A 96,178-nucleotide genomic window follows, 5' to 3' on the forward strand; every position below is an offset into this window, starting at 1 on the left:
CGACCCGTATCCGGACTTTCAGTCCGTAGCTTCAACCCACCAGCTTTAGCTGGTGGTTGTTGAGTTAGGTTTTCAGCAATAGGCACCCATTTCTCACTTAAAACCTTTTTTATATTTTTTTTACCTTTGAGCTTTTCCTTGCTGGTTTCAAGCTCCTTGAGAATTTCTGCAAGATCACTTATTAATCTATTGATAGCGCATTTATCTAATTGATCGCACATTAACAAAAATATTTCGAGACATTGAAGATAGGGTTTGTTGTCCGGCCAAGACTCGACGCACTTTTGCATTTCTGATGATATATTAGCTAGGCTGCCAAATTGTATGAGATGATCAGCTAGCCAATCAATGCAAAAGGCATCGCCACCATTAATAGAAAAAAAAGATGTCCAGTCGCTTTCAGTAGGTGGGTACATGGATTTTATCTATTGCTGCCAACTACGATTAGATATCAAGTCTGACGTCTAACTTAGACTAGTTTGCTTACACATGTGAAGCATAAATTCCTACCACTGATACACCCACAGCAAACACTTTTCGCTTTTCGCGCGTCAATATCTTACGCTCGGGCACCGGATTCGTCTTCTGATGTTGGCGGCGTCCGGAAAACGCTCTTATTGGACCAAGTGCGTGAACGTCTGCAGATCAAACATGATACCTTGCGAATCGAATTAGGCTGATGGCCATCGGATCAGGCGCTTCATTCTAGTGCGGGGGAGCGGCGTGTCCCTGCTCCAAGTCCGTTCCGGATCAATATCTGTCAGACTGACATTGCCTAGCACGCGGCGGGGCAACAACGAGAATCATCGAAGACGTTCGTAGCGATGAGGGGCAAGAAGCTCCGGTACCGGAAATGCTCCGGAGTCAGTGACCTTGAGGCAAAAAAAATCCCCGTGTCCGTGAGAACACGAGGATTTTCTTCACTTTTTTGGCTCCCTGGGACGGGCTCGAACCGCCGACCTAGTGATTAACAGTCACCCGCTCTACCGACTGAGCTACCAGGGAATGTCGTGAGCGCGTAATAGTAATTTCGCGCGCTTCCCGTGTCAACACCCCAGCGGCCGAACAGGAGACGACCATCGCGGGAATCCAGGTGGCCTTGCAGGAACGCCGACGGGAATCGGCGCTCCTGCTGCTTTACGGGCTAGGCGACCGCCTTGGCGATGCGGTCGAGTGCCTGTTCCAGGTTCTCGCGGCTGGTGGCGATGGAGATGCGCACGTGGCCGCCGAGTCCGAAGGCGGAGCCGGGGACGAGGGCGACTCCGGCCTTCTCGATCAGGTATTCGGCCAGATCCAGGTCGTTCTTGATGCCGTCCATACGTTCGACCAGCTTCTGCACCTTGGGAAAGACATAGAAGGTGCCATCGGTTGGGAGACAGTCGACGCCCGGGATCTGATTGAGCCGATCGACGACGAAATCGTGGCGCTCCTTGAAGGACTTGAGCATGATGGCGATGCAGTCCTGCGGACCCTCCAGGGCCGCCTGGGCCGCGACCTGCGAGATGGAGGCCGGGTTGGAGGTACTCTGCGACTGCACCTTCTTCATCGCCTTGATGATCTCTGCCGGGCCGCCCGCGTAGCCGATGCGCCAGCCGGTCATGGAGTAGGCCTTGGAGACGCCGTTCAGCACCAGGGTGCGGGGTGCCAGGTCCGGACAGGCATTGAGGATGTTGACGAAGGGCTCGGAGCTCCAACGGATGTGCTCGTACATGTCGTCGGAGGCGATGACGATGCGCGGATACTCGCGCAGCACCTCGCCGAGCGCCTCCAGCTCGGCGCGGCTGTAGGCCATGCCGGTGGGGTTGGAGGGGCTGTTGATGACGACCAGCCGGGTCTTCTCGTTGATCGCGCCCCGAAGCTGGGCGGGTGTGATCTTGAATGCCTGTTCGGCACCGGCATGAATGAACACCGGCAGAGCGCCAGCGAGCAGGGTCATGTCGGGATAGGACACCCAGTAGGGCGCTGGAATCACCACCTCGTCGCCCGGATCGAGCAACGCCTGAGCCAGATTGAAGAAGCTCTGCTTGCCGCCACAGGACACCAGAATCTGATCCAGGCTGTAGTCGAGACCATTATCCCGCTTGTACTTGTCGATGATCGCCTGCTTGAGCTCGGTGGTACCATCGACCGCTGTATATTTGGTGAAGCCGCTCTCGATGGCCTTGATGGCGGCGGTCTTGATGTGATCCGGGGTATCGAAATCGGGTTCACCGGCTCCGAGTCCGATCACGTCTTTGCCCTCGGCGCGCAGCGCCTTGGCGCGTGCGGTGATGGCGAGCGTGGCGGATGGCTTGACGGCCTGGACGCGGGCGGCGAGTTTGATGGTCATCGGCGGTGTTCTCTGGGTTCCTGCGGTGGCTGAATACACTGTTGCAACATCCAATAATAGCGAAACGCCCGGATCCCGGCACGCGCATCGCGCGCCACGCAACATAGATCCCGAATGCAGTCGGCACGCCCGTCCCCACGAGGTTCATTCGATGTCCAGCAGACCCTTCCAGCTCGTCTCCAAATTCGCCCCGGCCGGCGATCAGCCGGAGGCGATCCGTCAACTCGTCTCAGGCATGGAGAACGGCGAGGCGGGCATGACCCTGCTCGGCGTGACCGGCTCGGGCAAGACCTTCACCATCGCCAACGTCATCGAGCGTCTGCAGCGCCCGGCGCTGGTCCTGGCGCCGAACAAAACGCTCGCGGCCCAGCTCTACGGCGAGATGCGCGACTTCTTTCCGCATAACGCGGTGGAGTATTTCGTCTCCTACTACGACTACTACCAGCCCGAGGCCTATGTGCCCTCGACCGATACCTATATCGAGAAGGACGCCTCGATCAACGAGCACATCGAGCAGATGCGGCTCTCGGCGACCAAGGCGCTGTTGGAGCGCAAGGACGTCATCATCGTCGCAACCGTCTCCTCCATCTACGGTCTCGGCGACCCGGACGCCTATCTGAAGATGGTGCTGCTGCTCAAGAAGGGCGATCTCATCGACCAGCGCGCCATCCTGCGCCGTCTGGCGGATCTCCAGTACAAGCGCAACGAGGTCGAGCTGCATCGCGGCACCTATCGGGTGCGGGGCGACGTGATCGACATCTATCCGGCCGAGTCGGAGGAGGAGGCGGTGCGGGTCGAGCTGTTCGACGAGGAGATCGAGGCGCTCTCGCTCTTCGACCCCCTGACCGGCGAGGTCCTGCGCAAGGTGCCGCGCTATACGGTCTTCCCCAAGACCCACTACGCGACCCCGCGCGAGACCATCCTCAAGGCCGTGGACCAGATCCGTGTCGAGCTCAAGGAGCGGCTCGCCTGGATGCGCGAGAACGACAAGCTGGTCGAGGCTCAGCGTCTGGAGCAACGCACGATCTTCGACATGGAGATGATGATGGAGGTCGGCTACTGCTCGGGCATCGAGAACTACAGCCGCTATCTCTCCGGGCGCGGTCCGGGCGAGCCGCCGCCGACCCTCTACGACTATCTGCCCCCGGACGCCATGGTCGTGATCGACGAGAGCCACGTCACCGTACCCCAGCTCGGCGGCATGTACCGGGGCGACCGCTCGCGCAAGGAGAACCTGGTCCAGTACGGCTTCCGCCTGCCCTCGGCGCTCGACAACCGTCCGCTCAAGTTCGAGGAGTTCCGCGAGCGCCAGCCCCAGACCATCTATGTCTCGGCCACCCCGCGCCCGTTCGAGATCGACAACTCGGGCGCGGTAGTCGAGCAGGTGGTGCGCCCGACCGGTCTGGTCGACCCGGAGGTCGAGGTGCGGCCGGCGCTGACCCAGGTCGACGACCTCCTGTCCGAAATCCATCTGCGGGTCGCCGTCGAGGAGCGGGTGCTGGTCACGACCCTGACCAAACGCATGGCCGAGGACCTGACCGACTATCTCAGCGACCACGATGTTCGGGTGCGCTATCTGCACTCGGACATCGACACCGTGGAGCGGGTCGAGATCATCCGCGATCTGCGTCTGGGCGAGTTCGACGTCCTGGTCGGCATCAACCTGCTGCGCGAGGGGCTGGACATGCCTGAGGTCTCGCTGGTCGCCATCCTCGACGCCGACAAGGAGGGCTTCCTGCGCTCGACCGACTCGCTGATCCAGACCATCGGCCGTGCCGCGCGCAACGCCAACGGCAAGGCGATCCTCTATGCCGACCGCATCACCGGCTCCATGGAGCGGGCGATCGAGGAGACCGAGCGGCGCCGCGCCAAGCAGATCGAATCCAACGAGGCCCAGGGCATCACGCCCCAGACCATCCGCAAGGCGATCGCGGACATCCTCGACGGCGCCACGCCGGGCGCGCCCATGAAGCCGCGTCAGTACGCCAAGGTGGCCGAGCAGATCGCCGAATACGCCAGCCTCACACCCCAGCAGATGGCCAAGCGGCTCAAGACGCTGGAGAAGGAGATGTACCAGCACGCCAAGAACCTGGAGTTCGAGCAGGCGGCAGCCATCCGCGACCAGATCCGCGAACTGCAGCAGAAGGGCATCGCGGCCTGAGGGGATGCGAGCGATGCGCATGCCCGATCGCTGGATCCGAAGACTCGTCCTCGCCGGAGTCTATCTCTTTGCGGTCACCGCCAACGCCGATTCGCTCCGACCGGAGACGCCCCGATTCGGCTATCGGATCCTGGCCAGCTACCCGCACGATCCGAGCGCCTTCACCCAGGGTCTGATTTACGTGGACGGCCAGTTGTTCGAGGGCACGGGCCATTATTACGGACAGTCATCACTCCGCCGGGTGGACCTTGAGACGGGGCGGATCGAGCAGGAGATCCGTCTCTCGCCCCGACTCTTCGGGGAGGGCATCACGCTCTGGCGGAACCGGCTGATCCAACTGACCTGGCGCGAACATCTAGCGATCGTCTACGACCGCGACAGCTTCGCCCGGTTGGAGACCTTCCGGTATGAAGGGGAGGGCTGGGGTCTCACCCATGACGAACGCCATTGGATCATGAGCGACGGCACCCAGGTGCTGCGCTTCATCGATCCCGATTCGCACCGGGTCGTGCGCCGACTGAGCGTACTGGACCAGGGTCGGCCGGTGCGCGATCTCAACGAGCTTGAATACATCCAGGGCGAGGTCTGGGCCAACCTCTGGAAGCGCGATCTGATCGCGCGGATCGATCCTGAAACCGGGGCGGTGAGGTCGTATCTGGATCTCTCTGGCCTCGCCCCGGCCGGACTGAGTCGGGAGGCCGTGCTCAACGGAATCGCCTACGACGCCACGAACGGACGGCTGTTCGTGACCGGCAAGTATTGGCCCAGGCTCTACCAGATCGAGGTGGTTCCGAGGTAAGCGATCATTCAGAGCCAGCGGCCATGAACTCCACCACCTCGCACAGGAAGTGGCCGAGCATCAGGTGGACCTCTTGGATCCTCGGGGTCTCGCGCGAAGGAACCGCCAACCGGATCTGGGCGCTGGCGGGCAAGTCGTCATGGGCGGCGCCGGTCAGCAGCACGGTCAGCAGGCCGCGCTCGGCGGCCGTGTCCAGGGCGCGCACCACGTTGGGCGAGCGACCGCTGGTGGACAAGGCCCAGAGCACGTCGCCCGGCCGGGCCAGGGCATCGATCTGACGCGCGAACACCTCGTCGAACGAGAAATCGTTCGCGACCGCCGAGGCGGCGCTGGTGTCGAAGCCGAGTGCGATCGCGGGCAGCGGGCGACGGGTCTTGTTGAGAAAGGGACCGATCAGCTCGCCGCTCAAATGGGTCGCCTCGCCGGCACTCCCCCCATTGCCGCAAATGAAGAGCGTTCCACCGCGCTCGATAGCCTCAGCGGTGCGGGTGGCCGCAGCCAGGGTCGACTCCAGCAACGACTCGTCGGCGCGAACCGCCTCCAGCAGGGCGAGTGTGGAGTCGAGTCGCTGATCGAGCAGTGTGGCGATAAAGGAGTCTTGGGTCATGATTGGGATAGAAATGATGATGGGTAACTGAGAAGCCGATCTGCTGGATAGGATCGAAATCGATCAGCCCTCGGCATGCTTGCGGTCCTCGCCCTCCTGACGACGCTCGGTCTCCGTCTGGCGTCGCGCCTCCCAAGACCTCCCCGCGCCGGAGCAGACATGAGCAGGCCCTGAAAGGGCCACTCCGGCTGAGTCGCGGTCATGGCTGCGTCCTCGCTGCACGCTGCACAGCGGTGGGGTGTAAAAGGTCCGCCTGACGTGGACGGAACATGATGCGACTCGACAGACGAGCAGACAAGGCCGAAATCCAGATGAGCGGCAAACTCCGCCGTTGATTTGTGTCCACGCAGCGTATAGCTAAAGACGGCTGGGCAACCGGCATCCAAAGCGCCTTCCCGCTGCGATCCAAACCGGATCTCACCAAATCCATGCACGGCGCCGATACGGAACACCGTCGAGCACTGTCACTGGCCCCATCGGGCCTTTTACCGACGAGAACGCCTTCTGGAGAACAACGATGAGAAAAAGCATGCTGGCTGCGAGCGTCATTCTGGCGTCTGGGTGTGCCCACCAGACCCCGCATCAAGCCCCGCATTGGGGCTATATGGGCGCGGAGGGACCGGTTCATTGGGGCGAACTGGATCCGAAATACACCGTCTGCGCCTCCGGCAAGAACCAGTCGCCGATCGATCTGTCCGGCTTCATCGAAGCCGACCTGAAACCCTTCCCCATCGACTACCAGAGCGGTGGCACCGAGATTCTCAACAACGGGCACACCATTCAGGTCAATTACGCACCGGGAAGCACGATCGCGATCGATGGCCATCGATTCGAACTCAAGCAGTATCACTTCCATGCACCGAGCGAGAACCATATCGGTGGCAAGTCCTATCCCATGGAGGCCCATCTGGTCCACGCCGATGCCGACGGTAATCTGGCCGTGATCGCGGTGATGTTCGTCGAGGGTCGGGAGAACGCCTCCATCGCCAAGGCCTGGTCGCAGATCCCCATGGAGGCGGGGACGAAGGTCGCGCTCTCAGGCCAACTCGACGCGCGCGATCTGCTGCCGCGCAAACGGGCCTATTATCGCTTCAACGGCTCGCTGACCACGCCGCCCTGTTCCGAGGGCGTCCGCTGGCTGGTGATGAAGGAGCCGGTCAGTGTCTCCAAGGCGCAGGTCGAGGCGTTCGAGCACGTCATGCACCACCCCAACAACCGGCCGGTACAGCCGGTGAACGCCCGTCCGGTTCTCCGCTGACGCACGCCGATCGGATCCCGAGCGACACCGATCACTCGGGATCCGATTCGCCCCTCTCGCCGAAGGTTTCGGCCAGCCGATCCATATATTGCTGCTGAACCGCGTCGCCCAGTCCATGGCCGCGCCCCTCGGACAACCGGGTTTCGAGCAGACGCAAACGGCGTAGATGACGGCTGCGCTCGCCCGGATCCTCGGCGCGAGCGATCAGAGCCTCGACGTCCTTGATCTCGCGCAGCGCCTCCAGCTCTGGAGGCAGATAACCGGCCCCCTTCAGCAGCCGATAGCCGGCCCGCAGATGCTCGGGCACCATCGACAGATCCTCATGCGGAATCGGCTTGCCCTCTCCGGCCAGATTGGACAGTTCTCCGCGCTCGATGGCGCGCTGAATATGCTGTTCGGCGAGTTGATCGATCAGATCCATTGGGGCCTCATCTGTTCCGAAATCAGTCCAAGGTTCGCCTATCTAGCGACTCCCGCAGCAGAATCGCCAGATGACGCGGACGGACGTCGCCGTGTGCACGCATCTGCTGACGGCACGAGAAGCCGTTGGCCACCACGCGCGCAATGGGCTTGGCGCGCAATGCCGGCATCAGATCCTGCTCGGCCATCTCGGAGGCCATGTCGGCATGCTCGACCTCCAGCCCGAAGGTGCCGGCCATGCCGCAACAGCCGGCGTCGATGGGTGTGAAATCGTGATCCGGGATCGCCTTGAGCACGCGCCGCATCGATTTCATGGCACCGACCGCCTTCTGATGACAGTGACCGTGCACCAGGGTTTCGCCCTCCGGCAACGCGGCGAGCGGTAGATTCAGACGCTTGGCGGTGATCTCGCGCGCCAGAAATTCCTCGAACAGCAGGATCTGCTTGCCGACCTGCTCCACCGTCTCACCGAGCCCCAGCGCCTGGGCGTCGTCGCGCAGCCCCAGCACGCAGGACGCCTCCAGCCCGACCAGGATGCGGCCCGCCTCCAGGTGCGGGCGCACCGCCTCGGCCAGCCGCCGGACCTCGTCGCGCGCCTGGTCTATCATGCCCTGAGCCAGATAGGTCCGACCACAGCAGAGCGGCCGCGACGGATCGGGGCTGGAGTCGTCCGGCTCGGCAATCCGCACCGAATAGCCGCCCGCCTTCAGCACCGCCAGGGCGGATTCGGCGATCTCCGGCTCGAAATAGCGGGTGAAGGTGTCGACCAGCAGCACGACCTCGGGCCGATCCTCGACGGCTGGCGCATCGTCCGGATCAGGCGCGCTGAACGGCTTGGCGACTGGCTCGGGTAGCGGACATTCGGCATGCAGCCCCAGCCAGCGTGCGCTCAGACGGGCGAGCCAGGGCGAGCGGTTGCGCCAACGGATCAGACCCGCAGCCAGGGCGCACGATGCAGCCAGCGCGGCGCATGGGCGAACAGCCGGTTGCGCAGACCCACGCCCCAGCGGGCCGCGCGCTGGGCCATGTATTCGACCTTGATCAGGGCCATGTCGACACTGGCCTCGCACTCGCGTTTGCAGCCCTTGCAGGCCACGCAGAGATCCATGGCCTCGGCCAGGGTCGGATCCTGGAGCGCCCGGTCGACCAGATCGCTGGAGAGCGCCGTCTTCAGCAGCTTGACCCGCCCGCCGGTGGAGAGGTGCGGGTTTCCAGTGACCTTGAAGCTCGGACACATGAGCTGCTTGCCGTCGGTCTGACACTGTCCACTGTTGATGCAGACCGCCACGGCCTTGGCGAAATCGCCGCCCTGCTTGGGGATGTCGGCGTAGGCGTCGCCCATGCCGGCATCCTTGTAGGCCGACCAGTCGAGATAGGTCTTCATCGCACGTCTCCGATCATGGGCATGGCTTGTCCGGCGTCTTGGGAAATGGAATGGGGCGGAACGGGTAGGTCGATCCGAAACAGCCAGCGAATCGATACGATATCGGCAGGATGCACGGCTCGGCCCAGTCGAACGGGCGCGAAATCCGTCCCCGCGAAGCAAAGATCCTCGCCACGCGAGACCGCTATCTATGCTACCACCCGCCACCGAATGCTCGATATGGCGCCACAATTCGTGCGACCGGCGAGCCGATTCTCGGCGCGATTCGCCGCACACGCGCCCGCATAAAAAACCGCAACGCATCACATTTCAACTAACCGCGCCTTGGTTGAAAACGGCACTCAGAACAACGGATTGGTGCCGTCCTCCATCGCCCTTGTCGGCCGAAAACCCAGACCACTCGACTCGCAAAGATCCCATAAACGCGCACTGGATCCCATCGCAAAAACATGAAGAAGTCATTGCGACAAGTAGGGTTTAGAATCTCCACCAGCTCGCCAGACTTCACCAACGTCCATTCCCGCTACAGCGCGTGAGGATGTCGACGAGGCTCCGTGTCCGAACACCGCTTCCAAGCGTTATTCGATCCGCGCTGGAGGCGCATTGCCCTTTCTTGTCTCCCTCCCAGGCACACAGATGAATCTATTGCGTCGTATCAGCATCAATCGTCGACTCTGGATCATTTCCGGTTTCGTCACGCTCGTTTTTTCGATCGGACTTACCCTCGCACTGATCGAAATCCGTTCCATTCTGATGAAGCAGAAGATCGAACAGGTCACACGACTCGTGGAAACCGCCAAGAGCATCGCCACCGATTTTCGTCAGCGCGCCTCGAAGGGCGAGCTCTCCGAGGCCGATGCCAAGGCCGCCGCGCTGCGCACGCTCTCCGGCCTGCGCTTCGAGGGTAACAACTATTTCTGGGTCAACGACCTGGACGGCAACAGCATCATGCAGCCCTTCAAACCCGATCTGGTCGGCAAAAGTCTGCTCGGGATCAAGGATTCGAATGGCAAGCTCTACCACAAGGAGATGTGGCAGAAGTCGCGCGACGACGGCAAGGGCTTGGTGAGCTACGCCTGGCCCAGGGGCGGAGACACCAAGCCCGTGCCCAAGATCGGCTACATCGAGACCTTCAGCGACTGGAGCTGGGTGATCGGTGCAGGGATCTATGTCGACGACGTGGATGCCGCCTTCCAAAAGAATGCCATGCTCATGGCCGCATTCGGTGTGCCGCTCCTGCTCGGCCTCATCCTGGTCACCACCCTAACCTCGCGCTCCGTGGTGGCTCCCATCCATGAAGCCGCCCTTACGATGGTGGACATCGCCAGTGGCGAGGGAGATCTCACACGCCGACTGGACGCCAGCGGCAAGGATGAGATCGCCGAAATGGCGTTGGGCTTCAATCAGTTCGCCAGCAAAACCGAACGCATGGTGATCGCCGTCGGCCAGGCCACGACCGAGATCGCCTCGGCGGCCGAAGAACTTTCCGCAGTGACCCGATCCAACACAGCGACGATGGACAGACAGCGCAACGAGACTCAGCAGGTCGCGACCGCCGTCACCGAGATGTCCGCGACCATCAAGGAGATTGCCAGGAACGCGGAGGAGGCCGCCTCGGCGGCCTTCGACGCGGACGGTCACTCGCGCGCGAGCGGCGAGACCGTCGATCGGGTCATGCAGGCCAATCAGCGTCTCGCGACGGAGGTCGAGCAGATCGCGGAACGCATCCGGCGGTTCAACGACGAGAGCGTCGCCATCGGCAGCGTGGTGGACGTGATTCGCGGTATCGCGGAACAGACCAATTTGCTCGCCCTGAACGCCGCCATCGAGGCCGCCCGCGCGGGAGAGATGGGGCGCGGCTTCGCGGTGGTCGCCGACGAGGTCAGAAGCCTGGCCAACCGGACTCAGGTGTCGACGCGCGAGATCCAGACGATGATCGAGCGGCTGCGCTCCGGCGCCCATGAGGCCGTGAGCGCGATCGAGCACGGCGAAACGCTGACCCAGGAGACGCTGGAGGAGACAACTCAGGCACAACGGTCGCTAGATCAGATCGTGCAATCCATCGGCAGGATTCGCGACATGAATACCCAGATCGCAAGCGCTGCGGAAGAGCAGGCGACCGTCGCGCATGAGATCGACCGCAGCGTGGTCAACATCTCGGATCTGTCCACCGAGACGGCGCAAAACACGGAGCACACCGCATCGTCCAGTCTTGAACTCTCGAGACTCGGTGCCGAGCTGCACGCCCTGGTGAGTCAGTTCAAGGTGGGAAACGCGTCCTGAACCGGGCGCCCGAAGCACACCGAGCACTCTTGCCCTCAAGACGGAGAAACCCCGGCGGACGGATGGCCACCGGGGTTTCCAGATCAGCCGAACGGCCCCGCGCGCGATGGGGCCGCCAGGGACATCACTTGAACAGCTTCGACTTGTCGACCAGATCGACGTGGGCGCGCTTGAAACAGGTCCAGCTTTTGGATTCCCTGTCGTAGACGGAGTTGACGAAGCACTTCCACTGTTCTTCGTCGATGAGGTTGTAATCCATCCGGTAGCAGAAGCCAGGATAGCGGCTCTCCTCGCGGAACTGGATATGCTTCATGTGCGCCTCGGCGGTGAGTATGCGGTGGCTGTTCTCCCAGGCGCGGAGCAGCTCGTGGAGGTCCTTGGCGCGCATCTTGAGCGCGTCTTCCTTGAGCGTCTCCAGCTTGTTCTCGGCCACATCCATCATCTTGGCGTTGGTCTGGTACAGGGTCGAAACGCCAGCGACGTACTCGTCCATCACCTTCTGCAGCCGTAACTGAAGCATCCTCGGCGTGATGTAGTTGGGGTTCACATCGCTCGCCGTGCTGGCGTCCTTGTGCTCCAGGAAATTGCGCACCGGCCGGTAGATCTCCTCGACCAGATCCTGCACGGCATCCGCCAGTTCGGGAACCAGGTCCTTGTTGTCCATGCAGTACTTGACCATGGCCTTGGCCGCGAGCCGACCCTCGGCATGCGAGCCGGAGGAGAACTTGAGGCCGGAGGCGCCGACGCCGTCGGCGGCGGTGAAGAGCCCCTGAACGGTGGTCATGGAGCGATAACCCCAGCTCCAGCCGGAGGGCAAATGGCCGGGGATCCTGTCCGCCTCGGGGTGTTCCTCGCTGGTCGGGGCACCCAAATCCTCGGGGCCAGAGACCCAGATACCGCAGCAGCCGGAATGCGAGCCGAGCAGAGAGGGCTCGGCCGGCATCAGCTCGACGTTCTTCTTCTCCGGCTCGATGTTCTCACCCGCCCAGACCCCGGCCTGGCCGATGCACATATCGAGGAACGCTTCCCAGGCATCAGCTTCCAGATCCTTAATTTCATTGGGGGTCATGGTCTCTGCGAGCTTGCCGAGCACGCTCACCGTGTCCATGTAAATCGGACCTCGTCCCTCGCGTATCTCGCGCATCATGAGGTGATTGCGCAGACAGGAGGACGGAACGACGGCCTGACCGTAGGGCGGATACTGATCCAGCAACTCGTTGTTGGTCTCCATGTAGTTCTCGCCAAAGGCATTGGTGGCCTTGGCCTTGAACAGCAGGAACCAGGCGTCGACCGGGCCGTAGCCGTCCTTGAAGCGGACGGGGACGACACGGCTTTCCATCATGGTCATCTCGGCGCCGGCCTCGGCGGCCATCGCGTAGGTGCTGCCGGCGTTCCAGACGGGGTCCCAGGTACGCCCGGCACCTTCACCGACGGAGCGCGGACGGAAGATGTTGGCGCAGCCGCCCGCGACCAGCAGACAGGCCTTGAACCTGTAGACATAGACCTTGTGCTCGCGGATCGAAAAACCGACGGCACCGGCGATGCGGTTCTTGTCGTTCTTGTCGTTGACCAGCTTGGCGATGAAGACATGCTCCTGAATCCGCTCGGCGCCCAACGCCTTCATGGCCGCCTCGGCGACGATCGATTTATAGGACTCGCCGTTGATCATGATCCGCCACTTGCCGGAGCGGACCGGCTTGCCGCCCTCGACCAATGGTTTGCCCTCGTCCCCAGGCTGCTTCCAGATCGGCAGCCCCCATTCCTCGAAGAGATGGACGGAGTCGTCGACATGACGGCCCAGGTCGTAGGTCAAGTCGTCACGGGTGATGCCCATGAGGTCGTTGGAGACCATACGGGCATAGTCGGCCGGATCCTGCTCGCCCAGATAGGTGCCGATCGCGGACAAGCCCTGAGCGACGGCACCGGAGCGGTCCATGGCGGCCTTGTCGACCAGTTTGACCTTGAGGTCGATGCCCTGTCTTCTCGCCGCATCCAGCCAGGGGCCGATCTCGTAGGCCGCACCGCAGGCGCCCATGCCACCACCGATGATGAGGATGTCGACCTCTTCCTCGACGACCTCGGGATGCCCGAATTCTCCAGCCATTTTCGTCTACCTCAGTGCGATCTTGCGCTTCAGTTGCAGATCAGCTCACTTGCGGATCAATTCGTCGGGGTTGCCGGGCTTCTGAACCCCACCCAGGGTGAAGAAGCCGGGTTCGCCAATCTTGGCGATATCGGCCTCGGGCTTGGAGCCGTATGGATCGATCGAGCCTTCGGGGGTGGTACGGATCGGAAATTCAAACTGCTTCATGTTGCCCTTGCGGAATGTGATGGTCCAGACGATGGAGCCGGTGCCGCGTAATGGCTGCACGGAGGCACCCATGGGAACTACGTCGGCAGAGTGCCGACATTCGATCGCCTGCTGTGGACACTGCTTGACGCAGGCGTAGCACTCCCAGCACTGCTCCGGCTCCTGGTTGAAGGCGCGCATGGCGTGGCCGGTCTCGGAGCCATCCCGGTCCAATTTCATGAGGTCGTGTGGACAGATGTCCATGCAAGCGGTCTTGTCCCGACCCTTGCAGCCATCGCACTGATCGGTACGCACAAACGTGGGCATGATGCTCGATCTCCTAACGGTTCACTGCAATGAGGCCGCCCCCTTGTCCCCTTGCTGAAGCGGCTCTGGAGGTCCGGGAGACGCGCCTCGGGGGCATAGTACAGAATTCCGATACCCCATCGCCGCACGCCGAGGCCGTCTCCGGTGTGAGCGGCCCAAGCCAGGCTGGTATGCTGCCGGGCTCGATCGCCCGCGCTAGAGCTGCGGGCGCCCTATCTCGACTCGGGAGCCTCATCATGACGACAGCACGCCTATGGCTGACCCTCGGAGCGGCCTGCGGATTCCTGACCGTATCGCTCGGCGCATTCGGCGCGCACGGACTCAAGGGACGGATCCCCGCCGATCTGATCGCGAACTGGGGCACGGCCGCCAATTATCTTGGCATGCACGGTGCCGCGATCCTCGCCTGCGGTCTGCTGCTGCTCCTGCGTCCGCAAGCGCCACTGATCCGGGCGGCGGCCTGGTGCTTTCTGATCGGGGTCTCGCTCTTCAGCGGCAGCCTCTTCCTCATGGCCTTGACCGACGTGCGCATGCTCGGAATCGTCACGCCTTTCGGTGGCGTCGCCCTGCTCGCCGGCTGGGCGCTACTGGCGGTCGGCGCCTGGCGCGCAGCCGCTCCAGCGAACTGAGGGACGGTCATGCGCATCCCGCGAATTTATGCCGAAATCGACCTTCAGGTTGGGACTGCTCCAACCCTTCCGGTCGGTCCCAGCCGTCATCTGACGCAGGTCTTGCGGCTCGGCCAAAACGATCCACTGGTTCTTTTCAACGGTGACGGGTTCGACTACTCGGCGCGGATCCTGAGCACGCACAAAGACGGCACGCGAGTCAGCGTGGAAGGCGTCGGCGACGAGGAGCCGGAGGCACCGATCGCGATCCATCTAGCGCTCGGCGTATCCAAAGGGGAGCGCATGGATTTCGCCCTACAGAAGGCGGTCGAGCTTGGGGTCGGAGCCATCACCCCGCTCTTTACCGCACGCAGTCAGGTCCGGCTCGACGGTCCGCGTCTGGAGCGACGACTCGAACATTGGCGCGGAATTCTGACTGCGGCCTGCGAGCAATCGGGGAGACGCCGGCTGCCAAGCCTGGAAACGGCCGCCACATTCGACACCTGGCTGAAAACGCCATCGAGCGGCCAGGGTCTGTTGCTCGACCCAACGGCCTCCACGCCCCTGGCCGGGCTGCGCCGGCCCGAGACGGGCGTGACCCTACTGATCGGTCCCGAGGGCGGTTTGAGTCCGGGTGAACGCAAGAAGGCCTACTCGGCGGGTTACCAGGGGGTTCGACTCGGCCCCAGGATTCTGCGCACGGAGACCGCCCCCCTGGCGGCCATCGCGGTCATCCAGGCGCTCTGGGGCGATTTCCGCGAGGGCTGATCAGACCGGAGCATGCTCCGAAAGCAGAGAGGCGATCTCGTTCAGTAGCTCGGACTCTTGGTAGGGCTTGCCCAGATAACGGTTGACACCGAGCTGCATCGCATAGTCGCGATGCTTCGCGCCCGTGCGCGAGGTGATCATGATGATCGGCAGGGTGTGATAGCGCTCCGAGCGCCGGATATGCCGGGTCAGCTCGTAACCGTCCATGCGCGGCATCTCGATGTCCAACAGCATCAGGTCCGGGATCCGCTCGTCGAGCAGGGTCAAGGCCTCGACCCCATCCTTCGCAGTCAGCACCTCCATGTTCTGACGGCGCAGCAGACGGCTCGTGACTCGACGCACGGTGAGCGAGTCGTCGACCACCATGATGCAGGTCCCTTCGTGCTCCGGCTCGACTGCAGCCGCGCCCTGATGATATTCCTGCAGCACGCCGGAACGCAGTAGGGCGAGCGCATCCAGAATCAGCGCCACCCGACCGTCCGGCAGGATGGTGCCGCCGCTCAGCCAACGCACTCCGGCGAGCTGCGGACCGAGGGGCTTGACCAGGATGCGCTGGCTCTCGACGAGGGTATCGACATGCAGCGCAACCCGCTGGTCGCCGAGACGCGCCAGCAGCAGGGGCATCCAGCGACGCTCGCCGAATTCGGGCTCCTGGCCATGCTCCAGCACACCGCCCAGATAGACGACCTTATAGGTGTGTCCACGGGCGCTGAACCCCTTGCCCTCGCCATGGTAGATCGCCGCCAGCTCCTCGCGCGAGATGCGCGCGGCGCCTTCCACCGTGCTATGCGGTACGGCATAGATGTTCTCGCCGGCCGAGACCAGAAAGGCGTCGATGATGGCCAATGTCAGCGGCAGCCGAATGGCGAATTTGGCTCCCTTGCCCCAGACCGATTCCAAACTGATGGTGCCGTTGGCGGCCTTGATCTCGGAGGCGACCACGTCGAGCCCCACGCCACGGCCGGAGATCTGGGTCACCTTGCCCGAGGTGGTGAAGCCGGGTTCGAGGATGAACTGCAGCAACGCCTCCTCGGGCAGACTGGCCTCGGCGGACATGAGTCCGCGCGCGATCGCCTGACGGCGGATCGCCTCCAGGTCCATTCCCTTACCGTCGTCGCTCAGAGTGATGACGGCATCGTTGCCTTCGCGGCGCAATGCCAGGGTCACCATACCGGTGGCGGGCTTGCCGTGCGCGACCCGCGTCTTGGGATCCTCCAGACCATGGTCGACCGCATTGCGCAACAGATGCTCCAAGGGGGCGACCAAGCGGTCGAGGATGGTTCGGTCCAATTCGACCTCGGGACCGATGACCTCCAGTCGCGCCGACTTGCCCAGGCTGTCGGCGGTTTGGCGCACCAAACGGTGCAACCGCGGCACCACCTGGACGAAGGGGACCAGACGGGTGCGCAGCAGACCGTCCTGCAGATCGTCGGCCAGACGCGCCTGCTGATTCAGTAGGTCGGTGAACTCGCGCTGATAGCCACCGAGCATCTCCTTGACGCTGACCAGATCGTTGACGGTCTCGGCCAGACTGCCTGAGAGCTGCTGGAGCCGCGAGAAGCGGTCGAATTCCAGCGGATCGAAATTTTCGTCGTATTCGGAAGCGGCGCCCGAGCGCTCGAAGCGATGCAGGATCTGGGTCTGGGTCTCGATCTCCAGCAGCCGCAACTGCTCGCGCAGACGCACGACGGTCTGGTCGAGCTCACTCAGACCGAATCCGAGCTGACCGTTGCGCTGCGTGAGACGGCCACGGTAGATACTGATCTCGCCGGCATGATTCACCAGGCGGTTGAGCAGATCGGAGCGCACCCGGATCTGGGGCGTGACCGCGACCCCGGCCCCATCGCGACCCGTGCCAGGCTCGGCCAGCATCTCGGAGGCCACGCGAGCGACCTCGGAGAGGGTTGGGGCCTGTTCGGGCGCGGAGGACTCCGTCTCGGCCGCCGGCCGCATCACGGGGACCTCTTCTTGGCTGCTCGAAACCTCGTCGGGAGCTCGACTGAGGGCCTCGACCAGAGCGGTCACGCCCGGAATGGGGGCACCCTGCTCCAACGCATCCACCTGCACCGACAGGGTGTCGACGGCGCGCTGAGCCAGCTCCAGGGTGATGTCGTTGACCACACCGGCTTCATCGCCGAGGGACTTGAGTCGAGTTTCGAGCGCGTGGCTCAGATCACCGATGACCGTCAGGCCGGTCAACCGTGCACTGCCCTTGAGGGTGTGAAGAAGGCGGTTGATACCATCGAGCGCCGACGTGTCCTGCGGAGCCAGCTGCCATTCGCGGAACTGGGTATCCAGGTTGTCGAGCAGGTCGCGCGCGTCCTCCAGGAACAGACTCACCAGCTCCGGATCCAGAGCCTGCATCAGGTTCGATGGCGCGCTGGTGGCCTCGGCAGGAACCGGCTCGGTCGTTTCCTGGGAGAGGGATTCGAGCGCCTCTGACGTGGCCTCGACAGGCTCGGCCAGTGCCTCCGCTTGCGCGTCCTGAGTCTCCTCTTCCTCGACCGCGTCCTCGCGCGGTTCGATCGGTTCCAGCTCTAACCGCTCCAAGGCGTCCCCGAACGGCTCGGTCGTGTCCGAACCCACCACATCGGATTCCGCCGCTTGCTCGGGCTCCTCCGATACCTGCGCCTCGGACGCCTCCGGGTCGGGCATCTGGGGCTGAATCGATGGCTCGACCACATCCGCAGGCGATATCTGTTCCAGATCGGCCATCAGGGCCGTCAATACGGATGCGCCCTCGCCGACCGCCGGCAACTCGTCGACACGGGCCTCGACCCCGAGGACGAGACGCTTCAGCAGAGACAGGAGCTCCTCGTCCAACTCGGCATCGGCCGCTAAAACCGGCTTGATCCGCAGCTCCATCCCCTTGGTCACCCGGGCGATGGAATCGATTCCCGCCATACGGGCACTGCCGGTCAGGGTGTGGAGCGCCCGCTGAATCGGCTCGCCGACCTTGGCTCCCGAGGACTCGACCCCGTCAAGGAACTCGCGCAGCACGACGAGATGCTCGTGGGTCTCGGTCTGGAAGATGCGCAGCAGCTCCTCGTCGTCGGCGAAAAGGCTGTCGTGATCCTCGACGAACTCCGGCCGGGCGACCGGAGCCTCCGACTCGGACGCGGAAGGGAAGGGCGCTGAATCGCTCGTGGTCTGAGCGAACTGGTCCTTGAGGGCGTTGGCCCGCGCCACCATGGGCGCGATCTCGAACTGGCGCCCCTCTCCCTCGGCGGACACCAGATCGGGAAGCATGGAGACGGCGTCCGAGACGCAGGCGAGAGCCTCCTCGCTCGGCAACCGCTGGGATTCGATCAGACGATCGAGCAAGAGCTCGATGACCTGAGCAAAATCGGCGACCTGCAGGGCGCCGACCAACCGGCCGCTGCCCTTGAGCGTATGGAAGCTGCGCCGCAATGTGGCGAGCGCATCGACGTCGTGCGGATTGGATTCCCAGCGTGCGAACTGAGCCTGGGCCGTTGCGGTCTCCTCGCGCGCCTCCTCCATGAAGATGTCGAGGAACTCGGTCTCGATTTCTCCGGAGGTCGCGGTCGACTCGACACCCTCGGGTGCCGGCTCGGAGTAGGCGACCTCGAAGGGCCTCTCATCCAGCGCGAAGGTCTCGGGCCAGTCCGCCTCCTGATACCCGGTCTCCTCAGACCCCGTTTCCAGAAGACCGCTCGATCGAGACTCGACCTCGGGCAAGGCGCGCAACGCCTCGATGGCCTCGCCGGCACGCTCGACCAGATCGAGGCCGAGCGGCATGGGCTCTTGCAGATGACCGATATAGAGTTCGATGGCGGCGATGGCATCGGCCAGATGATCGAACTCGGTATCCGACGGTCGGTGGCCGAACTGAGCGTAGCGATGCGTGATGATCTCGCCCAAAGCGTCGACGCAGTCGGCAGCGGCGTCCTCTCCAAGGATGCGAAGCGCACCGGACACGCTGAACAGATGTCCGCGAACAGGTGCCAGGGCATCCTGCTCGGCCAGATCGGTGTGCCAGGTCGTCACCGCGTCCTTGACGCGCACCATCTCGTAGCCGGCCTCGCGCAGTGTCGCCGAGGTGAGCTCGGACAGATCCATGTCTGGTGCGATGATCTGATCGGACGCATGGCTACGATGGCCCGCGTAGGCGAGGAGCACCGCCTCGATTCCCAGCAATTCCATGGCATAGGATTCGAGCCGCGCACCGCCGTCGGAAGAGCCTGAGGTCGCTGCGGCGAAATTGTCGGCCAAGGCCCGCATGCGGGCCGGTAGATTTCCCACCTCGACGTCATCCAGCAGACTCGCAAGACGCTGTAGGGTGGAGCAGAAGATATCCAGATCGCTCGGATCCGGCTGGTCGTCGTGGGCCAAGCGGTCGAAGCGTTCCTTGAGCTCGGAGAGCTCGGCCAACGCGCTTTCCGCAAGCTCTGCCAGCATGGCCTCGTCGTCGAGCCCGACAGAGTCGTCGAGCCGTCCGTTCGTGCCGGAGCGCACGAAACCATAGGTGGCCTGCAATTGGGCGATCTCGGGGAATTCGATGCCGGCCTCGACGAGCGCACTCAGAAACTGCTCGATCAGGGTCAGCGCATCGACCTCGGGCCATTGCGGAGGGGTCTGGACCAAGGGCTTGAGCACCCAATCCAGATGCCCGAGCAAACTCCGGGTCTGTGGACCGGACGGCATCCTCCCGTCGCGCAGCGACTCGACATAGGCCTCGGCGAGCCGGAAGAGATCGGCGAGCAGTCCCTCCTTGAGATAGCCGTGGAGTTGATGGAAGAGCTGCCCCAGGTAGAGAAGCCCCTGATTCTCGGGGGCACCACGGAACCACTCGACCAGATGGCGGTGGAACTGTGGGCGCACCTGACGCATGACCTCGGCCAGGATGTCCAGCTCCTCCGGCATCCATTGCGAGTCGCCATCCGCGTTGACGGCGGCAAAGTTCAGGAGCTCGGAATGCGTGAGCGGCAGGTTGTCGGAGGCCGCACGCACCTCGTTGATGATCGACCAGAGACTGAGCGGAGGCTCGTCGAATCCGGCGTCCAAACGATCGAGGTGACCGTTCAGCTGGTTCAGTGCCTGGCCCATGGCCTCGGCTGCGCGCTTGATCTGCTCCGCATCCCCATCGCCCAGACGCTCGACCAGACGAGACATCTCGTCGACGAGACGCGCCGGGCTGGAGAGCTGCAACGCCAGCAACACCCCCTGCACCTGATCGAGCGCCTGCCGCGCCGGACCGAGATCCATCGGCGAGTCGCCCGCGCGACCCTCCTCGACCAGATCACGGACCGGACGTAGCGTGGAACCGATCTCTCCCTTGACCCATTTCAGGCCACCAACCAGCTTCTTATCTGCCATGGGCCCGCTACTCGTGGTGAGCCTGTGGGTTAGGGAAGCCGAAACCCGGCCACCGAACGTTGCAATTCAATAGACAGGTTAGCGAGTTCTTCGACCGATTCGGCAGCGCGTCTGGTGCCATCGTTGTTCTCCTCGGTGATCGCCCGGATGGCCTGCACCGTATCGTTGATCTCAGCGGCCTGGCGAGACTGGCGCTGGGAGGAATCGGCGATACGCTTGGTCAAGTCGGCGATGTAGGCCGACACGTTTTCGATCTCGCGCAGGGCGTCGCCGGCATTCTCGGCAAGATTCGCCCCCTCCACGACGCCAGCGGTGCTGGCCTCCATCGAACTCACCGCCTCGTTGGTATCCGCCTGAATGGTGCGGACCAAGACCTCGATCTGCTTGGTCGCGCTACGAGAACGCTCGGCCAGACGCTGCACCTCGTCGGCAACCACCGCGAAGCCGCGCCCCGCCTCGCCCGCCATGGCGGCCTGCATGGCCGCATTCAGGGCGAGGATATTGGTCTGGTCGGCGATGTCGTCGATCAGCTCGACGATCTCGCCGATCTCTTGGGAACTCTCGCCAAGCCGCTTGATGCGCTTGGAAGTCTCCTGGATCTGCTCGCGAATGGCGTCCATTCCCTGAATGGTGTCGCGCACCGTCTGAGCGCCACGTCCGGCCACCTCGACCGAGCGCGAAGCGACCTCGGCCGACTCGCCTGCGTTGCGCGCGACCTCATCGATCTGCACCGTGAGGGATTGCACCGCAGCCGAGGTTTGGGTGATCTGCAACGACTGAACGCTACTCGCCTCGGCCAATCGCGAGGCAACGGCACGGCTCTCCTGCGCCGAATTCGAGACCTTGGAGGCCGTCTCGTTGATCGTCGTCACCAGCCCCCTCAATGCCTCGATCGCGTAGTTGAAGGCATCGGCAATGGCTCCGGTCTTGTCCTCGGTGACCGTAGCCTCGGCGGTGAGGTCGCCGTCGGCCAGATCGCCCAACTCATCCAATAGCCGTAGGATGGCGCGCTCGTCGCGCTCGGTCTGTGACGTGGATACCAGCTCGCGATGTTTGGCGTCGCGCGATGTGACGATCACCAGCAGCACCAACGCGAGCAGAGAAAGGCCTGCGAAGAGCAGAACGGCATTCGGACCGATCTCCATTCCAGCGACGCGCACCCGGGCGCCGAGCCCCTGGTAGCCGGCCGAAAGACCATCGAGCGCGCTTTCCACCTGCCGACCCTTGGCGTCCAGATCCGCCGGCAGGTCCAGCAATGGCTGCACAGAGTCGAGGGTCTGGAGCAGCTCCTTGGACTGGGTGGCAAGGGTCGCAAAGCGGGGGGCCACATCCCGAAGCGCCGCAGACACTGCGGAGCCGGCGGCAACCTTGGCCGTCAGGGAGTCGAGCCCAGCGGTAAAGGCATCTCGCGCCTTGGCCAGATCAGCGGCGGCCTGAGTGGTCGTGTCGCCACCGCTCGCGAGCTTGGCCAGGGCCAACGCCATCTGATCCAGCCGGGAAACCTGCAGTCCGGCCTCCAGCACCTGATCGGCCGGCAGACCCGCCGAGGCCATGCGGGCCGCCGCCTGGCTCATGGCTTCACGCACCTTGGGAAGCATGGATTCGAGCGATCCGACTCCCGAATGAAAGGCAACGAGCGAGTCCTGAGCGGCAAGTATCCGATCGACCCCGGAACTGAGACCGCCCCAGGCACGCTCGGCCTGAGCGAGCTGCGCCTCGATCGAATCCGATCCGACGGCACCCCGGGTCTGCTCCAGCCCGCTCGCCAGCTCGGCGAATCCGGCCTTGAGACGAGCCTGCTCGGGACCCAGCCGCTTCAAGGCATCCGTGTCGCCCCGAATGGAGCGATTCGCGAGCCGGACCAATTCCTGAGTCAGGTCCTTCTGCGCGGAGGCAAGCGTCGCCTGACGCGCACCCTGCGCGCTCTGACCGACCAACTGGAGGTAGCTCATCAGGGCCAAGGCCGCAAAAACCAATGCGACCAGCGACAGCAGGACGCTGGTCCAGCGGATCCCCCCTCCTGCGGCCGCTCCCAAGTTCATCTTCATTCGCTTCGCCATCTGGTGCCGACTCCCGATGCGGTTTTATCTAGTGTTAGTGTCCGTTTAATACTCGAATGGCACGCGACGCCTCGGGATCCAACCGTCCGATCAAAAGCCGGGACGAACCGGCCCAACGCCGCGACCCGTCGCTCACACCTTGGCGGCGTTGAAGGCCGGATCGGCCATCAGCTCGACCAAACGAATGACGGGGAGAGGCGCGCCGTCGAGCAGGAAGAACGACTCGACATAGGATCCGCTCGGCCCCAGATCGTCCCTGGAGCCGTCCACGCGATCGGTGTTCTTGATGTAACGCATACCGATAGCCTCCGAAACGACCAGACCGCAGGGCAGCTCATCCTGTCGGACGACCAATACGCGCTCACGACTGCGCAGTTCGCGGCGTCGGTCCGCGCCCGAATCGGGACGCTTGCGGCGACTCGGCGGCTGACTGCCGTCCATGAGATTCGCGAGGTCGTAAATCGGAAGCAAGGTTCCGCGGTTGTTCGCCACCCCGAGCAACCAGGGCTTGGTTCCAGGAACCCGCGTGATATCCCAAGGCAGCTCAAGCACCTCGGAGATCTGCTCCAAAGGCGTCAGAAACTGGCGTGCGTGCAGCTTGAACAACACCGCCGCCCAACTGTCGGGTGGACGGTCTTCGTCCGGCAGCCCCGCAGCCCGCGCCCGACAACGGGCGTCGAGCTTGCGAATCATTTCAAGCAGTTCGGTCCGTGAGCGTTCCGAGCGGGCCATCTGCGTCAGCCACCCAGAAGTTCGCGAATGCGGTCGAGTAACAGCTGGCGATCGACAGGCTTGATCAGGTAGTCGTTCGCGCCCTGCCGCAGTCCCCAGGTACGATCGGTCTGCATGTCCTTGGTCGTGACCATGATGATGGGGATGTCCGCCGTTTCGGGATCACGACGCAACATCCGGGTTGCCTGATAGCCGTTCAGCACCGGCATGATCACATCCATGAGGATGAGGTCGGGGCAGTTGCGGTGCACCGCCTCGATCGCCTCCTCGCCATTCGTGGCGGTCTCGACGCGATAGCCGGCCTTGGTCAGGATATGGGTCAGTATCCGCGTCTCGGTCGGTGAGTCGTCGACCACCAGAACCGTCGCGGTACCAACCGCCGCCGCACTCAGATCTTGGGCGGGCGGATTCGGTTTGCGGAAAAAGCGTCTCATGGCATGCCTTGAAGCTCGTCGACGAATATCCCTGAACAAGTGACCATTAAGCGCGCGACCCGCCGGATCGACCAATCACGCCACCCAACCGGCGGCGAGACGTAAACATCGGAACCCGGTTCATTCCGAACCGGTCGCTTGGCGAAGACTGCCGCGCACGGCCTCTAGGAGCTCATCTCCAGTGAAGGGTTTGGAAAGGTAGAGTTGCGCCCCGACCATTCGCCCCTTCGCCCGATCGAATAAGCCGTCCTTACTCGACAGCATCACGACCGGGGTATGGCGAAGATTGGGATTGCTCTTGATCAGCGCACAGGTATGGTAGCCGTCCAGGCGCGGCATCATGATATCGACAAAGACCAGATCAGGCTTGAAGCTCACGATCTTGCCAAGCGCCTCAAACCCGTCCTCGGCGACGCAAACCTCACATCCGGCCTTGTTCAAGAGCGTCTCGGCACTTCTACGAATCGTCTTGCTGTCATCAATGACCAGAACTCTAGCGCCGCGCAAATCGAGGTTATCCTTCATGATCCGTCACGCATGCGGACTAATGCCGCGACAAGTTGGGAGGACGGCAATACATGTTGGGAGTTTTACCATGGCCGGGGGGACGCGTCGATGTGAACACGGTCACCCTTTTCGGATCTGACGACATGATTCACGGGGGCCGATTCCTTGGAGCCGAGAGTATCCCAATGCGTCGAATGGTTCGGATGCTAGAAGCAACGGCCTCGCCATGCAAGAGCGACGGCATGCCCTTACCACCTTACTAACCACTGAAGTACACTGCGCACCATGTCACGCGAAATCGGTTTTCTGATGGATCCGATCGGATCCATCAACATCAAAAAGGACAGCACCTTCGCCATGATGCTAGCCGCTCAGCGGCGAGGCTGGCGGCTGTGGTACGCCGAGCCGGCGGACATTTCCATGGCCGGAGGCATCACCCAGGCCCGGTTGAGATCGGTCGAGGTCACGGACGACGCGCAGGGTTGGTATCGCTTCACGGGCGAGACGACCGGTCCATTGGGCGAGCTCGACGCCGTACTGATGCGCAAGGATCCGCCCTTCGACCTGGAGTACATCTACGCCACCTATTTCCTGGAACAGGCCCAACGCGAGGGCTGTCTGGTCGTCAACGATCCGCGCAGCCTGCGCGACGCCAACGAGAAGGTTTTCGCCGCCACCTTCCCGCACTGCACGCCACCGAACCTCATCAGCCGGAGCGCCCAGGACATCCGCGATTTCCATCGGTACCACGACGACATCGTGCTCAAGCCGCTCGACGGCATGGGAGGTGCCTCGATCTTTCGCATCCGGCACGACGATCCCAACCTGAATGTCATCATCGAGACCTTGACCGATCACGGACGCCGCTACTGCATGGCCCAGCGCTTCCTGCCCGCCATCGCCGATGGCGACAAACGGATCCTGATGATCGACGGCGCGCCCGTTCCCTATTGCCTGGCGCGCATTCCAGCGCCTGGCGAATCCCGTGGCAACCTGGCGGCCGGCGCCTCGGCCGAGGCCCGCCCGCTGACCGAGCGTGACCGCTGGATCGCCGAGCAGGTCGGTCCCGAGCTGCGCTCGCGCGGCATCCTGTTCGCCGGCCTGGATGTGATCGGCGACCATCTGACCGAAATCAACGTCACCAGCCCGACCTGCATCCGCGAGTTGGACGCCGCCTACGGCCTCGATATCGCTGGCGACCTCATGGACTGCATCGAACGGCACCTGAGCGACCGAGGCGCGAACGGCACGGACGGCGGTCGCGCCACACGCTGAACCCAGACGCGTCGCCCGCCCCAACGCCGCGCCGCACCAGGACCACAAAGCCCCGGCGCTCGCACCGAAATCAAAGAGGAACGGCCCCATGCAGCACTCGTCGTCGCCCTCGACTCGAACCCGAGCGACTATCCTGACGGCCGCCATGCTGATCCTAGCGATCGCCTTGAGCGCCTGCCGGGAACGCAGCCCGGTCATCATCACCCAATTTTCCGCCTTCGACAGCCAAGTGGACGTGAGCCTGGTTGGCATCAGCAAGGAGCAGGCGCGGCTGGCATCCGATCTCATCGCCCAGGATTTCACCTACCTGGAACGGGAATGGGGCGCACCGAACGACGGCCCCATGAAACGGGTCAACCGGCTTCTCCCGACCGGACGCCCCTTCATCCCGCCCCCTTCACTGCTAGGGCTGATCCGTCAATGCAAGCTCTACGAATCGCAGAGCGACGGGCTCTTCAACCCAGCGATCGGTAAACTGACTCACCTCTGGGGCTTCGATGAGACGCGCCCGCGCAGCCATCCCCCCCCCTCCGGAGACGCGATCGCGCAGCTGGTCGCGGCCGCTCCCAGAGTGGGGCAGATCGAGATCGAAGGGCTGGAAGTGACCGGACACAACCCGGCACTTCGATTGAACCTCTCCGCCATCGCCAAAAGCGCCGCCATCGACCTGGCGATCGAGCAGCTCCGGGATCTGGGCATTCGCAACGCCATGATCCAGGCAGGCGGGGCCTTGCGCGCGATCGGCGATCGCAGCGGCCAGCCCTGGCGCATCCCGATCCGACGTGCGACGGGCTCGGGCGTTTTCGCCATCCTGTCGATCCGAGGCGACGAAGCGGTGGTCACCGCCGCCGAGTACGAGCGCGACTTCCTTTACGAGGGCGTTCTCTACCACGCCATCCTCGACCCGAGGACCGGCCGGCCCGCCACAGGGATGCGGGCCGTCACCGTCGCCCATCCCCGGGCCGAGACGGCCGCCGCTGCGGCGACCGCACTCTTCATCGCCGGACCGAGCGAATGGCGCAGGATCGCCACTCAGATGGGCATCGACCACGCCATCCTGATCGACCGTCAGGGCAGGGTTCACCTGACCGCAGAGATGGCGAAGCGCATCCAGTGGGTCGAGGATCACAATGGGGTCGAGGTCGTCAGACCCAAAACCAGGCCACCGGAAACGGACAAGGCGGAGATCTGAAGCACATGGACCGTCGCCCCGGCGAACAGGAACTTCCGCACGCGCTCCGCATACATCACGGACAGACGCCCTCGCCGGCTTTCATCCTCGCCTTGATCGGGGCCGGCCTGCTGCATCTGGTGGCGCTGCTCGCGCTCGACATCCAACCGCCGAAGCCACCCCCGATCCCGGAAACGGCTCTGGAAATTCTGGTCCTCACCGAGGGCGGGCATACAGCCGACTATGCCGCGCCGGACGCGGCACTGGCCCAGCGCACCCAAACCGGCGCATCGCCAACCGGTACCACTGCGCTGTCCTCGCCTGGCGAAGCGATCCAGGAGGTCGACCCGGCTCCCGAGAAGACGCCACCCGAACCGCTTCCCGAGGTCACGGAAGCGGTCGTGGAGACCGCGCCCGAACCGGCGCCAAAAACGGCACCCCCGCCGCCTCCCGAGGAGGAACTCGACGTTCTCGCCGCCAAACGCCCGGATGAAACGCTCGCGGATCTCCCGCCCACGCGCCCGCCGATCGATGCGGCAGGCATACTGGCGAGCCAGAGCCGTGAGATCGCGCGTCTGACCTCCAATCTAGAGGCTCAGAGTTCAGCCTATGCACGGCGCGTTCGACGCAAGTCGATCAGTGCCAGCACGCGCGAGTTCCGCTATGCGAGCTATCTGAGCGCCTGGGCACGTAAAGTGGAACGGATCGGCAACCTCAACTACCCTCAAGCCGCGAAGGAGGCGCGCCTCTACGGCAGTCTCATCCTGCATGTCGCGATCCGCTCGGACGGCAGCGTGGAGCGCATCCGCATCGTCCGCTCGTCCGGCTCAGACCTGCTCGACGAGGCGGCGATTCAGATCGTCGAGCTGGCCGCGCCCTATTCGCCCTTTCCTCCAGATATCGCCGCCGAAACCGATGTGCTGGACATCATCCGCACCTGGCAGTTCATGCGCGGAGACGTCCTCGGCTGGGAGCGATAGCCCCGCCCCCCCGGATTGCGCGATACTGATAAGATGTCATTCAGCGCGCCAGCTCGGGAATTCGCGCTGAATGCGGTCCGGCCACCCTTGCCACACCTCGTGCCGATCAGGATACTAGAGTCATGCCCTTCAGCACCTCTCTGACGAACCATTTCCTCATCGCGATGCCAGCACTCGCGGACCCCAATTTCTCGCGGACCGTGACCTACATCTGCGAGCACACCGAGCAAGGGGCCATGGGCATCGTGATCAACCGACAGATCGACGTCACGCTCGGCGAACTGCTCGGTCAGCTGGAGATCAAGGTGGACCAGCCCACGATAGGAAGCACCCCCGTCTACCAAGGCGGTCCGGTACAAACCGATCGAGGCTTTGTCCTGCACACGGCCGGCCCGGCCTTCGATTCCACGCTCAACATCACCCCGGACATCAGCGTCACCACCTCGCGCGACGTCCTGGAGGCGATTGCCAAGGGCGAGGGGCCGGACCAGATCCTGGTCGCCCTGGGCTATGCCGGATGGGGCGGTGGCCAGCTGGAACAGGAAATGAGCGCCAACGCCTGGCTCAGCGGACCAGCGAGCGACGAGGTCATCTTCCAAATGGATCCGAGCACGCGCTGGATGGCGGCAGCCCAGCTGCTCGGTGTGGATCTGAATCTGCTCAGCGGCGAGGCCGGGCACGCCTGACCCGCCTTCGGAGCCTCGTATGACGACCCTGCTGGGCTTCGATTTCGGCCCACGAAAGATCGGTGTGGCCGTCGGCCAAACCCTGACCCGCTCCGCGACCCCGCTGGCGACCTTGCGCGGCCAGGGCGAAAAGCCCGACTGGGCTGGAATCGGAGCGCTGATCGAGGAATGGAAACCAAGCGCCCTGGTCGTCGGGCTTCCCTTCAACATGGACGATACCGAGGTCGACTGGTCGCCACGGGTTCACCGTTTCGCTCGCCAGTTGGAGGGACGCTACGGTCTAAAGGTCCACCTGATCGACGAGCGCCTGACCTCCGTCGAGGCCAAACGCCAACTCAACGAGCGCCCCCAGGGCCCCGCACGGGGTCGCTCCGGACGCAAACCATCCACGCGGGATGCCGTCGACGCCCTGGCGGCCGCCCTCATTCTGGAAACCTGGCTTTGTGAGCAAGACTGACATCTGGAAAGACGCGGGCGAGGTGGATGCCGCCATCGCCCGCATGGCCGATGATCTGACGGCCCTGATCGCCGAGCGCGGCATCCAGGACCCCTTGATGATCGGTATTCATACCGGCGGGGTCTGGGTCGCCGACCGACTGCACGAGCGTCTCGGGATCAGCGACCCGATCGGCCATCTCGACATCTCATTCTACCGCGACGACTTCACCCGCATCGGCATGCATCCGCAGGTCCGCCCGTCCTATCTCCCGGTCGGGGTGGACGACCGCAACCTGATTCTGGTGGACGACGTCCTGCAGAGCGGACGCACCATCCGCGCGGCGCTCAACGTGCTGTTCGACTATGGCCGGCCTGCCTCCGTGATGCTGGCGACCCTGGCCGAGCGCGATGGACGCGAACTTCCGATCGCGCCCGATGTGGTCGGACTGCACGCCAAGCTGGAGCGCGACGAGCAGATCAAGCTCAGTGGTCCCGAGCCCCTGTTGATGCTCAGAGGAAAGACACCGCGTCACGCCGCCACCAAGCCGAGCTCAGACCGCAAGTCCGGCCAGGACGCGCGCACGCAATCAGATTCGGACCCCACATAATCGATGAGCAAACAGAATCCGCAACTCGATGCACAGGGCAACCTCAAGCATTTCCTCACCACCGAGGGACTGAGCCGCAACCTGCTGACCGACATCCTCGACCAGGCGGAGGGCTTCCTCGGCGTCGCCCAACAGGCGGTCAAAAAGGTGCCGCTCTGTCGCGGCAAGGTGATCGCCAACCTTTTCTTCGAGACCAGCACCCGCACGCGCACCACCTTCGAACTGGCTGCCAAGCGGCTATCGGCGGACGTGCTCAACCTCAACATATCGACTTCGGCCACAGCCAAGGGCGAGACCCTGCTGGACACCCTGCGCAACCTCGAGGCGATGCACGTCGACATGTTCGTGGTGCGTCACGCGACCAGCGGCGCGGCCCATTTCATCGCCGCCCACGCCGATCCGCACGTCAGCGTCATCAATGCCGGGGACGGACGTCACGCGCATCCGACCCAGGCGATGCTCGACATGTTCACCATCCGCCGGCACAAACAGGACTTCAGCCGGCTTCGGGTCGCCATCGTCGGCGACATCATGCACTCGCGCGTCGCGCGCTCGCAGATCCTGGCGCTCAAGACGCTGGGCGTGCCCGAAGTTCGGGTCATCGCCCCCAGCACACTCATGCCCAACGGCATTGAGGAGGCATTCGGTGTGCACGCCTATCACGACCTGCGCGAGGGGGTGCGCGACGTTGATGTCATCATCATGCTGCGCATTCAACGCGAGCGCATGAACAGCTCGCTGCTACCCAGCGAACACGAATATTTCCGGCTGTTCGGACTCACCGAGGAACGCCTCTCGACCGCCCAACCGGACGCCATCGTGATGCATCCGGGGCCCATCAACCGAGGGGTGGAGATGGATTCGCAGGTCGCCGACGGCCCGCGATCGGTGATCCTCGAACAGGTCAGCAACGGCATCGCCGTGCGCATGGCGGTCATGTCCATGTGCATCGGCACCCAGAATCTCAAGAGCCAGCCCCAAGGAGACGTCGATGGCTAACGGACCTCGTATCAGTATCCGCAACGGACGGCTGATCGATCCCGCCAGCGGCCTCGACGGCGAAGCGGATCTGCACATCGCCGACGGCAAGGTGCTGGCCATCGGCGCAGCCCCCTCGGGCTTCCAACCGGATCGCACCCTCGATGCACGCGACCAGCTGATCTGCCCCGGATTCGTCGACCTCTGCGCCCGGCTGCGCGAGCCCGGCCACGAACACAAGGCGACCATCGCCAGCGAGACCCGTGCCGCAGCGGCCTCCGGCGTCACCACGCTCTGCTGCCCCCCGGACACGCTGCCCGTAATCGACACCCCAGCGGTCGCGCAACTGGTCCACCAAACGGCCGAGCGTCACGGATTCGCCCGAGTGCTTCCGGCCGGAGCGGTCACACAAGGTCTGAAAGGCGCCAAGATCACCGAGATGGCAGCGCTCAAGCAGGCTGGCTGCCCGGTGTTGAGCCAGGCCGACCGCCCCATCCGCGACACCCAGGTCCAGCGACGCGCCATGGAATACGCGACGACCTTCGGACTCACCGTCTTCCTGCATCCGCAGGATGCTGCCTTGAGCGAGGAGGGCTGCGCACACGAGGGACTGGTGAGCACGCGCCTGGGCCTGCCGGGCATTCCTGAGGCTGCCGAGACGGTCGCGGTCGCACGGGATCTGGCCCTGGCCGAACAGACCGGAGCCCGCATCCATTTCCGTGGACTCTCGACAGCGCGGGGCGTTGCCATGCTCGCCGAGGCGCGCCGGCGTGGCATACAGGTCACGGCCGATGTCAGCATGCACCAGCTTTTCCTCACCGAGGACGACCTGGAGTGCTTCGACGCGAACTGCCACCTGATTCCGCCGCTGCGCACGCGAGCCGACCGCGAAGCCTTGCGCGCGGCGGTCGCGGCGGGCGTGATCTCGGCCATCTGTTCGGATCACCAACCGCACGACGCCGACGCCAAGCTCGCGCCCTTCCCCGAGACGGCGCCTGGCATCTCGGCACTGGAAACCTTGCTGCCCTTGGCCTTGCGGTTAGCGGACGAGGGTGTGATGGATCTGGCGACCCTGATCGGGCGTCTGACCCATGGACCAGCGACCATTCTCGGACGCGCTCTCGGGCGCATCGCGCCGGGCGAACCGGCCGATATCTGCGTCTTCGACCCCGAGACGACCTGGGTGGTGAACCCGGCCACGCTCATCAGTCATGGACTGCATACGCCGTTCAACGAGCAGGAGATGCGGGGACGGGTGAGTTGGACATTGCTCGGCGGGCGCATCGTCTTCGAGCGGTGAGTCCAGCCGCCAGCTTCCAGCTGGTGGCTGGCCACTGGAAGCCGGCGGCTATCGCTCACATCCGATTCGGATCCTCGTCCTCGACCAGGGTGATGCCGTCGATCGAGCGGTCGGTGGCGGCGCGCTGGGCGGTTCCACCCTGGAGCTTGATCATGAGCCGCACCTCGTTGGCCGAATCGGCATAGCGTAGCGCGTCCTCGTAGGTGATCTCGCCTTCCTGGTAGAGATTGAAGAGGGCCTGGTCGAAGGTGATCATGCCCTGTTCGCCGGAACGCTTCATCAGGTCCTTGAGCTTGTGCACCTCGCCCATGCGGATGAGGTCCGCCGCAAGCGGTGTATTGAGCAGGACCTCGATCACCGCGCGTCGGCCCTGACCGCTCTTACGTGGCGCCAACTGCTGGGCGACGATTCCCTTGAGGTTCAGGGACAGGTCCATCAGCATCTGGTTGCGCGACTCCTCGGGGAAGAAGTTGATCACGCGATCCAGCGCCTGGTTGGCGTTGTTGGCATGGAGCGTGGCCAGTACCAGATGTCCGGTCTCGGCGAAGGTGATGGCGTACTCCATGGTCTCGCGGGTGCGGACCTCGCCGATCAGGATGACATCCGGGGCCTGCCGCAGCGTGTTGCGCAGGGCCACCTCGAAGGACTCGGTATCCACCCCGACCTCGCGCTGGGTGATGATGCAGCCGTCGTGCTCGTGCACGTACTCGATCGGATCCTCGATGGTGATGATGTGTCCCGAGCTGTGGCGGTTGCGATAACCGACCAGGGCCGCCAGCGAGGTCGACTTACCCGTGCCGGTCGCGCCAACGAAGATCACCAGGCCGCGCTTGGTCATGGCCAGATCGCGCAGCACCGAGGGCAGCTTGAGCTCCTCCAGGGTCGGGATACGGGTCTCGATACGCCGCAGGACCATTCCCACCGAATCGCGCTGAACGAAGGCACTGACGCGGAAACGGCCGAGCGGGGCACGATCGAGCGCGAATTGACACTCCTTGGTATCGTCGAACTCGGCGCGCTGACGCTCGTTCATGATCTCCATGACCATGGTGCGCGCCTGATCGGCGGACAAGGGCTGTTTGGCAGCGGGATAGATGGCCCCGTCGATCTTGATGCTGGGCGGCCAACCGGAGGTGATGAAGAGGTCCGACCCCTTCTTCTCGACCAGAGCCCCCAAGAGTTGCTCCAACGCACGCTTGAGATCCATCGACATCCTCTATCCCCCGTCATAGAGCGTCCAGACCGGTTCGGCCAGGCGCCAGATGCGAACGCCTCGCTCAGACCAGGACCAGTGGAGCTTGATTACACGAAATCTTCCTTGTTCTGCGCCTTGGCGCGGGCATCCTTGCGCGAGATGAGCCCCTTCTGAATGAGTTCTTTGAGGTTCTGATCCAGCGTCTGCATGCCGTGGGCCTGGCCCGTCTGGATGGCCGAATACATCTGTGCGACCTTGGCCTCGCGGATCAGATTTCGAATCGCGGGCGTGCCGATCATGATCTCGTGGGCCGCGATTCGACCGCCACCGATCTTTTTCATCAGCGTCTGCGAAACGACCGCCCGCAGCGACTCCGAGAGCATGGCGCGAACCATATCCTTCTCGGCCGCCGGGAAGACGTCGATGATACGGTCGATGGTCTTGGCCGCCGAAGTGGTGTGCAGCGTTCCGAACACCAGATGGCCCGTCTCGGCGGCGGTCAATGCCAGACGAATGGTCTCCAGATCGCGCATCTCGCCGACCAGGATGATGTCCGGGTCCTGACGCAGCGCGGAACGCAGCGCCTCGCTGAAGCCCAGCGTATCGCGATGGATTTCGCGCTGGTTGACCAGGCACTTCTTGCTGGTATGGACGAATTCGATCGGATCCTCGATGGTGAGGATGTGCGCATACTCGTGATCGTTGAGATGGTCGACCATCGCGGCCAGCGTGGTCGATTTACCCGAACCGGTCGGCCCGGTGACCAGAATGAGACCGCGCGGAACGTTGATGATGTCCTTGAAGGAAGACGGCGCATTGAGGTCTTCCAGGGTCAGCACCTTGGAGGGGATGGTACGGAAGACGGCGCCGGCACCGCGCTTCTGGTTGAAGGCATTGACACGGAAACGCGCCACGCCGGGGATCTCGAACGAGAAGTCGGTCTCCAGGAATTCCTCGTAATCCTTGCGCTGCTTGTCGTTCATGATGTCGTAGACAAGCGAGTGAACCGAGCGATGCTCGAGCGCCGGAACGTTGATCCGGCGCATATCCCCATCGACACGGATCATCGGAGGCAAGCCGGCCGACAGATGCAGGTCCGAGGCGTTGTTCTTGACACTGAAGGCGAGTAGTTCGGCGATGTCCACGAGTCACTCCATTAGTGGCCAGCCCCTTGGGCACGTGGCAAAACTTCGACCGACAGCGAAGGGGCCATTGCGTCAACGATACATCCAATTGAGGATCCTGGCCCGCAAGCCGATCCGGAAACCTGTATCAGTTCACAGATCCGGCGCTTCGCGGTGAAACCCAAACGGATTTCCCGAGCCCGCTGTCCCAGAGCGCCATCGTGCGCGAGGATGCGGGACGGGACAGCCTGCATCAGGCGTCCTGGGTCTGCTGCGTCTCCAGCCGGGCGACCTTTTCCATCACCATCGCCTCCAGATCGCGTTTGTAGTTGGCGACCCGCTCGCACATCGCGGGATCGGAGGCGCCGATGATCTGGGCCGCGAGGATCCCCGCGTTCTTGGAACCGTTGATGGCGACGGTCGCCACCGGAACCCCGGCGGGCATCTGCACGATCGACAGCAGGGAATCCTCTCCCGACAGGGTCGAGGTCTTCACCGGCACACCGATCACCGGCAGCGGGGTGATGGCCGCCGCCATGCCGGGCAGATGGGCCGCACCGCCCGCGCCGGCGATAATGACCTGCAATCCGCGCGCGACGGCGGTCTCGGCATAATCGTAGAGACGCTTGGGGGTACGATGGGCCGAGACGATGGTCATCTCGTAAGGCACGCCGAACTCCTTGAGGATGGCGGCCGCCTCCTGCATGACCGGAAGGTCGGAGTCGCTGCCCATGATAATGCCGACCTTGGGCCGGAGCTGGGTAGATGTTTGGGTCATGGATGATCCTCTGCTGAGATCTCGATCAGGTCGCGAACGCGCTCGGCCTTGCGTTTGGCGGTCTCGATGTCGGGATCTAGAACCGTCACATGGCCCATCTTGCGAAAGGGTGCGCTGGTCGCCTTGCCGTATAGGTGCAAACACACGCCCGGGATGGCCAATGCCTCGGCCATGCCCTTGATGACGGGGCGCCCACGACGACCGGGCGCGCCCAGCAGATTGATCATAGCCGCCGGAGAGAGTTGGTCCGTCACCCCGAGAGGCAGACCCACGACGGCACGCAGATGCTGCTCGAACTGATCGGTGACGTTGGCCTCGATGGTGTGATGGCCGGAATTGTGGGTCCGAGGAGCGACCTCGTTGACCAGAAGTTCGCCCGCCTCGGTGAGGAACAGCTCGACACCGAAGATGCCCACGCCGTCGAGCATCTCGACCGTCCGCACGGCGAGATCGACTGCGGCCTCGGCGACCGAGGTGGGGATATTGGCGGGGGCCAGCAGCAGATCGAGCACGTTCTCGCCGGAGCGGAAACACATCTCGACCACCGGATAGCAGCGGCACTCTCCGTCCCGCGCGCGGGCGACGACCACGGCCAGCTCCTTCGTGGCAGGCACGAAACGCTCCAGCAGCGAGGGCACGGGCAGATGGGCGTCATAGTCCTCGGGCGCCTTCATGATGGAGACGCCCCGTCCATCGTAGCCGCCACGGCGCGCCTTCTGGACCAGGGGATAACCGAACGCCGCGAATGCCTCGGGGCTCGGCTCCGAAATCTCGACGAAAGGCGCAGTTGGAATGCCGGCGGCGGCGAACGCCTGCTTCTGAGTCAGCTTGTCCTGAATCAGCGCCAGCACCCGTGGGGAGGGATGGAATCGGTGACCCTCCTGTTCGAGTTGGGCGAGGGTCTCGGTATCGATGTCCTCGATGTCGAAGGTGATGACATCGCAAATTTCGGCCAGCTCGCGCAGCTTCGACGGGTCGTGATAGTCGCCGAGGATCTGGTGGCCGGCAACCTGGCTGGCCGGCGAACCGGGCGTCGGATCCAGCACCACGCAGGTGCAACCCAGGCGCTTGGCGGCCTTGGCCATCATGCGGCCGAGCTGACCGCCACCGATGATGCCGATACGGGCTAGAGGTAAAGGGAATACGTCCATGGCGCAATCATCTGCGTTATGAAGAAAATTGGAAAGCCCCGATGCCGAACGAAGCCATTGGATAAGGGTCCCGACCTGATGGGTCCGGATCGCCCTGGTGGAAAACGGGTGCGTTCCAGCCGGAGGTCGTTCCGGCGTGGCATGGCGCGGACGAAGAATCGCGAGGATCCTGCTGCTCCAAACGAGATCTCGGACGATTGGAGGCCGAGACGTCGCGATCGGCGAGCCCTGGTGGCGCGATCGAGTCGCGACCGGGCAGCCGCGAAGCCGTGGAGGCGCGCTGACTGCCGGGCCTACTTTAGCACTCTATGCAGGGTTATTCCTGCCGGATTGAGCGATCGGCGTGGTCGTTACCGTAATCGGACCTGGAGCCGGTCAGATCCCAGGCGAAGGTGCAGTCGAGATGGGACAACACCGAGATCATGCCGCTCTCGCCGTCCTCGACCATGAGGGCGACCGGAGAGCGGCGCCCGAAACGCGTGTTTCCACGCTTGACCCACAGACTCCGCATCTCGGGATTGCGCGGGAAATAGGTGAGTAGCGCATCCTCGATCCGTGCGAGATAGGCGACCCGGCGATTCACACGAGGATCGTCCGGAAAGGGCTCCGCGTCGCGGAAGCGGCCCAGGTGTCGCGTCTTGATCGATTGGGGCAACTGCAGAATGGAGGCGACGTCGCTCGCCGACAGTCCCCAGCCGTCGAGCAGATCCATGATGCGCCGGGTCAACAGCCGGCGCTCGTCGAGCGTGTGTTCGGTCGAGCATTCCACCAGACAGGACTCCCGCGCCGAGGGCGCCATGGGTTTCGCGTATCCGGTTGAGGTGGCGCCTGCGGACGCGGGTTGCAACCGATCAGGATCGGGTGACGCGAGTGATACGGGTAACCAGCGGAACCAATTTCAGTCGGCGCATGATACGCGCGAGATGATCGCGACTATTGACCAGAAGCTGGAATTCAAGGTCCGTGGTCATGCCATCCTTCTCGCGCGACAGGACGTTCTCGATGTTGGAACCCAGCTCGGCGATGGCTCCGGCCACGACGGCCAGCGCACCGCGCCGATTGCCGATCTCGACGCGGATCTTGGTGGAGAACTCGCCCTCGGGATCGCTCGCCCATTCGACCTCTAGCAGCTTGTCCTTCTTGTCTTCGAGACTGCCGAGGTTCCGACACTCGGTGCGATGCACCACGATGCCCCGGCCAGGGCTGAAGAGCGCGGTGATGTCGTCTCCGGGTATGGGGCGGCAGCAGCGGGCAAAGCTGACCACCATGCCCTCGGTGCCTCGGATCGCCAGGCTGTGCGGATGCGCGTCCTTGCTCGGGGCCGACTCGCCGACCGGTTCCTCGCCCTCCGCCCCGACCAGATGCCGAGCCACGAGCGCGGCCAGACGGTTGCCAAGCCCGATGTCTCCAAAGAGCTCATCGACATCCTTGAGATTGGCATCCCGCAGATAGTCGGCAAGACGAACGGGGTCGATCCGATCCATGTCGCCGTTGTAAAGGACGAGTTCGGCGTTCAGCAAACGGCGGCCGAAGGCGCGCGCCTCACGCAGTTTGATGTTCTTGAGATAGCCTCGGATGCTGACCCTGGCCTTGGCCGTCACCACGAAATTGAGCCAGCCCGGATTGGGGCGCGCCCCGGGGGCGGGGATGATCTCGACGGTCTGGCCGTTGCGTAACGTGGTGTTCAGCGGAGCCATGCGCCGGTCGATGCGCGCCGCCACGCAGCTGTTGCCGACGTCCGAGTGGATGGCATAGGCGAAATCGACCACCGTCGCACCGCGCTTGAGCGAGAGGATACGGCCCTTGGGAGTGAAGACGTAGACCTCGCCCGGAAAGAGATCGACCTTGACGTGTTCCAGAAATTCGAGCGAGTTGCCCGCCTCGCGCTGCATCTCCAACAGATTCTGCAGCCAGTCCGCCGCCAGGGTGGCGGGGTTGGAGGCGGTCTGTCCTCCGCTCTTGTACATCCAGTGCGCGGCGATCCCGGACTCGGCGACCCGCTGCATGTCCTCGGTGCGGATCTGGATCTCGATCTGGATCCCCTGCGGTCCGACCAATGCCGTATGCAGCGACTGATATCCGTTGGCCTTGGGGATGGCGATGTAGTCCTTAAAGCGCCCAGGCACCGGCTTGTAGAGGTTGTGCACCAGCCCTAGCACCCTGTAGCAGGTATCGACCCGATCCACCGTGACCCGGAAGGCGAAGACATCGCGCAGCTCGGAGAAGCTGCGCGACTTGTCGCGCATCTTGCGGTAGATGCCGTAGAGATGCTTGCGCCGACCCTCGACCTCGCCATGGATGTCCTCTTGGAGCAGCGTGCGCTTGAGCGTCGTCTCGACAATCTCGACCATCTCCAGACGCGATCCGTGCGTCTTCTGCACCGCGCGCTGGATGACGCGCCGACGCCACGGCCAGTAGTGGGCGAAGGCCAGCTCCTCCAGCTCGACCCGAATCCAATTGATGCCGAGCCGGTTGGCGATGGGGGCGAAGATATCGAGGGTCTCGCGCGAGATACGCCGGCATGCCTCGGGGCTCATGGCGTCGATGGTGCGCATGTTGTGCAGCCGATCGGCGAGCTTGATGAGGATGACCCGAATATCGCGGGTCATCGCCAGCAACATCTTCTGCAGGCTGGCCGCCTGGGCCTCCGCCCGCGACTTGAAGTCGATCTGGGTGAGCTTGCTCACCCCGTCGACAAGCTCGGCGACGTCCTCACCGAAGGTGGACGCGACCTGCTCCTTGGGGATCTGGGTATCCTCGATGACGTCATGCAGCAGGGCCGCGATCAGACATTTGTAGTCCATGCGCATCTCGGCCAGGATGCGCGCGACCGCGAGCGGGTGATAGATATAGGGCTCGCCGGACTTGCGCTTCTGGCCCTCATGGGCCTCGGCGCCGAACAGATAGGCCCGATAGCATTCGGCAACCTGCTCGGGGGGCAGATAGCCTTCGAGGTAGGCGCAGAGATCGCTGACCAGATAGCGTCCCTCGCCGAGCGATTCTGGCCCCGCGCTCCTGGCCACGGGCTCCGCCGAGTCGGGCCGAGGCTCGACCTCCAAGGGCGAGGGAATCGCGGCCGTCGACATCTGAAGCTACCCCTTCGGTCCTGAACTCAAGGACGCACGCCCAAGGGCGCGCACCCCGATCCGAACGCCCGTTGCGGAACGCTCGGCCATGGTGCCCGAAATCGCATCAACCCTGCGCATCTCGCGGGGCCTCGGACTCGCCCGCATCGGTGGACAGCTCCTCGGCCAGCGCTTGCTCCAAGGCCGCCGCAGTCTCGTCCATCTCACGCTGGGCCTCTTGAACCATAGCGTTGCTGATGTTGCCCGCAGCGATCTCGCGCAAGGCCATCACGGTCGGCTTGTCGTTCTCCCAGGGCAGGGTCGACTCGACGCCATTGGCCAGTTGGCGGGCGCGCTTGGTCGCCAGCAAAACCAGATTGAATCGGTTATCCACATGGTTGAGGCAATCCTCGACCGTAATTCTCGCCATTCTCGTTTCCTCGGTTGAAATTCAGTGCGGAGCGGTTTCACGCTGATGATCATCCCCGCGAGCCAGCCACGTCCAGCGTGGATCGACAGGCTGTTCGGATTCCTATTTTCGATCCCGTCAATCCCGTTCCGTTCGATGTCTCGGCTCGGCATCCCCTCGTCTTCGGGAATCCGCCGAACCGGATGTCAGGCGACTGCCGGAGCGACGCGAAAGGCAGGCATCGAGACGCGTCAGGTGGCCTGAACGCGGACAGAAATCGCCTCAATCCAGTGGATCCAGCAGCGACTTCAGCCGCGACCTCTGGCGTCCCAGACGCAGTCGCTCGGCCATGGCGATCGACGCGATCGCATCGAGCGCGGTCTCGAAGCGATCGTTGACGACCAGATAATCGTACTCCGCGTAATGGAGCATCTCATCGCGCGCCTGACGCATGCGCCGCGCGATCACCTCGTCGGCATCGGTACCCCGACCGCGCAGACGGCGCTCCAACTCCTCGACCGAAGGCGGCAGCACGAAGACGCTGACCGCCTCCGAAAAACGCTCCCGAACCTGGCGCGCGCCCTGCCAATCGATCTCCAGAACCAGATCCCTGCCCCGGTCGAGGCAGTCGCGCACGTCCAGCTCGCGCGTCCCATACAGATTGCCGAACACCTCGGCATACTCAAGGAAGGCGCCCTCGGCGATCTCGCGACGAAAGCGCTCCCGATCCAAAAAATGATAGTGAACCCCATCGCGCTCGCCGGAACGCGCCGCCCGCGTGGTGCAGGAAACGGACAGGGCCAGTGCCTGGTCGCGATCAAGCAACGCCTTGACCAGGCTGGTCTTGCCGGCACCCGAGGGTGCCGACACGATAAAGAGAATACCTTGGGCCATCGCCGTCTCGTCTTTCGCCACGCTTATTCCAGGTTCTGGACCTGTTCGCGCATCTGCTCGATCAGGACCTTCATTTCGACCGCCTCGCGGGTGACCGCGACATCGGCCGATTTGGAACCGAGCGTATTGGCCTCGCGGTTGAGCTCCTGCATCAGGAAATCAAGACGTCGTCCGACCGGTTCCTTGCGCGTCAGCACATCGCGAACCTCGGCTACATGGGCCTCCAGCCGGTCCATCTCCTCATCGACATCGAGCTTGGCCGCGATGAGCGCGATCTCCTGCTCCAGACGGATCGGATCCAGCTCGGCCCGCAGCTCGCTCAGACGCTCGGCCAGACGGTTCCGGACCGAGGCGAGCACCTCGGGCATCTGGGCTCGAACCCGCCGAACCGATTCCTCCAGCCGCTCGCAGCGGTCGCGGAGCAGCTGCTCCAGCCGGGCGCCCTCGCGCTCGCGCGTGTCGAGCAGGGTCGCGATCGCCTCGTCCAGGAGTTCCATCGCCGCCGAGGTCAGACTGTCCAGGTCCGCCTCCTGCTCCTGGATAACGCCCGGCCAACGCAGCACCTCGAACGGCGAAGGCTCGGCACCGCGCCCGATCATGACGCCAACCTCGTGCCCCGCCTTCAGCAATTGCTCGACGAACGGCATGTTGATCCGAAGCGCCCCGACAGCCCCGGACGCCGGGGCGTAACGCAGCGAGCAATCCACCTTGCCGCGTTGCAGACTAGCCCCGAGACGGGTGCGAACCGCAACGTCCAACGCGCGCAGCTCCTCGGGCAAACGGATGTGGGGCTCGAGATACCGGTGGTTGACAGTACGGATTTCCCAGGTCAATTCACCGAAGTCGCCAGTACGGGACTCGCGGGCGAAGGCCGTCATGCTCTTGATCATGTCGAGGGGTATCTCTTCGGGTCGATGAGGGGGCGAATGCACAATGCAGCAGAAAGACCGTATAGGATCGGTCTATTATACCGGCTGAATCAAGTCAACGTCCGACCGAAACCGGAACTGCATCCGCATATCATGGCAGCCGCACGAGAAACATTGCCCTCCGGCACCCAGGTCGGGACTTACCGGATGGTCAAGCCGATCGCCAAGGGTGGCTTCAGCCTCATCTATCTGGCCACGGACGAGGACAACGGCGACGAGGTGGTGATCAAGGAGTACATGCCGAAGAAGATCGCCCGCCGCGATCCGGATCTGCGCATCGTGCCCATCAGCCCCGACTATACCGAAAACCTGCACCATGGGCGGAAGCTGTTTTTCCAGGAAGTCAAGGCCCTGGCCTCGCTGAAGCACCCGAACATCGTGCGCGTTCTGGCCTTTCTGCTCGCCAACGACACCGGCTATCTGGTGATGCCCAACGAGCGCGGCCGCAATCTCGGCACCTACCTGCACGAGCGTAAAGGCGGTCTCAGCACCACCTTTCTCCTCGACGTCTTCGTGCCCATCCTGGACGCCCTCGCCCTGCTGCACCGACGCTCCATGCTGCACCTGGACGTCAAGCCGGGCAACATCCATCTGCGCCACGGCAATCAGCCCCTGCTGCTGGACCTCGGCGCCGTGCATCCGCTCAACCGAGGGCGCTCGCGCGGCGGGCAGGTCATCACCGCCGGTTATTCGCCGGTCGAGCAATATTTCAGGGCTGGCCAGGTCGGACCCTGGACCGACGTCTACGCAGTCGGCGCCAGCATGCGGACCTGCATGGAGGGACGTACCCCGCAGCCGGCCCCGGAGCGCCAGAAGGAGGACAAAGTGGTCCCCGCCAAGGAGGCGTTGAAGGATCGCTACCCCAGTTTTCTGTTGGAGGCCGTCGACTGGTCCCTATCCATGGACGCGGCTCAGCGTCCTCAGGATGCCGCAGAGCTGCTCGCGGTCCTGGCCCCGCATCTCGACGACCCCCAACTCAGCCGCATGACGGAGCTGAGTTCCGAGCTCAGCGGCGACAGCCGTCAAACCTGACGCATCTCCCTCACAAACCACAGACCCCCAACAGGAGACACACGCCTCATGAGACCCTCTCAACGCCGCCCCGACCAGTTGCGACCGCTCCGCTTCACCCGTGGCTTCACCCGCCACGCCGAGGGCTCGGTCCTGGTCGAGTTCGGCGACACCCGGGTGCTCTGCACCGCCAGCATCGAGGCGCGGGTTCCGCCCTTCCTGAAGGGACGAGGCAAGGGTTGGATCACCGCCGAGTACGGGATGCTGCCGCGCGCGACCGGCGAGCGCACCCCGCGCGAGGCGGCCAGGGGCAAGCAGGGCGGACGCACGCTGGAGATCCAGCGTCTCATCGGCCGCGCGCTGCGCGCCGCCGTGGACCTCAACGCGCTCGGCGAACGTACCATCACACTCGACTGCGACGTGCTCCAGGCCGACGGCGGTACCCGCACCGCCTCCATCACGGGCGCCTGGGTCGCGCTGCGCGATGCCATCGACCAGCTGCGCGCCAAGGGCGAGCTCGCGGCCGATCCCATCCAGGCCCAGATCGCCGCCGTCTCGGTCGGCATCTTCGAGGGCACGCCCGTGCTGGATCTGGACTATGCCGAGGACAGCTCGGCCGAGACCGACATGAATCTGGTCATGGACGGGGAGGGGCGATTCATCGAGGTCCAGGGTACCGCCGAGGGCCAGCCCTTCAGCCGCGCCGAACTGGACGCGCTGCTCGAGATCGGCGCCGCCGGCATCCGCGAGATCCAGGCGGCACAGCTGGCCGCACTGGGTCTCGCGTCCTGATCCAGGCCGCCAGCGAGGAGTGAGCGAATGAGCCAATCCCATCGGGACGAAACCATCGTCCTGGCCAGCAACAACGTCGGCAAGGTCCGCGAGATCGGTCAGCTGCTGGCCGGGGCGCGCATCCGCATCCAGCCCCAGGGCGAGTACGGGGTCCCCGAGGTCGATGAGACCGGACTCACCTTCGTCGAGAACGCCATCCTCAAGGCACGCAACGCCGCGCGTCACAGCGGCCTGCCGGCCATCGCGGACGATTCCGGGATCGAGGTGGACGCACTCAAGGGCGCGCCTGGGATCTATTCGGCACGCTATGCCGGGGCAGGCGCATCGGACGCAGAGAATCTCCAAAAACTCTTGACGGACCTCAAAGGCCGTCCCGAGCAGGAACGCAGCGCGCGCTTCCAGTGTCTGCTGGTCTATCTCCGGCATGCCGAGGACCCGACCCCCATCATCTGCCAGGGCACCTGGGAGGGCCGCATCCTCACCGCGCCACGGGGCGAGAACGGGTTCGGCTACGACCCCGTCTTCTTCGTCCCGACTCACGGCTGCAGCTCCGCCGAGCTGGATCCGGAGACCAAGAACCGGCTCAGCCATCGCGGCCAGGCGCTGCGTGCGCTGCAACGGATCCTGGAAGGCACATCGACAGACGATTGAAGCAAGACAGCGAACCGACAACCGACATCCAATGACGATCGACGATATCCCAACCAGACTCGGCCAGGTTCAGGATCGGCTCCGCGCCGCCTGCGAACGCGCCGGCCGCGCGCCCGAAAGCGTCGCCCTCATCGCCGTGAGCAAGAAGCAGCCGGCCGAGGCCATCCGCGCCGCCTACGGGGCCGGCCAGCGGGTCTTCGGCGAGAGCTATCTGCAGGAGGCGCTCGATAAGATCACGGAGCTGTCCGACCTCGACGTCGAATGGCATTTCATCGGCCGCATCCAGTCCAACAAGACGCGCCAGATCGCAAGCCATTTCGACTGGGTCCACGGTCTCTCCGACCCGGATCACGCACGCCGACTCAACGACCAGCGTCCACCCGAGGCCCCTCCGCTCGATGTCTGTCTCCAGATCAATCTGAGCGGCGAGGACAGCAAGTCCGGCATCGAGGCAGAACAGGCGTCCGAGCTGCTCGCACTCTGCGATTCGCTGCCGCGCTTGCGGGTGCGCGGGCTCATGACGCTGCCGGCACCCAGCGACGACGAGGACGCGCAGCGCATCCCCTTCCGCGCGCTGCGCGCACTCCGCGACGCGCTGGCCACGGCGGACCGCAGGCTGGAGTGTCTTTCGATGGGCATGTCGGACGACTTGGAGGCCGCCGTGCTGGAGGGCGCGACCCACGTCCGCATTGGCACGGCAGTGTTCGGGCCACGTCCGTATAATTGAAATCCTCGGTGCCGCAAGGGTGCGGCGCCGGCCTTCGCCATATCACGTATCCGGGGTAGAGATGTCCACAGCCAGGATCGCCTTCATCGGTGGTGGCAACATGGCCACCAGCCTGATCGCCGGCCTGATCGCCGACGGCTACGCGCCGCAGTCCATCCAGGTGTCCGATCCCAATCCAGAGCAACGCAACCGGCTCCAGACCAGATTCGGAATCCGCACCTTCGCCGACAACCGCGAGGCGCTCGACGCGGCCGAAACGCTGGTGCTCTGCATCAAGCCACAGATGGCCGCGAAGGTCTGCGCCGATATCGCGCCCGTTCTGGCCGACTCGCGTCCCCTGGTGCTGTCGATTATGGCCGGTGTACCCGAATCGGCCATGCAGCGCTGGTTCGGCACCGAGCTGCCGATCGTGCGCGCCATGCCCAACACGCCGGCGATGGTCCAGACCGGCGCCATCGGGCTGCATGCCAGTCCCGAGGTCGACGCGGAGGGTCGCAACCGCGCCGAGACCATCATGCGCGCGGCCGGTCTGGTGCGCTGGGTCAGCGAAGAGTTCAAAATCGACGCCGTCACCGCCATCTCGGGCAGCGGCCCGGCCTATTTCTTCCTTTTCATGGAGGCGATGGAAGAAGCCGGTGTCGCGCTCGGATTGGATGCCGAAACCGCCCGTCTGCTCACCATCCAAACGGCTCTTGGCGCCGCCAAAATGGCGATGGAAAGCAACGATCCCCCGTCCCGGCTGCGCGAACAGGTCACCTCGCCCGGAGGCACGACCGAGCGCGCCCTGGCCGTCTTCAACGAGGCCGATCTGCACGCCCTGGTCGCCAAGGCCGCAACGGCAGCCCGCGATCGCGCCATCGAACTCTCCCGAACCCTGTCGGAGGACGCATGACGAACACCTACCTGCTCAACCCGGTCGTCTTTCTCGTTCAGACGCTGTTCGGGCTCTATACCGCCGTCGTCGCCATGCGGTTCCTGCTGCAATGGGTGCGGGCGGATTTCTACAACCCCATCTCGCAGTTCGTGGTCAAGATCACCTCGCCGGTGCTGCGTCCGCTACGCCGCATCATCCCCGGCTATGGCGGACTGGACCTCTCTGCGCTGGTGCTCGTGTGGCTGCTGACCGCCATCGAGTTGGGCCTGCTGGCGCTGCTCCTGGGACTCGACCGCTCCCCGTTCGGCGCCCTCGGCTGGGCCATCCCGAACGTGGTCGAGCTGTTCATCAACATCTTCCTGTTCGCCGTGCTGATCCGGGTCATCCTGAGCTGGGTCAATCCCGATCCCTACAATCCGGCGGTGGCGCTGTTGGAGCGCATCACCGATCCGGTGATGCGCCCGGCGCAGCGTCTGATCCAACCCATCGGCGGCATCGATCTGTCCCCGATGCTGGTGATGGTCGGACTGGTGCTGCTCAACATGCTGCTGATCCCGCCGCTGCGCTGGTTGGTGGCGAGCCCCTTCTGAGTGCGCGGACGTGGGCTGGTATCGCTGGAACGGCGCGGATCTGGAACTCTCGCTGAGGGTCCAGCCGCGCGCGCCCAAGGACACCTTCGACGGACCCGACCCAGGCGGCGAGCACTATCGGGTCCGCATCAAGGCCCCCCCGGTGGACGGCAAGGGCAACGAGGCCCTGCGTCGCTTCGTCGCCAAATCCTTCGGCGTGGCGCCCTCGCGCATCGAGATCATCGGGGGCGAGCACGCACGCTACAAACGGCTGCGGATCCAGGAACCCAGGAGCTTTCCCATCCCGATCGATCCCGCCTGACCCCCTGGCCTCAGAACCATCCCGAAGCCAGATCCCAGAGCGCATGGATGCCGAAGCCGATCACGAGCAGACCCGCAGCCTGACGGACCCAGGTACGCTCGGCGATCCGAGCGGCGGCACCGGCGAGCAGGGCGATCCCCATCAAGTTGGGCAATGTCCCGAGCCCGAAGGCCAGCATGACGCCAGCCCCATCGAGCGCGCCACCCGTCGCCATCGCCGTCATCAGCACGCTGTAGACCAAACCGCAGGGGATCCAGGCCCAGACGAAGCCGACCGCCAGCGCCTGCGGCAGAGTCCGCACCGGCAGCAACGGACGCGCGAGCGGCTCCAGACGACGCCAAATTCGCCCGCCCAAGCGCTCGGCCACCTCCAGCAGACGCCACCAGCCGCCGAGATAGAGACCGAGCAGCACCATCATGAGGCCGGCAAAGCCGTAGAGCAGACGCTGACCGATCTGCAAGGCATCGAGTTGAAGCAGCAGGGAGCCCACCCCTCCGAAGAGCGCCCCGACGACCCCGTAGCCGAGGATCCTCCCCAGGTTGTAGACGAGCTGATAGGGCAGCATCTGGAGCGGGTGACGACGAATCCGCGCGTCCAATCCCATCGTGATCGAGCCTGCCACACCGCCGCACATCGCCAGACAATGGACGCCGCCCAACAGCCCGACCACAAAGGCCGTGAGGTACACTTCGATGGGAGATGAGAACGGCACGGCAGACCTCCTTGGTGAAGGGCGTATCATTTTGAGTGAAGCGGACAGCCTACAGCTGCCAGCAGAAAAGAGACGAACGCTGCGCGTTCGTCTACCCGAGCAGCACACTGATCGCTGAACAGCCGAGAGCCGGAAAGCAACCCACACTTAGCTGGTAGCTGGTAGCTGGTAGCTGGTAGCTGGTAGCTGGTAGCTGGTCGCTTTCCCCCTAATTACCCCACTTATCAGCGCAGGACAGATACAGGATGCTTGAATACCAACGTGACTTTCTGAATTTCGCCACCGAGATCGGCGCACTGAAATTCGGCGATTTCACGCTCAAGTCCGGGCGACGCAGCCCCTATTTCTTCAACGCCGGGCTCTTCAACACGGGTCTGCGCCTGGCTCGACTGGCGCGCGCCTATGCCCATTGCATCGCGCAGTCCGATCTGGCGTTTGACGTGCTCTATGGCCCCGCCTACAAGGGCATTCCGCTCGCCGCCGCTACCAGCCTGACTCTGGCCACCGAGCATCAACGCGAGACGCCCTATGCCTTCAATCGCAAGGAGGCGAAGGACCATGGTGAGGGCGGGCTCATCGTCGGCACCCCGCTGGCCGGGCGCATCCTCATCATCGACGACGTCATCACCGCCGGTACCTCGGTGCGCGAATCGGTGGAGATCATCCGCTCGGCTGGCGCCACGCCTGCGGGCGTGCTGATCGCACTCGACCGTCAGGAACGCGGTCAGAATGCCTGTTCGGCTGTCGAGGAAGTTCGCAACACCTTCGACATCCCGGTGCTGAGCATCCTGACACTGGCCGATCTCATCACCTATCTGGAAGCATCTCCGGACGACGCAGACCGTCTGGAGGCCATGCGCGATTATCGCCGACTCTACGGGGTGTGATATGCGACCTGGACCGATTCGAATGCCCTCTCCGATCGCGAGATCACCACGCAGATTCTGGCTGATTCCTGCGCTCGGCGCGCTCTGCTGCTCGGGACTCGCACTGGCGCAAGGCTCGCTGTACCGCTGGGTCGACGACAGCGGCGCGGTGCATTACACGGATTCGGTTCCGGCCGACGAGAGCAAGCAGGGGCATACCAAGCTCTCCGAACAGGGTGTGCGCACCGAGGAGGTCGCACCCGCACCGACCGAGGCCGAGCTCCAGAAGGCCAAGGAGGCGGAACGCCTCAAACAGGAAGAGGAACGCCGCGTCGCCGCCCGCAAGGAGGCGGACGCACGATTGCTGAGCCGCTATCGCACGGCCGAAGAGGTCGAGCTGACCCGAGACGGCAAGCTCGCCGGGGTCGATGCGCTGATTCGGGTCAAGCGAGACCTGATCCGATCCAATCAGGAACGGCGCCTGAAGCTGGAGACACGGAAGAAAGAGGCGCTCCAGTCGGGCAAGCCTCTGCCACCCGAGCTCGAAAACGACATCGCCCAGACCGAATCCAAAATCCGCGCGAACTATGCGGCGATCATCGACTTGGAGCGTCAGAAGGACGCCATCCGCCAGGAGTTTCGCGGCATCCTGAAACAGTATCTGGAGCTGCGACGTCTGCCGCTACCGACCGAATCGACAGATGGCAAAACGGATGGCGGTGTTCAAAATCTAGTGGCCTGCACGGGCATGGCGGAATGCGGCCGCTATTGGGAACGGGCCATGACCTACGTTCGCGAGCACTCGGAGGCCAAGACCGAGATACTCGGTCCCGGCCTACTGATCGCCTTCCAAGAAGACGACAAGGAGGAGCGGACCTTCACCCTGACCTGGACCCAAGCGGCAGCCGACCGCCCCGTGCATCTCTATCTCGATCTTCAGTGCAAGAACAAACAGACTGGAAGTCTGAATTGCATAGAGGCCTCGGCAAACGCGGTAGAGGAGGAATTCCGGGCGGCGGTCACTCAGGACTGAAGCGACTTCCTCGCCCGCTCGTCGGCCGCCACCCCTCGGAGTGGCGGATCGCCAATGCGTTAGCGGGCGCGAATCAGGGTACCGACACCCGTATCCGTGAAGAGGTCGAGCATCACCGCATGCTCGACCCGGCCATCGATGATGTGAGCCGACTTGACGCCCGACTGGATGGCATCCAGCGCGCAGCGAATCTTGGGCAGCATGCCCCCGCTGATCACTCCGTCATCGATCAGGCGCTGAACGCGTCCGACCTCCAGTTCGGAGATCAGATTGCCCTCGGCGTCCAACAGACCGGGAATATTCGTCAGGAGCAGCAGTTTCTCCGCCTCAAGCACCTCGGCGATCTTGCCCGCCACCAGGTCCGCGTTGATGTTGTAGGAACGGCCGTCCTCGCCGACACCAATCGGGGCGATGACCGGAATGAAATTGCTCTTGACCAGCATGTGGATGATCGAGGGATCGATGCTCTGGACCTCGCCCACATGCCCGATGTCCACGATCTCCGTCGCCTTGAGCTCGGGCGCGCCACGATTCAGCAGGAGCTTGCGGGCGTGGATCAGATCGCCGTCCTTCCCCGTCAGCCCTACGGCGGAACCGCCATGCCGGTTGATGAAGTTGACGATCTCCTTGTTGACCAGGCCGCCCAGGACCATCTCGACCACGTCCATGGTCTCGGAGTCGGTCACCCGCATCCCCTGCACGAACTCGCTCGCCTTGCCGAGACGCTTCAGCAGCGAGCCGATCTGAGGCCCCCCACCGTGGACGATGACCGGATTGATGCCGACCAGCTTCATGAGCACGATGTCGCGCGCGAAACCCTGCTTGAGCGATTCGTCCACCATGGCGTTGCCGCCGTACTTGATGACCATGGTCTTGCCCTGGAACCGCTGGATGTAGGGTAGGGCCTCGATCAAGACGTGCGCGATGGTCTGAGCGCGTTCGATAGGTAGTGTCATTGCGTTCGGTGTCTCTGGAAAAACTTAGAAATTCCCAAGCCATGTGACTGTCGGTACGACACGGAAGGCGGGCCGCGAGATCAGTCGGCTGATCTGGACATTGACAGAAATCGCCTAATGCCGACCCGTATGCCCAAAGCCGCCATCGCCGCGTCGCGACGACTCGAACGACTCGACGAGATCCAGCTCGGCCCTCAGGACGGGAACGAGGATGAATTGGGCGATCCGCTCGCCCACCTCGATCCGAAAGGGCGTCTTTCCCCGGTTCCAGCAGGAGACCATGAGCGGCCCCTGATAATCGGAGTCGATGAGTCCGACCAGGTTGCCCAGAACGATACCGTGACGATGCCCCAGACCCGAGCGGGGCAGAATCATTCCGGCGACGCCGGGCTCGGCGATGTGCACGGCCATGCCGGTCGGCAGCAGCTCGGTCGCGCCTGGAGCCAGGTCCAGAGGCGCATCCAGCATGGCACGCAGGTCCAGCCCAGCAGAACCCTCGGTCGCATAGGCGGGCAGGGGGAAATCGCGGCCGAGCCGCAGGTCGAGGATCTTGACCTCAAGTCGATGCAACATGTCGTTCTCGATAGCGTTCTGCGATCAGCGCGGCCAGCTCGGCGGCGAGTCGGGTCTTGTCCATCATCGGCAGATCGCGCGAACCGTCAGACCAATAGACGCTGAGCGCATTCTCGTCGCGCTCGAATCCACCGCGCTCGGCCCCGACCAGATTGGCGGCGATCATGTCGAGCTTCTTGTCGCGCAGCTTGCCGAGCGCATAGTCGGAGACCCGGTCGGTCTCGGCCGCGAAACCGACGGTGAAGGGTGCCGGCGTCGAGGCGGCAACCTCCGAGAGGATATCCGGATTGCGGACCAGACGCAGGGTCAGCTCCTCGGAGGATTTCTTGATCTTGCCGTCCGCCGCCCGCTCGGGCCGATAGTCGGCCACCGCAGCCGTGGCGACGAAGAGATCGCAGTCGGCGACCCGCGACATGACCGCCGCGTGCATCTCCAGGGCCGTCTCGACCCGCACCAAGGCATCGACACGCGGACCTGGCAGGGCGGTCGGTCCGCTCACCAGGACGACGCGCGCCCCCAGGTCGGACAATGATTCGGCCAGGGCATAGCCCATGCGACCGGAGCTGCGGTTGCCGAGGAAGCGCACCGGGTCCAGCGGCTCGCGGGTTGGGCCGGCGGTCAGAAGCACGCGCACGCCGTCGAGCGGTGACGCTTGCGGCGGACTCAGGGCCGCGACGATCTCGGCCGGTTCCAGCATACGGCCCGGTCCAATCTCGCCGCAGGCCTGCGCACCCTCGCCGGGCCCCAGGATCCGCGCACCGCGATCCGCCAGACGGCGCAGATTGTCCTGAGTCGCCGGATGGAGCCACATGGCTTGATTCATGGCCGGCGCGAGCACCAGCGGGGCCTCGCATGCCAGGGCCAGAGTCGTGAGCAGATCGTTTGCCATACCGGCTGCGAGCCGCGCCATCAGATCCGCCGTAGCCGGAGCGATGAGCAGCAGATCGGCCCAGCGCGCCAGGGCGATGTGATCCATCCCCGCCTCGGCCTCGGAGTCGAAGGTCTCGATGCGTACTGGATGACCGGACACGGCCTGAAAGGTCAGGGGCGCCACGAACTGGGTCGCCGCTGGGGTCATGACCACCCGCACCTCGAAGCCCTGGGCACCGAGACGCCGGACGAGATCGACCGATTTGTAGGCGGCGATGCCGCCGCCAACACCCAAGAGCAGACGACGGATCCTATTCTGGTTCATTTGCGATTCGTGTATCTTGCGGCCGACTATGGACCGAGACGGACGCCGCGCTGACAAGCGACCTCATCGGCACTCGGTACCTGTGCGGAAACGATGCCAGGCGGATTCTGGACGTTGAAGTGTAACTGATCGGCCCTTTCCGGCACATCGTCCACTGGGACGAGAACGGAGAATTAGGCGGCGAGGGGAGGAACCCATGACGATCAAGGACTGGCCGCAGGACGAGCGGCCACGCGAGAAACTGCTTGAACGCGGCGCGGGCGCGCTGTCGGACGCCGAGCTGCTGGCGATCTTTCTGCGCACCGGCGTTCCCGGGAAGAGCGCGGTGGATCTGGCGCGCGAGCTGCTCGCCAGCTTCGGCGGACTGCCCGCTCTGCTGGCGGCGGATCAACGCCGCTTCTGCGACGGCAAGGGACTGGGCAAGGCCAAGTTCGCCCAGTTGCAGGCGGTGCTGGAGCTCAGCCGACGTTATCTACTGACCCGCATCAGCGGCCAGGACGTCCTCACCAGCCCAGAGGCCACCCGCGACTATCTCAAGATGCGTCTCTACGGCTCGCCGCACGAGATCTTCGCCTGTCTCTTCCTCGACAACCGCCACCGCGTGATCCTCTACGAGGAGCTGTTCCGAGGCACCATCGACGGCGCCAGCGTGCATCCGCGCGAGGTTCTACGCCGGGTCATGGACACCAATGCGGCCGCCGTCATCTTCGCCCACAACCATCCGTCCGGCGTCTCCGAGCCCAGCCAAGCCGACCTGCACATCACCAAACGACTGAAGGACACACTAGCGCTTGTGGATGTGCGTGTGCTCGACCACATCATCGTCGGTGAGGGGGACGGAACCTCCTTCGCCGAGCGGGGCCTTCTATGAGCCGGAAATCGAATTGCATCCGGGACTTGCGCGTCTTTCAAACGGCGTGATAGGATTCCGCTTCTTTATGCACTGAAACACGCCGACTTGTAGGGATTCCCGCCATGTCCAAGGTATGTCAGGTTACCGGTAAACGCCCCCTCACCGGCAACAACGTCTCGCACGCGAACAACAAGACCAAGCGCCGCTTCCTCCCGAACCTGCACGAAAAGCGGTTCTGGGTCGAGGCCGAGAAGCGCTGGGTCAAACTGCGTCTGTCCACCAAGGGCATGCGCATCATCGACAAGAACGGCATCGACGCTGTGCTCGGCGATCTCCGTGCACGCGGCGAAAAGGTCTAACAGGAGGATCCACTCATGGCCAAGGCAGCACGCGAAAAGATCCGCCTCAACTCCAGCGCCGGTACGGGTCACTTCTATACCACGACCAAGAACAAGCGCAATCAGCCTGGCAAGATGGAGATCAAGAAATTCGATCCCGTCGTCCGTCAGCACGTTATGTACAAGGAAGGCAAGATCAAGTAAGCCGACCTGACCCGGCCCGAACGGCCGGCTTGCGTACATGGCGCCCGAAAAAGCCCGCTTCTAGCGGGTTTTTTTCGTGTCTCGAAATCGCCCCCTTTCCCCCCGCTCGACCGCGCTCATCGCGGCAACAGCTCCAGAATCAGATTGCCGACGCCATCGCGTCGCGCGAGCCATCCGGGCGCGAGCCAGGTCGTCGAGACCGCATCCGTGACGACCGCCGGCCCGACGCAACCATCGCCAGAGAGCGATTCGCGCGCCAGAACCGGAACCGGTGCCTCGCAACCATGGACCTGGAGCCAGCGGTTCGACGCCACCGAATTCGCGGGACCGACCTCGGGCAAGCGTGAGAGAGGTGCGCTGCCCCGCACCCTCACGCGCAGATTGACCAGCTCGACCGAGAGGTCGAGACGGTGCCCATAACGCTCGGCATGGGCACGATGAAAGTCCTCGATCGCCGCATCCACCGAACTCCAGGGACGATTGAGGGTGTGGGATTGGCCGCGATAGCGCAGGTCCAGCGAGGGCTCGACACGCATCCCGTCGAGCGACACCCCTTCCTCGGCCAGCTCGGCCCGTCCGGCATCGATCAAGCTCGTCAACGCCGACGCGATCTCGGCATCGGTCATCGCGTCCAGACGCCCGAGCCAGGTCCGCGTCAGGGTCCGACCGGCCGGGGCCGCGAGCATGCCGAGCGCGGACAGCACCCCCGCGTGCACCGGAACCAGGGCATGACGCATTCCCAGCGCCTCGGCCAGGGCACAGACGTGCAGCCCACCGGCACCACCGAACGAGGTCAACACGAAGTCGCGCGGATCCAGGCCACGCTGAACCGAGATGACACGCAGCGCGCGCGCCATGTGCTCGTTGGCGATACGCAGGATCCCGAGCGCGGCCTCCTCGACCCCGAGCCCCAGCCCGCCAGCCAGATGTCCGACCGCAGACCGTGCGGCCTCGACGTCGAGCCGCATCCGCCCGCCCAGGAAACCCTCCGGATCCAGACGGCCCAAGACCAAATTGGCGTCGGTCACGGTCGGGTTCGACCCGCCCCGTCCGTAGCACGCGGGACCCGGCTCGGCGCCCGCCGATTCCGGACCGACCAGCAGCAATCCGCCCGCATCCACCTGAGCGATGGAACCGCCTCCGGCACCGATGGTGTGCATGTCCACCATCGGCAGCGCGACCGGAAAGCCGGCGATCCGCCCGGCGGTGGTGAGCCTGGGCTCGCCATCGATTAGAGCGACATCGGTCGAGGTTCCGCCCATGTCGAAGCTCAACAGACGGCGCGCGGTGCCCTCGCTCGCGGCGACGAAGGCCGCGCCGGCCAGCCCGCCGGCCGGACCCGACAGCAGCAGCCGAGCCGCGTGGCGGGCGATCTGATCGGCAGCGACCGCCTCGCCGCTGCTCTGCATCACCGAGATCCGGGCGCCCGGCAGACCGGCCTCAAGCCGATCGAGATAGCGCGCGACGATGGGACCGACCCAGGCGTTGAGCCAGGTCGCGATCCCCCGTTCGTACTCGCCGATCAGCGGCAAGACCTCGGATGAACGTGACACGAAGAGCCCGTCCGGCAGGGCATCCGCCAAGGCGCGCTCGGCGCTGTCGTCCAGATAGGAGAACAGCAGGTTGATGGCGACCGCCTCGGGCGCCAGCCGCTCGACCTCGGCGCGAACATGATCGAGATCCGACGCGGTCAGCGGTTCGACCCAACACCCGTCGGCGGCCAGCCGTCCGCCGGCCTCGACACAGAGCTCGCGCGGAACCGGTGGACGGCGCGGTGGCGGCTGGAGATCGTAGAGATCCGCGCGTGCCTGACGACCGATGGCGAGCACATCCCGGAATCCGCGATTGGCGACATAGAGCGTCCGCACCCCCTTGCCCTCAAGCACCGCATTGGTCGCCACCGTGCTGCCGTGCACGACCCGCAGGCCGGCCGGATCCAGACCCAGCTCGGCGATCCCCTGGAAAATGGCGCGCTCCGGCGCGTCCGGGGTGGAGAGAACCTTGTGGATACGGACCTCGCCCGCGCGCCAGAGCACGAAGTCGGTGAAGGTCCCGCCGGTGTCGATGCCGATCAAGGTCATGGGCGATCTGTCTCGGATGTGGATGCCGCCGGAATCAGATCAAGCGTGCCGATCGGCGTTGCTCGCGTGCCATTCCAGGGCCAGGGATGGGTCTCGACCGCCAGCCAGGCCTGCAGCTGGTCGGTCCGATAGGGTGAAAAGCGGTGACCCGACTGACCGAGCGACAGGGTCCCCCGGGTCTGACTCCAGTCCCAAGGCGTCGCCACCCATCTCAGTGTCGGGGCGACGAGACCTCGCTCGGGCCGCTGGGGGAGGGTCTGCGTCGCGTTGATGGTATCGCGCGCGCCACCGACCCCGATAGGTCCCACGCTGAAGAAGGACCCCAGCAGCGGAATCGCATCGAAGGCGTGCGCGAAACGCAGGTAACGCACCTGATCCAGCTGCTTGGGTCCATCGCCCGAGTCATCGCTCCCCAGCGCGTCCATCGCGGAACGAATGGCCCGCGCCCAGATCTGGGCCGGGCTCTCCTGGACGGGGGTTCGCAGATCGTCCCAGAAGCTGGAGCGCCCGGTACGCAGCGTTTCCTCAAGCGGACCGTAACTCAGCATCGCCATCGACATGAGGTCGTCGAGCCGATCGCCCAGCTCGTCGCCATAGATCTCCCTGTAGAGCGCCGGCTCCAGCATGGCGAACAGGGCCGCCGAGCGGTTCGCACCATCCATATCCCCATCCCAGTCCAACAGCCAGATGCGAGCGATCGACCAGGCCGCCGGATCGATCGCCTGAATCTCATCGGACAGGGATCTCAGCGCCTGCTGGACGAGCCGCGCCTCCAGGTTGACCCGATCTCCCTGGATCTCGGCCATCATGGCCGGCGTCAGGGGTTCGGAGCTGTCGAGCCGTTGCGCGATCCGCTGGGCGCGATAGGGTGCCATCCAGGAATGCCCGACATTCACCGAGGAGTCGACCGGAACGGTGCGATGGTTGGCGGTGATGAGCGCGTTGCCCTTGGGCGAGATCACATGGGGATTCTCGGACTGAGGCACGAGGCCCCGCCAGTCGTAGTCGCTCAGCCAGCCGGGAACCGGAAAGGTGCCCGAGCCCTTGCCGCGTCGCGGCAGATCGCCCGCGATCTGCCAGCCGATGGCGCCGTTGCGGTGGGCCAGCATCAGGTTCACCACCAGGCGGGTGAAGCCGCGCGAAGCGCGGCGCGCCTCCTCCAGGGTCCGCGCATGGGCGAGCCCGACCAGTGCCGCGAACCCCAGATCGGGCCGATCCGTCGTGCGGCGTAACGACAGCAGATCCGATGTGGTGGCAGGAGGCAGACCGAGCCCCATGGATGCGGTCGATGCGTCCAGGATGTCGTTCAGAATGACGCCATGGCCGCTGGAGCGCACCCGAAGCTCGACCGGTTCCCCGCCCGCGACCCGGATCGACTCGACACGCGTCTCGATCGGCTCCGGATCACCTCCGGAACGCTCCAGATGGGTGCCATCCGGTGTGAGACGCTCGACGAAGAGGTCCTGGGTATCGGCCATGACGCTGGTGAAGCCCCAGGCGAGGTCCGCGTTATGACCGATCAGGACCAGTGGGATCCCCGGAATGCAGGCGCCGGCGACATGCAGCTCGGGCGACCGAAGCTCCAACTCGTACCAGATCCCCGGCATGGACACCGCCAGATGGGGATCGTTGGCCAGCATGGATCCGCCATTGCTGGTCCGCGAACCGGTCACGACCCAGGCGTTGCTCGCCGGACCGGGAACCGGAAGACCATACGAGGAGGCAACCTGGAAGGCGTCCGCGAAGACCCGCGCGACCGATGCCAGACCGACCTGAGATCCTGGCTCGGCGAGATGCTCGATCAGCTCGGGCGCCACCTCCGGGGCCGGTATGCCCTCGTCGGTCGGAAAGAGTTCGGGCGCCAGAAAGGGGCCGACGCGATCCGCCAATCGCAGGAAGGTCAGCTCCTCGCGCGCGTTGAAGGACAGCATCCAGCCCAGATAGCCGCCGATCGCAAGGCTGTCCACAGGCTCCCAGGGAATCGGCTCGAATCCGGACAGACGGTATTCGAGCGGCAGCCGGCCGCGCGCCTCGGTCAGATAGGCGTTCACCCCGGAGGCATAGGCGCGCAACAGATCCCGGTCCGTCGGCGAGAGCGCCGCGAACGCACGCTGGGCATCCCGTTCCAACCCGATCGTGCGGAAGAACCGATCCGCTGGAAGCACCTCGGGGCCGAACACCTCGGCCAATCGTCCGCTGGACAGCCGTCGCATCAGATCCATCTGCCACATCCGCTCGGAGGCCACCACATAGCCCTGAGCGAACATGAGATCATTCATGTCCCGGGCCTGGATGCTGGGAACCGCGTGGGGACCGAAACGCACCCGAACCGGTCCCTGAAGACCATCCAGCACAACCTGACCCGCATAAGTCGGCTCGGCGCGCCGGGCCTGCCAATAGAGCCAGCCCGCCCCGAGGGCGAGCACCGAAAGCATCAGGATGAGGACGAGGCCGAGTAGACGGCCCCAACGTCTGAATGGATTCACCGGGATCGATTCGAGGCGATTCATACCGAAATGGAATTCGGAACCATCATCGCACGATTCACCGCACCGCGAGGAGACACGCCAATGCCATCCGCACCCGACATCCAAGCCGTCCGACAGTATCTGCTGGAGCTCCAGGACCGGATCACCGAGACCCTGCGCGAAACCGACGGCGGCGCCGGCTTCCGCCAGGACGCCTGGGAGCGCCCCAGCGGTGGGGGAGGGCGTACCCGCATCATGGAAGGCGGTCTGGTGTTCGAGCAATGCTGCGTCAATTTTTCGCACGTCTTCGGCAGCGCCCTGCCCGCCTCGGCGAGCGCCCAGCGTCCCGAACTCGCCGGGCGCCGCTTCCAGGCCATGGGCGTCTCGCTCGTCTGCCATCCGCAGAATCCCTATGTACCCTCGTCGCATCTCAACGTGCGCTTCTTCGTCGCCGAGAAGGACGACGCCGACCCGGTCTGGTGGTTCGGCGGCGGATTCGACCTCACGCCCTATTACGGATTCATGGAGGACGTCGTCCACTGGCACCGAAATGCGCGCGCGGCCTGCGCCCCCTTCGGCGACGATCTCTATCCACGCTTCAAGCGCTGGTGCGACGACTATTTCTTCATCCGCCACCGCAACGAGCCGCGCGGGGTCGGCGGACTCTTCTTCGACGACTTCGATCAGGGCGGATTCGACAATGCCTTCGGCCTGATGCGCCGCGTCGGCGATCGCTATCTGAGCGGCTATCTCCCCATCGTCGAGCGCCGCTGGGCCACGACCTACGGCGACCGCGAACGGGCCTTCCAGAAATACCGGCGCGGACGCTATGTCGAATTCAACCTGGTCCAGGACCGGGGCACCCTGTTCGGACTCCAGTCCGGCGGACGCACCGAATCCATCCTCGCCTCCATGCCGCCCGAGGTGAGCTGGCGCTACGACTACCGCCCCGAGCCGGGAACCCCTGAGGCCGAGCTGTACGCGCGTTTTCTGGTGGTTCGGGACTGGCTATCGGACACCAACGAGTCCAGCGCCGAGTGATGACGAAGAGGGTCCTTGCCTAACCGAACATCCTTTGCAGAAAGCGGCTGAAGCCTTTCTTGGAGTCGGCGGCCTGTTTGCCGATAAGCCGCATCGCGATTTCCTGAATCTTCTGTGCGCTCGAACTCGACGGATTGATGACGATATGCGGCTTGCGCTGCATGATGCTCTTCTCGATCAATCCATCGGAAGGAATATAACCAATACACTCAAGGGATCCATCCAGAAATTTGTCGGTTACTCCAACGAGACGTTCAGCCGCGCTACGTGCATCCTTGATCGAGGATACGGAATTGACGATGAGCTTGATCGATCGGGACTCATTGGCCAAGATACTTTTTATGGTGCCATAAGCATCGGTCAGAGAGGTTGGATGAGGTGTTGTCACCAGGAGGATCTCGTCCGAAGCGAGCACGAATCGAATCACATTGTCGCCAATGCCTGCTCCGGTATCGATGATTAGCACATCGTAGCCGCGCAATCCGGCCAATCCGCGAATGAGGCTTTGTCGCTCTGGCTCGCGGAGATCCGCCAATTCGGCGATGCCAGTGGCGCCTGCAAGTAGATCGATCCCGTAGGTGGTAGGTGTGATGACCTGTTCCAGCGTTCTACGCCCAGTGACGATGTCCTGGATATTGTATTTAGGTCTGACATCCAGCATGACATTGATATTCGCCAATCCGAGATCGCCATCGAGCAGCAGGACACGACGACCAGCACGTGCAATGGCGATACCAAGATTGACCGACACAGTGGTTTTACCGACACCACCTTTTCCCGACGTAACACAGACAGTAAGCATCGTCAAATCAGCGGGGCATAGTCGAAGGATCGATCGATGGACTTTGATCGATATCTGAAGAGTCTTCAGCGGTGACACGTGCGACGAAGCAGTCATGGCCGCGCACTCTGAGCTTAGCGCACCAATCCCGCGCTTTCGCCTCTTCGGACCAATCCAGCACACGCAAGCGAAAGAATTCATCGCGCGAATCTCCATAGTTGGAACGACTGACCCTCAACGTCAGCCCGGCCAACATATCGGAATAGCGCCCGATGAAGATACGACGATCCTCCTCGACCATTGCCAATGAACGACCCGCGAGCAGCTGCACCTGCCAACGATAGGTCACCTCAGAAAGATCGTCATTGGTCAACATCGATTGAGATCTTTCTGGTATCAAGTCGTCACCCATCAAGTCATGACCCTCTATCGAGGATCTCGGGACCAAACTCCGGTCATGCTCCTCGTTGGAAATAGATTGCTCGCCAACGTCCACTGTCGATGCAGATAGCCCCACCTGACCTGCGCTATCCTCGGAGGAGCTAGGCAGTGACGCCCTCTCTCTATCGGCCAGAGGCTCATCCACGGCAGAACCGGAAGGTTCGCCCTCAATGGAATCGAATGCGGGTGGCGGCGCATTTTCGCTGACGACGGAGTTCGTTAAATCGGATGCGCCTCCAAGTTCTCGGTCCGGCCGATCAAGAATTGCCCCTCGATCCGATGCTTCCTTAGGTTCGAAGTCATCAAATCGAGGCTCCAGAGATTTGTCTAGGGTCAATTTGGGAAGAGGTATCCTCGTTGAAGGAAACTTCTGGCTCCAACTGGAATCTCGGTCAATCGACAATTCCGGCAGCAAAATTTCCGGTAACTCAGCCGCTGAGCCCATGGGAACGCAAATCATCAGCATCGTTAAACCAATCGTCCGGAACACACCCCTAGACGATAAAAAATTTCTCGACCTAATTTTCCTATCCACCATGAACGGTAGCCAAGACTTCAAGCTATCTTCGCTCCACGACTTCAAGTTGACCACTTGAATTGACATGGCTCATCATTCATCGTGCGCCTGGGGCAAACGGATCATACAGACTCTCGCCGTATCGGCGCCATCTATCATGCTTTCGCTGCACAACATCAATTGCTCTTTGTTCTCTTCGAACAATCGAGCCGCATAAATCAGAGCACGATAGGCTTCGCTATCCGCTTTCCACAGAAAAAAACTGCCAGCCATCCAATAATTGGATGAGCCGACGAAACCCGCCGCGAGATCGATTCGATGACCGACATCGGACAACCAGAAAATAACCGAGAGGATAGAAAAAAAACCAAATGAAGAAACGAGAATTCTACGTATCGCCTTCTTGCTCAGACGAGGAAGACGTGGCAGACGCACGACAAAATGGCTTACAGGTTTCGATCCTTGATATAAGGATTCAAGCGCTTGGGCATCTTTTTGGCGTAAGGCATCCTCCACATCGGATAGCGAGTCGAGCGACCAAGTGTCGATCGTTTCGCGCATCCGGGCGCAATACTCGGACATGCGTTTCTGACGTGCCTCGAACAGCCAGGTCCCATCGCTCTGATTTCCTGGCTCGCCCAGGGTCAACCATTCCGCACCTGCCGACAGATAGGCCCATGCGATCGCGGAATCAGGAGAGTGGGCAAAGATTGGCTGACCACGAGCCTCCGCGTCTCTGAGGATATCGTCAGCTGGAATCTCGGTCAGCAAGGTCATACGACCATAATCCCGCCTCAGTGCAGCCGCCAATTCTTGAGCGGCGACCTCTTGTGTCAAGCGGTTGATCAGCAAGTAAGACCCGTAAAACGGCTGAGGAAGTCCGGCGCGCAACCGCGTGATAGTGGTCAAGAGATCGGGAAGCGCCTCAAATTCCCTTGGTACGCAAGAGAATGGAATCAGCACTCGATGCGCGGCGGCCAGGGCGTTGCGCGTCAGCAGGTCCATCGAAGGAGGGCAGTCGAGAAGCACGTAATCGAAATTCTGCGACTTGAGCAGAGCCTGATAAAGGCGAGTCTGGCTATCGCCCATCATGGCAAGCTCGTTCTCGACATTGCTCAGTTCGGCCGAAGCCGATGCAAGATAGAGATCGGCAACCCGGGTCTCGATCATCATACTCCGGTCGAGAGACGCCTCGAGTAAGATGCGTCGGGTGCCTCCTCGACCCAAGGCCCCAGCCCCCATGAGACGAGTCGCCTTTGCCTCAGGATCGAGATCGATAACCAAAACCGAACGCCCGGTCGCAACCAACGAAAGCGCCAGATTGACGACAAGCGTCGTCGCACCTGAGCCTTCCCTGGGGTCGACGACAGCGACGATCTCGGTAGAAAGCCGCCCCCCCCCTGGCCAAATGCTCATCGCCTCATCTTCCATCCGCATCCTCCCGTCAACGTCCGCATGAGGTTGCCGCAGCATCCCCATACAAGGACTTAGCTCACGAAATCGTCACAAAAACGGGGCCCCTTGCCACATCCGTCAATGTTATCCAATATCATGGACGGTGCAGGGTCCACCGAGACTCGCATGATATGCTTAGTTGCTCTCCGAAGATAAGCATCTAGGATGCTGCCAACTTACGATCATATCCCATCGGAATACAATTAAAAAAGCCACATAGAAAATCATTGTTATTCGAGATATTCGGCACAAACAAGCCGGCATCAATCATCAAACAAAATCAATATTATTGAAGCCATGAAGAGCGACCTGGAAATAGAATTTAATCAGCTTCCCAAATCATTGTCAGCAGGATTTGGCGCGGTTGGCATATTTTCATTTCTCATTGCACTCGGCGCTCTCGTTCCAGCAGTATACATGCTTCAAGTCATGGATCGAGTGCTAAATAGTCGCAGCGAACCAACGCTATATGCATTGACCGGCCTGACATTATTCATCATTTTTCTGATAGGGGTCATGATGTTCGCACGCGCTAGATTGATGGCGCGTCTCGCAAACAAATTCGATGACAAAATCGGACCACGTATTTTCGAACTGATATTTCGTATTGGCTTGGAACAACCGGCAAAAACGTCGCTTCAACCCTTTGAAGATCTCATCACGATTCGCAATTTTCTCGCGGGAAGCACCCTTATCGCACTCATGGATGCACCATTCATCCCCCTATTCCTGATCGCTCTCTACTTAATACACCCCTGGATTGGAATCACTGTTTTAGTATTTGGAGTCATGAATGGTATATTAGCACTAATCAACAGCTCGCGAACCCGAAAAGCCATACGCGAAGCACAACAGGAAGGCCGTAAATCCAGGGATTTCATGCTCAACAGCCTGCGCAACGCGGACGCCGTTCAATCCATGGGAATGATCGAATCATTGCGATTGCGTTGGCTTCACAATCATCTCGGAGAGTCGGCGGAGCAATCCCGCAGCAGCGATATCAGCAGTATCTACAGCACGGCATCGCGCTCGCTCAGCAGCATGGCACGAATCGTCACCATGGCCGTCGCAGCCTATCTCATCCTCAAGCTGGAACTATCTCCAGGCGCGATGATCGCTTCGCTGATCTTGAGCGGCCGGGCACTTGGACCACTGCAAACACTGATCGCCAGTTGGCCGCAAATGACCGAAAGCCGCTTGGCCTATCAGCGATTGCGCGAACTCCTACAGCAATTCCCAGCGCGAGAGCGCCAGATTCGACTACCAGAACCGGAAGGCGAGGTGCGTGTCGAAGGCGTTTTCGCTGGACCGGGACATCAACGCGGCACAGGAGATCCCCCGATACTCAGAGGCATCAGCCTCATCATCAAGCCAGGAGAAACGCTGGCGATTCTTGGTCCCAGTGGTTCGGGAAAGACGACCCTTGCGCGCATCATACTCGGACTCTGGCCAACCTTATCCGGACGCGTCCGTTTGGATGGCGCCGATGTCCGCCACTGGGATCCTCTGCAATTTGGACGCTACGTCGGATATCTGCCGCAGGACGTCCAACTCTTCCCCGGCAGCATCGCGGACAATATCGCACGGTTTGGCCGCATTCGCTCCGAAAAGGTGGTCACCGCAGCGAAACTCGCCGGCGTCCACCAGGTGATATTGAATCTCGGCAAGGGATATCTCACCGAGGTCGGCCCAGGAGGTCTCATGCTGTCTGCGGGCCAACGACAACGGATAGGACTGGCTCGAGCACTGTACGATCTTCCCAAGCTGGTGGTCATGGACGAACCGAACTCGAATCTCGATGAAGAAGGGCACGCGGCCTTGATGCAGGCGGTCGATGCGCTGAAGGAAAGAGGGTCGAGCGTCATTTTCATCAGTCATCGCCGAAGTATCCTCAGCAAAGCCGACAAAGTGTTCGTCATACACAACGGCCAATCGCGCTTTTTCGGTACCCGATCGGAGTTTTACGCAAACTTCGCGGGTAACAATGACCCGGGCGCCGATGGAGTCGATCTATCGGGTCGCCCGGTGCTGGAACAGCAGACGCCCCTCGCTGCGCTCTCATCTGAAAACATCAGAGTCAAACTCCCAAATCCCGAGCCAATCGATGACTACGATCTAGGTGCCGCCCTAACTCAATGGAGACCGATCCGTGTTTCCTAAACCGTCATCCTCACGTGATTTGATCAAGCCGCCAGATCTTTATCCAGAAAAAACCGTCGAGCTGGGCGACTATCTTGAACTGCCCAAGGTAACGCTTCCCAGCGTTCCCAAGAATGACTGGCTCTACAAGATGCTTGGATATCTGTCGCTCATCCTTGCCATTTCCGGAATGACCGCATGGGCCGCCTATGCACCGCTCGAAAGCGCCGTCATTGCCAGCGGCACGGTTCAGGTCAAGGACAAGAGCAAGCAAATCCAGCATCTTGAAGGCGGAATCGTCTCGAGCATTCCGGTTCGAGAGGCCGATCATGTGAAAGCCGGCCAAGTGCTGCTGGTCCTGAGCGACCTCAGAGCACGCACGGAGCTGAGATCTGCCGAGCTGCAGTTGGCCGGCTTCCGAGCCGCAAAGGCGAGATTGGATGCGGAAAGAAACGGCCTGGATCAACTGAGCTTCCCACCCCAGCTTCAGGCCAAAGCCGATACTGACCGGGAAATCGCCAAGCTGATGGAACGACAAGTGAGCCTGTTCCGATCGAGACGCGACGCACTGGACAACGAAAAGAAGATCCTGGAGAAGACGATTCTCGAGCAAAAATCCAGAATCAATGGAATGCAGAATCGAATCGCGACGACGCAGAAACGTCTCGATTCCTATGATACTGAGATCCAAAATCTTCGAAAACTCTTCGCCAAGAAATTGATCGATAGCACCCGCATCACGGCGATGGAGCGAGATCGAGCGGAAACGGAAGACGATCTCCTCTCGTATGAATCCGAGATCGACAATTCTCGCGTCAAGATCAACGAGGCTGAGGCAAAGCTGCTCCAGGCCGATCTGGAGTTTCAAAGGGATGTGGAAACCGAATCACGCGATACCGAACAGGGAATCGCCGAATATGCCAACCGAATCGCCAGCCTCCAAGACACTCAGCAGAGAACCCTGATTCGCTCCCCCGTCGAAGGCGTCGTCAATGGACTCGAGATCACAACGATCGGCGCAGTCGTCTCACCAGGCGAGACACTGATGGAAATCGTACCGACCAACAAAGACTACGTGATCGACGCCATGGTCTCGCCGACCGACATCGACGAAGTGCATATAGGACTCCCGGCGGATATACGTTTCGGCGCATTCAATAAAGTAGATACCAAGATCATCCCGGGAAAGGTCGTCAAGGTATCGGCCGATGCATTTACGGACCCTAACGAAAAATACAAATATTACTCTGCGGAAGTTCGTATCGACGACGAAGGCATAGAGACCTTGACCGAAAACGATCTGACGATAATCCCCGGCATGCCCGCCGACGTGGCCATCAAAACCGGAGAGAGAACCTTTCTGGAATATGTTGCAGGGCCGGTCTACGAAATACTCATGAAGGCATTCAGGGAATAATAGGAGAAGAGACGATGAGTATTGAGTTCAGGTTCCTCGGCGATCAAATCGAGGTTGATCGCATATCAGTCGATGAGAAGACAGAACAACGCATGCGCGTCACGCTTGGAACCATCGAACGCTCAAAACTGAAACCCTCTGCAACACTGAAAAGCAGCTGCACGCCAGAAGAAAGGTCCGTGGTCGTCGAATGGATCATCAATCAGAAGAAACTCGCAAATCTGACATTAGAAGCAAATGCTCGAATGCTACCCGACAGAATCAGCAAGGTGGCGCAGTGGCTTGCTAACATGGATTCAGCGCCGAACGATGGCATCAAATCCACGCTGAACGACATTCGATCGAATTGGCAGATGCTGAAGAACACATTGCACGAAAAAGGGTTTATCTGAACGAGGAACAGAATTCACCTCGGATTTCGGAGTCGCACGTCGATCCCCTCCTCACACGAGCCGAGGGTCGCTCCCGATCTGAGCCAGCAGGGTCCAATAGTCCGCAGGGGAGAGCAATGGACGGACCTCATCCAGAAACGCCAGCGCCACCTCCTTGGCGCATACCTCAGCGGCAATCGGCACACGTCCATCGACAAGCTCCTCGACATAGGTCCGCACCCAGTTCGGCGGAGCGGTCCCAAAATGCCGAGCCAATACCGCCATGCCCTCACGCATCACCGACTGGCGCTGCCGCAGGGTGATGCCGTCTGCATGCAGCCGTGATCGGGCCTGGACGCGATCCACGAAACCGATGCGCTCAGGCATCTGAGCGAAGGCCCGAAGCCAGTAATCGAAATCGAACGCGGTCTGGAGTGTCTCGTCCAGCGGACCAAGGAGCAACCACAAGGTACGCCTGAAGAACACGGTCGGCTGGCACAGGAAACAGCCATCCCGAAACCTATCGAAGGGAGTCTCCGGTGGTAGGGTCGGATAGGGTTCCAGCACGCCTCCCCTGACATCGATGTGTTCGCCATGACCGTACACCATCAGCCATTCGGGATGGCCGCTCAACGCCTCGACGGCCCGGGTCACAGCCCCTGGAGCATAGATGTCATCGGCATTGAGCCAACCGATCAGAATGCCGCGAGCCCTGACCAATGCACGGTTCACCGCCTGAGCCGGTCCGGTGTCCGGCGCTGAAAACCAGCACAGGCGAGGATCCGTCCGAGCACGCGCCTCCAGAAGCGCCAAGGTCTCGTCGGTCGAGACGCCGTCCGCGACAATCAGCTCGATTCTCGGATAGTCCTGTTCCAGGACGCTGTCGATCGCGGCCCCTAGAAAGCGAGCCTGATTCAGCGAAGGCATCACGATCGACACCTGAGGCTGTCGCTCACCCGTCACGCCGCAGCTCCTCGTCCCAGACTCTCGAAACGCTACAGAAACGTCACTTCCTCCTCTACCCGCACCATGCACTCATTCAGTTCGAGCGCGTAAACCACCGAAGGCTGACCGGAGCGTCCCTCTCGAGTCGATCTAGAGATACCGGGCAGACTAGTGAAGACTGACGATAGCGACAAGGCTCGGAGCGCGCCGCTCGGCATCGCGCGTCCCAACGGCCAAGCACTCAGATTCCGAATAGAGGACAGGGGAAACGCGATGACCTCCAATCGACAGTCCGCCGCCTGGATACGCTCAGGCAGTATTCTCGCCTTTCCACAGGACTGGCAAATCCCCGCCAAAACCGAGCAGTGGGTCTACGACGCATGTCGCGCACAACTCCCGAGCGGTCGGTATTTCGAGTTGGTGTGTTTCCCCTGGGCCACACTCATCGATCTGCTGCGACGCAACCAGATGGCCAGAGCCGAACCACTGCTCGCCATGCTGCAGCAGGCGCCACCGCGCAAGACTCTGATCCGAGCCACCGTCTGCCAGCACATATACGCCAAAGACATGCTGGCCTGGTTCGAGCGTCTGAGGATCACCGACCTCTACTGGCCTCACGCAACGGCGTCGGAACCCATGATCGCCGGCATCCGCGTCCATCCCTTTCCACTGTATCCGGTGCGTTGTCTCGACGGCAGCGCGGACGCGGGTCTCTCGAACCGGCCGGCCGCGCAACGCCGCTATCTCTACAGCTTCATCGGCGCCTACCAGCCGGGGCTCTATTCGAGCGCCGTGCGGCAGTGGCTGTTCGACCTCCCCCTTCGCGACGACGCCTATGTCGAACGACGACACGAATGGCACTATGAGCGCCAGGTCTACGGCGAGCAGATCGGCGGCGAGCGTCTCAGCGAGGACGAACGACGGCAGGAGCGTCAGAACGCCAGCCATTACGCATCGATTCTTGGGGACTCGGTGTTCAGCCTCTGTCCATCCGGCTCGGGACCGAACAGCATCCGTCTCTGGGAGTCGTTGGGGCTGGGATGCATTCCGGTCATCCTCGCCGATGCGTTACGCCTGCCGGGAGATCAGCAGGAATGGGACGAGGCGGTGCTGAGGATCCCAGAATCCAAATCCGCCGTCGATCAGCTTCCCCAACGGCTCGAGCGGCTGGCTCAGGACGGGCCACGGGTCGAGCAGATGCGCCGAGCCTGCGAGACCCTATGGACCAAATACGGTCTCAACGGCCCCTTGACGGTGCTTGGCGAGATGTCGCAACCCGCCAAGGTATTGGCATGGAGCGCGCCGCCGCGCTCGGCGCCAGCCGATCGATCCTGATCGCATCGTGCCAGACGGTCCCGACCTTGAACCGCCCGACAGCATCCGGCCGATAGAGACCCCACTTGAGATAGCCCGAAGGGGCGGGCTGATCGAGCAAGGTCGGTCCAGACAGCTCGACCGAGGGCCAGGCTGCACCATCCGCGAGCGATGCCTCGGCCCGCAGCCTTCCCGCGTCGGTGAGCGACCAGAGGACCTCGATATCGACATCGACCCAACGCCCGACCGGAACGGGCGCGGGAACCAGCTCATATTGATCGCGCGCACCGACCCGCATGACCAGGGCGTCAGACTTGATCCCCAGGAAGACATCGGGGCGCCCTTTGAATCGCTTGAACTGCCAGATAATGGCGATGGGACGGCCCACCCCCGAAGCGGCCGGCGCCGTCACCCCATCGTCCGCGAGTTTGAAGCTGAAGCGATACCGAAAGGCGGAGCCCGCGTGGTAGCGGACCCGCATATTGCCCATGGCGCTCGACTCGGCGCGCGGCGCGCCGAACGACAGATAGTCCTCGCCGGGGCCCACCCGCGAGCGCAGCGAGCAGTCCCCCTCGCGTCCAGTGGAGCAATCGACACGAATCGCATCGCCAGCCGCCGGTGGTGCCGCTGTCACCCCCAAGTCGGCGGCATGAATGCGGCCGCTCTCATAACCGAGAGACAGGATCTGGAGTGCCCCGTTCGGCACCACAATCCGCTCGGCCAAGGCCGGCGTCGACGGCGCGGCGCAGAGCCAGACCAGCAGGCCCCGGAACCAGATTCGACCAAGCACAGCATTGGTGCTCCAGGTCATCGACATGAGGGGCATCAGCGCAAGCAAGCGCCCAGCACCGGCATCAAGGCTCGCAGGCGCTCAGCAACCTCCACCGGAGCCGCTGCCGTCGCCGACCGCACGGCCGCCCCGATCGCCGCATAGCCCCAGGGACGATGGCACCGTATCAGCGCGGACTGGGCTTCATCGGCATTCCGGTGCTCGTCGAACAGGGTAGCATTCGGGCTCGGCTGCTCGACCAGCCAGTTGGCGTGACGGGCGAGGGCGATCATCGGAATCCCGCGCTGCTTGCAGAAGAGGGAAAGATGCAGGTCGGCCATCCCCGACGTCGGAAAATGACCGAGCCCCAGACCGCGCAACAGGGAGGCATGACAGCCCAGCGTCCCTGAGCCCAGATTGTTCACCAGCGCATCCCGCTCCAATGCCTTGCTGAACAGCAGCACCTTGCGATAAGCGGAGAAATAGCGCTCGGCCCGCTCCGGCACCAGAACGCCGTGCACACCGATCACCGCCTTGCGGCCATAATGCTCGATCCGTTCGATCAGGGCCGCGACATAATCGGGCGGATACAGAATGTCGTCATCGGCCGTCAGGAAATAGCACTCCATATCCAAGGCGGCAACAGGCAGGAACTTGCCATTGTCCCGCAATCCGGGCACCTCGGAGGACCGGACGACCCGCACCTTCTGATGAAGGTCCCATACGAACTCGGGCACGCTCGGATAGCGATCCAGATAGAGATGCACCGCATCCACCTGATCGACCAGAGTCTCCAGCGTCCTGCGCAGCAGCGCCTCGCGTTCGGGAATCGAGCAGAGACTGACGACGACCGGACAGCGCGGATTCGGCAGCAAGCTCATACCGGATCCCACGGGAATGCGGTCCCGCAGCACGGGAAAGCGGAAAAATGCCTTGAACCCCTCCACGCCCAGTTCGCGATGCCGTTGACGGAATGCCTCGGCATAGGCGGTCCGCTCGGCCGACAGACGCTGCTCGATATGCCCGTCCGCCGCCGGATCGTTGGCGACCATGTCCGCGAACAAGGAGTCCGGGCGCAAGGCGTTGTAATAGGTCGGCGCGGAGATGTCCGCGACGACCCCGCCATGCCGAGCCGCATAGGCCCTGAGACGCTCGAACCATTCCTCGTCCGAGGCCTTGGTCGTGCAGTTGAAGTAGCCGATCGCCTCGGCGACCTCGCGTCGTACGCCCAGGGTGATGAGCCCGAGCTTGCTGATCAAGCCATTCACCGGCAGCACCCGCTCGGACGGGAACGAGACCCGAGAATAGGCACCGCGCACGCACATGACCCCCGAGCGCATCAACTGCGCCATCCCGAGACGGATACGCTCCGGATGGCTCAGGTCATCGCCGTCCTGAAAGAACAGAAAGGCACCCCGCGCCTCGCGCAGCGCCAGGTTCTTGGCGAAATAGGTGCCTAGATTGGTATTGAGGCGCCAACAGCGCAGGCGCTCATCGGATTCCCTCAAACGCTGCAGGATGCGCCAGGTCGCGTCCGTGCTGGCATCATCGACGACGATCAATTCCAGATTGGACCAGCTCTGGCGCAAGACGGAGGTAATGGCCTGCTCGATATAGGCGGCGACATCGTGCGCTGTCATCAACACCGACACCAATGGCGCCGGTGTAGGAACGGGCGAATTCAACGCAAGCGCAAGCTCGACCGCGTCCACCTCCCGATAGAGATCGGCAAGACTGATAGTCGGCCTGTTTGAAGCATCGGGTAGCGAGGGAACAGTGGATGCCTCGGCATGACGGCCTGACACCCTTTCCTCTTGAGTGTCCAGCATGCCCAAGCGCTGTCGCGCCCGATCCAGGTTGAGCTGGTAGAAAGGGGCCAGGTCCGGATTCTCGGCCATGGCTTGCTCGTAAAGTGCGACGGCTCGCGCGAAATCCCCCGCACCATAGGCGGCGTTGGCAGCATTCAAGGTGCTGGTACGGGATGTCATGCCACAAGTCGTCAGTTCACCAGCGCGTCGCTGATCATCGGGATTCTCGATCTGACACTACAATCAAAAAGTCTTGCCGGCCAGCGTCGACTGCTCTGTTGATTGGACAAGATATTGGTACACTAAGCGGATACGAGCATAAAGATGCGCGATGAGCTCCAGCCTCAGATCTCGCTGGGGAACGTCCTGTAGACGAACCTGATCGAGTTCATGAAGGCCGATCGTCTTGGGCTACCGCCGGGTCCGCTACGCGCCTGGATCACCTTCGTTAAACACTGGAAGGGGGAAATGACGATGGCCACTGTGTCTCATGAGCCAGCCCAGCAAGCAATGAGCCGCATCCGCCAGCTCAGCGCCGATGAAGCGGTGCGAAGCCCCACCTTCGTGCTCGAGCGCACATCATAATGTGAGCTGACAAATGCTGATGCCCGGTTTTCAGTACCCCGCAGTCGATACCAGCGAACCACTAGAGCCGAACGCTAGCACGCCAAAAAACCCGACGGCCCTCCAGAAAGGCAACGCGGCCCTGCGCGCCGGCCAGTATGCCGCAGCTATCCGTCATTACGCCCTCGGCCTGCTTGATCAGCACAACCAACCGCAACCAAGCCAATTATCGCACCACCTTGCCCAAAATCTCCTGCTCGCCCGCAAGCGCTACCGTCGCCAGCGCCAATCCAGCGGTCAGCTCCAGGTCGCCGTCGCCTGTTGGTCGCTATCGGAAAACCCCGCCGGCCGTGCCCACACCCTCGCTAGCCTCTACCAAGATCTGGCCGCGCACGGGGAGGGTGGTATCCACGGCGTAGCAATCATCGGCAGCCTGTTCGCTCGCCGCGGGCGGGAGCTCTGGGCGCCCATCCGCGACACCGACCTCCCCGTGCACAGCATCCTGGTCGAAGATGACCGCCAGTTCATGGCCCAAGCCATCAACTTGGTCAGCTCACATCCCTACGACCTGATCCACCTATCCAAGCCGCGCTTCCCGAACATCCTTTTCGGTTTACTCTACAAGTTGCTTTGGGACGCCCGGGTGCTGGTCGACATCGATGACGACGAGTTGGCCTTCGTCCACGGCGAGCCGCTGCCAACCGGCGCCCCGCCGTTCCAGCCACCGGCCGATAAGGCCGCCGATCCAGCAGGCCCGCCAGCATCCAGTCCACCGCCCGAGTCCACAGCGGCGCCTGCACTGGAGCACTGGCTGCGCCGCTACAACGGCCTTCCGCCATGGCAAGACCTCCCTGGGTGCCCTTGGACCGAGCTTGGCATGAGCCTCTGTCACGCCTTCGACGGCCTCAGCGTCGCCAACCGCGCCCTACAGCGACGCCACGGCGGCACCATCATCCGCCATGCCCGCGACCCGCGTCAGTTCCGACCCTGCGCAGAGCGGCGCGCGCGCGCACGCGTTCAGTGGCAAATCGCCCCCGCCCAGCGCGTGGTCATCTTCCTCGGCACCCCACGCAGGCACAAAGGTCTGCTCGAGACCGCCCAAGCCCTTGCTAGTCTGAGCCAGCCAAACCTGCTGCTCCTCATCGCAGGGCGTTTCCCCGACTCCGAGCAAGCGCTACGCGAGGCGTTAGAAGCCGAGCAGACGCGCGGCCGGCTCACCATCCGCCTGCTCGACGATCAGCCGTTCGCCGACATCCCGGACCTACTCGCCGCTGCCGATCTCGCCGTCTTATTGCAAGACCCCGATTCGCCGGCCGCCCGTAACCAGACCCCAGCGAAGCTCAGCGACGCCCTCGCCATGGGACTCACCGTGCTCGCCGAGCCCACCCCCGGCCTAGCCGATTTGCTAGAGCAGGACGCTTTCATCCCGGTCACGCGTGACACCCTGGCCGCCACGCTGAGCGCCACTCTGGCCACTAGCCCGCCCGAGCCTCAGCCACGCCAACCGCACCCGGTCTTCACCCGTAATCTCAGTTTGCAGGCCAACCGCCAGCGGTTGCAAACCCTGCTTGCCGATGAGTTCAGACGAACCAAACACCGCACAGATACCCGCTTAGCCGGTCATACCTCTGGACCTGACTGCCTCGAACACCTCAGCGCAATACACCTGCTCGGCCCGCTACCGCGCACCCTAGTAAAGGCTCAGTCAAACCCCGCGAGGACCTGATGCAGCGACTCCCGTATCAACAGAACCTCGACTCCGTTGCCGGCGTGCTTGACAAAGCTGAGGCGCTCGCTCGACGCGGCCACACGGATCAAGCCTTGGACGTTGCCATAGAGGCATTCGCCGACCGTGCAAATCGACAAGCGCTAGTCAGACAGCTAATGCGCGGCTATTACCCAACTTTCAGTCGTGCTACTGCCTTGAGCACTCGGAAACAGGCCAATACCATGATCGCCACCTTGCGCCGCTCCCTCATAATAAGCACTGGCCAAGGCAATCATTCAGGTCGCCGGTTTGCGCCATGGGTGCACACCAGTACCGGCCAATCGCAGCCGAAGCCGCGTTTTACGGTGCAGGTTTACGCTCGACGTTCACTGGGCAACGCCTGGGCCGGCAACACCATTAACACCGTCATCTTCCGCCATCACGGCATCCTGACGGATGGCAAAACCCAATACACCGCCTTCTATGTCGATACCCACACACTGCGGCTTGTTCAGCGCGACCTAGCAACCGATTCCCTAACCACCCACGATCTCCGTGGCGAATACAACCTGCGCGACGCCCACAACAGCGTCAGCCTAGGGCAGGACCGGCAAGGCCACCTACACATCAGCTATGACCATCATGCCACCCAACTGCGCTATCGCCGCTCCATCAAACCGGGCGACATCACTGCATGGTCTGACGAACTGCCCATGACCGGCTCGCACGAAGAAAAGGTGACCTACCCTACTTTCATCTTGCCTCACCATGAGTTCCCGCTGACATTCTTATATCGCGATGGACGCCACAACAAAGGCACGGCGCGCCTAAAGACATACGACGAAGCCACAGAAATCTGGGCCAATCACCCGCAAGCCATATTGAGTGGGGCAGAACAAAAACCCTGGACCAGTAACGCCTACTGGAACCACCCAGCCGTAGGTGCGGATGGCTTGCTGCATCTTTCCTTCGTTTGGCGCACCCATCCCCTGGGAGAAGAGCAACGCATCAACAATATCAACATCGGCTATGCCTGCTCACACGACAACGGCCTGACCTGGCAAACCTCGCACAGACGCCCCTACAGACTGCCCATTACTCAGGTCAATGCCGAAACCATCCACCCCGTTTCGCCGGGCAGCAACCTTATCAACCAAACCAGTATGGCGCTGGATAGTCACAACTGGTCGCACATCGTCTTCTACGCCGACGACCCTGTTGGTGTGCCGCAGTACCAGCATCTCTGGTTCGATGGCAGGGTTTGGCACCATCAATTCGTATCGAAGCGCACACAGGGATTCAGCCTGCAAGGCGGGGGCACCCTGCAAATCCCCATCAGCCGCCCCGAAATCGTGATCGACAGGCATGATAACGCCTACATCATCACCCGCGGCGACCACACCCAAAATCGCCTGGCAGCCACTTTATTGCCTGCCCCCAATTACATTTATCAGCCGCACAATATCCAGATTTTAGCGGACGAGGATATCGGCTTCGCCGAGCCGATAATCGACCGGGAGCGCTGGCAGAAAGAAAATATGCTTACCCTGCTGGTGCAGTACAATGAGCAGCCCAATCACGACACAGGCCACCGCGCAGTGCAGTACCCGATCAGCCTTATCGACATTCAACTCAATCCAGAACAATGACGACACCACCTACACAACTTGGTGATAAAGCCTCCCGTACACCATTAGTCAATGGCAACGAAGCGCTCCGCCAAGGTAACTATGGAGAGGCTATCACCCATTACGCCCAGGTCATCGTCCTGCAGCCGGAGTTAGCCAAAAGCATAATCGCAAACTTGTCGATCGCTTCTCAGAAATACCGGGCAATCCGCCGATCCATCAAAAAGCCCAGCGTTGGCGTCTGCGGTTGGGAATTGGCCCACAATGCCGCCGGCCGGGTTTACACCCTGGCCACCATCTACGAAACCTTCGCTCATGTTGAAATCATTGGTAGTCTATTCCCCAGCTTTGGCAGGGAGATCTGGAAACCGATCCGTGACACCTCAATTGCCAAGCACTCCTTTGTCGTCGAAGACGAAAGCAGGTTCATCGAGCAAGCTGTACAACTTGTAGCGGCACACCCTTACGACATTGTCCATCTTTCCAAACCCCGCGCGCCCAACATCTTCTTCGGCATCCTCTACAAGCTGCTTTGGGGCGCGAAGGTGTTAATGGATATCGACGACGAAGAACTCGCTTTCGTTGATGCGACAACCCCTATTAGCATCGGCGACTACATGCAGCAGCACGGCAAATTGCCCGATCTCAAGAACTTGGCCGGCAAGGACTGGACGCGTCTGACCGTTGGTCTGGCCAAGGAGTTTGACGGCGTCACCGTATGCAACTCAGTTCTGCAAGAATGTTATGGCGGCGAGATAATCCACCATGCGCGCAACGAACAGCGCTACCAGCCCGCGCCAGAACACAAATGCCGGAGCCGGGAGACCCATGGCATCCCCCAGGACAAAAAAGTCGTGCTGTTCTTTGTTACACCTGGGGAGCACAAAGGTCCGGTCGTAACCGCCGAGGCCATTGCGGCGCTCAGTCGCACCGACATCCTCTTCGTCCTGGTCGGCGATTTCCTCGACTCGGCGCTGAAACAACGGCTGCAAGCCATCCCAGGGGTCGAATACCGTTTCATCGACAACCATCCTATTGCCGCCATCCCTGACGTGGTGGCCATAGCAGATCTCTGTATTTTGCTGCAAAACCCGGAAACCCTCGCCGCCCAGTTCCAAGTGCCCGCCTGTCTCAGCGATGCCTTGGGCATGGGCGTTCCGGTGCTCGCCACCCAAATACCGGCGCTAGACAATGCTGTCGTCGCCAACGCCATCCAGCCGGTCACCTCAGACGACCTGACCCAGTCGCTGGCTCAGGTGTTGGACGACCCCGTCAATTCCGCGCGTTTGCAAGCCACGGGACGAGGATATTTTGAATCAATACTCAGCACCGAGGTCAACCGACGCTGGCTTCAACGAGCGCTGGCGCAGGCGGAGTGGGGACCCTTGAATGTCGCCATGGTTGATATGTTAAAAGGGGTTGACTATGGAACGCTTAGTGAACTACTGCACCAACCTAGAACCCACCCCATCTCGCACAGCATTTCAAAAAATCCAGAGCTTGCCTCTTTTAGCTCTCGAATACCTGCTGCGCCTTATTCGTGCCTTCTTGGTTTAATTCCTAATTCTCCTTCAGACGGGAAGAATCATGGAGGATCGGGAGTATATAGAGCTGACGAGAATATCTTACTAAGAAACATACGCTATTATAACAAAGCCAAAAAATCCCGCTCAGCGAGAATAGCCTATTTTACAGCGATAAGCAATAATTACGATCCTTTAATTGTTCCAGAATCGATCTGTACGGAATGGGATTATTTTGTCTTCTCTGACACACCAATTTTCGGAGAACATATTTTTGACGTCAGATTGATAAATATACCACATAATGATCCAGTACGTTTTGCTCGATATGTAAAAACGCATCCACACACTCTTTTGAGAAATTACGACTATGTAATATGGGTGGATGCAAACATTCTAATTAAAGGGATGCATTTATATGAATCTGTAAAAAAAGCGATGGACTCGCAAGCCCTTATGTTTGTCAATCCGCATCCTGACAGAAAATGCGTGACATCAGAACTCGAAATGTGCAAGCGCCGATCAAAAGACCGGTTTGAAGTCATGGAAAGACAAGTAGCAAAATACTTGAATGAGGGATTCCCTCTAAATTACGGGATGATAGAGTCTGGGATTCTCATCCGCAATAACAATCATCAAAAAATTAAAGAATTCAATAACGCTTGGTGGGAAGAATTATCGAAACACTCTAGTCGAGACCAGCTTTCTGTAATGTATTTATTGTGGAAGCATGATGTTCCATTTCGTTATCTAGAAAATATGAAAGACGTTAGGAAACACGAAAATAATGATTACTGCTTGTTTCCACATGGTGGCCAAGCAACGAAATATCTCCCAGCGTATCAATCGCCAAATTTTATGAGGAAAGCATCTACGGTTTCTCAAGCAAACTTAAGCAAGCAAGATCAGAGAATCTTAAAAGAAGTGATTAATTATTGGTCTAACAAAAAAACATCACAAAAAAAAGTAGTCGTCTATACTGCGATCACAAACAATTATGATGTTTTGAAAATACCGAATTCTTTAAACTCAGATTGGGATTATATTTGTTTTACTGACCGTTCAAGCATCCCTGGATACCATCCTTGGGAAATACGGCATTTTGACTATTTATCCCAAGATGATGTGCTAACTGCACGGTTTGTAAAAACGCACCCACACTATTATTTTTCGGAATACGAGATATCTATTTGGATTGATGCACATCTTCTGATTCGTGAAGATTTTTTATCGCAATTTGTCGAATATGTTACAACGTCTCCATGTGGCCTAGGGGCGATCCCTCATCCTTTTCGCAACTGTACCTATGAGGAGGCTAAAATCTGCGTTGATGAGGAGAAAGACGACAAAACAATCATTCATAATCAGGTCGAAATTTATCGGCAGAAAGGCTTTCCAGAGAAGTACGGGCTTATAGAAACAGGTATATTGATAAGGAAGCATAATCTTAAAGAAATCAAGCAGCTTAATATTGATTGGTGGCTACAACAAGAAAAGGGGAGTAAACGAGATCAGATTTCTTTCATGTATATGATTTGGATGCATGGTATACAGTGGCTGCCACTTATGAAAAAAGGAAGATCAGTTAGGAATCATCAAGGATTTCAATTTTTTCAGCACGGATTTAAGAGTACTGCACGTGACAAAAAATATGTATTACCAACTTTCTTGCCCCAGTCTTTTGCCTATGACCGGAAGCCTTTTTGGACTGAACGTGAGCCAATAATACCCTTTGGGTTTTTGAACCAATTTCAAGCAATTCGAACGGATATCGTAATTTGTGTTCACAATGCATTGGAAGATGTCAAACGATGTTTGGACAGCGTTAGTAAAACAACCCTTGAAAGCCAGAATATAATTATTATCGACGATGGTTCTGAAGAGGAAACATCGCAGTATCTTGAATATTTTACAGACAGCTCTATTCGTACGCGACTGATTCGTAACGAAAGCGCACTTGGCTATACAAAATCTGCAAATATAGGTTTAAAAGCTTCAAATGCTGAATTTGTTGTTCTATTAAATAGCGACACCGTTGTTCCCTGCAACTGGACATTAAAACTGATTCATGCTGCTTACAGTCGACCCTACATTGGTATTGTTGGACCTTTAAGCAACGCAGCATCATGGCAATCGATCCCCTTGTTACGTGATCCAAGAACAAAAAAATCGCTCGTTAATGACCTGCCAAACGCTTTCACAGTCGATCAAATGGATCAGTTTGTTCAGAATTATGGTACTGTTACTCATTTTCCATTGGTTCCACTCGTCAACGGATTCTGTTACGGAATAAAACGATCGGTAATAGAAGCGATCGGATACTTTGATGAAGATAGCTTTCCTCGTGGATATGGAGAAGAAGATGATTATTCAATGAGAGCGCAGAACGCTGGTTTTCAACTTGCAATTGCCACACATCTTTACGTTTACCATGCAAAGTCTAAAAGCTTCGGCATCGAGGCGCGTTTGCAACATGCGAAAAAAGGCCGTGAAGTTTTGCTGGCAAAGCATGGAGAACAGCGGATTACAAGGGCAGTAGAGCTGATCCAATATCATCCGATATTAATTTCCGTGAGGGAAAAATGCTGCATCGGCTTAGGGATAGAGCCCGAGGTCTATGTTAAGAAAGAACTTGCCATTCCTGGAGATAATTCATCTCCATCAAGCTCCCACCAAGAAAACAAAATTGGCAATATAGAGCAAAGGCAATTTGAACTGAAACAACTTGTTAGTCTAGATTCAAAAATTTTTCCTTCGGAATTATTACTTGCAAATATTACTTGGCAGGAAATTCAGGAAAACGAAAAGTTAATTTCTACAATACAAAAAACTTGGAACGGAATTCCTAAACACGCCCTCTGGATACTACCTGCATTTCGCAATCTACTTGCGGGCGGCGTTAGAACTATCCTAATGGTCGCGGAAGATTGGTCGAAGCATTGGTCTACACATAATGAAATTATACTTTTAAAATCTTCATCCAGAACATCCTTTAAATTTGATGAGCGTCAGATTCTTTCGTATTTTCCAAATCTAAAATTCAAGATGACGCTTCTTGACGCAGAATCCAATATCGGAGCCTTATTACCGACTACCGACATTGGAGTTTGTTCATCATGGCCGACAGCATACATGCTTGCAAAGTATAATAAGTGCAAAGCCAAATTTTATTTTATGCAAGATTATGAGACTTTATTCTACCCTGCCGGAGCTGTGAGTGGTTTAATCGATGCGACTTATGGCTTTGGATTTATTGGTATTTGCAACAGTAAAGGTATTGCCGATCGCTATTCTGAATTCTCAAAATCATACTATTGCTTTAAACCAGGTGTTAGCCGCGAAATTTTTTATCCGCGCGAAACTGATTACCAAAAAACTAATGACGTTTTTCAAATTTTTTTTTACGGTCGCCCAAATAACGAGCGCAATGCCTTTCCTATTGGACTTCAAGCATTAGCCAAGGTAAAACATTATTTTGGAGATCGTGTTCGTATTGTGTCAGCAGGAGGAAAATGGTCGCCGTCAGAATACAATCTTGAGGGAATTATAGAAAACTGCGGAATATTATCCTCTATGGATGAAATCGCTGATCTGTATCGCAATAGCAATCTAGGTCTTGTATTCATGTTAACCCCACATCCTTCTTATCAGCCCTTCGAATTTATGGCTAGCGGTTGTGTGACTGTCACGAATACTAATCCATCTACATCATGGTTACTAATAGACGGTGTTAATAGCATCTTGACGTCGCTGTTTCCTGACGAGATTGCGGGAAAAATAATTTATGCTTTGGAGCATCCAAATTATTTGGCGCGTCTTCGTCAGGGTGGATTGGAAACAATATCAACGCTTTCATGGGAAAAGACTTTTCGCGAGATTCGTGAATTTGTCTGTAATTTAAAAGTATAAAAAAGATGTTTATTAAAAAAAATTTACTGTCAAATAAAGCACGCATGAAAAAAATCATCGTGGAACATGATATAAATTTTTTTGACTTCGGGTGTTCAAAGGGTCAAGGCACTAATTGGACAAAAAAAGCGGTAAAATTAAACGGTATCGGCTTCGACTTAGATCAAAAGAAACTGAACCAAGCAGCAAAGAATGGCATAATTTGCACCGATTTGAATATCCTCGATATTCCTACTGAAAAGTATGTTCAATATGTGACAATTTTTCATATGCTGGAACATTTGAATTCTCGAAGCGAAGCATATGCTATTATTGACAAGGCAATTCAGGTTACAAAGAATTCTGTCATCATAAAACAGCCATTTTACGATGCCGATTTTCTGCTTTTCGAACGCGGATTCAAGACATTTTATTCGCATTGGACAGGGCATCGCAACCAAATGGTAACAACTGATTTTTATTATTATCTCATGGAGGTAAGAGCACAAAACAAAATCGTAGACTTTGCGATTGGCTATAAGAAGCCAATAACAAGTTCTAACGATGAAATAATACACTCTTTATCTTCAAAAATAGACTCTTTACACTATAGAGCAGAACAACATCCACCAAAAGATAATGACGTGAATTTCGATTTTCCTCTATATTACGAAATTCAGGTTGCAATCGATGTTGGTGGAGAAGGATATGGTCCAATCTGGGAAATATTGGCACCTACCCGAGTGATAATGGATACTGCTGAGTCCGTGAAAGGTCACGGGGTGTTACGTCCCGTGTGATGACTCGCACTACGACATTGACGCAAATCCCATTCAGGCTTGCTCTTGACGGTCATCCCTCAATCCAAGCTGTAATCGAGTCGGGTCAGCAGATTCATGAAGGACTCGGAATCCCGGGCTTCTTGCTCGAGCGTCTGCGGGTGAGTACGTCGGGGGCGCGGGCCGATGACGTCGCCGCGGCGGCCGCTGTCGCCGGAGAGTTCGATAGCGTAAAAGGTATCGGGAAAATCCGGGCTGTATCCAAGCACCAGAGCATTGCAGATCTTCTGCATGATCGCCTCTGGATCGGCGACGAAGTCCTCGTATCGGATACGCTCGCAGTGCCGATAGGTATCGAGAAAGGCATGATAGCGTTTTGCATACTCATCGAGTGTGGGCGGGGTGAAGTGCTGCACCCAGCCGGTATCCTGCAGACTGAGGTAGGAATCGAACGGATGGCGCACACTGATCAGGCTCTTGACCGGAAAGGCGCGGCTGACGATCTCGCGCAATGAGGGCCGCTCCTGGACGGTATCGCTGAAATTGAAATGACCGTGGCTGTGGTCGCGCAGGATCAGGTGCTGCCCGTCACGCGTGGTTTGGTCGTAGAGGACGCGCAGGCCGGCGAGAAACAGTTGAATCTGGGTCTCCTGGTCGGCCGGACGCGAGCTGAAACGGCTGAGGCCGATCAGGTCGGTCGGCAGAAAGCCGCCGGGCACGAAGGGGCTGAGGGGGTCGACCTCGCTAAGTACCTGGGTGTTGGGCTGCGCGGCAATGCAGCGGCTGATCAGGGTGCCGCCGGTGCAGGCCAGGTGGTGCAGGGTACGCACCGGAGGCGGTTCTTGGACCTCGGCCTCCGCGAGCAAGGTCTGACACTGTTCGAGCAGGCTGGGAAGCGGCTGTGCGAGGGCCTTGGCATCAGAAGGGCCGCTTTGGTCGGCATAATCCTGCAAGAGCCCGAGCGCGCTGTCGATGGCTGCGACGAAATCGGCTGCGCTGTCACCGGTACGGCGGCTCATGGGGACTGCTCGGGCTCGACCAGGCCATCGGCCGTTGTGCTGGAGGCGGCAGTGTTTGTTCCTGCTTGGATGCTGCAATGGTCGGCTGTTGTTGAGTTTGCGGGCGACCCGGAATCCTGCGCGGTGATCGCTGCGCGTGTCTGGCTGTCGTGTGACGCACCGTCGCCCATGCTATGCCCGTCGTGCTTGATCTGGTGAAGGTAGCTGGAGGCTGCGGCAAGCCGTTCCGTGAGCTGCTTGAGCAGGATGGATTGCTTGTCTTTTTGTGCGACGACCTCGGCATGACGTTGCTGGAGGTCCTTGAGGTCGGCCTCTCTCAAGACTTGCATACGCAGGGCGATGGCGTTGTCACGCTGAAGCGCGGCCTTGGATTGCTCGCTCTGCTCGAGTTTCTCGGCACGCTCGGCCGCCAATTTGGCTTGCGTGTCGGCCTCTGTCTTGTACTGAGCGACGAGTTTTGCGTGTTTGTCGGTCTCCGCCTTGGCTGTCTCAAGAGCCTTGCCGAGTTCCTCGACTTGGGACTGACCTTGGTTGAATTGTTCGCGTAACTGATCTCGTTCCGTACTGAGGACGCCGATTGTTTCACGAGCCTCTTCCAGTGCCTTGGCGTTTTCTGCCTGGGTCTTGGCGACCGCTTGATGTTTTTGTTCCAGATCGGTCTTGGCTTGGTTCAAAGCCTCGATTCGAGATTCTTGGTCGGCTCCTTGATGCTGTGATGCCTCGAGCTCTTTCTGGAGTACTTCGACCTGCTTGAGCCGCTCGGCGGCAAGCTTGCTCTGCTCGTCGCGGGCCTGTTTGACGGCGGCAATCTCAGCGGTCTGGGCCGCGAGCCGCTGATCGCACTCGCCGATGGCTTGGACTTGCTGGGTCTGTTCCTTCTTGAGTGCCTCAATCTGCTCGAGCCGCTTGGCGGCAAGCTGGGTCTGCTGGTCCTTGGTGTGCTCGAGTGCCTCATTGACCTTGATGAGCTGATCGATCGCCGTGTCACGGGAGTTGATCGTCTTGCCCTGTTGCTCGACCCGGCCAGTCAGCTCTGTCGAGCGCTCTCGCAAGCTGGCAACCTCTTCAGCAAGCCCATCGCGCTCCTGGGTGAGCGCAGCGGTTTGGGAGCGATGCTGTTCCGCCTGCTTGGCCGATGTTTCGGATAGGTGGGCCAGATCCTGCCGCAACCCATCGAGGCGTGGATTCAGGACGGCCTTCCAATCGCGCAGGAAAAGGGCCTCTCCCACGGCGGGATGATTGCTTTCGCTGACCTGGATACAGCGATAACCGAGTGGCACGAGCAATGATTCGACGCATCCGAGGGTGGCCTCTTCGAGCATTCCATCGAAGGGGCGCAGCAATACGCGACACCAGATGACTGACCAGCGCCCGAGTTGCTCCCCCGCGCCGCGCAGAATCGGACCGGCAGGCAGACAATCGAGCAAAACCCACAGGCTCTCGGACGAAACCTCCCGCTCCTCGACGAAACCGGTTTGGGTCAGCAACGTCTCCAGTCGCTGGGTCCTGCGTGGCTCCTCGGCGACGGAACGCAGGTTTGGCCACAGGGCCACGAGGCTCTGCGGGGAAAGCAATCCGTCCTCGTTGGAATTGCTGGTGCGGTGAAAGACCTGCTCGGAATCCGAGTCCGCAAGCATCGCCTCCGCCATCCGCCAGCCTGGATACTGTTCGAGAAACGTCCGGGTCCAGCTTAACCTTTGTCCATCTGCATCTAGGATGAACGCCCTGGAGACGGACCAGGAACGCCAGGCATGCATAGGTCCGGCCCCGTTTCCAGCCCCGATATGAACGACTCGGTCCGGCGGACTCAGACCGCGCGCCCACTGGGGATCGATGGCATCGGCGTAGATGGGACGCACGGAATCAGGTCCAGAAGCGAAGGACATTGGCGTTCGGCTCTCTCGTGTGGGCTGCATCCCGCTCGGCAGCAGGGGCCGGTTCCGGTGTCTGTGTGGAAGAAGCGTCCGCGAGCGGCGGGGCGCTCGGTGTCTCGGGAGTCTCGGGCGCCTCCTGCCAATCAGGATTGAACGCGACTTGCCGATCCCAGATGGATTGGATATTCGAGACCAGCGACCTCCAGTCATCCCAGGAGCGTGTCAGATCGACGCCACTTCGCTCGAGACAGGCGAGCATCGAGGGAAGACGCTCGATGAGAGCGGCGATAAAGGATCTGTCACCCGTTTCGAGCCGGCTCAGGACATCTATATCGATGGCGTCGGGCAAGGCGAACCGCACCTCGAGCTTGGGACCGAAATCATCGCTGCTCTCCTTGAACCATTGATCCAGGGGTGATGGCTCGGCGGACTCGGGAAATTCGAGCTTGGGATGGGTTCCGAAGACCTCGGGTCGGACATCGGCGCAGGAGAGCCGGAACTCGAACCCTGACCAGCGGAGGCCTCGATATTCCAAGTCATCCAGCCGAATCCAGAGGTGTTCGTAATCGGCGTTGATCTGCTCCCGTTTCAAGCGAATGTCTTCGTAGCGCAGAACGGCCGGCAGCGAGGTCATTCCCGCAGCGAAAGCGGACACGGCGTTTCCCAGATCCTCAAGGGAGACATGGTTCGGAATACGCGCTTGGGCATCTGGCTCGGCCAGCGTCTCCCCCATGAGACGCAGGATTCCGTGGACCAGCATCCAGTCGCTGGGGGCAAGGTCGAGCAAGGAATCGACCGACGCCCGAAGACCAACCGAAAGATGCAGTTCGGCAGTGTCGGCGACCACCGACCAACGCTTGAGCGGCACGCCTTGGGGCGAATCCCGGCCGATGATCAGCGTCATCCCCTCATCATGCGTTAGTGTGCTGACGTCGAATCGGTCGATGAAGCGACCGGCAATGCTCAGTGAATGCATGCGCCAAGCCAATGCCCTGCCATCATGTTCGGAGGCCGGCAGGATATCGATGCGATCCGCATCGCAATAGAGCCGGTTGCGCTGGAGTACCCGCAGCCAGCGGCCATTGACCGTCTCGAACGCCTGCCTAGCCTCCTGGTGCATGTGAAAATATCGCTCGAGCTCTTCCTGAACCTGGTGGAGTTGCTGCGATAGAAGGGTGTTCTCTTCCTGCAATGCCTGGAGTTGGGATTCCTTCTGAGCAAGCCGCGAATCCGACGCGGCCAAACGTTTGGTGAACTCGTCCTTTTCCGCCGCGTGGGCCGTCGTGACGCTTTGGGCATTCAAAAAAATGGACTCGAGTTCCTCCTGTACCTGATGCAGTTGAAGCAGGAGGAGTTCGTTCTCCTCTCGGATATCCGCATGCTCTGTTTCAAGGGCGCGAAGCTCGGTCTCGGCTTTGGTCAAACGTTGATCGGACTCCGCCTTTGCCTTACTCAAGGCGTCGATGCGCTGCTGCTGAGACTTGGCTCGGTTCATCGCCTCGTCTCGCTCCTTGGTCAGCGTTGCCTTCTCCTTCTCCATCTGCGCGAGCCGCGCATTCGACGCGGTCAAGCGCTGCTTGGATTCCGTCTCTTGCGTCGCGAGCAATTCGCGCAGCCCAGCCCCATCGTCATGGAGTTGCCTGATCTCGTTCTGGCGATCCAGAAGCGCCTGGAAGGCCTGGAACAGGTCCAGTGATTCATCGCTGCAAGCGGCAGGGAGATTGGGATCCTCCAATCCTTGAACGCTGGCCGCCAACTCTTGCTCGAGATCCCTCACCTCGGGGACGTTTGCCAGGATCTGCTCGACGAAATAACGGGGCAGGAGATCGGCGTCTTGAGCGGGATATTCGGATGCCGGTTCGGCTGCTGCCTCGAGTGAGAGCGACCAGTGCTCGTTGCAGCGCTCGACGAGCCATTGCGGCGAGCGTAGGCAATCATCCGCGCGTGGGAGCAGGATCCGATCCGGGTGGCGAAGATGGAAGCGCAGCATCCTTCGATGGGAGCTCAACCACTCCTCGACAGCGGCTCTTGGACTGAATTCGGTATGCCTTTGCCGAATCCGCTCCATGAGGTATTCAACCGGCGATAGGGTTGGCAATACGAAGTGGATATTCGGGTCAAAGCCGAGCCAGAAATCCATGAGCCATAGACTATTGGAATCCGACCAATACCAGACCTTTGAATCGATGTTCGCAAGGAAAAGATCGGTGGCAAGTTGTTCCCAAAGCCGTCCTGGATCCCGAATGCCAGCGTCCTCGTTACCCTTGGATGATTGAGCCAGCAAGCGCTCGTGCCAGTTCAGAAGATCTGGAACGGAGGCATGATCGAGCGTCCGGGCCACATCAACCCCCGAGGACTGCAGGATTCCTCCAATGGCATCGAGGTACGTTCGGCCGATTCCCGTGATACAGATGACGTTCATTGGATTGCACGCTTTGCGAAATTCAGCCGTTGACTCAGGACTTGCGCGTATGCCGCACCCACATGTGCGGGTGAATAGGCCGAGTTAACGAGATGCAGCCCAGTCCGCGCCAATTGAACCCGGAGCGCCGAGCTGGAGACGATCCGGCGCATGCACCAGGCCGCGTGCTCGATATCCGGCTCGGCCCAGAGCTGTCCCTCGCCGAAGGGATACTCGCCCGCATTCACGGGACGCAATCGGTGGTCGACGAGCATCGCGGTTCCAGGAACGGTGAAATCCATGTTGCCGGAGTAGCCCGTGGCGATGACAGGCTTGCCCAGCAGCATGGCCTCCGCCATTCCACGACCGAAGCCTTCGCTCCGATGCAGCGACAGATAGCAATTACAGGCGCGATAGAAATCGTGGAGTACGGAGCGATCCAATGTCCCGTCGACGAGCTTAATGCGGGGATCGCGCTTGGCCTCGGCGACCAGGCTCTGCCAGCGAGGATTCTCGGAGCAGGCTCTCATCGCTTTGACGATCAAGCCCACAGGTTCGGAACCCTTCGGGAAGGCGGCCAGGAATGCCCTGATGCAGGCCTCTGGATTTTTGCGGTCGATACTGGAGAGCATATCGAACGAGAAGACGAACAGAAAACGATCTTCCGGAAGCCCGAAGTGCTTTCGAGTCAACCCGCTCGCCGGCTCGACGGCAATCGCCATTGACATATGCCGGACCGGCTTCGAACAGGAGCGGCGATAGGCCTCGTAGGTGTAGCGACTCGAAGCCCAGACCTCGTCCACGAGGCCATAGGCATGCCGCCATTCTTCCGGCCAGTCTGGAAGCTCCCACGGCCAATAGCCGATCGTATAGCGTCCGCCGAAGAGGTGCCGACCCTCGACCGCCGCGAGACGTGCGGTCTCGATGCCCGTCATACAGATCAGATTGATGGAATACTGAAGGTCATCCGAGACATGGCTACTCAAGCTTTCGTCGGCCTGACAGACATCCGAACCAGGCTCGACGGCATAGATGGAGAAGGGAATCTCCGCTGACCGCAAGGCCAAGGCGGCCATGCGGATGTCCTCTCCGATACCGAGCTGTCCGCGCGGATAACCGATGAGATTGACGCCTAGTGGACGGTGCTTCCAATCGGCCGATCGCTTGGCGATGACCGATCCTCTCTGGATCTCGACTTCGGGTCGCAGGGCCGACACGAGATCGGGCAGTTCGGCGAGTATTGGATATTCGCGGAGCCCCTCATCCATGGCCCATTGCAGATAGGCCGAGGATCCGGGATCCGGAAAACGCTCCTGGAGCGCCTTGCTCTCGCGCCAGATCCAAGACAGAATCCGCGGCGTCGAGGAATCGGCGTCCTCCGGTTGCAAAAGCACGGAGCGCTGACTGGCGGTCAGTGTTGGCGCCAATTTCAGCTTGACCAGCCCACGGCTGTAGTAACGAGCTGTGAATCGCGCTCGCCCCTGAGCCGTATTCAGATCGAATGCATTCCGAAGATCGGGCCAGCGCTCCCACACCTTGAACATAAGGCGATTGATGGGCAGTGGATCGTCCTGCGGGAATCCGTCGGCAGGCTCGGCAAGCATCTCTTTTTGTTTTTCGGTCGAGAAACGGGCAAGGCCATACTCTGCGCCTCCTTGGGTAAAATACCACCAGATATATTCCTGCTGGCCTTCTTCCGTATCCAGATCGTAAGCCTTCTGCAGATTCAGGCGATATTTCCAGACGAGATGCATCAGTCGCGTTAAGGGGGGGCGAACGCCAGGTAGCGCCGTCTCGGCCGGCTTGAGCAAGGAAGGCGGGAGCTCAATCGGTGCCTTATCCAAATTCAGTTCAGAAACGCCCTGCAAAACCAACCAGAGGATGAAAGAGTCCCGGCCTTTCTGGGTGGAAATATCGAATTCCGACTGAAGGTCAGAACGCGCCTCCCAGAGTTTCTGCATGAAGCGTGTCAGAGAAAAAAGCCCCTTTTTACGGGAAGGAACGACCCGGTTGAGCACGCGCGCTTCATCCTGGCTGATCCTATCTAGGAGATCATGCTCCACAGCCCCCTGAGTGTAATACCACCAGACGAGCCCTTCCTGACCATTCCTCTCGGCGATATCGAATCGCTCTCTCAGATCGCTCCGAATAAGCCACATCAAGCGAATAATTCGAGTCAGCGGTGGCTGCACATCCGTAAAGGCTTCTTGGCACGAGCTTTCCAGCAAATACTGGGGAATAGCTGGCACTATCTCAGATAACCCCTTGTATTCCTCACGGCCGAAAAGTGCAAGCCAGGCAAGAAATAATCCGGCATCCTCCTCCAACAGATCCCTTAGGTCTGGACGGGTCAGCCAAATGGTACGCTCGGTATCCCCAAGAAAGGAAACATCATCGCTCATTGCCCGCTATCCTATGGCTCCGCAGTGAAAAGTGTCCGCAATCCTCTATGCTAGGCAGACGCCATGACTTGCCTATCCGGTCAATCTACACATGACCATGGAAATCACACACCTCTGTGCTTCGGCAGAAATCCAAACGCATAATTCCCTGGCATCAATTAGCACCGCAAATAGCCGGGCTGTTGAGTAGCTCGATTTCGTCAGGCTCGATAAAAGCACGAACTCGATCGCCAGTAGCCAAATCCGGAACTTTTAGCCGAAAGCCACATCGACCATTCTTGTGAATACCTTTTTCCATCACATCAGGACGTGGATGGTCGGCGAGAATCTTGAACTCTATTTCATCATTGATCGTAAAACGAATGACAAGTGAATCGCTCGACCCGGGTCTTGCAGCCCACCCTGTGACCATCTCACCCGTCACTCGATCTAAATTGCCGCGCGGCGAGACCTGCGCAGGGAGGACATCATACGTAAAACGGTCGCTGATATCCTCGATGACCTGCTCCAGATCACGCATGGCGAAAGCGATCCTCAAAGCATGGAATTGTGCCATTTTGTTCTCCGTAGTGGAGAACCATAGATCGGAATCCGCAAGCATTTGCGGCAACTGCATAAAAGCCGAAGTATAGTCTAAATGATTCGTTTCCAGTTCGAAAATAGCAAGCTCGCCCAACCAGTCGGATAGTTGTAAAAACTCTTCATTAGAGCAGGAATCCTTCAAATCATCTGGAATTGAACGTGAAGAAGAGGGAATAAACCCCAACACCTCAGGAGTCGACACATGATCGACACCTCGTGCCACTTCTATTCGATCCTCAGCGATTCGAAACAGCAACATGAAAAATTCGCCCAAAAACAATAATCAATATAAAATAGGAAAATGACATAACAGGTCAATCAAGACAGTTATGATCATAGCTGTAAGCACAAGCTTCAAAACGAACAAGATCAGCAAAACGCCGATACGTAGCATCTCTCAAAAAACTTTCTTTACGAATACCAATACCAGAAACGATCATATCGGACAAGACCTCGATCCCAAGACTTTCAGCTCCCGGAACATACAGACGATTCTTGAGACCCGTATTGCGGGAGGCATTCCGTCCGACATCCTGATCTATAAATTCGTTGACCATAGGCAATAATTCCGAACGTTCAGAGGCATAAAAATCTTGAATATCGTTTTCCAGCGATTCGACTCGAGAAACCCATACATTATCGGAATACAAGGGTTGCGGCCAAAAATGCAAATCCGAAGGATATGGGTTTTCGATGAGATAATCTAGAAAATCGAGGAACGAAAATCGACCATAGAGACTTACATCCTGACCGAATCGCCATAAAAGCAATGGTTCGGCCCGAGTGATCGCAGGTTCATAAAACCATGAAACGACCTTATCCAAGAAACAGGAAATCAACCGGTCGACCGGATCTCTAATAATTCCTAGACTCGTCGCCGGAAGCGATTTGAGATCGACTGGAAAAGCACGCTGCATACGATGTATATCGACTGGTCCTTTTGCTTCGGCTGAATGCAAGAAAGAAAATAATCGCCGAATCCAAGTACAAGCCGATTTGGCACTATAATAGACTAAATAATCATATTCTTTTGAGAATAAAACGAGTGGCGACTCCAGACCCACTACGATCCGCGGGCTACCGATCAGCCCATGCTTAGCGCCATCCGAGCCCACTAAATGCGCATAGATACGATCACCCGGTTTCAAGCCCTGACGCAAATGACACTGAAACCCAAAACGCCCTTCGACACCGGTCGACAAATCAGCCGAAACAAGGATATCCGCATCACCGGATAGACTGTTGATATGGACCCAAGGATGGGTATCGGATCCGGTAAAATCTTCAACCCATCCACCTATCACGTAACGGGAGGCGAGTTGAAGAGCACCAGCCCTCCATCCTAGCGTCACTCTATCGGGCATGATATCAGTGAAATTATCGAATCTGACGAGACCGAGGAGGAATAGCCAACCCATCGAAAGGAGGCTGCCGCACATTCAACGACAACGATGGATGATAAAATGGATCCATTGACAAAGTGGATTCCCAGTTGTTCCGCAGATGTTTCATTTCTCGTCGCGCTCGCGCGTTTTTATCTGGGTTAGCATGATCGTAACCTCGGCTTTGTGACTCGAGATGAAAAAGTACGGCGAATGGGGTCCAGACGACATTGTATCCTTCTCTCCTCAACCTGAGGCAATAATCGACGTCATTGAATGCCACTGGATATGCCTCTTCATCGAGCCCTCCAAGATCGAGATATAGATCGCGATAGGTGAGCAGACATGCTGCGGTTACCGCAGAGGCATTGCGAACGACTTGATTCAGATAGCGATACCCGGAATCTTTTTCCGACCACTCATTACCAACGTGCCCGGCGATACCGCCAATACCTGTGACGACCCCAGAGTGCTGAACCATTCGATTTGGCCAAAGAAGCTTGGCGCCGACAGCTCCTACACCTGGGCGCATCAATCGCGCGGTCATTTCAGATAGCCAGTCGTTCGATGTATCAGGAATCAAGGTATCGTTATTCAAGAGGCAAAGCACTTCCGCATCGACCTGCTTGGCCGCATCGTTATTCAGTCTTGAATAATTGAAATCACCAGCATGACGTATAATTTTACAAAGATTTTTTTCGATAATTTCATCCATCCAATCCAAGGTTGGTTGATCGGTCGAATCATTATCCAAGACAACGACCTGAAAATTCGGATAATCAGTATTATTCAATACGCTTTCCACACAAGGCTTGACAAGATGAAGATTATCCCGAGTTGGAATCAATACAGCGATGCGTGGGGATCTGATCAGAGGCCAATCGACTCTCCGAAGAGCATGAAAATTAGAGGGATGCGGCGACACTCGCACTCCAGAATCAGGATAGAGGTTATCCAACATCAACTGAATGCTCGCTCGTCGGCGCACTCCCATTTTAGATCCAAAACCAGCGTTATTACGACGATGATAGAGAACCCTGGGAAGATGCTTCGGAAAATAGCTGGGATCCAGTTCGATTAAACGAGAAACAGCCAAGTAAGGCAAATCATTCAGATGCGTCAACACAGCTTCAACGAGTAGTTCGCTTCTAACGACAAACAAATTATGAAGATAGTCCAAACCTTGAAATAACTCAAAATCCCAAGAAGGTTTAAACCAAGGCTTTGAACGGTTCCCCTCAGCGTCATCTTCGTCGCAATCGGTATAAAGAACATGGAACTGATCGTCACAGAAGGCTTTTACCACCCAGGAAAAGGCATGAGAAGGCAGGTGATCTCCTGGTTCGATGAATGTCACTACTGTCGACGAAACCAGTAAATCGCGCGTAAAGGTTACCGATGTATCTGTTTGTGCCTTCACCCTAGGATCGGAAAAAAAATCTAAATCTATATCGTCAGGCGCACCTGTAACCAATACACGCCAATTGCCATAGTTTTGACAAATCAAACTTTCTAGTGTTCTATCAATATCAATACCATAACGCACAAGAACGAGCAAGACGACCGACGAATCGATTCCGGTGGGAGTCTCGCGCATCTCGAAAAGCTCATACCATTTCGAATAATCTTCGAATCCGGCACCGAGCGGCCTTTCGTATTCTTGTTTACCAAGCAAGCGCTCAAGAAAGAGAATTTCATCCTTGACGTCAAGGTACCGAGCGCCAACCTCCAAACGTCGAGAGATCTGCTTCAATAGATGGCTTGGCCCATAGCTATGCAATAAGATCCTTGAAGGACTACCAGGCAGGGGACGACCGTTGGATAGAACACTTACAGTATGCTCGATACCATCAGCAAGAAATAAAGGTAATGTAACCGAGAAACGATGATTGGAATCCGTTATCGTACGGCATACTTCTTTATCGTCTATATATATACATATTGTTGCATTTTTTCCGGTCTGCGCAGGATCTTTTGCATAGCCGTGGAGATGCAGCCCATCATCTCCCACTACAAAATCCCCATCCAGCGGGAATTGATTGGTCGATAGATCGTCTTGACTCTGAATATCGCTTAAAGAATAAGTACCTGGAAGGCGATATTGAGTATTTGCGAGCCGCGCACTCAGAACACCATTCTCTCCTAATATCCTATTTGGCAATTTCATACAAAATGCATGGCATCCATCACCGGCGTCAACCAGTTTAGGACTGTATAAACGCGCTTCAACAACACCTATAGAGATATCATCGATTAAAATTTCAACCCACCAACGACGATCTGTATCGCTAGCATCCCAAACCCAACCATGAACAAGATTGGCTAAAGGGGGAAAAAGGGCTCCTCTCAATCTTGTAGACGATGTATTTGTAATCATGCGAAAGAAATTCAAGCTTCAACTGCATCGCTGACGACGGACACAATATCTTTCATACCAATATCATTCGAAGAAAAAACAATAGCATTGATTTTTTTTGAATACTCGATATTCTCCTTTTTTGGAAAAGATACGTAAGGTATACCAAGATGACGACTCACCAGAAATGGACCTGGATCAGGAGAGCCTGATCGATTCATATTGAGAATGCAGCGACACCCGCTCCAACTCAAGTCATCCAATAATGTTTTCGGATTCGGTTTTGCAAAGCACTCGCAACGCCCTGATGACAAAAAAGCTGGAATATCCATGACTGCACCGACCAGCAGCCATCGAAGTTTATTTTGCTTAAATCTTACCAATGTCAAAAGATTCTGTTCGTCCGAAAGACTCAAAAAATCGGTAAAAACAGCGATCCATGGCAGACCTTCTGACGATGATGAATACAAGGATCGACCGTTGAGGTTTCGATTATCTGAAATAATATTCCGCATAGAATCAAGTTTATTTTTTTTCCATCGAGAAACCCGATACCTTGTATCAGCGCACATGACATGTCCATTTAGACATGATTTATAATAGCCGATATGATTTTCAAGTGTTTCGTCTAAACACCTAATATTAACCGGATTCATCATTTGCAGTAAGAATCGAAACAATGATGGAGGAATGCTTTTGTCATGAAAAAAAACCACTGAATCCTGAATCATCAAATATTTCAACAAACGGGCAAATAAAAAATTATCTCTTGGAAACTCGAATTGTTGGTTATATGGAGGTGAATCCAATATTCCCTCCAAATAAAGATTCCAGGTTCCGCTCTTATCGATCATGCAGATTTGTAGATCGCGCATACCTCTACTTTGGCGATTGATCAGTGTCTCATATACGAAATAGTTACGCCGCCCTTTTTCGGAGAAAAAGAATAATCCATCGAATTTATTGTTCTTCGAAAGCCAAAGAGATTCGATACGTGAGCGCGCCTCCCGAAGCGGATCCTCTTTAATGAAGTCACTTATTTTATTATGGTTAACGGGATAGCGCGACTGAACGATGAAATCATTCTCTTTGGCAAGACGAATTTTTTCCGCTTGAAAAAAAACACTTCCTTCATGAGCGACAAAAGCATCGGTTGCACACATGTGTCGCCAACCTGCCGTACTCAGACGAAAACAATAATCGACTTCTTCTGAGTATCCAAGGAGATAGGCTTTATCATCTAAAGGACCTGCTGCTTTAATAGCATCCCAACGAACATAGAGACAAAACCCTATGCCTGTTGGAATCGATTCGTATTTCTTGTCATTGGCAATAGCTGCCAAACGATGTAGTTCGGCAATATGCTCATCCAAAGGCATTGGATGATTTTTCATCATGCGTGGGTAACTGAATAATTGCGCATTGTTTGAGAAAGGAGTGACCGTCGCAATATCAGGCGCACTATATGCGGCCGACCGCATGCGATCGAGCCAATCTCCAACGACTATGGTATCGGCATTGAGCCAAACCATATCGCGTCCATGACGTGTCTTGATTGCAAGATTGATTGCCCCGATGAAGCCGAGATTTCGAGGTGTTTTCAGATAAATTCCATTGAATTCCAGAGTCGAGTGACGGAGCCAATCATTCATGACTGCATCAGGATAGCTATCGTTCACGACAATGAGACGAAAATCGTTTTTATTACATGAACGAGAGCGTTTCAGTGAGTCCAGACATCGTTGCACACATCTTTGATTTCCATATACAGGTATTACGATATCAACCCCACGACCAGCTATCGCTTGTTTTGAAAGGAGAGGAGGTTTGGATAGAAGCCGCAGAGGTACAGTGCCAAAATGGAGAGGCGCACCTGATAGTCGTGAATCTGAATCTGCTAGAACGTCGATGACTCCACCGTTTTCCCTCAAGGTGGAAAGATCGAGTTTAAATGCTCTTCCAATGGGAAACCGGTCCGCTGCGCGTATACGTGATACCTTAGAACCGTTGATGAAGATAGAAATCCAAATATCTCGAGTAGGATAGACAGGATCGAAGACCCAACCCTGGAGATAATTTTTATCCAATTCAACTGCACCAAGAACGGAATACTGAGCTGACAGTATTCGCACTGCGCGCCGCAATCGTCTTCTCGACCCGTGGGAGCGAAAGTGAAGGAGTTGCGAATAAGCATAGCGGTGAACGCTGGGCAAATACAGCAACCCAAAACGTTCAATCGTATCAAGCACTTTTTCGACTGGCTCTTGCTGCCTGGAATCCTTGGAAGCCAGAAGTAACCAGCAATGAAGAGCTGCCTCGGGAAGCCGGCCTCTATCGAGAGCCCGAGCTAATGCAAGAAGCAGAAAATACTGTTCTGGGAAAAGCTGTAATGCGGAAATCAAACGCACAATGCGGAGACTCGTATCTCCAAATTTATGTGCGCACGAAGCTCTAAGTGCGTAATACTCGATTGACGTCGAGTAAACTTCGGCAGCAAGATCCAATATGTCGCAAGCCTTCTTGGGCTGTACGAGACACTCATCGCGCAGCCGGCTCAGAGACATAAACAACGGAAGTAGCGAAACAGGATGGGAGGGATTCAGCCTAAGGATGAGACTTGCCCGAACGAACCGTTACTGATGTCCGGGCAAACTCGGATGGCTCATCATCCAAGATCGTCTGGATCGACCTCGGAGTCAGCTTGGGATTGATCCAAATCGTCAGCGAAGAAGTTATTTTCCACTCCAATAGTAACGACGACTTGATCGGTACTGTTATTCACCCACATAGTAACGTCACCGTCCTTGATTTCCGTCCAGTCGTCCTTTGAGCCAGTCAGGAAGAGGGTATCATCACCATCTCCACCATTAATGAAATCGTTCCCGAGCCCACCTAAACTAATACTGTCGTCACCCGCGCCCATATAGAGCTGATCATCACCATCTCCCGTTTGAACGAAGTCGTTTCCATCACCTAGGTCCACGAACAGATCGCTCTTGCCGCTAATGATCGAATCGTCGTGATCCGAACCCAAGACGACCCTACCTCCCTCAGGCAGATTATCCCCCTCGTCAGATAAATCTATCTTCAGACCTCCATCAGCATCACGCCCATCGACAAAGCGCGTGTTTCCTAGATCCTCTGCCGTCAACTCAATTGGCTCATCACCCAAGCCGCTAGGAACTGTGAGTTTATCCGTATCGTCGGAAATATCGGAATTTGGATCGTATTGCTGCTCGTTGAGATCCCGATCCTCTCCGGCGAGCTCCTTCAAGAAATCATCCAAAAACGCCTTAGTTTGATCCGTCAAGCCCTCGTCACTATTGATATCCTCAATAACCCCGTAGACGTCTGCCATTTTGCACCCTCACCAATAAATTGCCTTTTCCCCTTGTTTCAATATAGACGAGTAACTGTCCTACAGAAAGGCCAAAGTACACGAGAGCGAACATGATGTGATCGATGTCTCGAATCGATATTCGGTCGGCTACCCGAACAGGGCAATCGCATCACGTTTTCCTAATATTCGAGGATTTGGACGTTGATGATTGTGCAGTGGATGTC

General features: G+C 59.9%; 78 protein-coding genes and 1 tRNA gene. 35 read left to right on the top strand and 44 right to left on the bottom strand.

Annotated features, from left to right (window positions below; translation table 11 throughout):
• The 3 genes from ACFSJC_RS18825 to ACFSJC_RS18835 form a co-directional block, all read right to left on the bottom strand.
• The coding region (locus ACFSJC_RS18825) for a hypothetical protein (protein ID WP_386028741.1) at positions 1-416 on the bottom strand (416 nt) is incomplete at its 3' end.
• A gap of 513 nt (positions 417-929) precedes the next feature.
• A tRNA-Asn gene (locus tag ACFSJC_RS18830) sits at positions 930-1,005 on the bottom strand.
• A gap of 139 nt (positions 1,006-1,144) precedes the next feature.
• On the bottom strand, positions 1,145-2,329 hold the full coding sequence (locus ACFSJC_RS18835) for a pyridoxal phosphate-dependent aminotransferase (protein WP_386028742.1): 1,185 nt from the start codon (positions 2,327-2,329) through the stop codon (positions 1,145-1,147).
• Positions 2,330-2,480: 151 nt separating this feature from the next.
• Between ACFSJC_RS18835 and uvrB the strand changes: the two genes are divergently transcribed.
• Both uvrB and ACFSJC_RS18845 read left to right on the top strand, forming a co-directional pair.
• Entirely contained in the window at positions 2,481-4,490 is a 2,010-nt protein-coding gene (uvrB, locus tag ACFSJC_RS18840; RefSeq protein ID WP_386028743.1) for an excinuclease ABC subunit UvrB, read from the top strand.
• Between the two features lie 19 nt (positions 4,491-4,509).
• Positions 4,510-5,289 (top strand): glutaminyl-peptide cyclotransferase, encoded by a 780-nt coding sequence (locus ACFSJC_RS18845; protein ID WP_386028744.1) that lies wholly within the window; start codon positions 4,510-4,512, stop codon positions 5,287-5,289.
• 4 nt (positions 5,290-5,293) lie between these two features.
• Here the strand turns inward: ACFSJC_RS18845 and ACFSJC_RS18850 are convergent, their stop codons facing one another.
• Positions 5,294-5,896 (bottom strand): D-sedoheptulose-7-phosphate isomerase, encoded by a 603-nt coding sequence (locus ACFSJC_RS18850; protein WP_386028745.1) that lies wholly within the window; start codon positions 5,894-5,896, stop codon positions 5,294-5,296.
• A gap of 517 nt (positions 5,897-6,413) precedes the next feature.
• On the opposite strand from ACFSJC_RS18850, the gene ACFSJC_RS18855 reads away from it, so the two are divergent.
• Positions 6,414-7,154 (top strand): carbonic anhydrase, encoded by a 741-nt coding sequence (locus tag ACFSJC_RS18855; protein ID WP_386028746.1) that lies wholly within the window; start codon positions 6,414-6,416, stop codon positions 7,152-7,154.
• Between the two features lie 31 nt (positions 7,155-7,185).
• On the opposite strand, the gene ACFSJC_RS18860 is transcribed toward ACFSJC_RS18855, so the two are convergent.
• The 3 genes from ACFSJC_RS18860 to ACFSJC_RS18870 all read right to left on the bottom strand — a co-directional run bounded on the left by ACFSJC_RS18860 (position 7,186) and on the right by ACFSJC_RS18870 (position 8,958).
• Positions 7,186-7,575, bottom strand: a complete 390-nt coding sequence (locus tag ACFSJC_RS18860; RefSeq protein WP_386028747.1) for a DnaJ family domain-containing protein — start codon at positions 7,573-7,575, stop codon at positions 7,186-7,188.
• Between the two features lie 22 nt (positions 7,576-7,597).
• On the bottom strand, positions 7,598-8,350 hold the full coding sequence (locus ACFSJC_RS18865) for a (Fe-S)-binding protein (protein ID WP_386028748.1): 753 nt from the start codon (positions 8,348-8,350) through the stop codon (positions 7,598-7,600).
• 152 nt (positions 8,351-8,502) lie between these two features.
• Positions 8,503-8,958, bottom strand: a complete 456-nt coding sequence (locus ACFSJC_RS18870; RefSeq protein ID WP_386028749.1) for a 4Fe-4S dicluster domain-containing protein — start codon at positions 8,956-8,958, stop codon at positions 8,503-8,505.
• Between the two features lie 636 nt (positions 8,959-9,594).
• Here ACFSJC_RS18870 and ACFSJC_RS18875 point away from each other — a divergent pair.
• Positions 9,595-11,241 (top strand): methyl-accepting chemotaxis protein, encoded by a 1,647-nt coding sequence (locus tag ACFSJC_RS18875; RefSeq protein ID WP_386028750.1) that lies wholly within the window; start codon positions 9,595-9,597, stop codon positions 11,239-11,241.
• Positions 11,242-11,365: 124 nt separating this feature from the next.
• Here ACFSJC_RS18875 and aprA read toward each other — a convergent pair whose 3' ends face one another.
• Both aprA and aprB read right to left on the bottom strand, forming a co-directional pair.
• On the bottom strand, positions 11,366-13,345 hold the full coding sequence (gene aprA, locus ACFSJC_RS18880; protein ID WP_386028751.1) for an adenylyl-sulfate reductase subunit alpha: 1,980 nt from the start codon (positions 13,343-13,345) through the stop codon (positions 11,366-11,368).
• Between the two features lie 45 nt (positions 13,346-13,390).
• A complete protein-coding gene (gene aprB, locus ACFSJC_RS18885; RefSeq protein ID WP_386028752.1) occupies positions 13,391-13,858 on the bottom strand; it encodes an adenylyl-sulfate reductase subunit beta in 468 nt (155 codons plus the stop codon).
• 236 nt (positions 13,859-14,094) lie between these two features.
• On the opposite strand from aprB, the gene ACFSJC_RS18890 reads away from it, so the two are divergent.
• Both ACFSJC_RS18890 and ACFSJC_RS18895 read left to right on the top strand, forming a co-directional pair.
• Complete coding sequence (locus ACFSJC_RS18890) at positions 14,095-14,487, top strand: DUF423 domain-containing protein (RefSeq protein ID WP_386028753.1); 393 nt, start codon at positions 14,095-14,097, stop codon at positions 14,485-14,487.
• Between the two features lie 9 nt (positions 14,488-14,496).
• Positions 14,497-15,234, top strand: a complete 738-nt coding sequence (locus tag ACFSJC_RS18895) for a 16S rRNA (uracil(1498)-N(3))-methyltransferase (RefSeq protein ID WP_386028754.1) — start codon at positions 14,497-14,499, stop codon at positions 15,232-15,234.
• Here ACFSJC_RS18895 and ACFSJC_RS18900 read toward each other — a convergent pair whose 3' ends face one another.
• The 5 genes from ACFSJC_RS18900 to ACFSJC_RS18920 form a co-directional block, all read right to left on the bottom strand.
• Positions 15,235-20,571, bottom strand: coding sequence for a hybrid sensor histidine kinase/response regulator (locus ACFSJC_RS18900; RefSeq protein WP_386028755.1), 5,337 nt, complete (start codon positions 20,569-20,571; stop codon positions 15,235-15,237). It abuts the gene before it with no gap.
• Positions 20,572-20,600: 29 nt separating this feature from the next.
• Positions 20,601-22,631: a methyl-accepting chemotaxis protein gene (locus tag ACFSJC_RS18905; RefSeq protein WP_386028756.1), complete on the bottom strand. Its 2,031-nt coding sequence runs from the start codon at positions 22,629-22,631 to the stop codon at positions 20,601-20,603.
• 132 nt (positions 22,632-22,763) lie between these two features.
• Complete coding sequence (locus ACFSJC_RS18910; protein WP_386028757.1) at positions 22,764-23,324, bottom strand: chemotaxis protein CheW; 561 nt, start codon at positions 23,322-23,324, stop codon at positions 22,764-22,766.
• A gap of 44 nt (positions 23,325-23,368) precedes the next feature.
• A complete protein-coding gene (locus tag ACFSJC_RS18915; RefSeq protein ID WP_386028758.1) occupies positions 23,369-23,797 on the bottom strand; it encodes a response regulator in 429 nt (142 codons plus the stop codon).
• A 120-nt stretch (positions 23,798-23,917) separates the two neighbouring features.
• On the bottom strand, positions 23,918-24,322 hold the full coding sequence (locus ACFSJC_RS18920) for a response regulator (RefSeq protein ID WP_386028759.1): 405 nt from the start codon (positions 24,320-24,322) through the stop codon (positions 23,918-23,920).
• A gap of 267 nt (positions 24,323-24,589) precedes the next feature.
• Here ACFSJC_RS18920 and gshB point away from each other — a divergent pair, with 267 nt between their 5' ends.
• From gshB to ACFSJC_RS18960, 8 genes are all read left to right on the top strand, one after another.
• Complete coding sequence (gene gshB / locus ACFSJC_RS18925; RefSeq protein ID WP_386028760.1) at positions 24,590-25,579, top strand: glutathione synthase; 990 nt, start codon at positions 24,590-24,592, stop codon at positions 25,577-25,579.
• Positions 25,580-25,667: 88 nt separating this feature from the next.
• Positions 25,668-26,771, top strand: coding sequence for an FAD:protein FMN transferase (locus ACFSJC_RS18930; RefSeq protein ID WP_386028761.1), 1,104 nt, complete (start codon positions 25,668-25,670; stop codon positions 26,769-26,771).
• A gap of 5 nt (positions 26,772-26,776) precedes the next feature.
• Entirely contained in the window at positions 26,777-27,730 is a 954-nt protein-coding gene (locus tag ACFSJC_RS18935; protein WP_386028762.1) for an energy transducer TonB, read from the top strand.
• Between the two features lie 122 nt (positions 27,731-27,852).
• Positions 27,853-28,416, top strand: coding sequence for a YqgE/AlgH family protein (locus ACFSJC_RS18940; RefSeq protein WP_386028763.1), 564 nt, complete (start codon positions 27,853-27,855; stop codon positions 28,414-28,416).
• Positions 28,417-28,435: 19 nt separating this feature from the next.
• Positions 28,436-28,873 (top strand): Holliday junction resolvase RuvX, encoded by a 438-nt coding sequence (gene ruvX, locus ACFSJC_RS18945; protein WP_386028764.1) that lies wholly within the window; start codon positions 28,436-28,438, stop codon positions 28,871-28,873.
• Positions 28,860-29,462: a bifunctional pyr operon transcriptional regulator/uracil phosphoribosyltransferase PyrR gene (gene pyrR, locus ACFSJC_RS18950; protein WP_386028765.1), complete on the top strand. Its 603-nt coding sequence runs from the start codon at positions 28,860-28,862 to the stop codon at positions 29,460-29,462. Before ruvX ends, pyrR begins: the two co-directional genes overlap by 14 nt.
• A gap of 3 nt (positions 29,463-29,465) precedes the next feature.
• Positions 29,466-30,461 (top strand): aspartate carbamoyltransferase catalytic subunit, encoded by a 996-nt coding sequence (locus ACFSJC_RS18955; protein WP_386028766.1) that lies wholly within the window; start codon positions 29,466-29,468, stop codon positions 30,459-30,461.
• Positions 30,454-31,740: a dihydroorotase gene (locus ACFSJC_RS18960; protein ID WP_386028767.1), complete on the top strand. Its 1,287-nt coding sequence runs from the start codon at positions 30,454-30,456 to the stop codon at positions 31,738-31,740. The genes ACFSJC_RS18955 and ACFSJC_RS18960 overlap by 8 nt, the downstream gene beginning before the upstream one ends.
• Before the next feature lie 55 nt (positions 31,741-31,795).
• On the opposite strand, the gene ACFSJC_RS18965 is transcribed toward ACFSJC_RS18960, so the two are convergent.
• The 9 genes from ACFSJC_RS18965 to ACFSJC_RS19005 all read right to left on the bottom strand — a co-directional run bounded on the left by ACFSJC_RS18965 (position 31,796) and on the right by ACFSJC_RS19005 (position 41,246).
• On the bottom strand, positions 31,796-32,947 hold the full coding sequence (locus ACFSJC_RS18965; RefSeq protein WP_386028768.1) for a PilT/PilU family type 4a pilus ATPase: 1,152 nt from the start codon (positions 32,945-32,947) through the stop codon (positions 31,796-31,798).
• A gap of 95 nt (positions 32,948-33,042) precedes the next feature.
• On the bottom strand, positions 33,043-34,080 hold the full coding sequence (locus ACFSJC_RS18970) for a type IV pilus twitching motility protein PilT (RefSeq protein ID WP_386028769.1): 1,038 nt from the start codon (positions 34,078-34,080) through the stop codon (positions 33,043-33,045).
• A gap of 232 nt (positions 34,081-34,312) precedes the next feature.
• Positions 34,313-34,837 carry a 5-(carboxyamino)imidazole ribonucleotide mutase gene (purE, locus tag ACFSJC_RS18975; protein ID WP_386028770.1) on the bottom strand — a complete coding sequence of 175 codons (525 nt, stop codon included), beginning with the start codon at positions 34,835-34,837 and terminating at the stop codon, positions 34,313-34,315.
• On the bottom strand, positions 34,834-35,988 hold the full coding sequence (locus ACFSJC_RS18980; RefSeq protein WP_386028771.1) for a 5-(carboxyamino)imidazole ribonucleotide synthase: 1,155 nt from the start codon (positions 35,986-35,988) through the stop codon (positions 34,834-34,836). Before ACFSJC_RS18980 ends, purE begins: the two co-directional genes overlap by 4 nt.
• Before the next feature lie 316 nt (positions 35,989-36,304).
• The gene (locus tag ACFSJC_RS18985) at positions 36,305-36,787 is read right to left on the bottom strand and encodes a DUF2384 domain-containing protein (protein ID WP_386028772.1); all 483 of its coding nucleotides are present in this window, start codon (positions 36,785-36,787) and stop codon (positions 36,305-36,307) included.
• A 52-nt stretch (positions 36,788-36,839) separates the two neighbouring features.
• Positions 36,840-39,074, bottom strand: coding sequence for a RelA/SpoT family protein (locus ACFSJC_RS18990; RefSeq protein WP_386028773.1), 2,235 nt, complete (start codon positions 39,072-39,074; stop codon positions 36,840-36,842).
• A gap of 106 nt (positions 39,075-39,180) precedes the next feature.
• Entirely contained in the window at positions 39,181-39,483 is a 303-nt protein-coding gene (gene rpoZ, locus ACFSJC_RS18995; protein WP_386028774.1) for a DNA-directed RNA polymerase subunit omega, read from the bottom strand.
• A 261-nt stretch (positions 39,484-39,744) separates the two neighbouring features.
• Complete coding sequence (gmk, locus tag ACFSJC_RS19000) at positions 39,745-40,356, bottom strand: guanylate kinase (RefSeq protein WP_386028775.1); 612 nt, start codon at positions 40,354-40,356, stop codon at positions 39,745-39,747.
• A 23-nt stretch (positions 40,357-40,379) separates the two neighbouring features.
• Positions 40,380-41,246 (bottom strand): YicC/YloC family endoribonuclease, encoded by an 867-nt coding sequence (locus tag ACFSJC_RS19005; protein ID WP_386028776.1) that lies wholly within the window; start codon positions 41,244-41,246, stop codon positions 40,380-40,382.
• Between the two features lie 132 nt (positions 41,247-41,378).
• Here ACFSJC_RS19005 and ACFSJC_RS19010 point away from each other — a divergent pair, with 132 nt between their 5' ends.
• The 7 genes from ACFSJC_RS19010 to ACFSJC_RS19040 all read left to right on the top strand — a co-directional run bounded on the left by ACFSJC_RS19010 (position 41,379) and on the right by ACFSJC_RS19040 (position 46,231).
• A complete protein-coding gene (locus tag ACFSJC_RS19010; protein ID WP_386028777.1) occupies positions 41,379-42,317 on the top strand; it encodes a serine/threonine protein kinase in 939 nt (312 codons plus the stop codon).
• 48 nt (positions 42,318-42,365) lie between these two features.
• Positions 42,366-43,088, top strand: coding sequence for a ribonuclease PH (gene rph, locus ACFSJC_RS19015; RefSeq protein ID WP_386028778.1), 723 nt, complete (start codon positions 42,366-42,368; stop codon positions 43,086-43,088).
• A 27-nt stretch (positions 43,089-43,115) separates the two neighbouring features.
• Complete coding sequence (gene rdgB, locus ACFSJC_RS19020) at positions 43,116-43,739, top strand: RdgB/HAM1 family non-canonical purine NTP pyrophosphatase (RefSeq protein WP_386028779.1); 624 nt, start codon at positions 43,116-43,118, stop codon at positions 43,737-43,739.
• A gap of 31 nt (positions 43,740-43,770) precedes the next feature.
• The gene (locus ACFSJC_RS19025; RefSeq protein ID WP_386028780.1) at positions 43,771-44,466 is read left to right on the top strand and encodes a YggS family pyridoxal phosphate-dependent enzyme; all 696 of its coding nucleotides are present in this window, start codon (positions 43,771-43,773) and stop codon (positions 44,464-44,466) included.
• A 61-nt stretch (positions 44,467-44,527) separates the two neighbouring features.
• Complete coding sequence (gene proC / locus ACFSJC_RS19030; RefSeq protein ID WP_386028781.1) at positions 44,528-45,358, top strand: pyrroline-5-carboxylate reductase; 831 nt, start codon at positions 44,528-44,530, stop codon at positions 45,356-45,358.
• Positions 45,355-45,930, top strand: coding sequence for a YggT family protein (locus ACFSJC_RS19035; RefSeq protein WP_386028782.1), 576 nt, complete (start codon positions 45,355-45,357; stop codon positions 45,928-45,930). Before proC ends, ACFSJC_RS19035 begins: the two co-directional genes overlap by 4 nt.
• 10 nt (positions 45,931-45,940) lie before the next feature.
• Positions 45,941-46,231 (top strand): DUF167 domain-containing protein, encoded by a 291-nt coding sequence (locus ACFSJC_RS19040; protein ID WP_386028783.1) that lies wholly within the window; start codon positions 45,941-45,943, stop codon positions 46,229-46,231.
• Positions 46,232-46,241: 10 nt separating this feature from the next.
• On the opposite strand, the gene ACFSJC_RS19045 is transcribed toward ACFSJC_RS19040, so the two are convergent.
• On the bottom strand, positions 46,242-46,943 hold the full coding sequence (locus ACFSJC_RS19045; protein ID WP_386028784.1) for a sulfite exporter TauE/SafE family protein: 702 nt from the start codon (positions 46,941-46,943) through the stop codon (positions 46,242-46,244).
• Positions 46,944-47,188: 245 nt separating this feature from the next.
• Between ACFSJC_RS19045 and pyrE the strand changes: the two genes are divergently transcribed.
• Together pyrE and ACFSJC_RS19055 are read left to right on the top strand one after the other, a co-directional pair.
• Complete coding sequence (pyrE, locus tag ACFSJC_RS19050; protein ID WP_386028785.1) at positions 47,189-47,830, top strand: orotate phosphoribosyltransferase; 642 nt, start codon at positions 47,189-47,191, stop codon at positions 47,828-47,830.
• 22 nt (positions 47,831-47,852) lie between these two features.
• Positions 47,853-48,842, top strand: coding sequence for a DUF4124 domain-containing protein (locus tag ACFSJC_RS19055; RefSeq protein ID WP_386028786.1), 990 nt, complete (start codon positions 47,853-47,855; stop codon positions 48,840-48,842).
• Positions 48,843-48,901: 59 nt separating this feature from the next.
• Here ACFSJC_RS19055 and argB read toward each other — a convergent pair whose 3' ends face one another.
• The 3 genes from argB to coaBC form a co-directional block, all read right to left on the bottom strand.
• On the bottom strand, positions 48,902-49,798 hold the full coding sequence (argB, locus tag ACFSJC_RS19060; RefSeq protein WP_386028787.1) for an acetylglutamate kinase: 897 nt from the start codon (positions 49,796-49,798) through the stop codon (positions 48,902-48,904).
• A 114-nt stretch (positions 49,799-49,912) separates the two neighbouring features.
• Entirely contained in the window at positions 49,913-50,371 is a 459-nt protein-coding gene (gene dut / locus ACFSJC_RS19065) for a dUTP diphosphatase (protein WP_386028788.1), read from the bottom strand.
• The gene (gene coaBC, locus ACFSJC_RS19070) at positions 50,355-51,566 is read right to left on the bottom strand and encodes a bifunctional phosphopantothenoylcysteine decarboxylase/phosphopantothenate--cysteine ligase CoaBC (protein ID WP_386028789.1); all 1,212 of its coding nucleotides are present in this window, start codon (positions 51,564-51,566) and stop codon (positions 50,355-50,357) included. Before coaBC ends, dut begins: the two co-directional genes overlap by 17 nt.
• 196 nt (positions 51,567-51,762) lie before the next feature.
• Here coaBC and radC point away from each other — a divergent pair, with 196 nt between their 5' ends.
• From radC to rpmG, 3 genes are all read left to right on the top strand, one after another.
• Positions 51,763-52,437, top strand: a complete 675-nt coding sequence (gene radC / locus ACFSJC_RS19075) for a RadC family protein (protein WP_386028790.1) — start codon at positions 51,763-51,765, stop codon at positions 52,435-52,437.
• Between the two features lie 104 nt (positions 52,438-52,541).
• The gene (gene rpmB / locus ACFSJC_RS19080; protein ID WP_007040837.1) at positions 52,542-52,778 is read left to right on the top strand and encodes a 50S ribosomal protein L28; all 237 of its coding nucleotides are present in this window, start codon (positions 52,542-52,544) and stop codon (positions 52,776-52,778) included.
• A gap of 15 nt (positions 52,779-52,793) precedes the next feature.
• The gene (gene rpmG, locus ACFSJC_RS19085; RefSeq protein WP_005222974.1) at positions 52,794-52,961 is read left to right on the top strand and encodes a 50S ribosomal protein L33; all 168 of its coding nucleotides are present in this window, start codon (positions 52,794-52,796) and stop codon (positions 52,959-52,961) included.
• A 116-nt stretch (positions 52,962-53,077) separates the two neighbouring features.
• On the opposite strand, the gene ACFSJC_RS19090 is transcribed toward rpmG, so the two are convergent.
• Positions 53,078-55,042, bottom strand: a complete 1,965-nt coding sequence (locus ACFSJC_RS19090) for a hydantoinase/oxoprolinase family protein (protein WP_386028791.1) — start codon at positions 55,040-55,042, stop codon at positions 53,078-53,080.
• Entirely contained in the window at positions 55,039-57,552 is a 2,514-nt protein-coding gene (locus ACFSJC_RS19095) for a penicillin acylase family protein (RefSeq protein WP_386028792.1), read from the bottom strand. Before ACFSJC_RS19095 ends, ACFSJC_RS19090 begins: the two co-directional genes overlap by 4 nt.
• A gap of 60 nt (positions 57,553-57,612) precedes the next feature.
• Here ACFSJC_RS19095 and hemF point away from each other — a divergent pair, with 60 nt between their 5' ends.
• Positions 57,613-58,551 (top strand): oxygen-dependent coproporphyrinogen oxidase, encoded by a 939-nt coding sequence (gene hemF, locus ACFSJC_RS19100; protein ID WP_386028793.1) that lies wholly within the window; start codon positions 57,613-57,615, stop codon positions 58,549-58,551.
• A gap of 19 nt (positions 58,552-58,570) precedes the next feature.
• Here hemF and ACFSJC_RS19105 read toward each other — a convergent pair whose 3' ends face one another.
• The 3 genes from ACFSJC_RS19105 to ACFSJC_RS19115 form a co-directional block, all read right to left on the bottom strand.
• A complete protein-coding gene (locus tag ACFSJC_RS19105) occupies positions 58,571-59,353 on the bottom strand; it encodes a P-loop NTPase (RefSeq protein ID WP_386028794.1) in 783 nt (260 codons plus the stop codon).
• 7 nt (positions 59,354-59,360) lie between these two features.
• Positions 59,361-60,239: a hypothetical protein gene (locus ACFSJC_RS19110; RefSeq protein WP_386028795.1), complete on the bottom strand. Its 879-nt coding sequence runs from the start codon at positions 60,237-60,239 to the stop codon at positions 59,361-59,363.
• Between the two features lie 144 nt (positions 60,240-60,383).
• Positions 60,384-61,721, bottom strand: coding sequence for a ParA family protein (locus tag ACFSJC_RS19115; protein WP_386028796.1), 1,338 nt, complete (start codon positions 61,719-61,721; stop codon positions 60,384-60,386).
• Between the two features lie 321 nt (positions 61,722-62,042).
• Here ACFSJC_RS19115 and ACFSJC_RS19120 point away from each other — a divergent pair, with 321 nt between their 5' ends.
• From ACFSJC_RS19120 to ACFSJC_RS19130, 3 genes are read left to right on the top strand one after another with little or no spacing between them, the layout of a single operon-like run.
• Positions 62,043-63,905, top strand: a complete 1,863-nt coding sequence (locus ACFSJC_RS19120; RefSeq protein WP_386028797.1) for a type I secretion system permease/ATPase — start codon at positions 62,043-62,045, stop codon at positions 63,903-63,905.
• Positions 63,895-65,301, top strand: a complete 1,407-nt coding sequence (locus ACFSJC_RS19125) for an HlyD family type I secretion periplasmic adaptor subunit (RefSeq protein ID WP_386028798.1) — start codon at positions 63,895-63,897, stop codon at positions 65,299-65,301. The genes ACFSJC_RS19120 and ACFSJC_RS19125 overlap by 11 nt, the downstream gene beginning before the upstream one ends.
• A gap of 14 nt (positions 65,302-65,315) precedes the next feature.
• Positions 65,316-65,693, top strand: coding sequence for a hypothetical protein (locus ACFSJC_RS19130; protein ID WP_386028799.1), 378 nt, complete (start codon positions 65,316-65,318; stop codon positions 65,691-65,693).
• A 51-nt stretch (positions 65,694-65,744) separates the two neighbouring features.
• Here the strand turns inward: ACFSJC_RS19130 and ACFSJC_RS19135 are convergent, their stop codons facing one another.
• The gene (locus ACFSJC_RS19135) at positions 65,745-66,635 is read right to left on the bottom strand and encodes a glycosyltransferase family 2 protein (protein ID WP_386028800.1); all 891 of its coding nucleotides are present in this window, start codon (positions 66,633-66,635) and stop codon (positions 65,745-65,747) included.
• A gap of 255 nt (positions 66,636-66,890) precedes the next feature.
• On the opposite strand from ACFSJC_RS19135, the gene ACFSJC_RS19140 reads away from it, so the two are divergent.
• A complete protein-coding gene (locus tag ACFSJC_RS19140) occupies positions 66,891-67,952 on the top strand; it encodes an exostosin domain-containing protein (protein ID WP_386028801.1) in 1,062 nt (353 codons plus the stop codon).
• Here ACFSJC_RS19140 and ACFSJC_RS19145 read toward each other — a convergent pair.
• Both ACFSJC_RS19145 and ACFSJC_RS19150 read right to left on the bottom strand, forming a co-directional pair.
• Complete coding sequence (locus ACFSJC_RS19145; protein ID WP_386028802.1) at positions 67,855-68,748, bottom strand: heparin lyase I family protein; 894 nt, start codon at positions 68,746-68,748, stop codon at positions 67,855-67,857. The genes ACFSJC_RS19140 and ACFSJC_RS19145 overlap by 98 nt on opposite strands.
• An 8-nt stretch (positions 68,749-68,756) precedes the next feature.
• Complete coding sequence (locus tag ACFSJC_RS19150) at positions 68,757-70,688, bottom strand: glycosyltransferase (RefSeq protein WP_386028803.1); 1,932 nt, start codon at positions 70,686-70,688, stop codon at positions 68,757-68,759.
• 424 nt (positions 70,689-71,112) lie between these two features.
• On the opposite strand from ACFSJC_RS19150, the gene ACFSJC_RS19155 reads away from it, so the two are divergent.
• From ACFSJC_RS19155 to ACFSJC_RS19170, 4 genes are read left to right on the top strand one after another with little or no spacing between them, the layout of a single operon-like run.
• Positions 71,113-72,798 carry a glycosyltransferase gene (locus ACFSJC_RS19155; RefSeq protein WP_386028804.1) on the top strand — a complete coding sequence of 562 codons (1,686 nt, stop codon included), beginning with the start codon at positions 71,113-71,115 and terminating at the stop codon, positions 72,796-72,798.
• Complete coding sequence (locus ACFSJC_RS19160) at positions 72,798-74,429, top strand: BNR repeat-containing protein (protein WP_386028805.1); 1,632 nt, start codon at positions 72,798-72,800, stop codon at positions 74,427-74,429. The genes ACFSJC_RS19155 and ACFSJC_RS19160 overlap by 1 nt, the downstream gene beginning before the upstream one ends.
• Positions 74,426-79,840, top strand: a complete 5,415-nt coding sequence (locus tag ACFSJC_RS19165; protein ID WP_386028806.1) for a rhamnosyltransferase WsaF family glycosyltransferase — start codon at positions 74,426-74,428, stop codon at positions 79,838-79,840. The genes ACFSJC_RS19160 and ACFSJC_RS19165 overlap by 4 nt, the downstream gene beginning before the upstream one ends.
• Before the next feature lie 5 nt (positions 79,841-79,845).
• Positions 79,846-80,619, top strand: a complete 774-nt coding sequence (locus ACFSJC_RS19170; protein WP_386028807.1) for a methyltransferase domain-containing protein — start codon at positions 79,846-79,848, stop codon at positions 80,617-80,619.
• A 59-nt stretch (positions 80,620-80,678) separates the two neighbouring features.
• Here the strand turns inward: ACFSJC_RS19170 and ACFSJC_RS19175 are convergent, their stop codons facing one another.
• The 9 genes from ACFSJC_RS19175 to ACFSJC_RS19215 all read right to left on the bottom strand — a co-directional run bounded on the left by ACFSJC_RS19175 (position 80,679) and on the right by ACFSJC_RS19215 (position 95,972).
• Positions 80,679-81,617 (bottom strand): sulfotransferase, encoded by a 939-nt coding sequence (locus ACFSJC_RS19175; protein ID WP_386028808.1) that lies wholly within the window; start codon positions 81,615-81,617, stop codon positions 80,679-80,681.
• Complete coding sequence (locus tag ACFSJC_RS19180; RefSeq protein WP_386028809.1) at positions 81,614-83,044, bottom strand: coiled-coil domain-containing protein; 1,431 nt, start codon at positions 83,042-83,044, stop codon at positions 81,614-81,616. The genes ACFSJC_RS19175 and ACFSJC_RS19180 overlap by 4 nt, the downstream gene beginning before the upstream one ends.
• 436 nt (positions 83,045-83,480) lie before the next feature.
• Positions 83,481-85,499, bottom strand: coding sequence for a coiled-coil domain-containing protein (locus ACFSJC_RS19185; RefSeq protein WP_386028810.1), 2,019 nt, complete (start codon positions 85,497-85,499; stop codon positions 83,481-83,483).
• 410 nt (positions 85,500-85,909) lie between these two features.
• A complete protein-coding gene (locus tag ACFSJC_RS19190) occupies positions 85,910-88,219 on the bottom strand; it encodes a glycosyltransferase family 4 protein (protein WP_386028811.1) in 2,310 nt (769 codons plus the stop codon).
• 229 nt (positions 88,220-88,448) lie between these two features.
• Positions 88,449-89,135 (bottom strand): hypothetical protein, encoded by a 687-nt coding sequence (locus tag ACFSJC_RS19195; RefSeq protein WP_386028812.1) that lies wholly within the window; start codon positions 89,133-89,135, stop codon positions 88,449-88,451.
• Between the two features lie 55 nt (positions 89,136-89,190).
• Positions 89,191-90,240 carry a sulfotransferase family 2 domain-containing protein gene (locus tag ACFSJC_RS19200; RefSeq protein ID WP_386028813.1) on the bottom strand — a complete coding sequence of 350 codons (1,050 nt, stop codon included), beginning with the start codon at positions 90,238-90,240 and terminating at the stop codon, positions 89,191-89,193.
• 13 nt (positions 90,241-90,253) lie between these two features.
• The gene (locus ACFSJC_RS19205; RefSeq protein ID WP_386028814.1) at positions 90,254-92,635 is read right to left on the bottom strand and encodes a glycosyltransferase family 2 protein; all 2,382 of its coding nucleotides are present in this window, start codon (positions 92,633-92,635) and stop codon (positions 90,254-90,256) included.
• A gap of 11 nt (positions 92,636-92,646) precedes the next feature.
• Positions 92,647-95,022 (bottom strand): glycosyltransferase family 2 protein, encoded by a 2,376-nt coding sequence (locus ACFSJC_RS19210; protein WP_386028815.1) that lies wholly within the window; start codon positions 95,020-95,022, stop codon positions 92,647-92,649.
• A 257-nt stretch (positions 95,023-95,279) separates the two neighbouring features.
• Positions 95,280-95,972, bottom strand: a complete 693-nt coding sequence (locus ACFSJC_RS19215; protein WP_386028816.1) for a calcium-binding protein — start codon at positions 95,970-95,972, stop codon at positions 95,280-95,282.
• Positions 95,973-96,178: the final 206 nt, after the last annotated feature.

Origin of the sequence: Thiorhodococcus fuscus (assembly GCF_042682685.1) — a bacterium.
Taxonomy (GTDB): Bacteria; Pseudomonadota; Gammaproteobacteria; order Chromatiales; family Chromatiaceae; genus Imhoffiella; species Imhoffiella fuscus.

What these genes read in the sequence shown, in the direction of transcription:
- ACFSJC_RS19130 (WP_386028799.1), top strand. Translation starts at nt 65,316, where the DNA reads ATGAGTATTGAGTTCAGGTTCCTCGGCGATCAAATCGAGGTTGATCGC.
- ACFSJC_RS19215 (WP_386028816.1), bottom strand. Translation starts at nt 95,972, where the DNA reads ATGGCAGACGTCTACGGGGTTATTGAGGATATCAATAGTGACGAGGGC.
- rpmB (WP_007040837.1), top strand. Translation starts at nt 52,542, where the DNA reads ATGTCCAAGGTATGTCAGGTTACCGGTAAACGCCCCCTCACCGGCAAC.
- pyrE (WP_386028785.1), top strand. Translation starts at nt 47,189, where the DNA reads ATGCTTGAATACCAACGTGACTTTCTGAATTTCGCCACCGAGATCGGC.
- radC (WP_386028790.1), top strand. Translation starts at nt 51,763, where the DNA reads ATGACGATCAAGGACTGGCCGCAGGACGAGCGGCCACGCGAGAAACTG.
- ACFSJC_RS18930 (WP_386028761.1), top strand. Translation starts at nt 25,668, where the DNA reads ATGCAGCACTCGTCGTCGCCCTCGACTCGAACCCGAGCGACTATCCTG.
- gshB (WP_386028760.1), top strand. Translation starts at nt 24,590, where the DNA reads ATGTCACGCGAAATCGGTTTTCTGATGGATCCGATCGGATCCATCAAC.
- hemF (WP_386028793.1), top strand. Translation starts at nt 57,613, where the DNA reads ATGCCATCCGCACCCGACATCCAAGCCGTCCGACAGTATCTGCTGGAG.
- rpmG (WP_005222974.1), top strand. Translation starts at nt 52,794, where the DNA reads ATGGCCAAGGCAGCACGCGAAAAGATCCGCCTCAACTCCAGCGCCGGT.
- coaBC (WP_386028789.1), bottom strand. Translation starts at nt 51,566, where the DNA reads ATGAACCAGAATAGGATCCGTCGTCTGCTCTTGGGTGTTGGCGGCGGC.
- ACFSJC_RS18935 (WP_386028762.1), top strand. Translation starts at nt 26,777, where the DNA reads ATGGACCGTCGCCCCGGCGAACAGGAACTTCCGCACGCGCTCCGCATA.
- ACFSJC_RS19105 (WP_386028794.1), bottom strand. Translation starts at nt 59,353, where the DNA reads ATGCTTACTGTCTGTGTTACGTCGGGAAAAGGTGGTGTCGGTAAAACC.
- ACFSJC_RS18860 (WP_386028747.1), bottom strand. Translation starts at nt 7,575, where the DNA reads ATGGATCTGATCGATCAACTCGCCGAACAGCATATTCAGCGCGCCATC.
- rph (WP_386028778.1), top strand. Translation starts at nt 42,366, where the DNA reads ATGAGACCCTCTCAACGCCGCCCCGACCAGTTGCGACCGCTCCGCTTC.
- ACFSJC_RS19170 (WP_386028807.1), top strand. Translation starts at nt 79,846, where the DNA reads ATGTTTATTAAAAAAAATTTACTGTCAAATAAAGCACGCATGAAAAAA.
- ACFSJC_RS18960 (WP_386028767.1), top strand. Translation starts at nt 30,454, where the DNA reads ATGGCTAACGGACCTCGTATCAGTATCCGCAACGGACGGCTGATCGAT.
- ACFSJC_RS19090 (WP_386028791.1), bottom strand. Translation starts at nt 55,042, where the DNA reads ATGACCTTGATCGGCATCGACACCGGCGGGACCTTCACCGACTTCGTG.
- aprA (WP_386028751.1), bottom strand. Translation starts at nt 13,345, where the DNA reads ATGGCTGGAGAATTCGGGCATCCCGAGGTCGTCGAGGAAGAGGTCGAC.
- argB (WP_386028787.1), bottom strand. Translation starts at nt 49,798, where the DNA reads ATGACACTACCTATCGAACGCGCTCAGACCATCGCGCACGTCTTGATC.
- ACFSJC_RS18900 (WP_386028755.1), bottom strand. Translation starts at nt 20,571, where the DNA reads ATGGCAGATAAGAAGCTGGTTGGTGGCCTGAAATGGGTCAAGGGAGAG.
- ACFSJC_RS19095 (WP_386028792.1), bottom strand. Translation starts at nt 57,552, where the DNA reads ATGAATCGCCTCGAATCGATCCCGGTGAATCCATTCAGACGTTGGGGC.
- ACFSJC_RS19200 (WP_386028813.1), bottom strand. Translation starts at nt 90,240, where the DNA reads ATGCCCGATAGAGTGACGCTAGGATGGAGGGCTGGTGCTCTTCAACTC.
- rpoZ (WP_386028774.1), bottom strand. Translation starts at nt 39,483, where the DNA reads ATGGCGAGAATTACGGTCGAGGATTGCCTCAACCATGTGGATAACCGA.
- ACFSJC_RS18875 (WP_386028750.1), top strand. Translation starts at nt 9,595, where the DNA reads ATGAATCTATTGCGTCGTATCAGCATCAATCGTCGACTCTGGATCATT.
- aprB (WP_386028752.1), bottom strand. Translation starts at nt 13,858, where the DNA reads ATGCCCACGTTTGTGCGTACCGATCAGTGCGATGGCTGCAAGGGTCGG.
- ACFSJC_RS18855 (WP_386028746.1), top strand. Translation starts at nt 6,414, where the DNA reads ATGAGAAAAAGCATGCTGGCTGCGAGCGTCATTCTGGCGTCTGGGTGT.
- gmk (WP_386028775.1), bottom strand. Translation starts at nt 40,356, where the DNA reads ATGGCCCAAGGTATTCTCTTTATCGTGTCGGCACCCTCGGGTGCCGGC.
- ACFSJC_RS19150 (WP_386028803.1), bottom strand. Translation starts at nt 70,688, where the DNA reads ATGACATCCCGTACCAGCACCTTGAATGCTGCCAACGCCGCCTATGGT.
- ACFSJC_RS18920 (WP_386028759.1), bottom strand. Translation starts at nt 24,322, where the DNA reads ATGAAGGATAACCTCGATTTGCGCGGCGCTAGAGTTCTGGTCATTGAT.
- ACFSJC_RS18955 (WP_386028766.1), top strand. Translation starts at nt 29,466, where the DNA reads ATGAGCAAACAGAATCCGCAACTCGATGCACAGGGCAACCTCAAGCAT.
- ACFSJC_RS19140 (WP_386028801.1), top strand. Translation starts at nt 66,891, where the DNA reads ATGACCTCCAATCGACAGTCCGCCGCCTGGATACGCTCAGGCAGTATT.
- ACFSJC_RS19120 (WP_386028797.1), top strand. Translation starts at nt 62,043, where the DNA reads ATGAAGAGCGACCTGGAAATAGAATTTAATCAGCTTCCCAAATCATTG.
- ACFSJC_RS19010 (WP_386028777.1), top strand. Translation starts at nt 41,379, where the DNA reads ATGGCAGCCGCACGAGAAACATTGCCCTCCGGCACCCAGGTCGGGACT.
- ACFSJC_RS19195 (WP_386028812.1), bottom strand. Translation starts at nt 89,135, where the DNA reads ATGTTGCTGTTTCGAATCGCTGAGGATCGAATAGAAGTGGCACGAGGT.
- ACFSJC_RS19035 (WP_386028782.1), top strand. Translation starts at nt 45,355, where the DNA reads ATGACGAACACCTACCTGCTCAACCCGGTCGTCTTTCTCGTTCAGACG.
- ACFSJC_RS18895 (WP_386028754.1), top strand. Translation starts at nt 14,497, where the DNA reads ATGCGCATCCCGCGAATTTATGCCGAAATCGACCTTCAGGTTGGGACT.
- ACFSJC_RS18915 (WP_386028758.1), bottom strand. Translation starts at nt 23,797, where the DNA reads ATGAGACGCTTTTTCCGCAAACCGAATCCGCCCGCCCAAGATCTGAGT.
- ruvX (WP_386028764.1), top strand. Translation starts at nt 28,436, where the DNA reads ATGACGACCCTGCTGGGCTTCGATTTCGGCCCACGAAAGATCGGTGTG.
- proC (WP_386028781.1), top strand. Translation starts at nt 44,528, where the DNA reads ATGTCCACAGCCAGGATCGCCTTCATCGGTGGTGGCAACATGGCCACC.
- ACFSJC_RS19055 (WP_386028786.1), top strand. Translation starts at nt 47,853, where the DNA reads ATGCCCTCTCCGATCGCGAGATCACCACGCAGATTCTGGCTGATTCCT.
- dut (WP_386028788.1), bottom strand. Translation starts at nt 50,371, where the DNA reads ATGTTGCATCGACTTGAGGTCAAGATCCTCGACCTGCGGCTCGGCCGC.
- ACFSJC_RS19205 (WP_386028814.1), bottom strand. Translation starts at nt 92,635, where the DNA reads ATGATTACAAATACATCGTCTACAAGATTGAGAGGAGCCCTTTTTCCC.
- ACFSJC_RS19110 (WP_386028795.1), bottom strand. Translation starts at nt 60,239, where the DNA reads ATGCTGATGATTTGCGTTCCCATGGGCTCAGCGGCTGAGTTACCGGAA.
- ACFSJC_RS19115 (WP_386028796.1), bottom strand. Translation starts at nt 61,721, where the DNA reads ATGGAAGATGAGGCGATGAGCATTTGGCCAGGGGGGGGGCGGCTTTCT.
- ACFSJC_RS18890 (WP_386028753.1), top strand. Translation starts at nt 14,095, where the DNA reads ATGACGACAGCACGCCTATGGCTGACCCTCGGAGCGGCCTGCGGATTC.
- ACFSJC_RS18990 (WP_386028773.1), bottom strand. Translation starts at nt 39,074, where the DNA reads ATGTCGACGGCCGCGATTCCCTCGCCCTTGGAGGTCGAGCCTCGGCCC.
- ACFSJC_RS18910 (WP_386028757.1), bottom strand. Translation starts at nt 23,324, where the DNA reads ATGATTCGCAAGCTCGACGCCCGTTGTCGGGCGCGGGCTGCGGGGCTG.
- ACFSJC_RS19145 (WP_386028802.1), bottom strand. Translation starts at nt 68,748, where the DNA reads ATGTCGATGACCTGGAGCACCAATGCTGTGCTTGGTCGAATCTGGTTC.
- rdgB (WP_386028779.1), top strand. Translation starts at nt 43,116, where the DNA reads ATGAGCCAATCCCATCGGGACGAAACCATCGTCCTGGCCAGCAACAAC.
- ACFSJC_RS18965 (WP_386028768.1), bottom strand. Translation starts at nt 32,947, where the DNA reads ATGGATCTCAAGCGTGCGTTGGAGCAACTCTTGGGGGCTCTGGTCGAG.
- ACFSJC_RS18835 (WP_386028742.1), bottom strand. Translation starts at nt 2,329, where the DNA reads ATGACCATCAAACTCGCCGCCCGCGTCCAGGCCGTCAAGCCATCCGCC.
- ACFSJC_RS19175 (WP_386028808.1), bottom strand. Translation starts at nt 81,617, where the DNA reads ATGAGCCGCCGTACCGGTGACAGCGCAGCCGATTTCGTCGCAGCCATC.
- ACFSJC_RS18980 (WP_386028771.1), bottom strand. Translation starts at nt 35,988, where the DNA reads ATGGACGTATTCCCTTTACCTCTAGCCCGTATCGGCATCATCGGTGGC.
- ACFSJC_RS19025 (WP_386028780.1), top strand. Translation starts at nt 43,771, where the DNA reads ATGACGATCGACGATATCCCAACCAGACTCGGCCAGGTTCAGGATCGG.
- ACFSJC_RS19165 (WP_386028806.1), top strand. Translation starts at nt 74,426, where the DNA reads ATGACGACACCACCTACACAACTTGGTGATAAAGCCTCCCGTACACCA.
- ACFSJC_RS18985 (WP_386028772.1), bottom strand. Translation starts at nt 36,787, where the DNA reads ATGGCGCCCTCGGCGCGGGAGTCCTGTCTGGTGGAATGCTCGACCGAA.
- ACFSJC_RS19155 (WP_386028804.1), top strand. Translation starts at nt 71,113, where the DNA reads ATGCCCGGTTTTCAGTACCCCGCAGTCGATACCAGCGAACCACTAGAG.
- ACFSJC_RS19160 (WP_386028805.1), top strand. Translation starts at nt 72,798, where the DNA reads ATGCAGCGACTCCCGTATCAACAGAACCTCGACTCCGTTGCCGGCGTG.
- uvrB (WP_386028743.1), top strand. Translation starts at nt 2,481, where the DNA reads ATGTCCAGCAGACCCTTCCAGCTCGTCTCCAAATTCGCCCCGGCCGGC.
- ACFSJC_RS18870 (WP_386028749.1), bottom strand. Translation starts at nt 8,958, where the DNA reads ATGAAGACCTATCTCGACTGGTCGGCCTACAAGGATGCCGGCATGGGC.
- ACFSJC_RS19005 (WP_386028776.1), bottom strand. Translation starts at nt 41,246, where the DNA reads ATGATCAAGAGCATGACGGCCTTCGCCCGCGAGTCCCGTACTGGCGAC.
- ACFSJC_RS18940 (WP_386028763.1), top strand. Translation starts at nt 27,853, where the DNA reads ATGCCCTTCAGCACCTCTCTGACGAACCATTTCCTCATCGCGATGCCA.
- ACFSJC_RS18850 (WP_386028745.1), bottom strand. Translation starts at nt 5,896, where the DNA reads ATGACCCAAGACTCCTTTATCGCCACACTGCTCGATCAGCGACTCGAC.
- purE (WP_386028770.1), bottom strand. Translation starts at nt 34,837, where the DNA reads ATGACCCAAACATCTACCCAGCTCCGGCCCAAGGTCGGCATTATCATG.
- ACFSJC_RS18905 (WP_386028756.1), bottom strand. Translation starts at nt 22,631, where the DNA reads ATGGCGAAGCGAATGAAGATGAACTTGGGAGCGGCCGCAGGAGGGGGG.
- ACFSJC_RS18845 (WP_386028744.1), top strand. Translation starts at nt 4,510, where the DNA reads ATGCCCGATCGCTGGATCCGAAGACTCGTCCTCGCCGGAGTCTATCTC.